This is a genomic window from Sphingopyxis sp. PAMC25046 (genome assembly GCF_004795895.1).
GTDB lineage: Bacteria > Pseudomonadota > Alphaproteobacteria > Sphingomonadales > Sphingomonadaceae > Sphingopyxis.
Genome location: NZ_CP039250.1, coordinates 2500460 through 2611164, shown reverse-complemented (window position 1 = coordinate 2611164; position 110705 = coordinate 2500460). Strand labels below are relative to the sequence as shown.

Genomic DNA, 110705 nt, shown 5'->3' with positions numbered 1-110705 from the left:
CTCGCCTATCGTCAGCAGTTCGATTTCCTGCCGGGTTTTCTCTCCGGCTTCGGGCTCGAAGCGAATATGACGCTGATCGATTCGAAGCTGAAAGTTCCCGGCCGTGCCGACCCCGCGGCGTTCCCCGAGCAGTCGAACCTGCTCTATGGCGCGCAGCTTTTCTATCAGAAGGGACCGATCGAGGCGTCGATCGCCTATCACAACACCGGCAGCGCGCTGATTTCGCTCGGCGCCGATATGCTCGGCGATCAGTATAATGACGATCTGCGCCGGCTCGACGCCAAGGCGTCGTTCGCGTTGACCGACAATGTCAGCCTGTTTGTCGAGGGGCAGAATCTGACCGACGAGCCGACGCGCCAGTATCAGGGCGAGCGCCGTGACTGGATCATCCAGAACGAACGCTATGGCCGGACCTTCTACGTCGGCGCATCGGTGCGCTTTTGATGCTCGCAGCCGTCCTCCTGCTTTCGCTGACGACGATTGCTGCGCCCGAGGCGAGGCAGGGCGTCGCCGCCGACGGCGTCCATGTCTATGCGATCGATAACAACGAGATCGGCAAATATGACAAAGCGACCGGCAAGCGTATCGCAGGGTGGGAGGGCGACCCGAAGCTGTTTCCGCACCTGAACAGTTGCGCGGTCGTAAAGCGCGACCTCGTCTGTGCCGCGTCCAACTATCCCGCGGTGCCGATGGCGAGCACGGTTGAGGTCTTCGATACGCGGACGCTGAAGCATGTCCGCAGCGTCAGCCTCGGCCGCATGTACGGGTCGCTGACCGCGATGGACTGGCACGGCGGCAGCTGGTGGGCGGTGTTTGCCAATTATGACGACCGCGGGGGCGAGCCGGGGCGTGACCATCGTTTCACGACGTTGGTGCGAATGGACCCATCGTTCCGACCACTTGAATCCTGGCTGTTCCCCGATGCGGTGCTCGCGAGCTTCGCACCGAAAAGCAGCTCGGGTTTCGCCTGGGGCGCCGACGGGCTGATGTATGCGAGCGGGCATGACAAGCCGGAAATCTATGCGCTGAAGCTGCCCGTGGCGGGGCCGGTGCTGCAACTCGTCGCGACGCTGCCGGTGCCGACCGAAGGGCAGGCGATCGACTGGGACCCGGTCGAGCCGCGCCTGCTGTGGTCGATCGATCGACGCGCGAAAGCGCTCCACGCGACGCGCATTCCTGTGGCTATTCCGGCCGGAAGCTGAGACTGGCGAGCCGCCACGCCCGATCGTCGCCCATCAGTTCGACCGCGGTCGGGATTTTCGCAGGCGGCGGGCAATCGACCTCGGCGGCGATATAGCGGCCGGTCTCGCGCAGCCGGACGCCGACCTCGCCGAACCGTCCCTTGAGCGTCGCGATCAATCGCTGCGCATCGTCAGACAGCTCGTTCGTATCGAGCGCGCGCGGCGTGCCGTCGAGCAGTTCGGCGACCGCTTGTTCGAGCGCGCCGATCGCGTCCCTGATGATCGACAGCGAAATGAACAGGGCGGCGGTCGCGTCGGCCCACCACCAGCCGAGCCCGATGCCAACGATCCCCGCGATACCGGCAAGCCCCGTCTGCCAGTCGGCTTTCTGCATCAGTGCGTCGGTATGAAGCACCTTGTCCTTGATGCGTTCGGCGACCGGCTGTTTCATGTGGCCGAGGATGATCGGCGGGACGATCGAATAGGCAAGCGCTGCGATCATCAGCCAGCCGAGCCAGACGGTGTGGCCGAACAGGGTGATGCCGCCGACGCTGGGATGCTCCTGTTTCACCAGCGTCGAGACGCTTTCATAGGCGAGGAAGCCCCCGACCGAGAGCAACGCGGTGGCCGCGACGAGGAAGGCAAGGCTGTTCGCCCGACGATAGCCGAAAGGAAAGCGCTTGTTCGGCCGGCGCCGTTCCCAATGTACCGAAATCAGGAAGACGAAGGCTGGGACGAGGCTGAGCAGGTCTTCGATGACCGCGGCTTTCATCGCCTGGCTCGCGCCCATCACAAGCCACATGACGAGGACGACGCTCGCCATCCAGCCGAGCGTCCACCATTCGAGCTGCTCGCCGCGCTTCACATCGGCTGCGATCGCATCGGGAATGCCGCCGTGCAGGCTCATTTCGCCGACCCCGCGACCGCGCGATCGGTGGCAAGGATCAGCGCGTTTTCGCCATTCCGCCGCGCGATGCGCAGCACAGGCTGCCTGCTGTCGTCGGGCTCGGCGCGCGCGACGGGTTTCGACAGCGAAATATCGGCCATCCACGGCGATGCCTTGGCAAAATGGCCGACGACGGCATCGATCCTGCCATCCTCCAACCAGTGCAGCGCATGTTCGCCGTGCACGGCAATGCGCGTCAGGCGCGCCTTGTGCCGCGCGGCATAGGAACGCAGCAGCGCGAGCGCGGGCGCCGCATCGGGAGTTGCGGGGAGCACGGCGACACGCATCGTCCCGGTCCGCTCGATCTGTTCGGTGGTTCCCGATGCATCGCGCGGCAGCGCGTTGCATCCGGAAAGCGCCAGCGGAAGCAGCAGGAGGCGGAGCAGGCGGGGCATCATGCGACCGAACGCCGCGCCTTGGGCATGGTTGCACCGCTCCTACCCATGTTGACGCGGCTCCGGCGGCGGCAGTATAGGGGCGGTCCGACCAAGGGCGGCCCGAACGGGGTCGCCTTTTTACTTTTGACTGAAAGGTGCCTTCCATGTCGATCACCCCGCTGATGCCCGTATACCCCCGGTGCGGTGTGCGTCCGGTGCGTGGCGAGGGCGCGTATCTGATCGGCGAGCGAGGCGAGCGTTATCTCGACTTCGCCAGCGGCATCGCGGTTAACCTGCTCGGTCACGGCCACCCACACCTGACGAAGGCGATCCAGGATCAGGCCGCGACGCTGATGCACGTGTCGAACCTCTATGGCAGCCCGCAGGGCGAGGCCTATGCCGCGCGGCTCGTCGACAACACCTTCGCCGACACGGTTTTCCTGACCAACTCGGGCGCCGAGGCGGTCGAGTGCGCGATCAAGACCGCCCGCGCCTATCATTCGAGCGCGGGCAACCCCGAAAAGCACACGCTCATCACCTTCAACAACGCCTTCCACGGCCGCACGCTCGGCACCATCTCGGCGACAAATCAGGAAAAGCTGCGCAAGGGTTTCGACCCGCTGCTGCCCGGCTTCGCCTATGCGCCGTTCGACGACATCAACGCCGCACTCGATCTGGTCGACGACAATACGGCGGGCTTCCTCGTCGAGCCGATTCAGGGCGAGGGCGGCATCCGTCCGGCGTCACAGCCCTTCCTGCAGGCGCTGCGCGACATCTGCGACAAGCGCGACCTGATGCTCATATTCGACGAGGTCCAGTGCGGCGTTGCGCGCACCGGCCATCTCTACGCCTATGAACATTATGGTGTGACCCCCGACATCATGGCGAGCGCCAAGGGCATCGGCGGCGGCTTCCCGATGGGGGCGTGCCTCGCGACCGAAAAGGCCGCACGCGGCATGGTCATCGGCACGCACGGGTCGACCTATGGCGGCAACCCGCTCGCTTGCGCGGCGGGGCAGGCGGTGCTCGATGTCGTGCTCGAAGATGACTTCCTCGATCAGGTCAAGGCGACCGGCGAGCGGCTGCGCGGCGCGCTCGAACAGCTGATCCCGAACCACGACCATCTGTTCGACAGCGTGCGCGGCGTCGGGCTGATGCTCGGACTCAAGCTCAATTCGGACAGCCGCGCGTTCGTCGCGCACCTGCGCGACAATCACGGGCTGCTCACCGTCGCGGCGGGCGAGAATGTCGTTCGCGTGCTGCCGCCGCTCAACATCGACGACAGCCACATCGCCGAATTCATCGAGAAACTGTCGGCAGGCGCGGCGAGCTATACGCCGCCCGAGTCCTGATGTTTTCCGTTCCTGCAGAACGGAGGGCATGATGCGGCGCTTCCTCAACCTGTCCGATGCGGGCGGCGACGCCGTCGCCGCAATGCTGTCGGACGCGATCGACCGCAAGACGGCGCGTGCGGGCTGGCCGAAGGCAAAGCCCGACGCCGATGCGCCGCTCGCGGGCCATGTGCTTGCGATGGTGTTCGAGAAGAATTCGACGCGTACGCGCGCCTCATTCGACATCGCGATCCGCCAGCTCGGCGGGGTGCCGATGATCATGGACGCGGGCGTGACCCAGCTCGGGCGCGGCGAGACGATCGCCGATACCGCGCGCGTGCTGTCGCGCTATGCCGATGCGATCATGATCCGCACCGACGATCATGCGAAGGCGGAGGAACTCGCCGACTTTGCAAGCGTGCCGGTGATCAACGGCCTCACCGACCTGTCGCACCCGTGCCAGATCGTCGCCGACCTGTTGACGGTGGTCGAGAGCGGCAAGGCGCTGCCGGGGCTCGAACTCGCATGGCTCGGCGACGGCAACAATGTCCTCGCCTCGCTGATCGAGGCGGCGGGCCTGTTCGGCTTCCATGTCCGCGCCGGCGTGCCGAAGGGCTATGAGCCCGACGCGGGCTTCGTCGAGGCCGCGCGCGCAAAGGGATCGCGCGTCGATATCGTGCGCGACGCGCGCGAGGCTGTGGCGGGCGCCGATCTGGTCGTCACCGATACCTGGGTATCGATGGGGCAGGATCACGCGCACAACAAGATCGCGGCAATGGCGCCCTATCAGGTCGACGAACGGCTGATGACGGGCGCCAAGAGCGACGCGATCTTCCTCCATTGCCTGCCCGCGCACCGCGGCGACGAGGTGGTCGATGCGGTGATCGACGGCGCGCAGTCGCGCGTTTGGGACGAGGCCGAAAACCGCGTCCATGCGCAAAAATCGATCCTGCTCTGGGCGCTCGGGAAATTGTGAGTTCAAGAACGTGAGCGAGACCATCGAAACCTGGTTCGACCAGCCTTTGCTGTTCACCATCGCCGAGCGCCATGTGCGCGGGCGGCTGGTGCGGCTCGGGCCGACGTTGCGGACGATCATCGGCGCGCATGATTATCCGCCGGTTGCCGAAAAGCTGCTGGCCGAAGCACTGGTGCTCACCGTGCTGCTCGGCTCCACGCTCAAGGACGAAAATGGGCAGTTGACCTTGCAGGCGCAGACCGGCGGCGGGCCGGTCGAGCTGCTCGTCTGCGACTATCGCGGCGGCGAGCTGCGCGGCTACCTCAAGTTCGATGCCGAGCGGCTCGCCGAGGCCGGTTCCGACCCGACATTGTTCGCGCTGTTCGGCGAGGGCTTTCTTGCGATCACCTTCGATCAGGCGACCACCGGCGAACGCTATCAGGGCATCGTCCCGCTCGAAGGCACGTCTATCGGCGAGGCCGCCGAGCATTATTTCGAACAGTCGGAGCAGATTTCGAGCCTGATCAAGCTCGCCGCGCGCCACGATCCCGAGGCGGGATGCCTTGCCGGCGGATTGCTGCTCCAGCATCTTCCCGAAGGCGAGGTCGGCCGCGACCGGCTTCATGTTCGTCACGACAATCCCGAATGGGAACATGCCAAGACGATCGCGGCAACGCTCAAGGACGAGGAACTCACCGATCCCGCGACTTCGCTCGAGACGCTGGCATGGCGGCTTTTCCACGAGGACGAGGTGCGCGTCGAGCCGGGCGTTACGGTGTCGCGCGGCTGCCGGTGCAGCACCGGCTATTTCGCCGGGGTGCTCGCGCAATTTCCCGAGGTCGAGCGCGCCGAAATGGCCGACGACGACGGCAGAATTGTCGTCGACTGCGCCTTTTGCTCGCGCTTTTTCCCGATCCCGCTCGACGAGATCGCGACCCACGATCGCACCGAATAACCGAACGGGCTTCGTCGAAGCCGGCGACGAAACGAGCAAATCCAGCGCCAAGCGGTTGAAAAGCCTCGGGCGCGTTGTTACCTACGGGCAACGGGGTCGCATCCAGCCCGCGCGGGCGACCAGTGGACAGGTGAAAATGGCGATCTTCTCTCCCCTCGTGCGATATGGTTTGATGGCGCTCGGCCTTGCGGGCGCGGCAACCGCGGTGCCGGCGCAGGCGCCGTCGCTGGCGATGCTCGACCGGCTCGAAAAGGGCAGCTGGCAGCTGCGCGAACGCGGCAAGGACGCGGTCGTCCAGACCGTCTGCGTCGGCGACGCGCGGCGGATGATCCAGGTCTATCACCCCGGCGCGACCTGTTCGCGCTATGTCATCGAGGATACGCCGAATTCGGTGACCGTTCACTATACCTGCCCCGGCGCCGGCCACGGTCGCACGACCATCCGCAGCGAGACGAACCGGCTGGTCCAGATCGACACGCAGGGCATTGCCGAGGGCCGGCCCTTTTCACAGGCGATCGAGGCGCGGCGTACGGGCGGCTGCTGATCTTTGTGCGCCGCGCTAACGCGATGTTTACCATCCGGTGCTAGATCGAAGGATGACATGCTTCTTCGTATGTCTTCTCCCTAACGGCTGTCATGCCGAACTGGGCCGTGCGGCGACCGCCTCGCGGCCCGTTTCTTTGATGGAGCGGGCCCCTTGCACCCCCGGCGGCGCAGGCCTATCTGGCGCCGATGCAGCAAGTTTCCGGAAAAAGCGTGATCGTCCTCCTTTCGGGCGGGCTCGACTCGATGGTATGCGCGGGCCTCGCGCGCGAGGCGGGGGCGCGGATCGTCGCGCTCACCATCGATTATAACCAGCGCCACCGCGTCGAACTCGAATCCGCCGCGCGCATTGCCGAACATGTCGGCGCCGCCGAACATATCATGCTGCCGCTCGACCTCCGCCGCTTCGGCGGTTCGGCGCTGACCGCCGACATCGACGTGCCCAAGGACGGGGTCGGCGACGATGTTCCGATCACCTATGTTCCCGCGCGCAACCTCATCTTCCTGTCGCTGACGCTCGGGCTCGCCGAGGCACGCGCCGCGCAGGACGTCGTGATCGGGGTCAACGCGCTCGACTATTCGGGCTATCCCGACTGCCGTCCCGAATTCATCCAGGGCTTCGAAAAGCTCGCGGCGCTCGCGACGCGCGACGGCGACCAGGGCGTCGAATTCCGTATCCACGCGCCGCTCCAGCATATGACCAAGGCCGATATAGCCGCCGAAGCGGCGCGGCTCGGTATGGACGCCGGGATGAGCTGGTCGTGCTACGATCCGACGCCCGAGGGGCTGCATTGCGGGTCGTGCGACAGCTGCCGCTTGCGGTCGAAGGGCTTCGCCGACGCGGGCCTCGCCGACCCGACGCGCTACGCCTGAGGCCATGACCTACGCCGTCAAAGAAATTTTCCTCACCCTGCAGGGGGAGGGGGCGCAGGCGGGCCGCCGCGCGGTCTTCTGCCGCTTTGCCGGCTGCAATTTGTGGACGGGGCGCGAGCGGGACCGCGCCAAGGCGATCTGCCAATTCTGCGATACCGACTTCGTCGGCACCGACGGCACGCTCGGCGGCAAGTATAAATCGGCCGCGGCGCTCGCCGACGTTGTTGCCGAAAGCTGGGGCGCCGGCAGCGAGGACCGCTATGTCGTTCTGACCGGGGGCGAGCCGATGCTGCAGGTCGACGACGCGCTGATCGGCGCGCTGCACGATCGCGGCTTCACCATCGCGATCGAAAGCAACGGCACGCTGCCAATCCCGCGCAGCATCGACTGGATCTGCGTCAGCCCGAAAGCGGGGAGCGAGCTGGTTCAGACGAGCGGCGACGAACTGAAGCTCGTATGGCCGCAGCCGGGCAGCGATGTCGCGCGGCTCGCGGCGCTCGACTTCGGGCATTTGCTCGTCCAGCCGCTCGACGACCCGAACGCGGGAGCCAATGTGCAGGCGTGCATCGATCTGGTGATGGAGGACCCGCGCTGGCGCCTGTCGCTCCAGACGCACAAGCATCTGGGGCTGCGCTAGGCTATTCGCCCTTCTTGGCGGCGCCGTCGGCGGCGACCGACTTTTTCGCGGCGGGCAGGTCGACGGCTTCGGGATTGTCGTCGGCATCGCTGGCGGCTTCGTCGCTCTCGCCAACTTCTTCGGCCTTGGGCGCGTCCTTCTTCGTTTCATCCTCGGGAATGCTGTTGTCGACCGCAGTGCCATCGCCCGCCACATTATCGAGGACGATCATCGAATCGCTGATCGATCCGGGCTGGACCTCGACCGCGTCGAGCTTGGTCGTCGATTTGCCCGTGCTGTCACCGCCGCCGCAGGCGGCTAGGGCGAGCAGGGGGAGCGAGGCGAGGAATATGCGGGTCATGCGGGCTTCCTAGTCGGTCGGCCCGAGCTTGTCGAGAAAGGCAGGCAGCGTCTGCACCAGCGCCGCATCGACATCGGCGAAGGTCGCGGCCTTGCCGAGCGCGGCGAGGCTGGTGACCGGAAACTCGGCGATACCGCATGGCACGATCCCGCCGAAATGCGCGAGGTCGGGCGCGACGTTGAGCGAAAAGCCGTGCATCGTCACCCAGCGCTTCACGCGCACGCCGATCGCGCCGATCTTCGCCTCGCGGCCCTCCGCATCGTCGGTCCAGATGCCGATGCGTCCCTCGGCGCGCCGGGCTTCGACGCCGAGCAGCGCGAGCGCGTCGATCACCCAGCCCTCGAGCGCCGAAACATAGGCGCGCACGTCGCGCCCGCGGCGCGTCAGGTCGAGCTGGATATAGCCGACGCGCTGGCCGGGCCCGTGATAGGTATAGCGTCCACCGCGCCCGGCATCGTAAACCGGGAATTGCGGGTCCAGCAGCTCGGCGGGATCGGCGCTCGTCCCCGCAGTATAGAGCGGCGGATGCTCGAGCAGCCAGATGCGCTCGCCGGCGCTCCCGGCGTGGATCGCCGCGGCGCGCGCTTCCATGTCGGCGAGCGCCATATCATAGTCGGTGAGGCCGGGGCTTATCGTCCATTCGGGCGGGGGAAGGGCGGTCATTGTGCCGGCTATCTGGCCCGCCGCGGGCTCCGGCGCAAGACCCCCCGGCGCGCATGACCAACAGGGCTGGACAGACGCGCCGAAGATCGTCACCTTCGCGTCAACGAGGAACCAAAAAAACGACGGGGTATCAATGGTAAAATTCGACATGGGTGCGGCGTGGGATGACACGTTGCAGCTTTTGAAATCGCATACGGCGCTCGTCGGTACGATCGCGGGCGTATTTCTCTTTCTCCCGGCGCTCGCCTTCGCCTGGTTCGGACCCGTTCCGATCGAGCCGCCCGCGGGCGCCGATTTCAATCAGGTCATGGCGACATTCCGCGAAAGCTTCCGCCAGATGATCCCCGGGCAGGTGGTGATCGCGCTTTGCACCCTGATCGGAACCGCAGCGATCCTGAGGCTCTGGCTCTCGCGGGCGGGGATCAGCGTCGGCGAGGCGCTGACCTTCGGCCTCATGCTCTTCCCGACGATGATTGCGGTTCAGATCCTGTGCGGAATCGCGATCGGTTTCGGTTTCATCCTGCTGATCGTGCCCGGCATCTACCTGATCGGGCGGCTCACGCTTGTGACGCCTGCAATCGCCGATCGCCGGATCTACAATCCTTTCGAGGCGATCCGGACGAGCTGGGAACTCACGCGCGACAACGGCTGGGCCGTGTTCTTCTTCCTGTTTCTCGTCGGCATCGTGATCGTGATCGCGGCGCTGATCATCGGCGGGATCGTTTCGGTGATCTTCGGCAGCGAACCGGGCATCGGCCGCATGTTAGGGGGCTTCGTCGAGGCCGCGTTCGGCGCGATCGGCAGCCTTGTGTCGATCGCGGTATCCGCCGCCGCTTATCGCCAGCTCGCGCTCCGGACCTCGTCCGACGTGTTTCAGTGACGGGCGAGCCCGCAATAATGATAAAGGTGTCGCAATCGGGACGAAGCCGATCGGTTTTCGTCCAGTCTTGAACGGAGTGAAGAACAGGCTTTGACAAGCAGGGGAAAGTGACATGACGAAAATGAGTATCGGGGCGGCCTTTTCCGAAACCTTCGCGTTTCTGAAGGCCAATTGGATGCAGATGCTGATGTGGGTCGGCGGGGCGCTGATCCTCGTTGGTCTGCTCGGTTATTTGTTCCTCGGGTCAACCTTTTCGGCGATGGCGATGTCGCCCAACGACCCGTCGCTCATCATGGGGGCTTTCGGGAAGATCGGGCTGTTCGCGCTGATCGCCGCGGTCATTTTCTATGGCGTGTCGATGCTGATCTGGCGTGGCGGCATGCACCCCGGCGAAGCGCCCAATTTCGCCTGGGCTTTCCAGGCCGGACCGGCGCTCGCCTTTGGCATGATCGTGGTCATGATCGCCGCCTATATCGTCATCTTCATCGTTATGTTCATCATGACACTGATCTTCGGCGCGGCGCTTGGCGGCATGGGAGGATTGTCGCCGGCTGCGCTCGAATCGGGTGGCGTGGGCGCGATCGGCGGCGGGGCGATCTTCCTCATGATCATCCTCTATATCGCGATGGTCGTCTTTCTCTTGTGGGTGCAGGGCCGCTTCATGGTCGCCGGACCGGTGATGGCCGAACGCCTGACGCGCAACCCGGTCACGGGGCTGAGCGAATCGTGGCGGCTGACCGGCCCGTCGCAATGGGTGATCGTCGGCTTCTATCTGCTGTTCACGATCGGCCTGCTCGTCTTTGTACTGGTCGCCGGAATGATTGTCGGCGGAATATTGGGCGCGATCGCGGGCGGATCGGCTGTCGGGGCGGCGCTGTCGATGATCGTGATGGCGGCGCTTGTCTATCTGCCGATCATCATGATCTCCTTTTCGATGCCGGTCGGCGTCTATCGCGCGATCGCACCGCGCGCGTCGGGCGACGTCTTCGCCTGATCCGGCATAAACCCATGAGATAAGGGCGCTCCGGCAACGGGGCGCCCTTTTCGCGTCAGGCCCATTTGGCGAGCGGCGGCAGGCTCATGAGGATCGCGTCGATATTGCCGCCGGTCTTGAGCCCGAACAGTGTCCCGCGGTCGTAGACGAGGTTGAATTCGGCATAGCGGCCGCGCCAGATGAGCTGTTCTTCGCGATCGGCCTCGTTAAAGGGCAGGTTCATGCGGTGGCGCACGATCTGCGGGAAGACGTCGAGAAAGGCCTCGCCGACCGCCTGCGTCAGCTGGAAATTGCGGTCATATTCGGCATCGTCGCCGCATTCGAGATGGTCGTAAAAGATACCGCCGACGCCGCGATGGACGCCGCGGTGCGGGATATAGAAATAATCCTCGGCCCATTTGGCATAGCGTTCGTAAACGTCGGGGCCAAAGGGCGCGCAGGCGGCGCGCAGCCGCGCGTGAAAGGCGTCGGTATCCTCCTGATAGGGAATCGGAGGGTTGAGGTCGGCGCCGCCGCCGAACCAGCGCCGCGTGGTGACCAGGAAGCGCGTGTTCATATGCACCGCGGGAACATGCGGGTTGGCCATATGCGCGACGAGGCTGATGCCGGTCGCGAAGAAGCTGGGGTCGTCGCCCGCGCCGTGGATCGACTGCGCGAAGTCGGGCGCGAACTGGCCCGCGACGGTCGAGACATTGACCCCGACCTTTTCGAACACCGCGCCGGTCATCACCCCGCGCACCCCGCCGCCGCCTTCGCCCGCGACCAGCCCCTCGGCCTCGCGGTCCCACGGGGTGTAGGCGAAGCGCGCGTCGCTTCCCGTCTCGGCCTCGATCGCCTCGAATTCGGCGCAGATCCGGTCGCGCAGCGACTCGAACCAGTCGCGCGCGGCCTGTTGCTGGGGGTCGAGCGAAATCATGCGGGAAAGCCTTTCGTCTGCCGGAGCGCCTCGGCGAGCGCGATGCCAGCCGCGACCGCGACATTCAAGGATCGAAAGCCGGAATGCATCGGAATCGCGACCCGGGCGGCGACGGCTTCGTGAACATGGTGCGGAACGCCGGCGCTCTCCGATCCGAAAAGCAGGACGTCGCCCGCCTCGAATTCGAAATCGGGGAGCGAGCTGGCGCCCGCAGTCGTCAGCAGCACGACGCGCTGCCCGCCGATCTGCGACCATTGGCGAAAAGCGTCCCAGCCCGGGTGCCGCCGGACGTTGGCACGCACGGCATAATCCATGCCCGCGCGCTTGAGCGCGGCGTCGCCGAACGGAAAACCGCAGGGTTCGATGATGTGCGCCGGCGTACCGAAGCAGGCGGCGGTGCGCAGGATCGTGCCGACGTTGCCGGCGATGTCGGGTTGAAACAGGGCGATTTCCATGCAGCCGCCATAAAGCCGAAGGCGCCGCGAATCGAGGGACTTGGTCGCATCGGGGCGGCCGGGTGACGCAAGCGGAAATTGCCTGTTGGCAAGCCCGGACTGTGCGGCTATCAGGCCCGCAATTCCCGGAGGGGCCGCCGGGTTGTGCGCTTTCGTGCGCGTGCAACAGGGCTGGTCAAACCTTCGAGAACTATTGTGGTTCACCCATACAAGGGCAATCGAATGGCCAGTGAAACTGAACTCAACGCCGGTATCGAAGATGGCGTACGCCGCCGGGATTTCATCAATATTGCGGCAGTGAGTTTCGCTGGTGTCGGTTCGGTCGCCGTGGTGCTGCCGCTGCTCAACCAGATGAACCCTTCGGCCGACGTGCTCGCGCTGTCGTCCACCGAAATCGACATTTCGGCGATCCAGCCGGGGCAGGCGATCAAGACGAGCTGGCGCAAGCAGCCGGTGTTCGTGCGCAATCTCGTCGCCAAGGAAATCGCCGAGGCCAAGGCGGTCCCGATGGGCGACCTGCGCGACCCCGAAACGATCGACCAGCGCACCAAGCCGGGCAAGGAAAACTGGCTGATCACGCTGGGCGTCTGCACCCATTTGGGCTGCGTGCCGCTCGGCGCTGCCGAGGGCGAAAATCGCGGCGATTTCGGCGGCTATTTCTGCCCGTGTCACGGGTCGCACTACGACACCGCGGCGCGCATCCGTAAGGGCCCGGCACCCAAGAATCTGGTCGTGCCGCCCTATGAATTCACCAGCGATACCGTCGTGACGATCGGCTGAGGAGAGGAATAAGATGAGCTTTCCCTGGGCGAAACCCTATGAGCCGACGCATCCGCTGATGAAGTGGATGGACGAGAAGCTGCCGATTCCGCGCCTCGTCTATAATGCCACGGGCCCCGGCTACCCGGTCCCGCGCAACCTCAACTATTTCTGGAACTTCGGCGTCCTCGCCGGCGCCGCGCTGATGATCCAGATCATCACCGGTATCGTTCTGGCGATGCACTATGCGGCGAATGCAGACGTCGCGTTCAACTCGGTCGAGCATATCATGCGCGACGTGAATGCCGGCTGGTTCATCCGCTACGCGCATATGAACGGCGCAAGCATGTTCTTCATCGTCGTCTATCTCCACATCTTCCGCGGCCTTTATTACGGTTCGTACAAGGCGCCGCGCGAAATGGTGTGGCTGCTCGGTGTCGTGATCTTCCTCCTCATGATGGCGACCGCCTTCATGGGTTACGTGCTTCCGTGGGGCCAGATGAGCTTCTGGGGCGCGCAGGTGATCACCGGCTTCTTCTCGGCGATTCCGCTCGTCGGCGAACCGGTGCGCGAATGGCTGCTCGGCGGCTTCGTCCCCGACAACGCGACGCTCAACCGCTTCTTTTCGCTGCACTATCTGCTGCCTTTCGTGATCCTGGGTGTGATCATCCTGCACATCTGGGCGCTGCACATCCCGGGTTCGTCGAACCCGACGGGCATCGAGGTGAAGGACGAACAGGACACGGTCCCGTTCCACCCCTATTACACCGCGAAGGACGGCTTCGGCGTCGGCGTCTTCCTGCTCGTGTTCGTCGCGCTGACCTTCTTCAGCCCGAACACGCTCGGCCACGCCGACAATTATATCCCGGCGAACTCGCTTTCGACCCCGGCGCATATCGTACCCGAATGGTATTTCCTGCCCTTCTACGCGATCCTGAAGGCCTTCACCTTCAACTTCCTGTGGATCGACGCGAAGCTGTGGGGCGTCATCGCGATGTTCGCGTCGATCGCGCTGCTGTTCTTCCTGCCCTGGCTCGACAGCTCGCCGATCAAGTCGTCGAACTATCGTCCGCTGTACCGCATCTTCTTCTGGGTCCTCGTCGCCGACGTGCTGCTCCTCGGCTGGTGCGGCATGCAGCCGGCCGAACAGCCGTGGGTGATCCTCAGCCAGCTGGGTGCGATCTATTATTTCGCTCACTTCCTGGTGATCCTGCCGATCGTGTCGCGGATCGAACGCCCGCTTCCGATGCCGAATTCGATCACCGAAGCGGTCCTCGCCAAACATGCCACCGACGCGACGTCGGCTTCGGCAACGGCCTGAGCGCCGGACTTTAATAGGAGCTGATACAGCCATGGTTCGTCCGCTCGGTTTTCTCGTCGGTCTCGGTTTCATTACCGCGCTGGTGCTCGCGATCCTCACGACGCCGCTCAAGAATGAGCCCAATGTCGCGCACGAGTTTCACAAGCATCCCAAGCATCTGAAGCTGGCCAGCGATGGCATTTTGCTGCCGCACTGGGACCAGGCACAGTTGCAACGCGGGATGCAGGTGTACAAGGAAGTCTGCTCGGCTTGCCACAGCCTGCACCATGTCGCGTTCCGCGACATCAAGGACCTCGGCTACACCGACGGCCAGATCAAGACCTTCGCCAAGGGTTTCCAGGTCCCGTCGATCAACCCCGACACGGGTGAACCGGCGACGCGCGACGGTCTGCCGTCGGATTATTTCCCGTCGCCCTATGCGAACGAAGTCGCCGCGCGCGCCGCGAACAACAATGCGCTGCCGCCCGACCTTTCGCTGATCACCAAGGCGCGCGAGGGCGGCAAGGACTATGTCTATTCGCTGCTGACCGGGTTCCAGAATCCGCCGGCGAACCTGCCGGCAGAGCTGAAGCCGGGCACGGGATTGCACTACAACCCCTATTTCGCGAACCTCAACCTCGCGATGGCCCCGCCGCTGACCGAAGGCCAGGTGACCTATGCCGATGGCACCAAGGCGACGGTCGACCAGATGTCGAAGGACGTCACCGCCTTCCTCGTCTGGACCGCCGAGCCGAAGCTGATCAAGCGCATCCAGGTCGGCTATGCCGTCTTCTTCTTCCTGCTCATCTTCACGGTGCTGACCTATCTGTCGTACCGGAACATCTGGGCCGACAAGAAGCATTGACCCCCAAGGGGAGGGGAAGGGCGATTGTGACGACATGATCGCCCTTCCGCCCCGGCCGGACCTCGACCTCGCGTCGCTGGTCCGCACCATCCCGGACTTCCCGAAGCCGGGCATCCAGTTTCGCGACATCACGACACTGATCGGCGACGCCGCCGGTTTCAGCGAGAGCGTGCGCCGGCTGAGCGCGCGTGCCGCGACCTATCGCCCCGATTTCATCGTCGCGGTCGAAGCGCGTGGTTTCCTGTTCGGTGCCGCTATGGCCACCGCGATGGGGCTGGGGGTCGTCCCGGTGCGCAAAGCGGGCAAGCTGCCCGGCGTGACCATCGGCGTCGATTATGAGCTGGAATATGGCATTGATCGCCTCGAGCTTCACGAAGGCGCGGTGCTGCCGGGACACCGCGTCGTCCTCGTCGACGATCTGCTCGCGACCGGCGGCACGATCCTCGCTACCGCGGCGCTGATGCGCAGGGTTGGCGCCGAAGTCGCGGCCGCGTTGTTCGTCATCGATCTGCCCGACCTTGGCGGATCGCAGCGGCTGACGGCTGCAGGGCTGGCGTGCGAAACGCTGATCGCCTTCGACGGCGACTGACACAGCGGAGAAGGACGCGATGCGCCGCCTTGCGGACGGGAGGCGTCAGGCCGCCATGTCGGCCATCGCGGCGTCGGCTTCGATACAGAAGAGCGCGCGTGCCTTTCCGTCCGCCTTTGCGCGATAGAGAGCCGCATCGGCACACGCCAAAAGGCGTTCCAGCTCGACTCCCAGCTTGGGCGCGGTGGCGATGCCGACGCTGACCGACACCGACATCGATATGCCATCGACGACATAGGGCTTGCTGATCTCGCGGATGATGCGGCGCGCGAGCAACTCGGCTTCGGAATCATCGCGCAAGCCGATCTGAAGCACGACGAATTCGTCTCCGCCCAGCCGCGACACGACATCGTCGGCGCGAACGATCCCCTCAAGACGCCGCGCGACCTGTTCGAGCAGCACGTCGCCCGCCGGATGGCCGTAGCGATCGTTGATCGCCTTGAAACCGTCGAGGTCGAGAAAATGTAGCGCGACCATGTTTTTGGCGCGGATGGCCGTCTCGGTATGAAGCTGGAACAATTCGCGGAGCAGCAGGCGATTCGAGAGGCCGGTCAACGCGTCGGTTCTTGCAAGCTTCGCCATGTCGTGCCGTGCCGTATGGTGCTCGACCGCGGAGCGGTAGAGGTGGGCGACGGTCTGGAGGCTGAGCGCCATGATCATCGCGACGACCAGCGCCTCGACCAGAAACAGTTCGGCATGCAACGGCATGGCATGGCGTTCGAGCGCATGGAGCGCCAGCGCGGCGACAGTCGGCAGCGTTGCGAGGAGCAGGCTGATTACGCAGATATTCGGACGGATCGAGGTGCGGGAGACGATACCCGCGCCAAAACTGAATACCAGACTGATCGTGATGAGATGCAGCAGCGGATAATGGGCGGAGATCGCGACCATGTTGAGAAGTGCCAACAGGATTGCGAAGGCATAGTTTCCGATCGCGTAACGCCGTTCCCAGCGTCTGAGGTCGTCGAAACTGCTCACCGGGGCGGCGCGGGAATAGGCGCGGATGGTGGCGAGGCGGAGAAGGGTGGTGAGAGCGCCCATTGCGGCCAGAAAGAGCAAGAAGGGGCTTTCGAGCTCGCGGCCGACGAGCAGGCAGATGCCGGCGAACACGATTCCGAGTCCGAATATGGGAAGCCACATGCTGTACAGCATCGCCACGAAATCGCGATACACCGGTAAAGGCAGGGCCGCCGGGTTGGGAAAAATCCGAAAGCGAAAGCGGCGCGGCTCGATCGGTGTGGAGGAATCCGACCGTCTCATGCTGCCCACTGTGCACCGATCATATTAACGTCCGGTAACGATGGCCGATGCAGTGCCGGGTCGATCTGCCGCGCAAAGAAAAAGCCCGCGCCGAAGCGCGGGCTATCGCCCCCGTAGCAAACGGCTGTTCGTCAGAATGGCAGCCAATTCTGTTTCTTGCGGAACTTCATATAGCCGACGTTTGCGCCGAGTCGTGCGCCGACGCCGACACGGATCGGGATGAGCACGACGTCGCCGCGGCGCAGATAGCTCGCGTTGAAGCCACCGACCAGATAGGCCGCGCCTTCACCCGCCGGATAACGCTTATAGAGGTCCTCGCTGTCGAAGAGGTTATAGACGAGGACGAAGGTGTTGCCGGCATTGGCGCCGGCGTCGAAACCGATCGACGGCCCGGTCCAATAGGCGGGAAGCTCGCCCTCGATCTTGTGGTGGAGCGTTCCCGATCCATAGCGTACGCCGAGCACGAGCGCGCCGCCCGCCTCGCGTCCGACGATATAGGCGTTGGGTTCGCCCTGTTCCTTGAGGATGTCCTCGATCAATCCGGCGAGGCCCTGCGCGCCCTTGCCGAAAATGCCTTCGGCGGCGCCGATCAGATCGTCCTTCTTGTAGGTCGAACTGGCGTCGGCGGAAACGTCGGTGGCGGTCATGTCGGCGGGGGCGCCGGTGCCCGCCGCACTATTATCGACGGGCACTTCACTCGTCTGCTGATCGCCGGTCGCAAGGTCGCTGTCGTAAGACGGGTCCGTCGTCGTGCTCGTCACCGGCGGCGGGGCGGGATTGTCGAGGTCGGAATCGATCTCCATGTTGCTGGGGTCGATCTCGCGCATCTGCGCCGCCGCGGGCAGCGGCGTCAGCGCGAGGCCGAGCGATGCCATGGCCGCAAAGGCTAGGCTGGTGAACGTCTTCCGCATAGTGGACCCCCAAAAATCGAACCGCGCTTTTACGGCGAAACCTGCGTTAATCATGACTCGCTTTGGCGCCCGGGCAATGAACGGGCGATGACCCGAGTCGAATTTGCGCCGGATCGAATCGTTCGCGCGACGAAATGGCTGCGGCGACGTCAAAAAAGCACAATCTTTGGCGTTGCGGGGCACGAAGCGCATGGCTATAGCGACCCGCCTAGGCCAGACTGCCGTTAGCGCGGCAGACCATGCGGAGACGTGGGTGAGTGGCTGAAACCAACGGTTTGCTAAACCGTCGTACTGGTAAATCCGGTACCGAGGGTTCGAATCCCTCCGTCTCCGCCACCTCATTTCCTGCCCATTTCCCGATCAATCGACGCGAGCCCACCATCCTGCCGGACGGTCCCTCCTGCCGCTGTCCGTTTCCTAGCGCCGCCGCTCCAGCCACCACGTCTGCCGCCAGCCATAGGGGCTCGCGACGGGCTGGCCCGCCGCGTTGGTCGCGGGTTTGAACCGGAACCGCTCTTCGATCAGCGTGCAGGTTGTCCGGTCGAGCGACGCGTCGCCACTCGATCGCGTAACGCGGCACCCGCTGACGCGCCCGCTCGCTTCGATGGTGAAGCGCACTTCAACCTCGCCGCCGGCGTTCGCCCGGCTTGCTTCGCGCGGATAATCGCGGTCGTGGATCGTCCCGCTCCGCCACACGGCCTTGGTGCCGCCGCCGGTACCGCTCCCTGCGCCGCCCGCGCCTGTCCCGTCGCCACGCCCGCCTGCGCCCGACCCGGGGCCGGGATCGGGCGTGGCGCCCGCCGAGGGGGCATTTCCGGCGCCCGGGCGCGGCGCTGCCGCTACCGGCGTCGCGATCGGGGGAATTTGGGGCGGCGGTGCAGCGATCGAGGCCGCCTTGGCCCGCTTGTTGGCAGCCGAAGCCTCGCCGCTCGCCTCTTCGCTCGCGGCCTTTGTCGGCACGGCTTGTTCGCGCGGCGGCGGGGGAGCGGGAATCGCGATCGCCGTGATGGCTTCGCTGGCCCGCCGAACGACCGAGAGGTCGAGGCCGCTGGCAAGACCGAGTCCGACCGCCGCGACGGCAACCAGCGCGCCGCCGCCCGACAAGGCCTTCTGCCGTCCCGAAATCTGCCCCGTATAGGCCATCGTGCCGCCTCTTATCGCACGCCACGGCGCGCAACCGGCGATCCGTCTAGAGGAATTCGTCTAGCGTGGACATGAACCGGTCGAACTGGTCGTGGTGCAGCCAGTGGCCCGCATTTTCGAACTCGATCACCTTTGCGGTGTTGAAATGCGCGAGCCGGCCGTCCTTCTCCGGATTCGAGGCCCAACTGTTCGCGCCATAGAGGAGCAGGGTGGGGCAGGTGATCGCGCCCCACAGCGACGCGATGTCGTCTTGTTGCATGTCGAAGGCGGGCCAGACGTTGAGGTAATTGTCGAATTTCCAGCTCCACGTCCCGTCCTCGTTCCGGCTGATGCCGTGGATTGTCAGGTGGCGCGCCTGCGCTTCGGTTAGATAGCTGTTTTCGCCCATCATGCGCGCCAGCGCGTCCTCGAGCGTCGCATAGCGGCGCGGGGTGCGTCCCGCCGCCTGCCTCTTGTCGTCGATCCATTTGCGGAAACGCTCTGCATAGCTGGTCTTCGCGCGCTCGGCGATGACCTTGGGCGAGGGGCCGAGGCCTTCGATCGCGACCAGCTTGCGGACATTTTCGGGATAAAGGCCGGTATAGCGCAGCGCGATATTCCCTCCCATCGAATGCGCGACGATAGAGAGCGGTCCGAGGTCGAGTTGATGAATCAGCTGCGCAAGGTCATAGACGAAGCCGTCCATGTCGTAGTTGCCGTCGGGCGACCACGCGCTGTCGCCATGCCCACGAAGGTCGGGGGCGATGATATGGTAGCGATCGCGGAGCTTTTCGGCGACCCAGTCCCAGTTGCGGCAATGGTCGCGGCCGCCGTGGACGAGGAGGAGCGGCGGCGCGCCGCGATTGCCCCAGTCGACATAATGAAGCTTCAGCCGCTGCGAGATAAAGCTGTTCGAGGTGGGGCCGGCGCTTGCCATCGGATCATCCTTGCTGTCTGTTCCAGTTTCAAAAGGCGACTGGTTTCGATCCGTCAACCCCTGGATCGGCGTCGCGCGGTCAAGAACAAGGGAGGGAGAGAGAAATGACGACATTCCGCGATGGCTTGCTGGCCGGCAAAACCGCTTTCGTCGCAGGTGGCACGAGCGGCATCAATCTTGGTATCGCGAAGCGCTTTGCCGAGCTTGGCGCGAAGATTGCTGTGGCGGGACGCGATCCCGACAAGGCTGCGCGCGCGGCGGCGGAAATCGGCCGCGGCGCTCTTGGCCTGTCGGGCGACGTGCGCGACTATGCCGTGATCCGCGGCGTGATGGAGCAGGTGGCGGGCGAACTCGGCCCGATGGACATCGTCATTTCGGGTGCGGCGGGCAATTTCCTTGCTCCCGCGCTCGGCATGTCGGCCAACGCGTTTCGGACCGTCGTCGATATCGACCTCAACGGCACCTTCAACGTATTTCGCGGCTGTCACGATCTGCTCAATCGCCCGGGGGCGTCGCTGATCGCGATCACGGCGGGGCAGGCGGTCAACGCCTCGGCGCTGCAAGCGCACGCCTGTGCCGCCAAGGCAGGGATCAACCAGCTGATTCGCGTCCTTGCGCTCGAATGGGGCCCCGAGGTGCGTGTCAACGGCATCTCGCCGGGGCCGATCGCCGATACCGAGGGGATGAAGCGGCTCGCGCCCGACGCCGAAATGCGGCAGGCGCATTATGACCGGATCGCAATGAAGCGCTGGGGCAAGATCGAAGAGGTCGCCGAATCGGCGGTGTTCCTCTGCTCGCCGGCTGCGGGATATATCACCGGCACGATTCTGGATTGCGACGGCGGCAGCCAGATCGGCGACGCGTCGCGCGGCGACCTGACCCGCGGAATGGCGTGAGCCGCGGCCAATAGCAAAAACGCCGCCAACCCGTTGGGGTGGCGGCGTTTTTAATGGTGGGCGTGGCAAGGATTGAACTTGCGACCCCTGCGATGTCAACACAGTGCTCTACCACTGAGCTACACGCCCATCCCTTGGGGTGACGCGCCCCCTAAAGGCCTCGGCGCGGCTTGGCAAGCCCTTCGCGCGCGGTCACGTCTTTATTGTTGGTTCGATCGGTCCGCCCGGCCGAACAAATTGTCGACTTCGCGTACCAGATCCTTGAGGTGGAAGGGTTTCGACAAGAGCTTGGCCTGCGGCACATTTTCCTCGGCGCGCAGCGACACTGCGGCAAAGCCGGTGATGAACATCACCTGCGTCTGCGGCGCCGCCTTCGCGGTGTGCTGCGCGAGTTCGATCCCGTCCATTTCGGGCATGACGATATCGGACAGGAGCAAGTCGAAGGTCCCCGAATCGATATAAGGCACGGCGGCGGTGCCGCGATCAACCGCCGTGACGTGATAGCCGGCGGTGGTCAGCGCACGCGCGAGATACTCGCGCATCACATCGTCGTCTTCGGCCAGCAAAATACGTATCATTCGAAATCTGTTCCCTGGTCTTTCGGCATCGCCGGTTCCGCACGGCGGCGCCCCAAATTCACGTCCGATATAGCGTCAGAGATTTAACAAATTGACGCGCGCCGCTGGATTCGTCGCGCTTTTTTTGCCACTCGTAAGCGATGCCGACACCTAGCATCCTGCCTGCCGCCATTGCTGTCAACCGGCCCCGGATGAGCGGGCCTGTCGTGGTTTCGGTGCCCCACGCGGGGCGCATCTATCCGCCCGAGATACTTGTCGCGGCGCGAGTCGAGCGATCACAGCTCGAACGGCTCGAGGATGGATGGTGCGATCTGCTCGCTGCCGGAGCGACCGACGCAGGGGCCACCGTCGTGCAGGCGCTGTGGGCACGCGCGGTCGCCGACCTCAATCGCGGCGAGGGGCAGATGGCGCCGGGCGAGGTCGCGGTGCCGTTGCGTGCGCAATTTTCGGCGCCGGGACGCAAGGAGCGGGCAGGGCTGGGTGTGGTGCCGACGCGCCTGTTCGATTGCGGACCGTTGTGGAAGCGACCGATCGACGGCGCGGCGCTGCACTGGCGACTCGAATCGTTCCACCGCCCCTATCATGCGGCGCTGGCTCAAGCTTTGGAGGAGGCACGAGGCCGCTTTGGCCATGCGATACTGATCGATCTTCACTCGATGCCTCCAATCCCGGCCGGGCAGCCGTGCCACGGCGCACGAATCGTGGTCGGGGACCGCTTCGGCGACAGTGCCGGCGAATGGCTGGTCGATCGGGTGGTGGCATCGGCTGGGCGTCTGGGTGAAGTCGTGGTGCGCAACCAGCCTTATGCGGGCGGCCATATCATCCGCACCCACGGCCGACCGGCTGCCGCGACCCACGCCGTGCAGATCGAAATCGACCGCAGTCTGTACCTGTCGACAGAGCGTCTGCCCGACACGGCGCAGGTCGGACGGCTGGCGCGTTGGTTAGCGGATCTTATCAGCGATCTTGGGCAGGCGTCCCCAGATATGGAAATATTTCCTCAAGCTGCCGAATAAAAAACCACCTCGTACCGAAGTACGAGGTGGCCAGGGTCCAGGGAGGACGCGTCCGCGCCAAAGCTGGCGGGACACTCGCCGCGATGGAAAGGGGGAAAACCATGGCGGCGTATTTCGAATTTAGGGATTTGTTCGCCGACTTACAAGAAGAGACGGTGCAGAATCTGCAATATGAAGGAAATTGGTCGGGGAGAGAGGATTCGAACCTCCGGCCCCTGCCTCCCGAAGACAGTGCTCTACCAGGCTGAGCTACTCCCCGACCGATCTGCGCGCCGACCGGGGTCGCCGCGAAGGCAGGGCGGTCCTCTAGACGCGCAATCTGTGAACTTCAAGCGCCAATCGGCACATTGAACAGGATTGCCGCAGCTAAAGCATTTCGGCAGTTCGAAAGCTGAAATGACCGTCCGCCACGAAAATCAGATGATCGATCAGGTCGATGCCCAAGGTCCGCAGAAAAAGCGCGGCATCGTGAGTCGCGCCAATATCGGCGTCGCTGGGCAAGGCGATACCGGACGGATGGTTGTGCGCCATCACCACCGCCCTGACCCCGCCGCCGAGCAAAGCCCGCCAGCTTCGCGGCAGGATCACGCAGCGGCCCGTCGCGTCGCCATCGACGCATTCGAGGCGAAGGAGCCGGTCGAACGCATCGAATCCCGCAAGCAGCAGCGTTTCGCGGCGATCGTCGAACAGCGGGCGCAACAGATAGCGCGCCACGTCATCCTCCGATTGCGACGGCACGAATCCGGCTGCGGCGGAGGGCTCCGGCGTTTTGCCCATGGGCTCGAACAGGGTCATGTCCGGACGCATGCTCCCGGGGCACGCGATTCCCAATCGCCGACTGCCCCGCATCGGAGGCTTCGCAGGTGCTTTCGGGTTGCTCCCTTGCTCGCGTGCGGTGCGGGGCCTAGCAACGAGAGGGCAAAAGCGGGAGCGTGTCTTGTCTGATTCCATCCATTATGAACTGCAATATCTCGACCTGATGCGCCGCATCTGGGTCGAAGGCGACGAGCGCGTCGATCGCACCGGCGTCGGCACGCGCTCCCTGTTCGGCGAGACGATGCGATTCTCGCTGAAGGACGATGCGATTCCGCTGCTGACCACCAAACGCGTCTATTGGAAGACCGCGCTGCGCGAGATGCTGTGGTTCCTGACCGGCGACACCAATATCCGGTCGCTGGTGGCGCAGGGCGTGCGAATCTGGACCGACTGGCCGCTCGACAAATATCGCCGCGCGACGGGCGAGGCGATCAGCGCCGAGGATTTCGAAGCGCGGATCGTCGCGGACGAGGCGTTTGCGAAGCGATGGGGAGACCTCGGCCCGGTCTATGGGCACCAATGGGTGAACTGGCCGCGCTATGAGTCGGCGGGCGAGGGGCTTTTTCGGCTTGCCGAACAGGGGCACAACCAGATCGCGGCGCTGATCGATTCGCTCCGGAACAATCCGGGGTCGCGCCGGCATATCTTCACCGGCTGGAATGTCGCCGATTTGGGCCGCATGGCGCTGCCGCCGTGCCACATGACCTATCAGTTTCATGTCCGCAGCGACGGCGGGCTGTCGTGCCTGCTCTTTCAGCGGTCGTGTGATCTCGGCCTCGGCTTTGCATTCAATATCTTCGAAGCGGCGCTCTTGACGCGGATGATCGCCGAGGTGTGCGATCTCACCGCGCATGAAGTCGTCTGGAGCGGCGGTGACGTGCATCTCTATCTCAATCATGCCGAACTGGTCGAAGCGCAGTTGCAGCGTATTCCCGACGGTGCGCCCAAGCTGCGCATCCTTCGCCGGCCTTCAAGCATATTCGACTATAGATTCGAGGATTTCGCGGTCGAGGACTATGCGCCGCAAGCGCATATTTCCGCGCCCGTGGCGGTCTGATGGCCAGCGTTGCATTCATACGACGACCGTAATAATATGTCGTAACGTTGAAATATAACTAGGCGCACGATTCGCGCCCGAAGGGAAGAAGATATGCCTGAGACGCCTCAGCGTCCGGCGAGCAATCTGCCGCCGCTGTCGCTTCATATCCCGGAACCGCGCTATCGTCCCGGCGACACGCCGGATTTCGGCGATATCGAGGTTCCCGCCGTCGAAGCGACCCTGCGCCCCGGTGAAGCGACCAAACCCGACGCGATGCGCGACCTGTGCTATGGCCTCGTACGCGTGCTCGACTTCGACGGGCGGGCGAAGGGGCAGTGGGATCCCAGGCTTTCGCCCGAGCGGCTCCGTTCGATGCTGCGAAACATGATGCTGACGCGGGCGTTCGACGACCGGATGTTCCGCGCGCAGCGGCAGGGCAAGACCAGCTTCTATATGAAGTGTACGGGCGAGGAAGCGACCTCGGTCGCCTCGACGATGGCGATCGACCGGACGGACATGGTTTTCCCCAGCTATCGCCAGCAGGGCATCCTGATCACGCGCGACTATCCGCTGATTCAGATGATGAACCAGATCTATTCGAACCGCGGCGACCATCTGCTCGGTCGACAACTTCCGATCATGTATTCGGCGCCCGAACATGGCTTCTTCAGCGTGTCGGGCAATCTCGCGACCCAATATCCGCAAGCAGTGGGCTGGGCGATGGCGTCGGCGTCGAAGGGCGACAGCCGCATCGCGACCGTCTGGTGCGGCGAGGGCTCGTCGGCCGAAGGCGACTTCCACTCGGCGCTGACGTTCGCGACCGTCTATAACGCGCCTGTCATCTTCAATGTCGTGAACAACCAGTGGGCGATTTCGAGCTTTTCCGGCTTTGCCGGTGGCGAGCGCACGACCTTTGCGGCGCGCGCGGTCGGATATGGCATCGCCGGACTGCGCGTCGACGGCAACGATCCGCTCGCGGTCTATGCCGCGACGCAATGGGCGGCGGACCGGGCGCGCACCAACAACGGTCCGACGCTGATCGAGCATTTCACCTATCGCAGCGAGGGGCACAGCACCTCGGACGACCCGAGCGCCTATCGCGCCGCCGACGAAGCGACTGCCTGGCCGCTCGGCGACCCGATTGCGCGGCTCCGCCAGCACCTCGAGATCATCGACGAATGGGACGCCGAGCGCCACGAAGCGCAGGCGAAGGAACTCGACGAACTGGTCAAGACGACCCAGAAGCAATCCGAAAAGCTCGGCATTTTGGGCCACGGCATGCACCAGCCGTTCGAGACGATGTTCGAGGATGTGTTCGAGGAAATGCCTTGGCACCTCAAGGAACAATGCGCGCAGATGCTCGCCGAGCAAGAGGCCAAGTTCGGCCCCGATTGGAAACCCGAGTGATGGCCGATACCAAGACCATGAATATGATCGAGGCGATCAACAGCGCCATGGACGTCATGCTCGAACGCGACTCCACGACCGTCGTGATGGGCGAGGATGTCGGCTTTTTCGGCGGCGTGTTTCGCGCCACCGCAGGCCTGCAGAAAAAGCACGGCAAGACGCGCGTTTTCGACACGCCGATCAACGAATGCGGGATCATCGGCGTTGCGGTCGGGATGGGAGCCTATGGCCTCCGCCCGGTCCCCGAGATCCAGTTCGCCGATTATATCTACCCGGGGCTCGACCAACTCGTCAGCGAGGCGGCACGGCTGCGCTACCGCTCGGCGAACGATTTCATCTGTCCGATGACCGTGCGCACTCCCTTCGGCGGCGGCATCTTCGGTGGTCAGACACACAGCCAGTCGCCCGAAAGCATCATGACGCACATCTGCGGTGTGAAGACGGTGATCCCGTCCAATCCCTATGACGCGAAAGGCCTGCTGATCGCGGCGATCGAGGATAACGATCCCGTCGTCTTCCTCGAACCCAAGCGCATCTATAACGGTCCGTTCAGCGGCTATTACGACCGCCCGGTCGAGCCTTGGTCCAAGCATGACGCGAGCGCAGTGCCCGAAGGCTATTACCGCATCGAACTCGGCAAGGCGGCGACGGTACGCGAGGGCGAAGCGCTGACGATCCTCGCTTACGGTACGATGGTGCACGTGACCAAGACGATCGTCGAGGAAATGGGCATCGACGCCGAGATCCTCGACCTGCGCACCTTGCTGCCGCTCGATATCGAGGCGATCGAGGCGTCGGTCAAAAAGACCGGGCGCTGCCTGATCATTCACGAAGCGACGCGCACATCGGGCTTCGGGGCCGAACTGGCGGCGCTGGTACAGGAGCGCTGCTTCTATCATCTCGAAGCGCCGGTCGAACGCGTTACCGGCTTCGACACGCCGTATCCGCATAGCCTCGAATGGGCCTATTTTCCCGGCCCGGTGCGCATCGCGACCGCGCTGACCAAGATTTTGAAGGACTGACGCCATGGCCCGCTATTCATTCCGTCTGCCCGACATCGGCGAAGGCATTGCCGAGGCCGAAATCGTCGCCTGGCACGTCAAGATCGGCGAGCGCGTCGAGGAAGACGCGCAGCTTGCCGACATGATGACCGACAAAGCGACGGTCGAAATGGAATCGCCCGTGTCGGGAGTCGTCGTCGAACTGGCGGGCGAGGTCGGCGACCTGATCCCGATCGGCTCGACGCTCGCGGTGATCGAAACCGACGGCGAGGTCGAGGCACCGCCCGCCGATACACCGGTCGAGGAAGAGATTGTTGCGGAGACGCCGGGCGCCGAGGAAATCTCCGTGGCCGAGATTGCTGCACCCGCGCCCGTCGCCACGCCTGAGCCTGAGCCTGCGCCGGCTCCTGCACCCGCTCCGGTGGCTGCTCCGGCGAACGACCGCCAGGTCCTTGCATCGCCCGCTGTCCGCGCCCGCGCCAAGGATCTCGGCGTCGATCTGGGCCAAGTGCAGGCCGAAGGCGATCGTATCCGCCATGCCGACCTCGACGCCTTCCTCCGCTACAGCGGCGGGCAGGGCTATCATGCGTCCGGCGCCAGCCGCGCCCGCGCCGACGAGCCGATCAAGGTCATCGGCATGCGCCGCAAGATCGCCGAAAATATGGCGGCGTCGAAGCGCGCTATCCCGCATTTCACCTATGTCGAGGAAATGGACGTCACCGCGCTCGAGGATATGCGTGCCGACCTCAACGCGAACCGCGGCGGCCGCCCGAAACTGACAATGCTGCCTTTCCTGATTGTCGCGATCTGCCGCACCATCCCGCAATTTCCGATGATCAACGCGCGCTACGACGACGAGGGCGGCGTCGTGACGCGTCACGGCGCTGTCCATCTGGGCATGGCGACGCAGACCGACGCGGGGCTGATGGTTCCGGTGATCCGTGATGCGCAGGACAAGAATGTCTGGCAGCTTGCGAGCGAGATCACGCGCCTTGCCGAAGCCGCGCGGACCGGCAAGGCGAAGGTCGAGGAAATGACCGGCGGCACGCTGACCGTCACGTCGCTCGGCCCGCTCGGCGGGATCGCAACGACGCCGGTTATCAACCGGCCGGAGGTCGCGATCATCGGTCCGAACAAAATCGTCGAGCGCCCGGTCTTCGACGGCGACGATATTCGCCGCGCGAAGCTTATGAATCTGTCGATCAGCTGCGATCACCGCGTGGTCGATGGCTGGGATGCTGCAAGCTATGTTCAGGCGCTAAAGAAGCTGATTGAGACGCCGGTCCTGCTGTTCGCGGACTAAGCCTTTCCCATTTTCGTCATGCCGGACTTGATCCGGCATCCCGCTATGTGACGTCGATCAGCGGGACCCCGGATCAAGTCCGGGGTGACGAAGGGGGAGGGGGCAGCGTCGATTTACAGTCCCAACCCCGCGAAACTTGTCTGGTCGAACTTCAGCTTGAAGGTCACATAGGCCCCCGAGCGGGCGAAGCGCGCGTCTTCGAAGTCGCGGTCATGGAAACCGGCGAAATTGTAGCCGAAGGTGATGTTGGCATTCTTCATCGGCGCCAGCGTCACCGTCGGGCCGCCGGCCCAGCTGACGGTATCGGCATCGGTGCCGACGCGCACGGTACCGGAGGCACCGACGTCGACATGGTCGTCAAGGTTGAAGCGGAAGTCGGCGCCGATCAGGTTCGACCAGCCCTTGACGTCGTCGTCGCCGAAGCGGTCGAAGTTATAGCGCGTGCCCCAGAAGAGGCCGAATTCGGCGCGTTCATACCACATGCTGTCCTCACCGCGCTCGCCGAGCGGGGTCCAGTTCAGCGACAGGCTGTTGAGCAAGCGGCGGCTCGTCGCGTCACCATCGATCGTCAGCCCGCCGCCACCGATCGGACCGGGCTGGCCGGCGATCGCATCGCGCACCTTGTCCGACCGGAACTCGCTCTTGTTGAGCCACGACACGCGTGAATCAGCGGGGCGGTGGGCCCAGCTCAATTCGAAGTTGATGACCTCGGTCGTTGGCGTCGCGCCGCTGCCGCTCGCCTTGGCGTAGGTGAAAAGGGCACCAAGCGCGCGGCCTTCGCCCAGCTGGCGGAGCCCGCCGAGCGTCAGCCCGTAGCGGTTGGCGATTTCTCCGTCGCGATATTCGGCGCGGCTCGTCAGCGTCCAGCGGTCGGCGCGATAGGTCGCGCCGGTGCTGATCGCGACGAAATCCTCGGTCAGCGCGCCGTTACCGCCGAGGAAGCCGCCCGATGCGACCGGATGATCGAGATTGAGAACGTCCTTCGCGCGGACGCCACCGATGGTCCGGTTGCCGTCGACCGACACATCGACCGACCAGCGTTCGCCGAGCTTCAGCGACTGCGACAGACCGTAGGCGGCGAAGCTGCGCGGGCCATATTCGCCGATTTCCTGTTGGTTCGCGGCCGCAAGCAGGCGCGCGCCTGACCAGGGCGTCAAGTCGAAACCGAGCCGCGCCGTGCGCGCCTTGATCGTGTCACCGTCGGCGATCTCGTAACTGCCGACGAGATTGACGTCGCGGGTCACCGCAAAACGTGCGCCGAGGCGATGACGGGTGGGGAAGTCCACGCTCGCATCCTTACCGCCCAAAGCGAACTCGGTCTGCGCATCGAACTCGAGCCGTTTGGCAAAGATCCGCTGCGTCGCGCCGAGCTGGACGATGTTCGACCGGTTGCGCGTGCCATCGGTCAAGCGGTCGTCGGCGTGGGTCAGCCCGGCACGCATGACGCTGGTACCATTGTCATATTCGGCGAGCGCGCGCGCGGCGCGGCGTCGCGCGCTGGTTTCGAGATAATCTTCCTGCCACGCGCTGCCGGTGACCGAGAGGTTGCGACTGGCTTTCAGGCGTGCGTCGAAGCCGAATTTGCGCGTGCCATTCTCGCCGCGGTTGAGCTGGCCCGTGCCGAATCCCGCTTCGCGTTCGCGAATATAGGCGAGGAAGTCGGCGTTGCTGCTGTGATGCTCGGCTTCGATCAGCCACGCCTTTGCGGTGCCGGCGGCGATTGCACCGCCGTTCACGGCCTTGGCATCGCTGACCGCGAGTTCGGCGCGGACCTCGGTTTCGATCGTCGGGCGATAGCGTGCATCGACGCCGCCGAGGCTGGTTTTGGCGTTACCATCCTCGTCGTGGATGAAGGTCGCACCGACGCGCAATTTCTCGTCGTTCGACTGATAGCTCATCCGGCCGCCGGCGTTGAGCACGCGCTGGCCAACGCCGTCGACCTCATATTCGGCGACAATGAATTGCGGATCGAGGTTCGATGATCGGCTGAGCACGGGTTCGCGGAAACGGATCGTGCCCGCCAGATAGTCGATGTCGTAGTCGACATGGCGCGACAGGCTGAGGCTATCGACGATGCGTTCGCTGTGCAGCCGGTCGCGCGTTTCGATGACGATCCGCTCGCTGTTGGGCAAAATATCCCTCGCGCCGAGCTGGTACGGGCCGGTCAGGCCGTTGCCCTGGATCTCGTCGCGGCGAAAGCGATAGGGCGTGTCGGCGACGAAGGCGGTCGCGGCGAGGTTGCGGCCGCGATACTCGGCCTTGCCGCCGTTCAGCGCGCGTTGGTAACGCGCGAGTTCGGGCTCAGCGATGCCGGTCTCGATATCGCCGAACATCGCGTAGAATTGCGGGCGTTCGAGGCGCAGGTAGAGCTTGCGCACCGACGCGGCGTCATAACGCGTTTCGTTGCGGTCGGCGTAGATGGTATAATAGGCGCGCGGGTCGATCACGCCCCCGAAACGCGCGTCGTCCTTGTCCTTGTCGCCGTCATAGGCGAGCGTCATCAGCCATTTGCCGCGCACCCGACCCTTGGCATAGAGCGCAAGGCGGGCGTCGCCGTTGAAGTCGCCCGTCGTCTCGGCGACGGGCTCCATGCGGTCGTCGAGCGTGTTGTAGCCGAGCGTGCCGGCGGCAAAGCCGACGACGGTCCACGGACGATCGCCGGGATCGAGCCAGGTTTCGATCGTCTGCTTGCGCGTCACCTTGTCGTCGCGGAAGGCGAAATCGATCGTCAGCGTACCCGACGCGGTCGTCGGTTCGAGTTCGATATAGGCCATGCCGTCGTCGCCATCGATCTTCCACACCGGCCGTGCGCGTTCGAGCCCGGCGAGCTGGCGTGCCTGCTGCGCGTCGGCTTCGACCGCGGGATAATAGGGGGTGGGGACGGCGAAGTCGCCCGTCAGGCCGGCGCGAACCGGTTTGCCGTCCCGGTCGGTCAGGTGCACCGCGATCACCGGGCGGGTGACGCCATCGGCGACGAGCACCGACTTTTCGCGGATCAGCGATGCACGCATCGGGGTGATCGAATAGTGGACGCTGCGTTCGAGCGTTTGGACAGTGACGCCGTTCGCGTCCGCCACTTCGGCAACAAGACGGTTTTCGCCCTCGCGGATTTCGAGCCCGCGCCACAGACTGACCGCGACGCTTCCGTCGGCCGACTTGCTCACGCCCTCGAATGTCAGCGCGTCTGCGGGCTTGCCGTTGACGCGGAGCGACACTTTCTGGCCGGGGGCGTGCTTGATCGCAGCACGGATCGCCTTCGCGCGCGGGTTGTGATCGGCGTCCGGGAAGAGCCAGCCGATGCCCGGCGCTTGACCGGCGGGCCAGTCGCGGCCGGCACCAGCGGCTTCGGGATCGCTCAGTACCTTGGGTGCTTCGATGGTCGCCGTGATCGGCGCGGCGCGCGGCGGGCTCGCGACGGCGCGGAAGTCGGCGCGCTTCAGCGCGCCGCCGCGGCCTTCGACAAAGCGCGAGATTGCGCTGCCGGCGCTCTGCGTCGAGCGCGCGCAGTCGATCGCATCGCGGTCGAGCCGAAGCGTCGACGGGTCGATCTGTACGACGTGCAGACCGGGGCGCACGCCCTCGAAATGATAGCGGCCTTCCTCGTCGGTGACGGTGTAGCTGCCGTCCTGCAGCATCACGCGAACGCCCATGATGCCGTCGGCCTTCCCCGGATCGACGCTGCAGCCACCATCGGTGATCCGGCCGATGATCGTCATGCGATCGCCGAGCTGGTCGCGTTTGATCGCAATCGTTGCTTCGGCGATATTGCTCCGCGTCCCACGATTGTCGGTCGCGCTCGCGCGGTTGAGCGCGTTGCCCGGCTGCGCCGACACGATGACCTCGGCGAGATAGGTGAGAAGCAGCGATCGCGACGCGGCGATACCGGGGAGGGTGACCGCGAACTCGCGGCCATTCGGCTGGACCAGGGCGTCGGCGCGGACGCCGTCGATCCGTACCGTATCGGCGCGAAGGCGCATCCCGGCGGGCAGCAAGTCTTGTACCGTCACAGTGCCGGTGCCGCGCCGCGCGTCGCGGTTCGCGACCTCGATGCGATACTGAATCACGTCGCCGGGCACGGCGACCTGCGTCGATGTCGTTTTGCGCAGAACCAGCGGCCCCCCCGGCTGATCGACTGGAATGTCGACGCGCACGGGAGCGGGGCTGCTCAGCGTGAAGATATCGCCGTAGCTCGCGCGCGTGATCTCGAACGGCTGGCCGTCATCGGGGCGTCGCAAGCTCTCCAGATCGGCGGCGCTCGACTTCGAAGGCGCGGTGAACGGCGATGGCGGTTCGACGATGAGGCGGTAGCTGCCGGGCGCGACAAAAGGAAAGCGATAGTCGCCCGGCGGAAAATTATAGACGGTGCCGCCCGAATCAGTGACGCGCTGTCCGGTGACGACGCTCGACGGATAGGCGGAGACGCCATCGTCGCCGAACACCTGCGCGGGCTGGCCCGTCGCCGTGTCGACGATCGTGACGCGGCTGCCGGGGACGGGGGCGCCGTCGCCGCTGTCGAAAACGATGCCGAACGGATCGACGAGGAAGTTGATCGTCGCGAGCGCAACAAGGTTCGAACTGGCCTGGTCGGTGACGCGCAGGCTCAGCGCGGCACCGGGGTTGACCGACAGACGACAATCACCCTCGACCACCGCCGGAGGGACGCCGATCGTGTTGATGAAGCCGGTGAACACACCACTGTTGTTCGCGGTCTCGGTGAGGACGATCGCTTCGCGGTCGCCGTTTTCGAGTTCGAGCACGACGGGCAGGTTGTCGCGTCGCTGCGGATCGCTGTTCGCCGATGCAAGCGTGACGCCGATCACCAGCACTTCGCCGGCGCGGAAACTGTCGGTGCCCTGGAGCGATGCAGGGGCGGTCGATATGCCCCCATATACGCCGCCGAGATTGACCGTTGCCGGTGCACTGAGCGTCGCTGTCCGCGCACCCGGGCGGTTGCACTGGGTTGGCGCGAGCGAGACCCGCGTCTCGCCGCTGCCATTGGTGAGGCGATAGGTCGCGATCGCTGGCGGCGGGGGCGGCGTCACCGTTACGTCGACACGGTTCGACAGCGCCTCGCCGCGCTGTCCTTCCTGCGTCCAGTGCGCTGACGCAGTGTTCGTGATCACCTGCGCGCGCGCTGGCGGCGTCGCAGGCAGCAGCGCTGCCGCGATCAGCGCGGACACAAGGCCCGAAAATGTCGTTCGAATCGCCATGCAAGCCCCGAAAGGGACAGCGGGCCCGGCTGGTGCCCGAACCTTCGCTGTCCCGTCCGTTACCCGGTCAGTTGACCGTCGCGCGGAAAACGAGCGTGCGCGTGGCGCCGGCCGCGATCGTGGCGATCGTGCCCGACACGTTCGGCGCGGCATAGCTGCCGCCGGCGGCGCCGTCGGTATTGCAGGTCGCGCCGGTTACGGTTCCATTGAGCAGGATTGTGCCCGTGTTGAACGTCAGCTGCCCCGGAACGGCGTCGTTGATGACCACCGAGGTCGCGGCGGCGCTGCCGCTGTTGGCGACCGCGATGCAATATTCCACGACCGCGCCGGGAATCAGCTTCGGGTTCGTCGTGTTGTTGAACGGATCGGAAATGACGCGGCTGGTCTTGGTGACCGCGAGCGTCGCGGTCTGGACCGTATAGTCGTCATTGTCGCTGTGCGAACCGTCGCGCGCCGCATCGCCGGCTACGCCCGCAGTATCGGCGAACACCGTATCCTTGCCTGCGGTGTTGGCGCCCGTGGTTTCGATGATCGCCGCACCCTGGCTACCCGAGGTGCCACCCTCGCGTGCCGTGGCGCGCAGTGTGACGCCCGCGACGCCATTGTTGGCGAGCGCCCCCGGAACGTCGGCGACGACGAACAGGCGGATTGCGGTATCGACGACAAGTTCGTCGACAAAGCCGGTGAGGAGCGTGTCGCCCACATCCCAACTGCCGACGGTGCCCGTCACCGTATTGTCGCGGTAAATCCGGAGGTTGGTGACATCGAAACTGTCGGCGCCGCCATGCGCCGCCGTGCCGCCCGCGAGCTGCGAGGCGACCAGCGCAAAGTCGAGCGTCTCGTTCGAGCTGTTGGTGAGCTGAAAGGTCGTCACCGCATTGGTCTGGCCGGGGACGACGTTGGTCGTGACGTTCCCGACTTCTTCGACAAGCAGGTTGATCTTGCGGTCGACAGTGAAGTTGTTGGATGCCGACTGCTGGCCCTGCGCGACGCCACCGACCTGATAGTCGACGGTGGCGGTATTGGTGATCGTGGTGCCCGCGGTCGTGCCGGCGGCAAAGGCCGGCGCGGCGGCGACGCTTGAAAGCGCCGCCAGACCGATGGCACCCATATAAGTCAGCTTGCTGGTCATAGCTGAGCTCCTGGGCTTTATGTGGTCGCCGTTTCCCCACCGCTGGCGACCGTTAAGCGGTTATTTCACGTCGCTATTTGACAACCCCCCGAAACATGAGCTTGCCCGTGCCGCCGACCGGGATCGGGGCCTGGAAAGCCCAGCGAATATGCGTCACATCGGCGGGCTGCGCGGCGCGGCGTGTGCCGTCCGTCATCGGAACGCTGAGTTCGGAAAGCAGTCCCCACTGCTTGCCGCCATCGACCGAAACGAAGGGCCGTGTGTCACCGGCGTCCGCGAAGCTGACCGCCGAGGGCATCGGGTTGGTGACGACGAACCTGTCGGCCGGCTGCGCGCCGGCGTTGCGATAGTTGAGCACGAAGACGAGGCGGTCGCCGGGAACGACGACCTTCGGTTCTTCGAGCAATATGCGTTGTTTGCCCTCGGCGTCGGTCGAAACGCGTTCGACGAACACCTCATTGTCGAGCGCCACCTCGTTCGCGGCGAGCGCCGGACCGGGCATCAGCGCGGCGAGCAAAAGGAAAAAGCCGGTGCGCATGGGCATCTCCATCAATCGATCGTGGTGCGGAAGGTGACGGTGCGTGTCTGGCCGCCGGCAACGGTGCCGAGCGCGACGTTGATCCGTGTGCCGTTGAAATCGCCGGCGTCGGCGTCGGCCGCGTCGGAGAGCGGGCCGCCGCCGAGCGTGATCGAACCCGGGACATAGCTGGTGTCCGCCGGAATATCGTCGGTGATCGCGAGGCCGTTTACCGAGCCACTGCCGGCGACGGTGGCGACGATCGTGTAGGTAATCGTCGCACCCGGGACGGGATCGGCGGTGCCGAGCGCGTTGGTCACGACCGCCGACTTGACGAGCGTGACGGTCGCGGCCGAAACGAGGAAGGCGCCGGCGTCCTCGCCGTCGGCGCCGGTCGTGCCGACGACGGCATCGCCACCGCCTTCGCCTTGCCCCGCAAAGCTGTCGCCGGGATCGCCAGTACCCGTCTTCGCGGCGGCGACGAGGCTGACGATGCCGCGATTGCCGTCGGCGACCGAGCCCGGCGTCGTCACCAGGACGAAGACGGTTACGCTCTGATCGGGATCGAGCGTCGGATCGTTCGCCCCCGCCGTATAGAGCGTGTCGGTGCCCGCGTCGAAGAGGCCGTCGCCATTGTCGATATAGATTTGGGTGACAACGGGGTCGTAATCGTCGCCGCCGGCGTTGGCTATCGTCGTCAGACCAAAGGCCTCGACACCATTGCCGTTGTTCGTGACCGAGAAGGTCAGCACTTGCCCCGTGGCGCCGGGCGTCGTCGGGACGTCGCCGGGGTTGCTCGAAGCGACGGTGACATCGAGTAGTTCGTCGACGAGCAGATCGACGCGGTTCGAATCGATCGTCGTCGGGCCGCCGCCGGCGTCGAAGCTCGCGGTTGCGGTGTTGCTGATGGTGGAGCCGGCGCGTGTGCCGGCGGCTTCGGCCTGCATCGGCAGCGCGAACGCGGCGAGCAGAGCCATGGCTGAACAAGAGGGAAGAAGCCGATGCTTCGCGCCCCCCACAGGCGCTATCATCATCACTTTGACTCCGAAACAGGTTGGTCCTTGGAGCCATAAGTCGTCGATAAAGGGTAATTTCTGGTTAAAATGCAGGTAGAAGAGCGCGTTTTGCTCCAAATAGGGACAGGCGCGGTCCTTGGCCGGCGCGAAACTGGACGGCTGGCGCGGCGATTGAAGCGCGCGTAAGGTGGAGCGGTTAACAAGGAGAAGCGGGGTGGCGGAGGACCGGGGCAGTAAGGATGTGCGTCCGCCGCGCGCCAATCCGCTGCACCAGATCGAGATCGATGATTTTCGTCGCGACCGGCTGCTTGCCGCGCTCGCGCTGATCCTCGGCGCTGCTTTTTGTCTCGGTCTGCCCTTTGCTCTGCAAGCCGGCGCCGAATTCTTCCTGCCGCTCACCGCGGCGATTGTCATTGCGATCGCGCTCGTGCCATTGCTCGAATGGCTCGAGCGCCGCGGCCTGCCATCCGCGCTCGCGGCGTTTTTTGCGCTCGCCACCTTCCTCGCGATTATCAACGCGGCGCTCGCGATCATCGTCGTGCCGGCGACGGGCTGGTTCGCGCGCATTCCCGAATCGATTCCGCGCATCCAGAGCAATCTGGCGCCACTCATCGACTTCTATTCGACGCTGCAACGTTTCGTCGACCGCACGCTGATGTCGGTGGCGAGCGGGACCGAGGCGACCGCACAGGCGGTCGCGGCAACCGCGCCCACCTCGGTCGTCGACTATTTCATCTCGTCGGCGCCTTCGGCGGCGATCCAGCTGTTCTTTGCGGTGCTCGTCATCTTCTTCTTCCTCGCGGGCTGGACGCGGCTGCGCAAAGGCACGATTCGCCGGCGCGGCAGCTTCGACGGCGCCATGCAGACCGCGCGCGTGATCCAGAATGTAGTCGATGCGACCGCCGACTATCTGGCGACGATCACAATGATCAACGCGATTCTGGGCCTCTCGGTCGCGTTGTTGCTGTGGGCGCTCGGCATGCCGTCACCCTTCATGTGGGGCGGGATCGTCAGCATCTGCAATTTCGTGCCTTATCTGGGGCCGATCGTCGCCGCGGTGCTGCTGGGGCTTGGGGGGCTGATGACCTTCGATGCCGTGGGGCTCGCGCTCCTGCCCGCCCTAATCTTCATCGGCGTCCATCTGGTCGAGGCGAATCTGATCACACCTTTGGTGCTCGGCAAGCGGCTGACGATCAATCCGCTGCTCATTCTCGTGTCATTGAGTTTCTGGGGATGGGTGTGGGGGACGCCGGGTGCCTTGCTGGCGGTTCCGCTGCTGCTGATTTTGCAGACGGTGCTCGCGTCGACGGGCACGCCCGATCTCGCAGGTTTCCTGTTCGAACACGGCACGCTCACGACGACCGACGAGGTGCGCGATCGATTAAATCGCACGCAGGACGAAAGCGACGGTTGACAGGCCGAAGCGAGGGCCATATTGGCGCGGCTCCCAAGCACACGCGGGTGTAGCTCAGTTGGTTAGAGTGCCGGCCTGTCACGCCGGAGGTCGCGGGTTCGAGCCCCGTCACTCGCGCCATTTCTCGTCTTTAGGGACGGAATGGCCACCGCAGCTTGGGACTTTCCATCACTGGAAATATTGGATTGGCGCCGCTCTTTAGCGGCGCCAAGTCCCCAGTTCCATCCAGCGCAGCAGCGGCTTCAGGGGCGCGATCCAAATGATCCCTGCCACGAGATAGAAGATCGCCTGCACGAGCACCGGCCATGTGCCAACCCATGGTGAAAGGCTGACGACGATCGCGGTCCAGCCGGCGATCAGCGCGAGGATCAGGAACATGCCCGCGGGCTTGCGCCAGCTTGGCGTGGGGTTGCCGTCGAGCCGATCTTGGCTGTCCTGATTCACAAACGATCTCCGCAAAGGATGAATTCCTGTTCGGTCAATATCGCGTCGAGCGCGATGTCGGTCGATTCGCGCGGCGTAGCGTCGATTTCCTGCACCGACCAGCCGATACCGATGCGCAGCGCGCCCGGATGCGCGGCAAAATAACGATCATAATGGCCGCCGCCCTGACCGATCCGGCCGCCCCGGCGATCGAATCCCACGAGCGGGCAAAAAATGAGGTTCGGCGTCGCCAATGGCGCGTCATCGAAGGGCTGGCGGGTGCCCCACGGGCCTTTCGCCAGCGAGTCATCGGGTCGCCAGAGGCGAAAGCCCATTTCGGCGATTCGTCCGGCATGGTGGGGCAGGGCAAGGGCGCCGGCTTGCGCGAGGTCTGTGAACATGGGCAGGATATCGGGCTCGTCGCCCCATGCGACATAGGCGCCGACGATGGCATGGCCGGCGAGAAGCTCTATAAGTGGCGTAGGGAGCGCGCGGAAAGCGGCCAGCTGCGCCATGCCGTCGAGATTTGCGGCGAAATGCCGCCGCCGGAAGCGCAGCCTCTCGCGCAATTTCCGTTTCTGCTGGACGAGGTCGGCGGACAGGTCGGTCATCGCCTCCTCGGGAGCTTGGCGGGCAGGTTGGCGGGACCGCCGAGGTCGTTTGCTGGAAAGTCCTCTGACGCCAGTAACGTCAGGTGGGGACCATATACGTCGGACCAGAGTCCGGGCAGGGACAGCCCCCTAGGATGATGTATCGCCTCAGGGATTTTCGCAAAAGCTCGTGCCGGGCAGTACCCGCCGCCCTTTATGTAAGGGCGCGGACGCGCGTGCTCAAGAGAGTTGCTCGACTTTTCCCGCGAGGACTTCGATCCGGTCAGCGATCTGCAGCAGCGCGCGGTCGTTCGATGGATTGGTCGAAGGCGCCGTTGTAGTGGAATTCTGCCGTGCAGTCTCCAGTGCCTTGATCGCGTCCTGTTCGCGCGCGATCGCCGCCTTCAATTCATCGCGTGCCTGCGCCTCGCGGCTCTCGGCGAGCGCGACCGCCGCGCGTAGCGAATCGGATTGCGGTTCGGTCTTTTCAACCTTGCCGCGGGCTTCCTGCATCTCGTCGGCGAGCATAAGCGCCGCGAACAGCAATTGGCGCACCTCGGTCCCGCCCGGCATCGTCCGAACCTTTTCATCGATGACCGAAGCCAGCTGGGTCAACTGCGCTTCCTGCCCGTCGGCGCAGTGGACGTCATAGGAACGGCCCCCGATGGTCAGTTTGACGTCAGCCACGGCCGGCCTCCGCGATCAGCCGATCGAGTTCGCCGATGACGGCGGCAACCTCGGCCTTCAGCGCCGATTGATCGGCGGCGGGCGCGGCAACGGTGGGTGCGGGGCGGTTCGCCCGCTCGGTCAGGGCCTTTTCGATGCGGCTCAACGCGCGTTCGATGCGGCCGATGGCCAGGCTGGATTCGTCGAGATCGAGTTCCATGACCAAGGGTTAGCAGCGCGCGGGGAGGGGTGCAATCGCCTCTCCGCGCCGAAATGCGCCACAATTTGTCCACAGGCGGTTGACTCCTGACCCTGCCCCCGCAAAGGGCTGTCCCCACCGAATCCGGTCATCTTCACATCCTTTCCCGGGGGACTCATGACACTGCCCGAACGTCAGCTCGCCAACGCGATCCGCGCGCTTGCGATGGACGCCGTACAGGCCGCAAACAGCGGCCATCCCGGGATGCCGATGGGCATGGCCGACGTTGCCACCGTGCTTTATTCGGATTATCTGAAATTCGACCCGAGCGATCCGAAATGGGCCGATCGCGACCGATTCGTCCTCTCGGCGGGCCACGGCTCGATGCTTGCCTATGCAACGCTGCATCTTGCCGGCTATGCGCGGCCTACGATCGACGACATCAGCAATTTCCGTCAATTGCACAGCCCGTGCGCGGGGCATCCGGAGAATTTTGAGCTCGAAGGCGTCGAAACGACGACGGGGCCGCTGGGGCAGGGCCTCGCGACCGCGGTCGGCATGGCGATCGCCGAGCGGCATCTGAATGCGGTTTATGGCGATGATCTGGTCGATCATCGCACATATGTTATCGCCGGCGATGGGTGCCTGATGGAGGGCATCAACCACGAAGCCATTGGTTTGGCTGGGCATTTGCAGCTCGGGCGGCTGATGGTGCTGTGGGACGACAACAAGATCACGATCGACGGGTCGACCGACCTGTCGACGAGTGAGGACATTCAGGCGCGCTATGCCGCGACCGGCTGGCATGTCGAAAGCTGCGACGGCCATGATCCGGCCGACATTCGCCGCGCGATCGACGCCGCGCTCGCCGACCCGCGCCCGTCGCTGATCGCGTGCCGCACGATCATCGGCTTCGGCGCGCCTAACAAGCAGGGGACGTCGGCGACGCATGGCGCCCCGCTGGGCGCCGACGAGATCGCCGCGGCGCGCAAGGAACTCGGCTGGACCGCCGAGCCGTTCGTTATCCCGGCCGATATTGCTTCGGCGTGGGCGGCGTTCGGCGAGAAGGGCAAGAAACTTCATGCCGAATGGAATGATCGCCTCGCAAGCAACGAAAAGAAGGGCGATTTCGAAGCGAGACTGAGCGGCAAGATCGTTCCGGGCGACGCGTTCAAGGCCTATCTCGACGGCCTCGTCGCCGAGCCCCCGAAGGTCGCGACACGCAAGGCGTCGGAGAACACGCTGAGCGCGCTCACCGCCGACATCGCGTCGCTGGTCGGCGGCAGCGCCGACCTGACAGGTTCGAACAACACGAAGACTTCGTCGACCAAACCGTTGACAAAGAATGATTATTCGGGCCGTTATATCTATTACGGCATCCGCGAGTTCGGCATGGCTGCGGCGATGAACGGAATGGCGCTGCATGGCGGCGTCGTGCCCTATGGCGGCACCTTCCTTGTGTTCGCCGATTATTGCCGCGCGGCAATCCGCCTGTCGGCGCTCCAGCAGCAGCGCGTCGTCTATGTGATGACGCACGACAGCATCGGGCTCGGCGAGGATGGCCCGACGCACCAGCCGATCGAGCATCTCCAGTCGCTGCGCGCGATGCCGAACCTGCTCGTTATGCGCCCCGCCGATGCGGTCGAGACCGCCGAATGCTGGGCGCTCGCGCTCGCGCAGGAAGACCGGCCGTCGCTGCTCGCGCTGACCCGCCAGAACCTTCCCCCGCTGCGTCATGACGTCACCGAAAATCTTTGCGCGAAAGGCGGTTACCGCCTGCGTGGAGCTTCGGCCGCGCGCAAGGTCGTGCTGGTCGCGACCGGCTCTGAGGTCGCGCTCGCGGTCGAAATCGCCGACAAGCTCGAAGCCGCCGGCCATGGCGCCGACGTTGTCTCGATGGTCTCGACCGAGCTGTTCGACGAGCAGACGGCGGCTTATCAGGCCGATATCCTCCCCGAGGACGCGCTGATCGTGTCGATCGAGGCGGGCACCACCTTCGGCTGGGAGCGCTATACCGGCCGCCATGGCCTGCGCTTCGGTATCGACAGCTTTGGCGCCTCGGCCCCGATTGAAGACCTATTCAAACATTTCGGCCTTACCGCCGATGCTATCGCACCCCAGATCCTGGCAAAGCTCGGCAATTAAGGACCGGCTTACCCCACGCAGAAAGGACCCATCGACATGGCAGTGAAAGTCGCAATCAACGGTTTCGGACGTATTGGCCGCAACGTGGCGCGCGCCATATTGGAGCGCACCGATCATGATCTCGAGCTGGTGTCGATCAACGATCTGGCCGACGCCAAGGCGAACGCCCGCCTGTTTCAGCGCGATTCGGTCCACGGCCCGTTCAACGGCACCGTCGAAGTCGACGGCAATGACCTGATCGTTAACGGCAAGCGCATCCAGGTGACCGCCGAGCGCGACCCCGCCAAGCTGCCCCACGCCGCCAACGGCATCGACATCGCGTTGGAATGCACGGGCTTTTTCACCGACCGCAAGGGCGGCCAGGCACATCTCGACGCCGGTGCCAAGCGCGTCCTGATCTCGGCCCCCGCCAAGGAAGTCGACCTGACCGTCGTCTATGGCGTGAACCACGACAAGATCGGCGCCGAGCATGTGATCGTGTCGAACGCATCGTGCACCACCAACTGCCTCGCACCGCTGGCCAAGGTGCTGCACGAGAAGATCGGCATCGAGCGCGGCCTGATGACCACGATCCACGCTTACACCAACGATCAGAAGATCCTCGACCAGATCCATTCGGATCCGCGCCGCGCCCGCGCCGCGGCGATGTCGATGATCCCGACCAGCACCGGTGCGGCCGTCGCCGTCGGTCTCGTCCTGCCCGAACTCAAGGGCAAGCTCGACGGCTCGTCGATCCGCGTCCCGACCCCCAATGTCTCGGTCGTCGACCTGACCTTTACGCCGCTGCGCGAAACCACCGCTGAAGAGGTCAACAAGCTGCTGAAGGAAGCCGCCGAAGGCGAACTCAAGGGCGTGCTTGGCTTCACCGACGAGCCGCTGGTCTCGATCGATTTCAACCATGACGCGCACAGCTCGACGATCGACAGCCTCGAAACCTCGGTCATCGACGGCAAGCTGGTGCGCGTACTCAGCTGGTACGACAATGAATGGGGCTTCTCGAACCGCATGATCGACACCGCAGGTGTGATCGCCAAGTTCCTCTGAATTAAAGGGAAACGTCGATGACCGCGTTCAAAACCCTCGACGATATCGGTGACGTCACCGGCAAGCGCGTGCTCGTGCGCGTCGACCTCAACGTCCCGTTGTTCGAAGGCGCGGTCAGCGACGCGACGCGGATCCAGGCGGCGATGCCGACGATCCGCGAGCTGTCGGACAAGGGTGCGATCGTCCTGTTGCTCGCGCATTTCGGGCGGCCGAAGGGCGCTAAGAATCCGACGCAGTCGCTGAGCCTCGTGATGGGCGGGGTCGAGGATGTGCTCGGCCATTCGGTCATGTTCATCCCCGAAGCCATAGGGGACGGTGCGAAGGCGGGCATCGCGGTGCTTGCGCCGGGCGACGTCGCGGTGCTCGAAAACACGCGCTTCTATCCCGGCGAAGAAAAGAACGACCCCGCCTTTGCCGATGCGCTCGCCGAGATCGGCGACCTTTACGTCAACGACGCTTTTTCGGCGGCGCACCGCGCACATGGTTCGACCGAAGGCATTGCACACCGTCTGCCCGCCTACGCCGGCCGCGCGATGGAGGCCGAGCTCAAGGCGCTCGACGCCGCGCTAGGCAATCCGGCGCATCCCGTCGCAGCGGTCGTCGGCGGCGCCAAGGTGTCGAGCAAGATCGACGTGCTCAGGAACCTGGTCGCGCAGGTCGATCATCTGATCATCGGCGGCGGCATGGCGAACACCTTCCTCGCCGCGCGCGGGGTCGATGTCGGCAAGTCTTTGTGCGAGCATGATCTGGTCGACACCGCCAATGCGATCTTCGACGCCGCCGATGCGGCGGGCTGCACGATCCATCTGCCCTATGACGTCGTGGTGGCAAAGGAATTCGCGCCGAACCCGCCGACTCGCACCGTCAACGTCCACGAAGTCGCCGCCGACGAGATGATTCTCGACGTCGGCCCCGCCGCGGTCGAGGCGCTCGCCGACGTGCTCAAGAATTGCCGCACGCTCGTCTGGAACGGCCCGCTCGGCGCATTCGAGACGCCGCCGTTCGACACGGCGACCGTCGCGCTTGCCAAGACCGCCGCCGCGCTGACGCGCGAAGGATCGCTGACCTCCGTCGCGGGCGGCGGCGATACCGTCGCGGCGCTTAACCATGCTGGCGTCGCTGGCGACTTCAGCTTCGTTTCGACCGCCGGCGGCGCCTTCCTCGAATGGATGGAAGGCAAACCGTTGCCGGGCGTCGACGCGCTGAAGGCGTAGAACTTCCGCCCGCGTTGCATCGGGCCACCGGGGTCGCTATGGGCACCGCCACATACGTATGCAAACAACCGGAGATCCCATGACCACCGCCAATGCCGAAATGCTTGACCAGATCAAATCGGGGCAGGGCTTTATCGCCGCGCTCGATCAGAGCGGCGGTTCGACGCCCAAGGCATTGAAGGGTTATGGCATCGAAGCGGACGCCTTTTCGAACGACGAGGAAATGTTCGGGCTGATCCACGATATGCGCAGCCGCATCGTCACCGCACCCTGCTTCAACGGCGAGAAGGTGATCGGCGCGATCCTGTTCGAACGCACGATGGACGGCGAGGCGGGCGGCAAGCCGGTGCCCGCACTCCTCTGGGAACGCGGCGTGGTGCCGTTCCTTAAAGTCGACAAAGGCCTCGAGAACGAAGCCGACGGCGTCCAGTTGATGAAGCCCAATCCGGGTCTCGATGACCTTTGTGCGCGGGCGGTTGCGAAGGGTGTGTTCGGCACCAAGATGCGCAGCGTCGTCAATTTCGCCAATCCAGCCGGGATCAAGGCGATCGTCGATCAGCAGTTCGCCGAAGCGAAGCGCATCGCGGCACACGGCCTCGTCCCGATCATCGAGCCGGAGGTCAACATCAAGAGCGCGGAGCGCGACGCGGCGGATCGCCTGCTGCTCAAGGAATTGCTAGCGGCGCTCGACGCCTGGACCGGCGCACCGGTGATGCTCAAGCTCTCCTTGCCGACTGAAGCAGGCCTGTTCCAACCGCTCGTCGATCATCCCAAGGTGCTGCGCGTCGTCGCACTGTCGGGAGGCTTCGCGCGTCCCGAGGCGTGCGTCGAGCTGGCGAAGAACCCGGGCATCATCGCGAGCTTCAGCCGGGCGCTTCTGGAAGACCTGCGCCACCAGATGAATGACGACGAGTTCAACAACTCGCTCGGCGGCGCGATCGACGAAATTCACGCGGCCTCCGTGGCCTAGGTGATGGGAGAGGGGTGGCAAGCCGTCGACGATTATATCGCCGGCAAATTGCTGGGCGCGGACGACGCGCTTGCCACCACCCTCGCGAACAATGAAAAACAAGGACTGCCGCCGATCGACGTGTCGGCGGTGCAGGGCAAGATGCTCTTCCTGCTCGCGCAGATCGCCGGCGCACGGCGCATCCTCGAAATCGGAACGCTCGGCGGTTATTCGACCATCTGGCTGGCGCGCGCGCTGCCCGACGGCGGCGAACTGGTGACGCTCGAGTTGGAGGCGCATCACGCCCGCGTGGCGCGCGAGAATCTGGAGCGGGCCGGACAGGCGGGCAAAGTTGATATCCGCGTCGGCCCCGCCGCCGACAGCCTTGCCGCGATGACCGGTGAAGCGCCCTTCGACTTCGTCTTCATCGACGCCGACAAGCAGAATAACGCGCATTATGTCGAGGAGGCGATCCGGCTCGGCCGCCCCGGCACGACGATCATCGTCGACAATGTCGTACGCGAGGGTGGGGTGCTCGACGCGGACAGCGACGACGAACGCGTCATCGGCACGCGGGCGCTGTTCGACATGGTGAGCGGAAACCCGCGCCTCGACGCGACCGCGGTGCAGACCGTGGGCGCGAAGAAATGGGACGGGTTCGTGCTGGCGCGGGTGCGTTAAAGCCCGCCGGCGAAGCGGAACGAGAAGCGATAGTCGCTCGGCGTGAGCTTGATATTGGTGCGCTTCTCAGGCCGCACCGATTCGAGCGTGAACTGGCCGTCGGCGAGATGGGTCGGCTCGCCGAGCGTGACCTCGAACGGCTGTTTTTCGCCATTGCCGCGGATCCAGATCATCTTCACCCGCACGCGCCCGGCCCAGACGCAGCGCGCGTTCATCGGGCAACGGCTATCCTCGACCACCTCGACCGGCTGGACGATCGGGCCATCGACATAGGCGCGCTCGCCAAGCGCGACGTCGCTGCCGTCGGGCAGCGGTGCAGCCGCCGTAGTGGCGCAGGCCGAAAGCGCGATGGCGGCGGGGAGGGCGATGGCGGCAAGGCGCACGATGTTCTGCATTTGCCCGTCTCTGGCGGCATCGCTATGAACGCGCCATGACCACGACCCATTGCCAGCTTTACCTCATTTCTCCCGTCGACGTCGGGGGCGATTTTCCGGCCCGGCTGGAGGAGGCGCTGTCCGCCGGACCCGTTGCCGCCTTCCAGTTTCGCGTCAAGGACATCGACCAGCACGAGGCGGCGCAACTCGCCGAACCGCTGCAGGCGATCTGCGCCGCGCACGAGGTCGCCTTCATCGTCAACGACGACGTCGCGCTTGCGAAGCGGCTAAAAGCCGACGGCGTCCATCTGGGGCAGGGCGACGGCGATCCGAAGGAGGCGCGCCGCCTACTCGGTCCTGACACGCAGATCGGCGTGACGTGCCACGACAGCCGGCACCTCGCAATGGAGGCGGGGGAGGCGGGCGCGGATTATGTCGCGTTCGGGGCTTTCTTCCCGACGACGACCAAGGCCGTCGAGCATCATCCCGAACCCGAAATATTGACCTGGTGGCAGGGGCTGTTCGAACTGCCGTGCGTCGCGATCGGCGGGATCACGGTCGATAATGCGAAGATTCTTGTCGACGCCGGCGCCGATTTTCTTGCGGTGTCGGGTGGCGTGTGGGCGCATCCCGACGGACCGGCGGCGGCGGTGCGCGCCTTCGCCGATATTCTCGAGAATCAGCCCGCGGGATAGTCGCGTCCGGGCGTTTTCGTTCCTTTTTTGGACGCTGGCGACGTCGCCGCATCCTTGCGCCAGCCAAAAAGGCCGGCGCAAGGAGCCCCGCGCGACGAAGTTGCTGCGTTGCCGCGAGGGGGCGGCGGGGTAAGGTCGGGACGCTCGATGCTCATCATGGGCGGGGATATGGCAGCGTCGCCGGGCGACATATTGGATCGATGCGTCAAAAAGGCATCGGCCCGTCGCTTTTGGCGTTTCGATCCAATGGACTGCGGTTCGTGGCTTTTTGCTTGCGCTGGGCCCGGCGCCCCGCAAGACAGCGGGCGGGGAGATTCTTGATGAGCGAAACCACCACCACCTCGCGCGGGCGCGAACTTACGATCCGGGCTGTTTTGCTCGGCGGGCTGCTGACCTTGGCGTTCACCGCGGCGAACGTCTATCTGGGGCTCAAGGTCGGGCTGACCTTTGCGACGTCGATCCCCGCGGCGGTGATCTCGATGGCGCTGCTGCGCTATATGGCCGGCTCGACGATCCTCGAAAATAATATCGTGCAGACGATCGCGAGCGCGGCGGGCACGCTGGCGGCGATCATCTTCGTGCTGCCCGGGCTTGTGATGGTGGGATACTGGCAGGGCTTTCCGTTGCTCGAAACCACCGCGATCACGATGCTCGGCGGCATATTGGGCGTGCTCTTCTCGGTGCCGCTGCGCCGCGCGCTCGTCGTCGATTCGGACCTGCCCTATCCCGAAGGTCGCGCCGCCGCCGAAGTGCTGAAAGTCGGCGTCGCGAGCGCCGAGGGCGCCGAGGAGAATCGCGCAGGCCTGTCGGCGCTCGTGTGGAACGCGCTTGTGGCGGCGGGCTTTACCCTGCTCACCCAGATGAAGCTCGCGGGCGCCGAGGTTGCGCGCTGGTTCGCGGTCGGCAGCGGTGCGACCGGCGTTGCGGGCGGGCTCGCCTTCGCGCTGTTCGGGGTTGGCCACCTCGTCGGGCTGTCGGTCGGCATGGCGCAGCTCGTCGGGCTGATCACCGGCTGGTGGGTGCTGCTGCCGATCCTGACGCAAGGCGGCGCGGGCGACCCCGAGACGCTGGCAAATACGGTGTTTCGCGCCGATGTGCGCTTCTTTGGCGCGGGGGTGATCGCGGTCGCGGCGATCTGGACGCTGATCAAGATCGCGGGCCCGGTGCTCGGCGGCATCCGTTCGGCAATGGCGGCATCGCGCGCGCGGCAGGGTGGGCAGGCGCTCGCGATCGAGGAACAGGATATGTCGATCGGCTGGGTGTTCGGCGGGTCGCTGCTCCTGATGCTGCCGATCGGCATTCTGCTCTGGACGGAGCTTTCGGGCGGGCCGCTCGCGGGCGCGTCGTTCGCGCTGATCGCGGGCGCGATCCTGTTCATCATCATCGTCGGGCTGATGATCGCGTCGGTCACCGGCTATATGGCGGGCTTGATCGGGGCGTCGAACTCGCCGGTGTCGGGGATCGGTATTCTCGCGATCATCGCCTCGTCGCTGCTGCTGCTTGGCCTGCTCGGTCGCGGTGGGGGCGAGACCGAGGTGAGCGCGATGGTGGCCTATGCGCTGATCGTCACGGGCCTCGTTTTCGGCATCGCGACGATTTCGAACGACAATCTGCAGGATTTGAAGACCGGCCAGCTCGTCGGCGCGACTCCGTGGAAGCAGCAGGTCGCGCTGATCATCGGCGTCATCTTCGGTTCCCTCGTCGTGCCGCCGGTACTCAACGTGCTCAACGAGACGCTGGGCTTCGTCGGCGCGCCGGGCGCGGGGCCGAACGCGCTCGCGGCGCCGCAGGCGGGGCTGATCTCGTCGCTGGCGCAGGGCGTGCTCGGCGGCGACCTCAACTGGACGATGCTGAGCTATGGCGGGATCGCCGGGGTCGGGTTCATCATCGTTGATGCGCTGCTCGGGCGCGCGGGCAAGCTGCGGTTGCCGCCGCTCGCGATCGGCATCGGCATCTATCTGCCGATGGCGGTGATCCTGCCGGTTGTGATCGGCGCGGTCGGCGGCTGGTTCTATGACCGCTGGGCGGCAAAGCGCCCGAACGCGAGCTTTGCGCACCGCATGGGCGTGCTGACCGCGACCGGGATGATCGTCGGCGAGAGCCTGTTCGGCGTGCTCTATGCCGGCATCGTCGCGGGCAGCGGCAGCGACGCGCCGCTTGCGGTCGTCGGTGACGGCTATGCGCCCTATGCGCCGTGGGTCGGCCTGCTGCTCTTTGTCGGGCTGGTGTGGCTGAGCTACAAGCGCACGCGCGCGAAGGTCGCCGCGACGCCCTGACACGCCGCTTGCCCTTCGGCGCGCGCGCGGCTAAAGGCGCGCACCTGATACCGATGCCCGCGGGCGCCGGTCTGCTCTTTCCATCCTTGTCTAGTGAGTGTGCGCGATGAAGATCACCGGCGTTGAAATCCGTCCCGGCAATATTATCGAATATGAAGGCGGCATCTGGAAGGTCACCAAGATCCAGCACACCCAGCCGGGCAAGGGCGGCGCCTATATGCAGGTCGAAGCCAAGAATCTGATCGACGGCCGCAAGCTCAACAACCGTTTTCGCAGCGCCGACACGGTCGAAAAGGTCCGCCTCGACACCAAGGATTTCCAGTTCCTCTACGCCGAGGGCGACGACCTCGTGTTCATGGACAAGGATAGTTTCGAACAGATCAATATTTCGAAAGAGGTCGTCGGCGAAGCGCATGAATTCCTGCAGGACGGCATGGACGTCGTGCTCGAGCTTTGGGAAGAGCGCCCGATCTCGGTCGAACTGCCCGAAACGATCGAAGCGACGGTTGTCGAGGCCGACGCGGTGGTAAAGGGGCAGACCGCCTCCTCGTCGTACAAGCCCGCGATCCTCGACAATGGCGTGCGCGTGATGGTGCCGCCGCACATTACGAGCGGGACCAAGATCGTCGTGCATGTGTACGACCGCGAATATGTCCGCCGCGCGGATTAAATAACGTCGCCCTCGCGAAGGCGGGGGCCGCTATCGGCGTAGCGCAAGGTTGCTTGCGGCCCCCGCCTTCGCGGGGGCGACGCGTTGGAGATCGAACAATGGCCGTATCCGGCATCATCACCGTCATGGAACGCGCCGCGCGCAAGGCCGGCACGAAACTGCGCCGCGACTTCGGCGAGATCGAGCATCTGCAGGTCTCGCAAAAGGGGCCGGCGGACTTCGTATCGAAGGCCGATCAGGCGGCCGAGCGTACGCTCTATGACGAGCTGACCCACGCGCGTCCGGGCTGGGGCTTCAAGATGGAAGAGGCGGGCGAGATCGAGGGCGATCCCGGCAAGCCGCGTTTCATCATCGACCCGCTCGACGGCACCTCGAACTTCCTCCACGCGATCCCGCATTTCGCGATTTCGATCGCGGTGCAGGAGCCCAAGCCCGGCGGCGGCTGGGGTGAGGTGACGGCGGCGCTCGTCTATCAGCCCGTCACCGACGAAAGCTATTGGGCCGAGCGCGGCCGCGGCGCGTGGCTGCATGATCGGCGCCTTCGCGTCGCGTCGCGCCGCCACCTCAACGAATGCCTGATCGCGACCGGCATCCCTTACATGGGTCACGGCAATATGGCGCAGTGGAGCCGCATTTTCGGTGCCGTCGCGCCCGAAGTCGCCGGCATCCGCCGCTTCGGCGCCGCCAGCCTCGACCTCGCATGGGTCGCGGCGGGCCGCTACGACGGTTTCTGGGAAAGCGACCTGCAGGTCTGGGACGTCGCGGCGGGCATGCTGCTCGTGCGCGAAGCGGGCGGCTTCGTCAGCGATTTCCGCGGCGGCGACCGTGCGATCGACCGCAGCGAGTTCATCGCCGGCAGCGCCGCGGTACATTCCAAGCTGCAGAAGCTGGTCGCGGGCGCGCTGCGCAACGCGTGACCGCGCACCGTTTCTTCATCGTCATGCCGGACTTGATCCGGCATTCCGCCTCTAAACGTTGAAAGAGCGGGATCCCGGATCAAGTCCGGGGTGACGAACGATGGTTCAAACTATTTCTCGAAAACATACGCCCGAAAACTGTCCATCAGCGATGCCCAGGTGTTGAAGGTTTCGCCGACATTCTCGCGCGGGATGCCCTGGAAATCGAGGTCGACGTCCATTTCGAGCACCGGATCGCCCGCGTCGTCCTTATAGGCGCGCGCGAAGCGCTTTTCCTTGTTCCACTGGTTGAGCCGGTCGAGCGTGACGTCCTTCGCGTCGCTGAAACCCATATAATATTGCAGCGTCTTGCACCGCTCGCCCGCGTCGCAGTTCATGAAGAGGACGAGGAATTTGAGGCCGCCCCGATTGCTCTCGATATAAGGGTCGTCGCCCTCCTTGGCGACGATCGTCGCGGGCCAGCCCTGCGACTCGACGATGGCCTTGATCGTCTCCGGATTCGCCGCGTTCACCAGTTCGGCATGCGCCGGAGTCGTCAGTAAAAGCGCGAGCGATGCGAAGGCAGTGGCGGCGCGAGCGGTGATTGGTCCCATGAAAGCTCCCTTTGTCGATCCTGCGTCTCTAAAAAGCGGCGCAGCAACCCTTTTTCGACGGCGTATCACAGCGATAGGGCCGCTCGCCAGCGCGCATTATGCTTTTGGTCACACGCGAAACGAAAATCCTGCCCGCGGTGCTTGCGACACGCGGCTTCGTGGCCTAAAGCGCCCCCCATAAACGGGTGCGCGACACCCCAAAACAACAGAACTGCGAGCTCCCATGGTCGATCTGACGCAATATTTGCCGATTCTGATCTTTCTGGTCATCGCCCTCGGCCTGTCCTCCGCCTTCGTGTTCCTTCCGATGGGCGTTGCGCGGTTGACCGGGGCGCACAAACCCGATCCGGCGAAGCTGACCGAATATGAATGCGGTTTTCCCGCTTTTGAAGATGCGCGCAGCCAGTTCGACGTGCGTTTCTACCTCGTCGCCATCCTTTTTATCATCTTCGACCTCGAAGCCGCCTTCCTCTTTCCCTGGGCGGTGAGCCTCGAGGAAATCGGCTGGGCCGGTTGGACGACGATGATGGTTTTCCTCGCCGAACTGACCCTCGGCCTTGTGTACGCGTGGAAAAAAGGCGCGTTGGATTGGGAATGAGCACTTCAAGCATCATCATGCCCGGCCAGATGCCGGTTGCCCCCGGTACGAACCCCGATCAGGGTTTCTTCGACGACCTCAATTCAGAGGTGGGCGACAAGGGCTTTCTCGTTACCTCGACCGAGGACCTGTTCAACTGGGCGCGTACCGGATCGCTCTGGTGGATGACCTTCGGGCTTGCGTGCTGCGCGGTCGAGATGATCCACGTCAACATGCCGCGTTACGACATGGAACGCTTCGGCGCGGCGCCGCGCGCGAGCCCGCGCCAGTCGGACGTGATGATCGTTGCGGGAACGCTCTGCAACAAGATGGCGCCCGCACTGCGCCGGGTGTACGACCAGATGTCGAACCCCAAATATGTGATCTCGATGGGCAGCTGCGCCAATGGCGGCGGCTATTATCACTATAGCTATTCGGTGGTGCGCGGTTGCGACCGGATCGTGCCGGTGGACATTTACGTTCCCGGGTGCCCGCCGACCGCCGAAGCCTTGCTCTATGGCGTGATGCAGTTGCAGCGGAAGATCCGCCGCGTCGGAACGATCGAACGCTGATGGCCCATCCCGCTCCTCTCGTCGCGCCGCAGCCTTCGCTCGCGGCTTCGCTGAAGACGGTGCTCGGCACCGACCTCGTCGCGCATGTGTTCACCGTCGATGAAGACAGCATCACGGTGACGCGCGAAGCCGTCGCCGGGGTGATGGTCGCGCTGCGCGACAATCTCGAATATCAGCAGCTGATGGAAATCGCCGGGGTCGACTATCCTGATCGGCCCGAGCGCTTCGAGGTCGTCTATCACTTGCTCAGCGTGACGAAGAACCATCGCCTGCGTGTGCGGGTGTCGACCGACGAGGCGACGCCGGTGCCGACGATCGTTCCCGTCTGGCCGAACGCCGGTTGGCTCGAGCGCGAAGTGTTCGACATGTATGGCGTGCTGTTCAGCGGCAACCCCGACCTGCGCCGCATCCTGACCGACTATGGTTTCCAGGGGCATCCGCAGCGCAAGGACTTTCCGCTGACCGGCTATACCGAGCTGCGCTATTCCGAAGAGGACAAGCGCGTCGTGTACGAACCCGTGCGGCTGGCGCAGGACTTCCGCAATTTCGACTTCCTGTCCCCGTGGGAAGGCGCCGACTATGTGTTGCCGGGCGATGAAAAGGCCGGCGGGACGGGCGAAGGCCCGGGCAAGGGCGCGCCGACGCCGATGACCGCGAAAGAGGTCAAGGCGGCCGACGAAAAGGCGAAGGCTTCGCCGCCGCCGACTCCGAAAACGACCGAAAACACGGCGCAGACCGGCGCGGGCGCGAAGACCAACGTCAAGGCCGCGAAGACGAGCCGCGACGGCGCAAAGGCGACCAAAGCCGCAAAGGCCAAGACGCCCGCGACCGAGAAAGCCGAAAAGGCGCCCGCCAAGCCGCGCGCGCCGCGCAAGCCCAAAACAGGAGGTGACGCATGACCGACTCTCCTCAGGTCAAGCACCACGGCAGCGACATGTTCGAAGGCTATCCGGTCGATACCGCCGATACCGCGGGCGATCAGGCCGTCACCAACTACACGATCAACTTCGGCCCGCAGCACCCCGCGGCGCACGGGGTTCTCCGCATGGTGATGGAGCTGGACGGCGAGATCATCGAGCGCGTCGATCCGCACGTCGGATTGCTCCATCGCGGCACCGAAAAGCTGATCGAATATAAGACCTATCTGCAGGCTTTGCCCTATTTCGACCGGCTCGACTATTGTTCGCCGCTTGGCATGGAGCACAGCTATGTCCTCGCGATCGAGAAATTGCTCGACCTCGAAGTCCCGGCGCGGGCGCAGTATCTGCGCGTGCTGTTCGCCGAGCTGACGCGCATCTGCAATCACATGCTCAACATCGGGTCGCACGTCATGGACGTCGGTGCGATGACGCCGAACCTGTGGGTGTTCGAGCTGCGCGAGGATTGCCTGAACTTCTTCGAGCGCGCTTCGGGTGCGCGGATGCACTCGGCCTATTTCCGTCCGGGCGGCGTCCATCAGGATGTGCCCGAACGTCTGCTCTACGACATCGGCGAATGGGTCGAAAAGCGCCTGCCGAAGCTCTTCGGCGACGCGATGAGCCTGGTGATCGACAACCGCATCTTCAAGCAGCGCAACGTCGACATCGCGACGGTGTCGAAGGAAGACGCGCTGGCGTGGGGCTTCTCGGGCCCGATGATCCGCGGCAGCGGCATCGCTTGGGATCTGCGCAAGTCGCAGCCCTATGACGCCTATGCCGCGATGGAATTCGACATTCCCGTCGGCACGCGCGGCGACTGCTACGACCGTTTCATGGTCCGCGTGCAGGAAGTCTATCAGTCGGCGAAGATCATCAAGCAGTGCCTGCGCGACATGCCCACCGGCCCGATCGCGAGCCTCGACCGCAAGGTCGTGCCGCCGAAGCGCGGCGAGATGAAGCAGTCGATGGAATCGCTGATCCATCACTTCAAGCTCTATACCGAGGGTTTCCACGTCCCGGCGGGCGAAGTTTATGTCGCGACCGAAAGCCCCAAGGGCGAATTCGGCGTGTATCTGGTCAGCGACGGCACCAACAAGCCGTACCGCTGCAAGATCCGTCCGACGGCGTTTTCGCACCTGCAGGCGATGGACATGATGTCGAAGGGCCACATGCTCGCCGACACAACTGCAATTATCGGCGCCATTGACGTCGTTTTCGGAGAGTGTGACCGCTAATGGCCGACGCACCGCAAATTCCAGATGAAGCCGAAGTCCGCGCGCGCTGGGGCGCTTTTGCGTGGACGGCGGAAAATGCCGAGAAGGCGAAGCAGGTCATCGCGCGCTACCCGGCGGGGCGCCAGCGTTCGGCGGTGATGCCCTTGCTCGACCTCGCGCAACGCCAGGTCGGCGCCGAGACGCAGACGCAGGGCTGGCTGCCCGTGCCGGTGATCGAATATGTCGCGGCCGCGCTCGATATGCCCTTCATCCGCGCCTATGAGGTCGCGACCTTCTACACCATGTACAATCTCGTCCCGGTCGGCCGCTATCATGTCCAGGTCTGCGGCACGACGCCGTGCCTGCTGCGCGGGTCGGACGATGTCATGGCCGCGTGCAAGAACCGCGGGATGACCAAGGGCAAGACCACGCCCGACGGGCTGTTCACGCTGACCGAGGTCGAGTGCATGGGTACCTGCACCAACGCGCCGATGGTCCAGATCAACGACGATAATTACGAAGACCTCGATTACGACAGCATGACGCGCATCCTCGACGACCTCGCCGCGGGCAAGACGCCCAAGGCGGGCACGCAGGTGCCGGGACGTCATACGAGCGAGCCCGAGGGCGGGCCGACGACGCTGAAGGAAATGGTCAAGGCCAATCATGACTATCGGAAGGATTGGTAATGGCGGTCTGGATCGCATTGGGCGCCGCCTTCATGGGGCTCGCCGTCGTGTTTTTTGCCACATATGCCGCGCGTCAGAGCGGCAAAGGGAAGGGTGAGTAACCATGCTCGCCGACAAGGATCGCATTTTTACCAATCTCTACGGTTTCCAACCGTGGAACCTGAAATCCGCGCAGGCGCGCGGCGATTGGGACAAGACCAAGGATCTGATGAGCCGCGGCCAGGACGCGATCATCGAGGAGATCAAGGCATCGGGCCTGCGCGGCCGCGGCGGCGCGGGCTTCCCTACAGGGCTCAAATGGTCGTTCATGCCGAAGGAGCCGCGCGCCGACCGCCCGAGCTTCCTCGTCATCAACGCCGACGAATCCGAACCCGGTTCGTGCAAGGACCGCGAAATCATCCGCCACGACCCGCACAAGCTGATCGAAGGCGCGCTGATCGCGGGCTATGCGATGCGGGCGCGTGCGGCATACATCTATATTCGCGGCGAGTTCATCCGCGAGGCCGAAACGCTCTTCGCGGCGGTGCAGGAGGCGTATGACGCCGGCCTGCTCGGCAAGAATGCGGCGAAGTCGGGTTACGACTTCGACGTCTTCGTCCACCGTGGCGCGGGCGCGTACATCTGCGGCGAAGAAACCGCGATGATCGAAAGCCTCGAGGGCAAGAAGGGCCAGCCGCGCCTCAAACCGCCGTTCCCGGCGGGCGCGGGCCTCTATGGCTGCCCGACGACGGTGAACAATGTCGAGAGCATCGCGGTCGTCCCGACGATCCTGCGGCGCGGTGCGACCTGGTTCGCGAGTTTCGGGCGCGAGAATAACAAGGGCACCAAGCTCTTCCAGATCAGCGGCCATGTCGAGCGCCCGTGCGTCGTCGAGGAAGAGATGGGTATCACCTTCCGCGAACTGATCGACAAGCATTGCGGCGGCATTCGCGGCGGCTGGGACAATCTGCTTGCGGTGATCCCCGGCGGATCGTCGGTTCCGCTCGTTCCCGCGGCCGAAATCATGGACGCGCCGATGGACTTCGACGGGCTGAAGGCCGTCGGATCGGGCCTCGGAACCGCCGCCGCGATCGTAATGGACAAGTCGACCGACGTCGTTCAGGCGATCAGCCGCATCAGCTATTTCTACAAGCATGAAAGCTGCGGCCAGTGCACGCCGTGCCGCGAAGGCACCGGCTGGATGTGGCGCGTGATGGAACGGCTGCGCACCGGCGACGCCGACATCAGCGAGATCGACACTTTGTTCGACGTGACCAAACAGGTCGAAGGCCACACGATCTGCGCATTGGGCGACGCCGCCGCGTGGCCGATCCAGGGCCTGATCAAGCATTTCCGCCCCGAAATCGAGCGTCGCATCCGCGAGAATGGCGGCGCGCTGGAGGCAGCCGAATAATGCCTAAAGTTACCGTAGATGGCGTAGAACTCGACGTCCCGCAGGGCGCGACCGTTCTGCAGGCGTGCGAGATGGCGGGGAAGGAAATCCCGCGCTTCTGCTATCACGAGCGCCTGTCGATCGCCGGCAATTGCCGCATGTGCCTCGTCGAGGTTGCGCCGGGCCCGCCGAAGCCGCAGGCGTCGTGCGCGCTGCCGGCCGCCGAGGGGCAGGTGATCAAGACCGACAGCCCGATGGTGAAGAAGGCGCGCGAAGGGGTGATGGAGTTCCTGCTCATCAACCACCCGCTCGACTGCCCGATCTGCGATCAGGGCGGCGAATGCGACTTGCAGGACCAGTCGGTCGCCTATGGCCGCGGCGCAACGCGCTATGACGAGAACAAGCGCGCGGTCACCGAGAAATATATGGGTCCGATCGTCAAGACGGTGATGACCCGCTGCATCCAGTGCACGCGCTGCGTCCGCTTTGCGGAGGAAGTCGCGGGCGTTGAGGATATCGGCGCGATCTATCGCGGCGAGAATATGCAGATCACGTCGTATCTGGAGCATGCAATCCAGAGCGAACTCAGCGGCAATGTCGTCGACCTCTGCCCCGTCGGCGCGCTGACCAGCAAGCCCTATGCGTTCGAGGCGCGACCGTGGGAGCTGACCAAGACGCTCGGCATCGACATGATGGACGCGGTCGGTACCAATGTCCGCATCGACAGCCGCGGGCGGCAGGTCCTGCGCGTGCTGCCGCGCATCAACGATGATGTGAACGAGGAATGGGCGAACGACAAGACGCGCCACCATGTCGACGGCCTGACCCGTCGCCGCCTCGATCAGCCCTATGTCCGCGTCAACGGCGCGCTCCAGCCCGCAAGCTGGGCCGACGCCTTCGCAGCGATCAAGGCGGTGAACGCGGGGTCGTCGGTCGCCGCGATCGCGGGCGACCTTGCCGATTGCGAAACGATGTTCGCCGCGAAATCGCTGGTGACCGCGCTCGGCGGCAACCTGCTCGAGGGGCGCCAGACCGGGCTCGACTATGACGTCACCAGCCTGTCGGCGGTCAATTTCAACACCGGCATTGCCGAGGCTGAGAATGCCGACGTGATCCTGCTGGTCGGCACGAACCTTCGCTGGGAAGCGCCGCTGATCAATACGCGCGTCCGCAAGGCGGTGTGGAAGAAGGGCGCGAAGGTCTTTGCGATCGGCCCTGAAACCGACCTCACCTACAAGACCGAATGGCTCGGTGACGACGCTTCGCTCGTGACCAAGCTGCCGAAGCATGTGACCGACGCGCTGAAGGGCGCCGAGCGGCCGATGCTCATCTTCGGCGGTGGCGCGCTGTCGGTCCCCGGCGTCCATGGTGCGGGCCTTGCGCTCGCCAAGTCGGTGAACGCGGTCAAGGATGGCTGGAACGGCTACAACGTCGTCCATTTCTCGGCCGCGCGCATGGGATCGCTGATGCTCGGCTACGGCCTGCCCGGCGGGATCAAGGATGTGATCGCGGCGAAACCGAAGCTCGCCTTCTTTCTCGGCGCCGACGAGGTCGATTTCGCGGCGCTGCCCGACACATTCAAAGTCTATGTCGGCCATCATGGCGACAAGGGCGCGCATGCCGCCGACGTCATCCTGCCCGCCGCCGCGTGGACCGAAAAGGACTTCACGACGGTCAACACCGAAGGCCGCGTCCAGCGTAGCGAGAAGGCGGTGTTCGCGCCGGGCGACGCGCGCGAGGATTGGAGCATTTTCCGCGCGCTGGCCGATGCGCTTGGCGTGAATGTCGGTTTCGACAGCTTCGACCAGTGCCGTGCGGCGATGGTCGCGGCGGTGCCTGCGCTCGGGACCGAAGGCCTCGCCGACTACGGCTGGACGGTGCCGAAGCTGCCCGCGAAGCCCGAGGCGCGCGCGATCCCGTCGCCGATCAAGGATTTCTACCTCACCAACGCCATCTGCCGCGCGTCGCCGACGATGCAGCGCTGCTCGGAAGAGCTGATCCATGGCGTCGATTTTGCGGAGGCCGCGGAATGACCCCGGTACATGCGATCGCCAGCGTGCTGCTGGCCGGGATGGGTTACGCCGTATGGCGCGGCTTCAACCCCAAGGGCAAGTCGGAGCGGCCCGGCCCGCATAACGGCTGGCGAAATCAGGACGGGGCCGGCAAATGACCGGGACCTTCATTTCCTGGGGTATGGACCCGAACTGGGCGTGGGGCGTCGCGACGATTTGCGGCATCCTGCTCATCGCTTTGCCGCTGATGCTCGCGGTTGCGATGATCATCTATGCCGACCGCAAGATCTGGGCGGCGATCGCGCTGCGCCGCGGTCCGAACGTCGTCGGTCCCTTCGGCCTGCTGCAAAGCTTCGCCGACGGCCTGAAGGTGTTCCTGCAGGAAACGATCATCCCGTCGGGCGCCAACCGGGGCCTGTTCCTGATCGCGCCGATCATAACCTTCACCGTCGCGCTGCTCGCGTGGGCGGTGATCCCGTTCAATTCGGGCGCGGTGCTCGCCGACATCAACGTCGGTTTGCTCTACATCCTCGCGATCTCGTCGCTCGGCGTCTATGGCGTGATCCTGTCGGGCTGGGCGTCGAACTCGAAATATCCCTTCTTCTCGGCGATGCGCGCCTCGGCGCAGATGATCAGCTACGAAGTCTCGATCGGTTTCATCCTGATCGGCGTCGTGCTCTTCGCCGACAGCTTCAACATGAACGAGATCGTCAAGGCGCAGCAGGGCCACGGGCTCGGCATCATCAACGCCTTCGGCTTTAACCTGCTGCTCTTCCCGCTCGCGGTGATGTTCCTGATCTCCTCGCTCGCCGAAACCGCGCGCGCGCCGTTCGATTTGACCGAAGCGGAATCTGAGCTCGTCGCGGGTTACCAGACCGAATATTCGTCGATGAGCTTCGCGCTCTTCTGGCTAGGCGAATATGCCAACGTGCTGCTCATGTGCACGCTCAACGCCGTGCTCTTCTGGGGCGGCTGGCTGCCCCCGATCGACTGGGCGCCGCTCTATGTCGTTCCCGGCATCGTCTGGCTGTTTATCAAGATCTTGATCTTCTTCTTCATCTTCAGCTGGGTCAAGGCGACCGTCCCACGCTACCGCTATGACCAGCTGATGCGGCTGGGCTGGAAGGTCTTCCTGCCGATCTCGCTTCTCTGGATCTTCCTGATCTCCGGCTATCTGATGCTGACGAGGTATTCATGAGTACCATTGCCCACCTCATCAAAAGCTTCACGCTGTGGGAGTTTGTGAAGGCGCACGCCCTCACATTCAAATATTTCTTCAAGCCGAAGGCGACGATCAACTATCCGTTCGAGAAGAACCCGCTGAGCCCGCGTTTCCGCGGCGAGCATGCGCTGCGCCGTTATCCGAACGGCGAGGAACGCTGCATCGCGTGCAAGCTGTGCGAAGCGGTGTGTCCGGCACAGGCGATCACGATCGAGGCGGAGCCGCGCGACGACGGATCCCGCCGCACGACGCGTTACGACATCGACATGACCAAGTGCATCTATTGCGGTTTCTGTCAGGAAGCGTGCCCGGTCGATGCGATCGTCGAGGGGCCGAACTTCGAATTCGCGACCGAAACGCGCGAAGAACTGCTCTATGACAAGGCCAAGCTGCTCGCCAATGGCGACAAATGGGAACGCGCGATCGCGGCGAATCTTGCCGCCGACGCGCCCTATCGATAAGGGCGCGCGCACATGATCCAACTCTTCGCCTTTTACCTGTTCGCGACCATCGTCATCGCCTCCGCAGCGATGGTGATCTTTGCGCGCAACCCGGTCCACAGCGTCATGTGGCTGATCCTCGCTTTCTTCAACGCGGCGGGACTGATGCTGCTCGCGGGAGCCGAATTCATCGCGATGCTGCTCGTCATCGTCTATGTCGGCGCGGTCGCGGTGCTGTTCCTGTTCGTCGTGATGATGCTCGACATCGATTTCGCCGAGCTTCGCGCCGGTTTCGTGCGCTATCTGCCGCTCGGCGCGCTCGTCGCGATCATCCTCGCGGCTGAACTGGTGTTCGCCGTCGGCGCGTGGAGCGCCGGCGGGGTCGATCTTGCGGCGCGCGCGGCGCCGGTCGTCACCGACAAGAGCAATATCCAGCAGATCGGCGAATTGCTCTACACGAAGTATATCTTCCTGTTCGAGGCGGCGGGCATCGTCCTTCTCGTCGCGATGATCGGCGCGATCGTGCTGACGCACCGCCAGCGTGGCGGCGTTCGCATCCAGAACATTTCGGCGCAGAATCGGCGCCGTCCCGAGGATGCGACGCGCCTCGTCGATCCGGGCGTCGGGCAGGGGATGGAATTGTGATTTCGGTCGGCCATTATCTCGCCGTTTCGGCGGTGCTCTTCACGCTTGGCGTGCTCGGCATCTTCATAAACCGCAAGAATATCATCGTCATCCTGATGGCGATCGAGCTCATCTTGCTGGCGGTGAACATCAACCTCGTCGCGTTCAGCGCGGCGCTGGGTGATCTCGTCGGGCAGGTCTTCTCGATGTTCGTGCTGACCGTCGCCGCGGGTGAGGCCGCGATCGGTCTTGCCATTCTCGTTATCTATTTCCGCGGCCGCGGCACCATTGCCGTCGACGATGCCAACCGGATGAAGGGGTAAGCCGGTGATCCAGGCGATCGTTTTCCTGCCGCTCTTGGCGGCGCTTGTCGCGGGCCTCGGCCAGCGCGTGATCGGCAATGTGCCGTCGAAAATCATCACGACGGGCGCGCTATTTACCAGCTGCGCCTTGAGCTGGCCGATCTTCCTGTCGTTTGTGACAGGCAGCGGCGAGGCGACGGTGACGCCGGTGCTGCACTGGGTTTCGTCGGGCGCGCTCCAGTTCAACTGGGAATTGCGCGTCGATACGCTGACCTCGGTGATGCTCGTCGTGATCACGACGGTGTCGGCGCTCGTCCACCTCTATAGCTGGGGCTATATGGAGGAAGACCCGGACCAGCCGCGCTTCTTCGCCTATCTCTCGCTCTTCACCTTCGCGATGCTGATGCTCGTGACCGCGAACAATCTGGTGCAGATGTTCTTTGGCTGGGAAGGCGTCGGTCTCGCATCCTATCTGCTCATCGGTTTCTGGTACAAGAAGCCGAGCGCCAACGCCGCGGCGATCAAGGCGTTCGTCGTGAACCGTGTCGGCGACCTTGGCTTCATGCTCGGCATCTTCGGCACCTTCCTCGTCTTCGGTACCGTCTCGATCCCCGAAATCCTCGCCGCGGCGCCGGGCATGGCGGGCAGCACCATCACCTTCATGGGCATGCGTCTCGACACGATGACGATCCTCTGCCTGCTGCTCTTCATAGGCGCGATGGGCAAATCGGCGCAGCTTGGCCTCCACACCTGGCTTCCCGACGCGATGGAAGGCCCGACCCCGGTGTCGGCGCTGATTCACGCCGCGACGATGGTCACCGCGGGCGTGTTCATGGTGTGCCGCCTGTCGCCGATGTTCGAAACGAGCGAAGTCGCATTGGGCGTCGTGACCTTCGTCGGCGCCGCGACCTGCCTGTTCGCCGCGACGGTCGGCACGACGCAGTGGGACATCAAGCGCGTCATCGCCTATTCGACCTGTTCGCAGCTCGGCTATATGTTCTTTGCCGCGGGCGTCGGCGCCTATGGCGCGGCGATGTTCCACCTGTTCACACACGCCTTTTTCAAGGCGCTGCTGTTCCTCGGTGCCGGTTCGGTGATCCATGCGATGCACCATGAGCAGGACATGCGCTATTATGGCGGCCTCAGAAAGCATATCCCGCTCACCTTCTGGGCGATGATGATGGGCACGCTGGCGATCACCGGCGTCGGTATCGCGGGCGTCGCGGGCTTTGCGGGCTTCCACTCGAAGGATGGCATCCTCGAGGCCGCCTTCGCTGCCGGTGGCGGCGGCGTGATCGCTTTCTGGGTCGGCATCTTTGCCGCGCTGCTCACGAGCTTCTATTCGTGGCGCCTCGTCTTCCTGACCTTCTACGGCAAGCCGCGCTGGGACGAGAGCGAGCATATCCAGCACGCCGTTCACGGCGAGCATGAAGATCCCTCCGAAGATCATTCGGCCGACGATCATGCCCATGCGCATCACCATCATGATACGCACGGCGACGGCACGGCGGGCTATCACCCGCACGAAAGCCCGGTCAGCATGCTTATCCCGCTGGTCGTGCTGTCGATCGGTGCGGTGTTCGCGGGCCTCGTCTTCGCGCACCCCTTCATCTATCCCGAGGAAGGTCTTGCCTTCTGGAAGGGCAGCATCGCGTTCGACGAGCATTTGATGCACGCCGCGCACGAGGTTCCGACCTGGGTGAAGTGGACGCCGTTCACGGTGATGGCGATCGGCCTGTTCCTCGCTTGGAACAGCTATATCCGCAACACCAGCCTGCCGGCGCGCTTCGTGGCGCAGTTCAAGCTGCTCCACCAGTTCCTGTACAACAAATGGTATTTCGACGAGCTCTACAACGTCCTCTTCGTGAAGCCCGCCTTCTGGATCGGCCGCTTCTTCTGGAAGAAAGGTGACGAAGGCACCATCGACCGCTTCGGTCCCGATGGCGTCGCAGCGCTCGTCCAAGGGGGGACCCGTCTCGCGGTCCGGCTGCAATCGGGTTATGTTTATGGATATGCGTTTGTGATGCTGCTTGGTCTTGTCGGCCTCGCCAGCTGGGCCATGGTGAATTTCCTGTGAGCGGGCTTCCTATCCTGTCGCTGATGCTGGCGATCCCCGCGATCGCCGCCATCCTCTGCCTCTACGCAGGCGACCGCAACGCGCGCGTCATCGCGCTCGCCGCGACCTTGATCGATTTTGCGCTGGGAATCGTGCTCTGGGCGAATTTCGACATCGGCGGCGCGCAGTGGCAGTTCACCGAGCGCGCCGACCTGTTCGGGCGTTTCCAGTGGGCGCTCGGCATCGACGGTATGGCGCTGATGCTGATCATGCTCAGCGTCTTCCTGATGCCGCTCTGCATCCTTGCGAGCTGGGATGCGATCAAGCAACGCGTCGGGCTCTACATGGCGATGTTCCTGATCATGGAAACCATCATGATCGGCGTTTTCATGGCGCAGGACCTGCTGCTCTTTTACATTTTCTTCGAAGCCGGGCTGATCCCGATGTATTTCATCATCGGCATCTGGGGCGGCGCGAACCGCAAATATGCGGCGTTCAAATTCTTCCTCTACACGCTCCTCGGATCGGTGCTGATGCTGATCGCGATGATCGCGATGATCATGGAAGCGGGAACGACCGACATCCCGACGCTGCTGAACTACGACTTCCCGGCTGCGATGCAGACCTGGCTGTGGCTCGCCTTCTTCGCCAGCCTTGCGGTCAAGATGCCGATGTGGCCCGTCCACACCTGGCTTCCCGACGCGCATGTGCAGGCACCGACCGCGGGGTCGATGATCCTCGCGGGCGTGCTGCTGAAGCTCGGCGCCTATGGCTTCATCCGCTTCATGATGCCGATGTTCCCCGATGCATCGGCGCAGCTGATGTGGGTCGTCTTCGGCCTGTCGATGATCGCGGTGGTCTACACCAGCCTCGTCGCGCTGGCGCAGAACGACATGAAGAAGCTGATCGCTTACTCGTCGGTCGCGCATATGGCGATCGTCACCGCGGGTCTCTTCGCCTTCAATCAGCAGGGGATCGAGGGCGCGCTGATCATCATGCTCAGCCATGGCGTCGTCTCCGCCGCGCTCTTCTTCTGCGTCGGCGTGATCTATGACCGGCTCCACACGCGCGAGATCGACCGCTACGGCGGGCTTGCGATCAATATGCCGGCCTATGCGCTCTTCTTCATGCTGTTCACCATGGCGTCGATCGGCCTGCCGGGCACCAGCGGCTTTGTCGGCGAGTTCCTGAGCCTGCTTGGAATCTACGAAGCGTCGAGCGTCGTCGCCTTTGTCTGCACCACCGGCATCATCCTCGGCGCCGCGTATATGCTCTATCTCTATCGCCGCGTCGTGTTCGGCGAACTCACCAAGGACGATGTGAAGGCGATGCCCGACCTCAACCCCCGCGAATGGGCGATCATGGCCCCGCTCGCCGCCGTGGCGCTGTGGATGGGCGTCTATCCCGAAAGCTTCCTCGCGCCGATGCGCGGCGACGTGACGACGGTCGTCGCGCGCCTGGCCCCGGCGAAGCCCGCCGGCGACGCGCACCTTGCCGCCGGCAAGCCGAAGCCGGCTGCCGCGCACGGTGAAGCCGCCCACGGCTCCGCCCATGCGGGAGGCGTCCAATGACCGCCGATCTTGCGCTCATCTGGCCCGAACTGATCTTGACGATCGGCGGGCTCGTCACGCTGATGCTCGGCACCTTCCTCGGCGACAGGCAGGTCGGCATTTACCAGCTGAGCGCGCTGCTCACGCTTGCCGCCGCGTCGGCCGCGGTCGTGGCGCTGTTCGGGGTCGAGGCGACGGTCTTTTCGGGCACGCTCTCGGTAGACAGCTTCGGCGGCTTCGCCAAACTGCTGATCTATGCCGCGAGCTTCGTCTGCATCGTCGTGGCGCCGCGTTTCTTCTGTAGCGGAATGCGCGCCGAATATCCGACTTTGATCCTGTTTGCTGCGCTCGGCATGGGCATCATGGCCTCGTCGCGCGACCTGATGACGCTCTACGTCGGCCTCGAACTCAACAGCCTTGCCGCCTATGTGCTGGCGAGCTTCATGCGCACCGACGAACGGTCGAGCGAAGCGGGACTCAAATATTTCGTCCTCGGCGCGCTGGCGTCGGGCATGCTGCTCTACGGCATTTCTTTGCTCTACGGCTTTTCGGGCACCACCGATTTTGCGGGTATCGCGGCCGCGATGGGCGGCGAGCTCAATATCGGGCTCATCTTCGGCATCGTCTTCGTGCTCGCCGGGCTCGGCTTCAAGATCAGCGCGGTGCCGTTCCACATGTGGACGCCCGACGTCTATGAAGGCGCACCGACGCCGGTAACGACCTTCTTCGCCACCGCACCGAAAGTCGCGGCGATGGCGCTGATGACGCGCGTCGTGATCGACGCGATGGGGCCCGCGGTCGGCGCCTGGCAGCAGATCGTCATCTTCCTAGCGCTCGCGTCGATCATCCTCGGCGCGGTCGGCGCGATCGGGCAGAAGAATATCAAGCGTCTGCTTGCCTATTCGTCGATCAACAATGTGGGCTTCATGCTCATCGGCCTCGCTGCGGGAACACAACAGGGGGTCGAAGGCGTGCTGACCTATCTGCTCGTCTATATGCTGACGACGCTTGGCGCCTTCCTCGTCGTGCTCCAGCTGCGCGACGCCGACGGCAATCAGGTCGAAAGCATTCCGGCGCTCGCCGGCCTGTCGCAGCGCCGCCCCGGGCTCGCCGCGGCGATGGCGGTGTTTCTGTTCAGCCTTGCAGGCATCCCGCCGCTGTTCGGTTTCTGGCCGAAATATCTCGTGTTCGAAGCCGCAGTGAATGCGAACCTCGTGCCGCTGGCGGTTGCGGGTATCGTGGCTTCGGTGATCGGTGCCTTCTATTATATCGCGATCATCAAGACGATGTACTTCGACGACAAGTCCGACACCGAATTTCCGAAGGGCGGCGGCGCGATCGTCGAGGATGCTGTGATCACCGCGAGCGCGCTGTGGCTGTCGGTTATCGGCTATCTCTTCATTCCCGTGCTGGCGGTCCTTTCGGCCAGCGCAGCGGCGGTATTGTTCTGATACCGCCGATCGAGCGGATCGCGCAGACAGGTTCGACCAATGCCGACCTGCTGGCGCGGCTGGCAGGCGGCGAGCATGTCGGCGAAGGCCATTGGCTGGTCGCCGACCGCCAGACCGCCGGACGCGGCCGGCTGGGTCGGGCGTGGAATGACGGGCTGGGCAATTTCATGGGCTCGACCGTCGTTCGGCTGACCGCCGCCGATCCGTCGCCCGCGACGCTGGCGCTCGTGGTCGCGGTCGCGCTGGCAAAGGTGGTGACCATCTTCGCGCCGTCGATTCCCGTGCAGCTCAAATGGCCGAACGATCTGCTCGTCGATGGCGCGAAATGTTCGGGAATCCTGCTCGAACGCAGCGGCGATGCGGTCGTGGTGGGGGTTGGGGTCAATCTTGCCTCGGCGCCCCAACTGCCTGACCGCGCGACCTTCTCCTTCGCCGGAGCCGGCATCGCGATCGACCGCGACCGCTTTGCCGAGGCGCTGGCCGTCGCGATGGTCGATGCGCTGTGGATCTGGCGGCAGGAAGGCGTCGAAAGCATCGTGCGCGCCTGGCAGCCCCTCGGCCACCCGGTCGGGACGCCGCTTCGCGTATCCGAACAGGGCATCGACGGGATTTTCGATGGGCTGGCATCCGACGGGGCGCTGCGCTTGCGCCGCGAAGATGGACAGGTCATGCTGATCCACGCGGGCGACGTCGAACTGCAACGACCCGTCAAGGGAGGGAATTGACCGTGCTTCTGGCGATCGACGTCGGCAACACCAACGCCAAATTCGCGCTGTTTCGCGGCACCGAACTCCTCGCGCGCTGGCGGATCGCGACCGACGACCGGCGGACGGCCGACGAATATATGGTGTGGCTCGACCAACTCATGCGCATCGAGGGGCACGACCGTGCCGAGGTGGACGCCGTCATCATTTCGACCGTCGTGCCGCGCGCGCTCCATAACCTCCAGCTGCTCGCGCATAAATATTTCGGGGTCGATGCGCTCGTCGCGGGGCGCGATCCGGTGAGCTGGGGCATCGCGCTCAGGGTCGACGAGCCGCAATCGGTGGGCGCCGACCGCGCGGTCAACGCGATCTCGGCGCAGGCGGTCGAACCCGGCAAGGACAAGCTGGTCATCAGCTTCGGCACCGCGACGACGCTCGACCATATCGGCCCCGACGGCGCCTATCTCGGCGGCATCATTGCGCCCGGCGTCAATCTGTCGCTCGAGGCACTCGTCGCGGCGGCGGCGAAACTGCCGCGTATCGCGATCGAGGCGCCGGCGACGGACAGCGTTATCGGGCGGACCACCGAAAGCCAGATGCTGATCGGCGTCTATTGGGGCTATGTCGCAATGATGGAAGGGCTCATCGCGCGCATGAAGACCGAGGTCGGCAAGCCGCTCACCGTCGTAGCGACGGGCGGTCTCGCGACGCTTTTCCAGGAACAGGCACACCTGTTCGATCGTATCGAGCCCGATCTGACGCTGAACGGGCTGATGCACCTTTATCATCAACGGAAGCCAACAATATGACGACTCCGGGCAAGGAGCTGCTTTTTCTCGCGCTGGGCGGATCGGGCGAGATCGGCATGAACGCCAATCTCTATGGTTGCGACGGCAAATGGATCATGGCCGATCTGGGCGTGACCTTCGGCAGCCACGATTATCCCGGCATCGACATCGTCATGCCCGACCTCGAGTTCATCGAGGACCGCAAGAAGGATCTGCTCGGTATCATACTGACGCACGGGCACGAGGATCATATCGGCGCGATCCCCTATCTCGCCGCCGAGCTTGGCGTGCCGCTTTATGCCAACCGCTTCACCGCGGGGCTGATCGCGCACAAGCTCGCCGAGGAGGGGCTGGAAAATGAAGTCGAGATCAAGGTGGTCGACATCGACGACAATTTCCGGATCGGCCCCTTCGGCATCCGCCTCGTCCCGCTCGCGCACTCGATTCTCGAAATGAGCGCTGTGGTGATCGACACGCCTTACGGCCGTGTCTTCCACACTGGCGACTGGAAGCTCGACGAGGAACCGATCCTCGGCGTACCGGCGACGGCGGCGACGCTGACCGCCATCGGTGACGAAGGCATCGACGTGCTCGTCTGCGATTCGACAAATGCGTTCAACGCCGAAGCGTCGGGCAGCGAAGGGGCGCTTCGCGAAGGATTGGAGCAAGCGGTCGGCGCGGCGAAGGGGAGAGTGGTCGTCACCACCTTTGCATCGAACGCCGCACGGCTCGCGACGCTGGGCGAAGTCGCGAAGGCCACCGGGCGCAGCCTGTGCGTCGCGGGGCGTTCGCTCGACCGCATCCTCGGCGTCGCGCGTTCGGTCGGCTATTTGAAGGATTTCCCGCCTACGGTCGATTTCGACGAGGCGATGCGCCTGCCGCGCGACAAGGTGATGGTGATCGCGACGGGAGGCCAGGGTGAACCGCGCGCCGCGCTCGCGCGCATGGCGGCCGACATCCACCAGATCAAGCTCGAAGCGGGCGACACGGTCGTCTTCTCGTCGAAGCAGATTCCCGGCAACGAGGTCGCGATCGGGCGGATCATGAACCAGCTTGCGGCAAAAGACGTGCTGACAGTGACCGAGAAGCAGGCGCATATCCATGTCAGCGGCCATCCGGGCCAGCCCGAGCTCGCCGCGCTCTACGGTTGGCTTCGGCCGAAGCTTGTCGTGCCGGTGCATGGCGAGATTCGTCATATGCACGAACAGGCGCGCTTCGCACTTGAAAAGGGCGTGCCGCACGCGCTGGTGCAGGAGAATGGCGATCTGGTGAAATTGGCGCCGGGTAACGCGAAGATCGTCGAGCGCGTGCGTGCGGGGCGGCTGATCCTCGACGGCGACGTTATCCTGCCCGCCGACGGCGATACGATCAACGAGCGGCGCAAGCTGTCGCTCAACGGCCATATCACGGTCGCGGTGATTTTTTCTGGCAAACGTTTCGTCCAAAGCGCGATCAGCTATCGCGGCGTGCCGGTCGAGGACGAGCGCGAGGGCTTTATCGATGAGATGCGCGAAGCCGCCGAGCAGGCTGCTACGGGACCCGCACGCGAAGAAGACAAGCTGCGCGAGGCGATCCGGCTGGGCGTTCGCCGCGTCGCAACCGACTGGACGGGCAAGAAGCCTGTCGTCGATGTGATGCTCGTCGACGTTTGAGGATAGGTCGATGAAATGGACGTCCGCACTCGCGATCTTCACGCTATTCTGGGTGTTCAGCGCCTTTTTCGTGCTGCCTTTTCACGGGCGACGGGTGAGCGACGACGATGAGCTGCTGGTGCCTGGACAAGACCGCGGTGCTCCCGCGCGTTTTCGTCCGGGGCGCGTCATGCTGCAGATGACTGTCGCCGCAGGGGTTGCCTTTGTGCTCTATTATATCGCCTATGTGAACGGCTGGGCCGACCCGGACGTGCTGACCGGAAGAGCCTGATTCTGGCGGATCGCGCCGGGCTTGGTCGTCTGTTTTGGGGTGGAGAGCGGAGCCCCTTTAACCTTCGCCCCCGCGAAGGCGGGAGCCGCCAGCGGGCTTACTCTTAGGCGCTGCGTAAACCGACGGCGGCCCCCGCCTTCGCGGGGGTGACGGCTAGTTCCGGCCGAATACGGCCGTTCTTCGCGCGATCAGTTCCGCAGCCGGTCGATCGCCTGCGCCAATGCGACATAGAGCTTGCCGATATCGGACGACAGCAAGGTCACACTGATCGCCGATCCGTCGCGCGCGCCGATCAGCAGGCGCAGCATCGCCTCGAAATCGTGGATGAACTGGTTCACCGACGCGTGGAAAGCGTCATCATTCTGATAGATGCGCAGGATTTCCTTGGCTTCGCTATTCTCGACCAGCTTGACCGCGCGGCGCGCAAAGACGCCGCGGTCGCCCTTGAGATAGGCATCCCAGGCGGTGTCGCTGACTTCGCTCGACAAAATTTTGGTGAGGTCGATCGCGGTCGACTTCAGCGCCTCAGTCAAAAGACCGGCCTGCTTGGCGAGCGAATCGCGATCGGACGCGGCGATCGCCTGTTCGGCCTCGTTCACGCGCTGCTCGACACTCGCGCTCGTGTCCATGATCGTGATCAGCTGGCGCATCAGCCGGTCGGCGGCGCCGTTGGCCGCGGCGACCGCGCGCGCCGAAGCTTCCTCGACCGCGTTCAATTGCGCCATCACTTCATTCTGGAACGCCGCATCGATCGCGCCGGTCGCGGTCGCCTGCATCGCATCGCGCGCGCCCGACACGAGCTTTTCGAGCGTCAGCCGCGCTTCGTCGGCGGCCGAATCGGCGGTGGTGCGGACCTCGGCCAGCGTCGCGATCATCCGCGCGCCGCCCTGTTCGGAAAAGTCGTCGGCGCCTTCGCGCAGCTTCGCGAGCGCGGCTTCGGCCTCCGCCAGCGCCCCGTTGATCCGGTCGGCCAGCTCCTGCTGGCTGGCCGCGTGACCCGCCATCTGCTCCTCATTCGCCTTGAGCGTCGTCTGGACGGCGTTGACGTGCGACACCGTCGATTGCGCCACGAGTTCCGAGGCGTCGAGCAGCGGGCGCAATTTCGACAAGGCCGACTGCGTCGTTTGGCCGTGCGCGGTTATGCGGTCGAGCGCATGCGGCAGCGTCTCGTCGAGCTCGCGCGTCACCGCGTCGAGCGCGAGAAGCAGCGATTCGGCATGGCCGATGAGTTGGTGCGCCGACGCGTTGCCGCTCTGCACTTCCTGTATGAAGGCGCCCAGCTGCGCCTTGGTGTCGTCGATTGCGCGGCCGATGACGCCGGTGCTCGCGGTGACGCTGACGTCGAGTATTTCGAGCTGTCCACCGACGTCGGCGACATGCGCGGTGATGCGCGCAGCGAGCGCGTCGCTGGCGTCGGCATGCGCGACAAGCTGCGTACCCATCGCATCGCTCGCCTCGCGCGCCGCCGCGAGCCGGGCGTCCATTTGCGCGGCAGCGGCATCGACGCCGTCGCGAAACTGTTGCCAGCTCCGGTCGATCTCGCGGGTCATTTCGGCGACGGTCGAGGTCATCTCGCCGCGCGCCGAAACGGCCAGGCTCGTCATCTGGGCGAGCGCGGCGCCATGCGCGTCGGCGACCTGCGCCGAGGCGGCGAGGAGGTCGGACTCGGTTTCCTTTGCCTGTCCCTGCAGCGCGACGATCGCCTCGAGAATGCTCGCGGTCGCGGTGTCGCTCGTTTGCGCGGTCCTGGCGGCTTCCTCGCCCAGCGCGGCGAGCCGCGCCTCGAGAGTGGCGCCCTGTTGATGCGCGACGAGCCCCGCCTCGCGGAAGTTGACCGCCAACCGCTGCGCGACGTCGTCGATCCGCGGCAGGCCCGCGAGCAGCCCGTCCATCCGCTGCATCGCGACGTCGCCCGAGCGGGCGAGCTGGTCGTGGGCGTTGGCGATCACCGAGGCGTTGCTCGCGAGCTTGTCGCTGCTTTCGGTGAGGCGCGAGACGGTATCGAGGCCGAGCTGCTGGACGAGCTTCGCCTGTTCGCCGAGCTGCTTTTGCGCGTCGGCGAGGTGGAGGCCGAGCGCGTGCATCGACTGGTTGAGGGCCATATTCTCTTCGCGTAGCGCCTCCGCGACGCGAGCGAAGCGCCCCTGTTCGGACCGGCTCGATCGCAGCAGGATCATCCACAGCACCGCGAGCAGGGTCAGCGGCATCGCGATCGTTGCGATCAGCAGCGGCCAGCCGGCAAGCCCGGGCGCGCGCGCGAAGCCTTCGGTCGCCGCCGCGAGCGCGAAACCCGTCCAGCCGATCGCGAGAAGGACGAGCAGGGCCGGAATGGTTCGATCGCGCCATGCCGGCGGCGGCGCATCTTCGGCGTCTTCGGCATCGTTCAGCGAGGACATATCGAGCCAATCCGGTTCGGCGAGCGTCGCCGCTTCGGGCGCGGCCAAGGTTTCGGGCGCCGTCGCTTCCGCCGGCGCCGCGCTGTCCACTTCCTGATCTGCCGCGGAATCCCGCCACAATCCGACGATTTTCTTTTCCCCTGTCATCCCGCCATCTTAGCATCAAATAGCCGCCATGAAACGGAAACTTAACCACGAGCTGCCAAAGCTGTGGAATGTCGTTCGACAGTGGTCCCCTCGATCGTTACCTGAATTCCGCGTTCGGCGACGATCCGGCGACGGCGATGGACCTGCGCGGCGCCTTCACCGGCAGCGCGCGCGACCTGGCCGACCTGATGCGCCGCGCGCGTTGCGATGCGAACTGGGAAATGGCGGCACTCCGCCTGAAAGGGCTCGCCGCAACGTTCGGCATCGTTCCGCTGATCGAACTTGCCGAAGTGGCGATGGCGGGCGCGCCCGGTGATCCCGCCATATTACGCCAGATCAAGCGGGCTATCGACGAGATCGCCTGACCGCGCCCGATGCGCGGACCGATGAAGCGGGTTCAATTCCCGTTCAGCCGCTTTCCTCCAGTGAAATATCGATGTCCGCTGTCTTGTCATGGCAACGCGACGCGGTTAGCCGCGTTATCGACGCGCGGCCGAGCCTGCGCGCGCCTGATTTGCGCGTGCGGGCGATGGTAGCCGAATTCAAAGGAGAGATTTCGATGTTTAACCGTTTTCGCTCGATGTCCGCAACGGCGATGGCTGCCGTGCTGGGCTGCGCGCTGATGGCGACTGCGGCGCCGGCTTCCGCTCAGAAGAAGGAAAAGCCGAAGAAGGGCGAGGAAGCCAAGGGCGAGGGCCTGTCGGCGAGCAAGGGGTTCGCGCCCGCGCTCAAGAAGATGACCGACGCGACGACGGCGAAGGATACTGCGGCGCTCCAGGCCGCGCTGACCGAGGGGCAGGGCACCGCCACCACGCCCGACGACAAATATCTCACCGCTTTCTATCAGCTCCAGCTCGGGATTCTGAACAAGGATCAGACGATCCAGGCGCAGGCGCTCGACACGATGCTTGATTCGGGCCGTACTCCGCCCGAGAATCTGGCGGTCTACAACTTCTTCTCGGGCAACTTCGCCTATGGTGCGAAGGATTATCCGAAAGCGATCAAGCGCCTCGAGGCCGCGAAGGCCGCGGGGTCGACCGAGCCCAATGTGCCGGTCCTCCTGATGGACAGCTATCTCAACGCCGGGCAGGTCGAGCAGGGGCTCGCGACGGCAAAGGCCGCGATCGAAGCGAGCCGGGCCGCAGGGCAACGGCCCTCCGACGAACTCTATGTCCGCCCGATCAAGGCTTTGCAGGCGGCCAAGCGCAACAATGAGGTGCTCGACCTCATGACGTTGCGCCTGCGCGACTACAACCAGCCGACGGTCTGGCGCCAGACGCTGTTCATCGCGCTGCAGTCGAACCAGGACAAGGAAATCGGGCTCGACATCTTTCGCCTGATGCGCGCCACCGGGGCGATGCAGGAGCGTCCGGAATATGCGGAATATGCCGCACTCGCGACCGAAGCCGCGCTGCCGGGCGAGGTCGTCGCGCTGATCAAGGCCGGCAAGCAGAGCAATGTGATCCCCGCCAGCGACGCGAAGTTCAACGAACTTCTGAAGAGCCAGACCGAGCGTATGGGCGACGAGGAATCGACGCTCACCGCCTATGCCCAAAAGCCGTCGACGCTGTCGAACCCCAAGGTCGCCGGCGCGACGGGTGACGCGATGGTCGGTTACGGCCGCCACGCCGACGCCATCCCGCTCTACAAGGCGGCACTGGCCGCCGGCGGCGACAAGGACCTCTGGACCTATCGCCTGGGTGTCGCGCAGGCGCAGTCGGGCGACACCGCCGGCGCGAAGGCCAGCTTTGCGCAGGTGACCGGACCGCGCAAGCGGCTTGCCGAATTGTGGACGGTGAAGATAGACACGCCCGCAGCGGCTCCGGCTGCGCCTGCGGCGACGCCCGCCACGGGCAACTGAACCGGCGGTCAATGAACAACGGGCGCCGCTCCGGACCGGAGCGGCGCCCGTTTTCATACCCGCGGGATCAGGATTCGACGGGAATGCCCGCGAGCTGCTTGGCCGTGCGAATCGTCAGCGATGTCTTAACGCTCGTGACGTTCGGCGCCGACGTCAGGTGCGCGGTGAGGAACGACTGGAAGCTCTGCAGATCGCGCGCGACGACCTTGAGCAGGAAGTCGATTTCGCCGTTCAACATATAGCATTCGCGCACTTCGGCGAGGCCCCCGACATAATCCTCGAAGGCCTTCAGGTCGGATTCGGCCTGGCTGCGCAGGCTGACCATCGCAAAGACGGTGATGCCATAGCCGAGCTTCGCGGCGTCGAGGTCGGCGTGATAGGAACGGATCACGCCCGACTCCTCAAGCGCCCGAACGCGGCGGAGGCAGGGCGGTGCCGTCAGGCCCACCATTTGTGCCAGTTCGACATTCGTCATCCGTCCGTTTTTCTGCAGTTCGCCCAATATCTGCAAATCAATCTGATCGAATTTCTGACTAGCCATCGTTGAAACATCCGCTTTCCAAAATTGCGATGACCATAATATTATTTCAGGCGATTGCAATTGTCCCACAATGCGACGCGGAAGGTTAAGACACTTTCATGACCGGAGGATTCACGCTAGCCGGTAAACATATGCTAACCAACGACCGATGGTGTGGGGCTGACTTCGCGTGACCGCTGACTCGATGATTGCCACCATCTTGCGCCAGGCGCCGGCGGATCGCCGCGCGAGTATCACCGCGTGGCGGCAACTCTCCGATATTCTGGCTCAGCGCGGCAATCAACTGGGCGATGACGATATTCGCCGCAGCCTGCACGCGCTCGCCGTATTGCGGCCACGGGTCCCCGAATCCGTCCGCCGCGATTGCGCGCGCGCGCTCGCGCCCCACGGCCGCTTCGCACCGCTCGTTGCGCTCTATGCCAACGATGTTCCGGCGGTATCAGCGATCATGTTGCGCGAGGTGCGGCTGTCCGAAGCTGACTGGCTTGCGCTGCTGCCCGCGACGAGCGCGATGGCGCGGTCGGTGCTCGCCGGGCGCCGCGACCTGCCGGAAAGCGTCACGCGCGCCCTGGCCAGCCTCGGCAGCGCCTCGGTAGCATTGCCGCAGCCCGCGAGCGTTGCGGTCGAAGAGCCGGTCCCGGTTCCGCCGATCGCGCCGGCTGCGGACGAATCCGTCGCGGATGGTGGCCCCAGCCAGATCAGCGAGCTTGTCCGCCGGATCGACAAATATCAGTCGACCCGTGGCCAGCCGGCCGCCACGCCGCGGCCGCCGCGCGCCGCCTTCCTGTTCGAAACCGGGCCCGATGGCGTGATTCACTGGGTCGACGGGGTGACACGCGGCGCGGTGATCGGGCTGTCGATCGCCGAGGCGGCGTTCGGCGGTGAGCCAGGCACCGACGGCGTCGCCGCCGGCGCCTTTCGCCAGCGGGCGGAAATCATCAACGCACGCATGCTGCTGGAGGGGACGCCTGCCGAGGCCGGCGAATGGCGCTTTTCGGCGCTGCCCTGGTTCGACCCAGCGACAGGGCAGTTTCGCGGCTATCGTGCTAGCGCACGGCGTCCGCATCGCAATGAAACCCCATACAGTCCCGCTGCCGCCGAGGATTCGGGCGATTCGATCCGCCAGCTGATCCACGAACTTCGCAGCCCGCTCAACGCGATTTCGGGTTTCGCCCAGATCATTTCGGGCCAGATGTTCGGGCCGGTGAGCCATGGCTATCGCGCGATGGCCGACGCGATCGTCGCCGACGCCGCATCGGTGCAGTCGATCATCGACGACCTCGAAACCGCGGCGCGCAGTGAAGCCGTACCCTTGGTGCAACCGGTCGAAGAGGTGGTCGACATCGGCGCGATCGTGACGCAGATCGAACGCGACCTTGCTGCACTGCTGGCGGACCAGCGCGTCGACCTCAGCATCTCGCGCGTCGGCGGCCCCTTTCTCGGGCTCGTCGGCGACGCCAATGTGCGGCGTATGGTCGGTCGATTGCTCACCGCGCTCGTCGATGTGTCCGAACCGGGTGCGATTCTGGTGGGGCAACTCGTCACCGAGTCGCGGCATGACGACATGCTCCAGCTGCGCGTGGTCCGCCCTGCGGCGATCCGTTTCGCGACGGCGGCGGACCTGCTCGATCCGGGCTTCAGCCCCGAGGGTGAAGCGCCCGGGGCAGCGGTGCTCAGCCTCGGCTTCTCGCTCCGTCTTGTCGACAGCCTCGCCCGCGCGATCGGCGGACGGCTCGATATAGGGCATAACGCCTTGACCTTGCACCTGCCCTCGGCCAACTCGAAGGCCGAGGTCGAGCTGGAGGCGCAGCAGGGCGAATAGGCCTGCGGGCCGGAGGCTGGCAAAGGGGGGCGTGGTGCAGCCTGCGGGCAGTTTCTTTGCATATCCGGCCGCGTCGGAAATGATCGCACTGGATTCGGGCGAGAAACCGCGTTTCTGGGTCACGATCGACACCGAGGAGGATTTCGACTGGGACGCGCCGTTCGCGCGCATCGGCTATCGCCTCGCCTCGGTTCCGGCGCTCGCCGAATGCCAGGGCTATTTCGAGCGCGCGGGGGTGCAGCCCATCTATCTTGTCGACTGGCCGATCGTCACCGACAACCGCGCGGCCGAGATACTCGGCGCAGCGCAGCAGGCGGGACGCTGCGAGATCGGCGCGCAGCTTCATCCATGGGTCACGCCGCCGCACGATGAAGAAGTGAATGCGCGGAACAGCTATACCGGCAACCTGCCGCCGGGCCTGCAACGCGCGAAGATGACCGCGCTGCGCGATGCGATCCATAACCGTTTCGGTGTTCAGCCGACGGCCTATCGCGCCGGGCGCTATGGGCTCGGTTCCGATACGGCGGCGATGCTCGCCGAACTGGGATTTCGCTGCGACACGTCGGTTCGCAGCGGTTTCGATTATCGCGCGGGCCACGGCCCCGACTATCGCGACGCGCCGCTTCATCCCTGGTGGGTCAAAGCGGGGCGGGGCGCGGTGCTGGAGGTTCCGGTCACGACGGTTTTTGGCGGCCTTTTGGGCCGTGCGGGACGCGGCGTGTATCATCGCATCGCGCGCGAAGGGACACATGCCGGCGCCGCGCTCGCGCGCCTCGGCCTCGTCGAGCGGATCGCGCTGACCCCCGAAGGCATCCCGGCCGAGCGTGCGTGCCGGGCGATCGACATCGCCATCGACCTCTGCCTGCCGGTGCTGAACTTCTCCTTCCATTCGCCGTCGCTGCAGCCGGGCAACACGCCCTATGTCCGCAGCCAAGCCGACCTCGACCTTTTCTATCGCTGGTGGGACGTGGTGCTCGACCATCTCGCGCGGCGGGGGATCGAGGCGACGACCGCGGCCGAAATATTGGTGATGGCAGAGCGCAAGGCGGCGCGCTGAGGTTGGCGCTTGCCAACGCGCCGCGCCGTCCGCTATCGCCCGCATATCCCCAACCGGGTTTCGAGAGGGGGCCTGTAGCTCAATGGTTAGAGCTGGCCGCTCATAACGGCTAGGTTGCGGGTTCGAGTCCTGCCGGGCCCACCACTCCCTTCACCATTTCCCTTGCAAATCCGGAACGACGACGGTCCATTGTGCCGTCGGGAGGAGAGGAACATGAGGAAAGGTCGCGCCATTCTGGTCGGGGGGCTTGCGGTCGTCGCGGTCGTGGCGGGAACGGTGGCGGTGCGCACCGCGAACTTTGCGCCAAGGGATATCGCCGGCGGCAGCGATGTCCGGCTTGCCTCGGTGCCGGCCTATGACTTGAATGCCGCGGTCGCGCATCTGAGCGCGGCGGCGCAGATTCCGACAATCTCGCATCAGGAAGCGGCCGACAATGACATCGCCGAATGGGACAAGCTGCACGCGTGGCTCGCGGCGACCTATCCCGCGACGCACGACGCGATGACGCGCACGATCCTGCCGAACCGCACGCTCATCTATCATTGGTCCGGCAGCGACGCGTCGCTCGCGCCGATCATCGTCATGGCGCATCAGGATGTGGTGCCGGTGACCGAGGGGACCGAGGGTGACTGGAAATATCCGCCCTTCGCCGGCACGATCGCCGAAAAGGCCGTCTGGGGACGCGGCACCGTTGATGACAAGGGGTCGCTGATCGGCCTGTTCGAGGCGATCGAGGCGCTGGCGAAGCAGGGCTTCCAGCCGAAGCGCGGCATCTATCTGGTGTCGGGCCACGACGAGGAGGCGGGCGGGTCGGGCGCCGCGGCGGCGGCCGCCAAGCTGAAGGCCGAAGGCGTTCGCGCACTCTATACGCTCGACGAAGGCAGCGTCGTGCTGAGCGATACGCCGGTGATCAATGGGCCCGCGATCCTGATCGGCGTTGCCGAGAAGGGCTATGCGACGCTGAAAGTCACCGCCAACGCGCCGGGCGGGCACAGTTCGATGCCGCCCGCCGAAACCGGGGTGACGACGCTCGCGCGCGCGGTGCTCGCAATCACCGAAAAGCCTTTCCCGATCGAGATGCGCGGGCCCGGCGCGGCAATGGTCGAGGCGCTCGCCGCGCACAAGGGCGGGACGACGAAGATGGCGGTCGCGAACAAGTGGCTGCTTGGCTACCTGGTCAAGAACCAGTTATCGACGTCACCCTCGTCGGCGGCCGCCTTTCACACCACGATCGCGCCGACGATGCTGCAGGGAAGCCCCAAGGAGAATGTTCTGCCGCAATCGGCCACCGCGCTGATCAACTATCGCATTGCCCCGTGGAACAGCTCCGCCGAAGTCATGGCGCGCGCCAAGGCGGCAGTGGGCAAAGCGCCGGTCGATATTAGCTGGGTCAAGCCGCCGAACGAGCCTTCACGCGTGTCGTCGACCAGCTCGCAAGGCTGGAAATATGTGGTGGCGGCCGCGCGGGCCGATGCCCCCGGTGCGGTTGTTGCGCCCTTCCTGGTGGTCGGGGCGACCGACAGCCGCAGCATGGAGCCGATTTCACAGGATGTGTACCGCTTCATGCCGATGCACTTCACGCTGAAGGAAACCGCGATGATCCATGGCACCAACGAACATATGACGATCGACAGTTTCAAACGCATGATCGATTTCTATGCGCGGCTGATTGCGACGTCTGCGGGATAGACTTGGCGTCAAAGCCTGTTTAAGGCGCCCGCAGCGTCGGGGAGTGGCGCAGCCCGGTAGCGCGCTTGCTTTGGGAGCAAGATGTCGCAGGTTCGAATCCTGTCTCCCCGACCATTTGCTGCTCGATCAGCCCCGTTTCTTCGCCGACGTGCGTCGTGGCGCTCGCGGGGCGAGCGACGCGGGCGGCTCGATCACCGCACCGCTTCGCGCATCGACTGTGCCGCGTAATTTGGCGGGATCCATGCGAACCCCCGCCGCCCAACGCCGAAGGTCGGGCGGGCGATATCCGGACGATTTGCGCCAGCGGTCGAACACGCTGGCGTCGATCGTTTCGTTGACGCTGAGCCATGTCCCTTTTTCACCCGGAACGGCGGGCGCGGCGATACGGCGGTGAAAGCGTCGGCCAAGCTTGAAGATGCGATAGAAGCCCCCCAGAAAACTCCTGAAACTGTCGTGGATCGGCGCTCCGATCTCATAGCCGGTGGGAACAACTTCGCCGCGCCAGGCGAGGCCGAGCTCGCTGGCCTTTTTCATCAGCCAGGCGAGCGGCAGCTGCGGCAGGTCGTCGCCGGCAATGCCGCCGCCGACATTGGCGTGCGCGCCCGCGAACCAGCGCTGTTCGACGATCGTCGGCCGGACGCGGCGCTTGCCCGGCGGATCGGGCGTGTCGGGGGTGAAGCGCGTCCAGAGCGTCGGCGTGAACGCCGCGCGGTGTTCGTCGAGCGCGAGCGCCTGATAGGCATGCTCGAAAATCGTCGACAGCCGGGTGTTGTGAAAGCCGAAGCGCCGGCGGCTGATCCCCGGAATATTGCCGAACGGAATACCAAGCGCGCCGACGGTGTCCCAGACGCCGATCATCTTGACCGGGACGCGCCGTGAGTGGCGCAGCAGGCGCTTATCCGAGGCTGGCAGGTTCTTCGTCTGGTGCAGTTCGACGAAAGAGGGCGCCCGGTCGTCGAGCCGATATCGTTCGTAAAGTTCCTCGACCGAGAGCGGCGAGCCGGGGCGCAGGAGGCCGCAACGCGCGATCATCCCTGCGACGCTGCGCGCGGTGAAGGCGCCGCGACTGAAGCCGAAGAGAAAGATTTGGTCGCCTTGGTCGTAGTGACCCATCAACCAGCGATAGGCGCCGATGACATCGCGATCGAGACCATAGCCAAGCACACCGCCGCGGATGCGTTCGCCGTGCGGGGTGCCGACCCCGGCTGTGTAATAGCAAGGCTGCGGCACACCCGCCGCGTCCTGCGGCGCGACGAGCTGGCTGAGCCGCCAGACGCTCGTATTATCTTCGGAACTGTTCCAGGTGCCGTCGAGCAGGAGGACGAGCCTTTTTCCCGGCATGGTCACGGGCCCTTTTGCCATCGCGCGCTGCTCTCCCATCGGGGTTGGATCTTCTCATGTCCGCGGGGAGGTCGCAAGGCGGCGGGCGCGAAAACCTCGGCACAAAAAAAGACGGCCTTCCCGAAGGAAGACCGTCCCTTTTCGTTTCAGTCATCGCCCCGAAGGGCTGCGACTTACTTCTTTTCTTCAGCCGGAGCGGCAGCGGCGTCGGCCGGAGCAGCCTCAGCCGGAGCGGCAGCGGCGTCGGCCGGAGCAGCGGCTTCGGCGCCAGCGGCAGCAGCGTCGGCACCAGCGGCAGCGGCTTCGGCGCCGGCAGCGGCGGCGTCAGCGCCTTCTTCAGCAACAGCTTCAGCAGCCGGAGCTTCGGTGGTGGCTTCTTCAGCAGCCTTTTCACCGCAAGCGGCGAGGGCGAACATGCTGGCAGCAACGGCGATAGCAGCAAACTTCTTCATGATGTGTGGGCTCCCTAAAATGCCTTTCCGCGTCCGGGAAAACTTCCCGTACCGCGAGCGGCGGGATTTAGCCGTTCCGCGTGAATCGTCAACAAAAATAATTGAGATGGTTGGGGTGCGCGGGAATCTGTCATTTATCCGTAACCGTCACGGAAGTTCTCTATCGTCGCTGTCCGCGAGAATCGCCAGAACCGCGCTCCAGACCACCACATTCTGCCGCAATTGGGCTGGGTCGATCTTGTCGAGCGTGTCGTCGGGGGTGTGGTGCAGGTCGAAATAACGTGTCCCATCCTGTGCCAGATCCACCGCCGGAACGCCCGCCTGAACGAGCGCGCCGATGTCGGCGCCGCCGTTCGCGGGTTGCTTGCCGCGAACGACGCCGAACGGCATCACCGCGGCCGCGAGCTGGTCGGCAAGCGCCTTGGCGCCGCCCGGCAGCTTGAAGTCTATGCGCCACACGCGATCGGCGCCGAAATCGGATTCGAGCGCGACGGCATGCTTCTCGGTCCCGTGCTTCTCGAAATAGGCCTTGCCGCCGAATACGCCGACTTCCTCGGCGCCCGCCCACAGGATGCGGATCGTCCGGCGCGGCTGGCCCGCGGTCATCACATGTTTGGCGGCGGCGGCGACGATCCCGCAGCCTGCCGCGTCGTCGATCGCGCCGGTTCCGAGATCCCAGCTGTCGAGGTGACAGGCGATGATGACAGGGCTTGCGGCGGGGTCGCGCCCCGGGACTTCGGCGATGACGTTGCCCGACTTCTTCGTCCCGAGGTTCCGCGGGGTGAGGACGAGCTTCATGCGCAGCGGTCCGGATGCGGTGCCCGCTGTCACGCGCTTCCACTGGCGGACGAGCTGGTCGGCATCGGGGTTCGAGATGGCGCCGGCGGGGATCGGCTTGACGCCCGGCTCGAAATTGGTGCCGCCGGTGTGCGGGTTACGATGGTCGTCGGTGCCGATCGCGCGGATGACGGTCGCGATCGCGCCCTTCTTGGCCGCGACATTGGCGCCAGTGAAGCGGCCGCGACCGTAATAGCCATAGCCGCTGCCGTCCTGCGCCGGCGCCATCTGGTGATCGATGAAGACGATCTTGCCCTTCACGAGATGCTCGGGCGCCGCGGCCAAGGCGTCGAAGCTTTTAAAATAGGCGATTTCGCCCTCGATGCCCTTGGCGCCGGTCGAGGCGCTGGTGCCGAGCGCCGTGATCGCGAGCTTCTGCGGCCGGAAGGGGCTCGTCAGCCACGCCTCCTCCTCGCCGCGCACCCACACCGGCATATCGAACGGCTCGTCGCGAACATCGGCGAACCCCATCGCCTGCAGCCGCGCGACAGCCCATTCGCGCGCGGCCGCTTCGGCTTCTGTCCCGGCCATGCGCGGGCCGATCTCGGTCGTGAGGTCCTCGGTGATCGACCAGGCGAGGTCGTCGCCGCGCTGCGCAAGCTCTACTGCACTCGGCGGCGGCGGGATCGATGCCGACAGCGGCGCAGCGAAAAGGGCGAGGCTCGCGCCGCCAAGCGCGAGAAGGCGGGCAGGGATGGGGTTCGTCATGCCCTTGTCCTAGCGGGGCAATTCGGCCCGCCGCAAGCGTCGATTGCCCAAAGATTGCCAACGCCGCCCCCATTCGCTAACCGGCCCCCAACTCTCCCGGCCGCACGACCGCGGCCCAGCCACTACCGGAGCTTGACCCCATGGCCGCCCAATATAGTTTCGTGATGAAGGGTCTGACCAAGACCTATCCCGGCGCGCAGAAGCCGACGCTCAACAATTTGAGCCTGCAATTCTATCCCGACGCCAAGATCGGCATCGTCGGCCCGAACGGTACCGGCAAGTCGACGCTGATGAAGATCATGGCGGGCATCGACAAGGATTTCGCGGGCGAAGCCTGGCCCGGCGAAGGCATCACCGTCGGCTATCTGGCGCAGGAGCCGCAGCTCGACCCGACCAAGACGGTCAAGGAAAATGTCATGGACGGCGTGCGTCCCGTCGCCGACATGCTCGATCGTTTCAACGAGATCAGCACCCTGATGGCCGATCCGCCCGCCGACGCCGATTTCGACGCGCTGATGGAGGAAATGGGCACGCTGCAGGAAAAGATCGACGCGATCGACGGCTGGACGCTCGACAACCAGCTCGAAATCGCAATGGAGGCGCTGCGCTGCCCGCCGGGCGACTGGAGCGTCGAGAATCTGTCGGGCGGTGAAAAGCGCCGCATCGCGCTCACCCGCCTGCTGCTCGAAAAGCCCTCGATCCTGCTGCTCGACGAACCGACCAACCACCTCGATGCCGAAAGCGTCGCGTGGCTCGAAAAGCATCTGGTCGACTATCCGGGCAACGTCATCCTCGTCACCCACGATCGCTACTTCCTCGACAATGTCGTGAACTGGATTCTCGAACTCGATCGCGGTCGCTATTTCGTCTACGAAGGCAATTATTCGACCTATCTCGAGAAGAAGGGCAAGCGTCTCGAACAGGAAGCGCGCGAGGACCAGGGCCGCCAGAAGGCGATCAAGGACGAGCTCGAGTGGATCCGGCAATCTCCTAAAGCCCGCCAGGCCAAGTCGAAGGCGCGTATCAAGAGTTTCGACCAGCTCGTCGAGGCGCAGGAAAACCGCACTCCCGGCAAGGCACAGATCGTCATCCAGGTCCCCGAACGGCTCGGCGGCAAGGTGATCGAGGTCAGCAACATCTCGAAGGCCTATGGCGACAAGCTGCTCTTCGAGGATCTGTCGTTCACGCTGCCGCCGGGCGGAATCGTCGGTGTCATCGGCCCCAACGGCGCCGGCAAGTCGACGCTGTTCAAGCTGATCACCGGGCAGGAACAGCCCGACGGCGGCAATGTGTCGATCGGCGATACCGTCCGCCTCGGCTATGTCGACCAGAGCCGCGATGCGCTCGACCCGAACAAGAATGTCTGGGAGGAAATTTCGGGCGGCCACGACATGATGTCGATCGGCAAGCACGAGATGCAGACGCGCGCTTACGTGGGCGCCTTCAACTTCAAGGGCACCGACCAGCAGAAGAAGGTCGGCCAGCTGTCGGGCGGTGAACGCAACCGCGTCCATATGGCCAAGATGCTGAAGCAGGGCGGCAACGTGCTGCTGCTCGACGAACCGACCAACGACCTCGACACCGAAACGCTCGCGGCGCTCGAGGAAGCGCTCGAGAATTTCGCGGGTTGCGCCGTGGTCATCAGCCACGACCGCTTCTTCCTCGATCGCCTCGCGACGCACATCCTCGCGTTCGAGGGCGACAGCCATGTCGAATGGTTCGAAGGCAATTTCGAATCCTATGAAGAAGACAAGATCCGCCGCCTCGGCGAAGGCGCGACGCGCCCCCACGCGACGACTTACAAGAAGCTGTCGCGCTAAAGGCGATGGAGGGGGAGGCGGCTCCGATCTCGTCGAGCGCGATCCGTTTGGACGCGGACGCGCTCAACGCCTTCATGGCGGAGGCCTTCCCGCATTCCGAACCGGGCTCGCGCGGCGCTGTCGTCTCGGCCGCGCCCGGTCATGTGCAGGCGCGGATGGACCCGAACGACAAGGCGCTGCGCCCCGGCGGGCTGATCTCGGGCCCGACGCAGATGGGCTTTGCCGACATGGCGGCCTATGCGCTCGTCCTCGCGCATATCGGCCCCGTCGCGATGGCAGTGACGAGCGCGCTCAATTATCAGTTCCTGCGCCCGTGCCGCCCGGGGCCGCTCTTCGCCGACGCGTATATGCTCCGCCTCGGCAAGCGGCTTGCGGTGATGGATGTGCGGATATGGACCGACGATGCCGACCGACCGGTCGGGCAGGCGAACGTCACCTACGCGATTCCTTGATGCCGGCGGGTCCGGGGCGGTCCTTATCGCTTCATGCACTGGCGCACGTCGTCGCGCTTATATTCGCTACAGTTCCACAGCGCCTTTTCGAACCCTGCCTTGTCGTCGCGGAGATATGAAAAGCTCATTGCGGCACGCTGCGTGTCGTTCATTGCCTCGCTGTCGGGTTTCAGCACCGGGTTGGTCCAGCCCATGAACTTGCAATAGGGCTTGTCGCCGCAGAGCCGCAGCGCGGTGGTCACGAAGCTTTCGGGCGCCGCCTTGCGGTCGAGTTGTATGTAGATGGTATCGCGGCCCGCGCTCTCGCCGGCGCCGGGCACGACCTTCGCCTCGCCGACCGCGGCATTGGCATCGACCGGAGCGGTGTCGGCGGACAGGTCCGGTGCGATGGCGTGGAGCGGCGAAATCCCCGCCAGCTTTGCCATCGGCCCGTCGCTGCCCGATACCGCACCGCGAAAGGCGCCCGGCGTCCCCCAATAGCCCGGCCAGCGGAAGAAGAGGTGGGTATCGACCACCGCGATCTTTTCGAGGCTGTCGCTCCAATAGGGGCGCACCCAGTCGGTGTGATAGTGGGTGGCGAGACCGACCTTGGGATAGGTGCCGCCCGCCAGCATCAGGTCGGCATTGTTACGCGCACGCTGCCAAGCGGCGTCCGAATAGCGGCGGTTCAAGGCGCCGTCGCAGGTGAAGGTGAACTGGCAGCCGGTGGCGCGCTCCGAACCCTGGAACACGACGGCACAGATCGATTTCGGAAAGGCCGGGTGGCGCGCGCGGTTGATCACGACCTGCCCGACCGCCTGTTGGCCCTTGGCGTCGTCGCCGGCCTCGTAAAGCATTGCGGCGGCAAGGCAGTCGCGCGCGCGCGCCTTGGCATCGCCGCCGCCGGCATAGACAAAGGGACGCGGCGCGACGAAGCCCTTGGTGACGAGCGGGATCTTCGCATTTTGCGTGCGCGCATCGGCTTCGGTCACCGGCGCGAGTTCCATCGGCGGTGCTTCGGGCACGACGTCGGCGGGCGGCGCCACGGGGTGTGGCCGTGCCATATAGCGTGCGCCCTCTTTCGCGCCATTGGTGTAGAGAACGCCGCCGATAGCCAGCGCGACGATCAGGACGAACAGCCAGCCCGTCCAGTCGTGCCGTAGCGGCAACGCCGATTCATCGCCTGCGCGGCGCATGGCGAAGGGTCAGATTTCCGGCAGAAAGTCGGGAACCGACAGATAACGCTCGCCCGTGTCGTAGTTGAAACCGAGCACGCGCGCGCCGGGCGGAAGCTCGGCGAGCTTCTGCGCGATCGCCGCGAGCGTCGCTCCCGAAGAGATGCCGACGAGGAGGCCTTCCTCAGTCGCGGCCCGGCGCGCGAAATTCTTCGCATCGGCGGCGTCGACCTTGATCACGCCGTCGAGCAGATCGGTGTGGAGGTTGCGCGGGATGAAACCGGCGCCGATGCCCTGAATCGGGTGCGGCGCGGGCTGGCCGCCCGAAATGACCGGTGAGGCCTCGGGTTCGACCGCATAGACCTTGAGGTTCGGCCAATGCTCCTTCAGGAATTGCGCGGTGCCCGTGATATGGCCGCCGGTGCCGACGCCGGTGATCAGCACGTCGATCGGCGTATCCTTGAAATCGGCGAGAATTTCGGGCCCCGTCGTGCGGACATGGACGTCGATATTCGCCTCGTTCTCGAACTGCTGCGGCATCCACGCGCCGGGAGTCGTTTCGACCAGTTCGATCGCGCGTTCGATCGCGCCCTTCATGCCCTTTTCGCGCGGCGTCAGATCGAAGGTCGCGCCATAGGCGAGCATCAACCGGCGGCGCTCGACCGACATGCTTTCAGGCATGACGAGGATCAGCTTGTAGCCCTTGACCGCGGCCGCCATCGCGAGACCGATGCCGGTATTCCCCGACGTCGGTTCCACGATGGTGCCGCCGGCCTTCAGGCTGCCGTCACGCTCGGCCGCTTCGATCATTGCGAGCCCGATCCGGTCCTTGATCGACCCGCCGGGATTGCTGCGTTCCGACTTCACCCAGACTTCGGCGTCGGGGAACAGCTTGGCCATACGGATATGTGGCGTGTTCCCGATGGTGTCGAGGATCGAATTGGCTTTCATGATCGGTGCGCTCTTTCTTTGAACTCGAATCGCGGGTCGCGGCGGACGCGATTTGGCCAGTCGCCGGCGCGCAGCCAAAGTGCTTCATCCGCCAGTTCCGGCATGGGCGCGGGTTGTAACGAGGCGAGGAGATACTGTCCATAAGGCCAGTCCCCGATCCCCGAGTCGGCGTTGATATGACCGAAGGGTCCGGCGTTTACGAAGCGCGCATCCCAATGGCGTGCGAGGCGCCACACCTGGGCGGTCTGGGCATAAGGATCATTGTCGCTGGCGACGACGATCATCGGCGTGCGCGAGGTGAAGGTAGGCGAGTCGGCAAAGCGCAGCGTCCTGTGCTTGTACCGCAGCCGGCCGAGGTCGGGTGGCGCGACGAGCAACGCCCCGGCGATGCGCGTTCGCGTCAGCGCGCTCGCGCCGGCGAACCAGTGGGCAAAGGCATGGCAGCCGAGGCTGTGCGCGGCGACGAGCACGGGTTCGCTCTCGGCCGCGATCGCAGCGGCGATCCGGCCTACCCATTCGTCCCTTTCGGGTCGGTCCCAGTTGCCGAGCTCGATTCGCTCGCTGTTGGGGAACTTGTTTTCCCACAGGCTTTGCCAGTGGGCCGGGCCGCTGTTGTTGAGGCCCGGAATTGTCAGGATTTTGTGGCGGATCGTCGCGCTGTGCATGACGGTTTCTCCATTGAGGGACAAGGGGGAACCGCGGTGACGGGTAGGAGATAGGTAACTCAACAAATTAAATTGACAATAGGTTTCGGACGGAACGAGCGCGAGGGACGGCAAATGGTTTGACCCTATTGCTTGCTTTGCCTGAACTGCGGTTCGAAGGTGCGCGCACGGCGGAGTTCGGGGAATATCCAGGCCCAGAGCGCGGTCACGCCGATCGCGCCCGCGCCGCCGATGACGACCGCGCCGACCGGCCCCAGCGCTGCGGCCATCGCGCCTGCGCGCATTTCGCCCAATTCGTTCGACGCCGAAATCGCGAGCCCCGATGCGGCGCTGACGCGCCCGCGCATATGGTCGGGCGTGTTGAGCTGGATCAGCGTGCCGCGCACGAAGACCGAGAACATGTCGGCTGCGCCCATGATCACGAGCACGCCGAGCGACAGCAACAGGTTGGTCGAGAGCCCGAAAATCACCGTCCCGGCGCCGAATACCGCGACAGCCCACAGCATCTTCACCCCGACGTTGCGTTCGATCGGACGTATCGCGAGGCCGACGGCGACTGCGACCGATCCAAAGGCGACGGCGGCGCGCATCAATCCCGCGCCTTCGGGCCCCGCGTGCAATATGTCGCGGGCGAAGACCGGGAACATCGCGGTCGCGCCGGCGAGCAGCACGGCGAACAGGTCGAGCGTGATCGTGCCGAGCAGGAAACGCTCGACCCACACGAATTGCAGCCCGTCGACCATCTCGCGCAGCGGGTGGCGGCGGACTTCGGCGGGCGGAGGCAGCACGGGACGAACGCGGCTCAATGTAAAGGCCGAGACCGCGAGCAGCGCGGCAGCGAAGACATAGACCGACCCCGGATGCGCCGCATAGATGAGGCCGCCCGCAGCGGGGCCGATCACCGACGCCGATTGCCACGCAATGCTGCTCATCGCGATCGCGCGCGGTAGCACCGCCGGGGGTACGATATTGGGCGCGATCGCGCTCATCGCCGGGCCCGAAAAGACGCGCGCGACGCCGTGCAGCGCGGCGAGGCCGAAGAGCAGGGGCAACGTCAGCCCGTCGATCCAGGTGAACCAGCCGAGCGTCGCGGCGATCAACAGATCAATGAGGTTCGAGAAGATCGCGACGCTGCGCCGTTCGAAGCGGTCGGCCGCCCAGCCGGCGACGGGGGTCAGGATCGCGAGCGGGACGAACTGAAAGAGGCCGAGCAGCCCGAGCTGGAACGACGCCTCCTTGATCGACATGCCATAGTCGGAGCGCGCGGTGTCGTAGAGCTGATAGCCGATCACGACGACCATCGCGATCGTCGCCATCACCGCGGTGAAGCGCGCGAGCCAGAAATAGCGGAAGTCGGGAAAGCTGAGCGGGGAGGGGGCTTTGGGCGTCGCCTCCGGCATCACCGGTTCTTCGCCTTCGGGTGGGGGGATCGTCGCCATCGATGATCGCCGTAGCCGGCATTTCGCGCCTGTCCAGACAGCATAGCTTTGCCGTTCGTCGATTTTCGGGTGCCATCGGCCTGGACGGCTGGCAGAAACCCCGCACCGGAGTCAGGGAGATCAAAGAATGAATCGCAAATTTGCCCGCCTTGGCGGCGCGGCCATGGCTGCGACGCTGCTCGTGCTCACCGCTTGCAACGCATCCGACAATAAATCCGCAACGGCTCAAAGCGCCAAGTCGTGGACCGAATTTCGCGACAATTTCCTCGCCGGCTATTTCCCGCTCAATCCCAATTTCGCCGTCTATCAGGGCAAGCACGAGTTTGACGGCCAACTGCCCGACTGGTCGCCCGAGGGCCTCGAAAAGCAGGCCGCCTATCTCGAAAAGACGATCGCCGACGCCAAGGCTTTCGACGGTGAGATGACCGACGCGGAAAAGTTCGAGCGCGACTATCTGATCCATGTCGCGCAGGGCCAGCTCTTCTTCCTGCGCGACACCGATTTCGCGCAGAAGAACCCGGCTTTCTATACCGGCGCGCTCGACCCCAATGTCTATATCGCGCGCCCCTATGCTGACGCGACGACGCGGATGAAGGCGTTCATCGCCTATGCCGAAAAGGTTCCGGCGGCGGCGGCGCAGATAAAGGCGAACCTCAAACTCCCGCTGCCCGCTACCTTCGTCAAATATGGCACGGCGGGCTTCGGCGGCTTTGCCGATTATTATAAGGGCGACGCCAAAGCGGCTTTCGCTTCGGTCAAGGATGAGGCGCTGCAAAAGCAGTTCGACGAGGCGGCTCAAAAGGCCGGTGCGGCGATGACCGATCTTGCCGAATATGTCGGATCGCAGCCGGGGACCGCCGACGGCTATGCGCTGGGCGCCGACAAATTTGCGAAGATGATCCTGACAAACGAAGGTGTCGATACCCCGCTCGCCGAACTCGAGCGCATCGGCCGCGCCGATCTCAAGCGCAACCAGGATGCGCTAAAGGCGGCGTGCGCGACCTATGCCGCGGGGATGACGATCGCTGACTGCATGAAGAAGATGAACGCCGACAAGCCAGAGGGCGGCCCTGTGGCGGAGGCGCGGCGCCAGCTTCCGGTCCTGCGTGCCTTTTTGGTCGAAAAGGATATCGTGTCGATCCCCGGCACCGAACAGGCGCAGGTCGAGGAATCGCCGCCGTATAACCGGCAGAACAGCGCCTATATCGATATTCCGGGGCCATATGAGAAAGGCCTGCCGTCGGTCTATTATATCTCGCCGCCCGATCCGGCGTGGGACAAGGCGACGCAGGACGCCTTCATCCCGGGCAAGAAGGATCTGCTCTTCACTTCGGTCCACGAGGTGTGGCCGGGGCATTTCCTCAATTTCCTCCATTCGAACCGCGCCGAAAGCATCTTCGGCAAGCTGTTCGTCGGTTACGCCTTTGCCGAAGGGTGGGCGCATTACACGGAGGAGATGATGTGGGATGCGGGGCTGGGCGAGGGCGACCTCGAAACGCACATCGGCCAGTTGTCGAACGCGCTGCTGCGCGATTGCCGCTATCTGTCGGCGATCGGCCTCCACACACAGGGCATGACGGTCGCGGAATCGGAAAAGCTGTTCAAGGAGCAATGCTATCAGGACGAGGGCAATGCGCGCCAGCAGGCGGCGCGCGGCACTTATGATCCCGCCTATCTCAACTATACGATGGGCAAGCTGATGATCCGCAAGCTGCGCGAGGATTGGACGAAGGGCGACCGGACGAAGTGGAAGGCCTTCCACGACGAATTCCTGTCCTATGGCGGTCCGCCGATCCCGATGGTCCGCGCCGCGATGATGAAGGAAGACGCGCCGAAGGCGGTATTCTGAGGGCGATGACCCGCCCGGCGGCTAGCTTCCCACAGGAACTAGCCGCCGGGCGCCGCTCAATTTGAGGGCGCGCGCAATCGCGCGACGAAGAAGCCGTCGAGGCCGCCCGCGTCGGCGAGCAGACCGGGAAGGGTGCGGATGAATCCGCGGTCATCGGGCGCGATTGCGTCGGGTAGTTCCTCGGGGCGGACGGGGTCGACGGCCCAATCCTTGTGACGATCGAGGAAGGCCGCCACCTGATCTTCCCCTTCGGCGCGTTCGAGCGAGCAGGTTGCATAGACCAGCGCGCCGTCCGGTTTGACCCAGCGCGCTGCACGCGCGAGCAGATCGGCCTGCAGGGCCGCCATCTCGGCAATATGCCGCGGCTCGATGCGATGGAGCACATCGGGGTGGCGGCGGAAGATTCCGGTCGCCGAGCATGGCGCGTCGAGCAGGATCGCATCGGCGGGTGCGCCGGGCTCCCATGAGCGGATATCGCCCTGCACGATCTCGGCCGAAAGGCCGGTGCGCTCCATATTCGCGCGCAGTCGCTCGAGCCGCTTGGCGCTGGCATCGACCGCGACGACATCCCAGCCCGCGGCGGCGAGCTGCATCGTCTTGCCGCCGGGCGCCGCGCAAAGGTCGAACGCCGTCCGGCCTTCGCCGGCGCCGAGCAACCGGGCGGGCAGGCTGGCGGCCAGATCCTGCACCCACCAGCCGCCTTCGTTGAATCCCGGCATCGCCTCCACCGCCTGACCACGCGGCAGCCGGCGATGGCGCGGCGCGAGCGACAGCGCGCCCTCCCATTCCTCCGCGCCGGGTTCGGCGGCGAAGCTGAGGTCTATCGGGGGCGGCGCGCTCCAGCTCGCTTCGGCGGCTTCGACCATCTTCAGGCCCCATTGCTCGGCCCAGCGTTCGGCGGCGGGCAGGGGAAGGGTAGCGGTGTCGGGAAGCTGCCATTCTTCCTGCTGCGCGCGCGACAGGATCGCGTGGACGAGCCGTCGCGGCCCGCCGTCGACGAGCGGCAGCGCGGTCGACACGACTGCGTGGCCCGGGCTCCTCAGCACCAACAACTGCGCGAGCGCGATCCGCAGCACGGCGCGCGACTTGACATCATCGGGAAGTATCTGCGCGGTCGCCCCGTCGATCAGCGCGTCGATGTCGACCATCCGGCGCATCGTTTCGGACGCGATCGCGACGGCGAAGGCGCGGTCGGCGCCGGTCAGCCCCTGCGCGGCGGCGTGCATCGCCACGTCGAGCGGATCGCCGCGGCGCAGGATCGCGTCGACCAGGCGGAGGGCGGCGCGGCGCGGCGCCATGCCCGGCGGATCGGCCTCGCCCGGCGCGCGGCGACGGCGCGGGGAGCGACGATCAGCCATGACCGGGAACGGCGTGGTTGGCGTGGCGCATGAAAAATCCTATATTGCGGGCATGACGAACGACAGCAGCCCGAACGCGACCATCGGCGGAACGCCGCGCGCTGTAAAGCGCCCCGCGCATGTGAAAGCGCCCGAAGGCTGGACGAACAGCGCGGTTCCGGCGCCCCGGCCGATCGATGAGGACAAGGCCGAGGATCAGCCCGGCGGGCGCAACCCGGTGCGCTATGGCGACTGGGAACTCAAAGGCGTCGCAGTCGACTTCTGAGTTGCAATGGCGTGCGGCCTAGCGGCTCCGCCGAGACGCAAAAAAGGCCGCCCCCGGCACCGAGCGGGAGCGGCCTTGTGTTTATCTGCCTTTAGACGGCGGGCAGTTCGGTGTTCAGCGGCATCTTGCCGCTCTTGACCTGTTCGGCGAACACTTCGCGCATCAGCTGCAGCGAGAAGAGGTGCGCGAAGATCAGGCCGAGGATGCCGTTCTGCATCAGCTTTCGCAGCACGTCGCCGCGCAGTTCGCGCAGCTTGTTCTCGTCGACCATCTGGAAACCGCGATAGACGAAGGGCTTGTCGTGGCCTTCCTGCTGGATGGCGACTTCGCCGTCCATCAGAAGGTCGGCCTTTTTCAGCTCGTCCATGAACATGCCGGTGCGCTGGCCGGCTTCCTCGAAATTCTTGCAGAACTCGAGCACCGCCTTGGTCTGGTCCGACGGCTGCCCGTCGACGAACAGCTCGTCGCCTTCGTCGAACTTGCCGAGCGCGCCCGAGGTCGGGTCGAAGCACAGCGACAGCTCGTCCGAATTGGGCTGAAGCTTGGCGAGAAGGAAGGGATAGCGGCGGATATAGGCCGGGACATAGACAGGGTTTACCAGCTTGCCTTCGTCGTCGACGAAGGTGTTGATGCCTTCATTGAGGCCCATCAGCGCGAGCGGCACAGGATTGTCGCCCGCCGAAAAGACGATCGGGAAAAAGCGGCAGGCCGAAACGAATTCGTCCGACGTCAGCGGGATCGCATGCTGGCCAACCAGAAATTCGGCGCTGTCGAGCGGGCGGGCGCGGAAATCGGCGTGATCGACGCTCGAAAGCGGGACGAGGTCTTTGTAGAACAGCGGCAGGTTGGCAGGTGCGGGCGCAGTGGCCATGTTTCAACTCCGGTAGGTTCCCGTCGGCGGGACAAAAAAGATACAGCGCCTTATTGGCCCGCGCCGTGCGACGCAAGGGGGCGATCGTATGCGCGATGCGTCAGGCGATGAGTTTGCCGGGGTTGAGGATGCCCGCGGGATCGAGCCCGGCCTTGACACCGCGGAGCGCCGACAGTCGCGCCGGGCTGTCGAGTTCGGCCAATATGTCGCGCTTCATCTGGCCGATGCCATGTTCGGCCGAAATCGATCCGCCGAGTTCGACGATGTGCGAATAGACGAGCCGGCTGACCGCCGCACCATGCTCGGCGAGCCATAGAGCGCCATCGACCCCGGCGGGTGGCTGGACGTGATGATGGACGTTGCCGTCGCCCAAATGCCCGAAGGACAGCACCCCGATGCCCGGAAAGGCGCGATCCAGCCGACGCGGGTTTTCGGCGATAAAGGCGGGCATCAGGTCGATGGGCACGCTGACATCATGTTGCAGAGCGGGCCCTTCGGCGCGCTCGGCTTCGGAAATCGAATCGCGCAGCCGCCAGAAATCGTCGCTTTCGCGTTCATTTTTGGCGATCACGACATCGCCGATCAGGCCGGCGTTGATCGCTGCCGCGAGCTGTGGATCGAGCGCGTCGCCCAGCGCCTGATCGCTGTCGCCCGCTAGTTCGAGCAGCACATGCCACGGTTGCGCGCCCGAAAGCGGCGCGCGCGTCTGCGGGATATGGCGCAACACCGCATCGAGGCAGCTTTGCGGGATCAGTTCGAACCCCTCGAGGGCATCGCCGATTGCCGCGTCGAGACGGCGCAGCAGCAAAAGCGCACTTTCGGGCGAATCGAGGCCGATCCACGCGGTGCGCCGGGCCGCCGCGGCGGGGACAAGGTGTAGGCAAGCTGCGGTGACGATGCCCAAAGTCCCCTCGGCGCCGCACAACAGGTGTCGCAGGTCGTAACCCCGATTATCCTTCTTGAGCGGCGCAAGTCCGTCGAAGATGCTGCCGTCGGGCAGCACCGCCTCGATCCCCGCGACCAGCGCCCGCATCGTCCCGTGCCGCAGCACCTGCGTCCCTCCCGCGTTGGTCGACACGAGGCCGCCGATCGTCGCCGACCCCTTGCCACCGAGGGTGAGCGGAAAGCGCAGGCCGTGCGCCAGAACATCATGATGGAAGCTTTCGAGAATCGCCCCCGCCTCGGCGACGGCGAGCCGTGCCGCCTCGTCGACACCGCGGATCCGGTTCATCCGCCGCAGGCTCAAAAGCAGCTGGTCGCCGCTGGCGTCGGGAGTGGCGCCGCCGACCATGCCGCTGTTGCCGCCTTGGGGTACCAGCGCAACCTTCGCGTCGGCGCACAGCCGGACGATGGCGGCGACCTCTTCGGTCGATGCCGGCGACAGCATCGCGGCGGCGCGGCCGTGATACTTGCCCCGCCAGTCGGTCAGCCAGGGCGCGATCGTTTCGGGGTCGGCGCTATAGCCTTTGGGTCCAAGCAAAGCCGCAAGGTCACGCAGCAGCGATGTCGATGGCGCCTGCGTCATAGCTTCCACTCCGTAAATTTCCCGCATCCCGGTGGCGAATGAGGGGGCGACAGTTCATTTGATGTTCAATCATCCTCGTTAAAGGGGGCGATGGACGAATCGCGTGTATTCGTCCAGCGGGGATGGACGCGGGAGCCGACGGTGAGCAGCATCATTTTTCAGGACGCCAAGGGAGCGACAGCGCGGCCGTGCTGACGGCGGCGTTCCTGTGGTTCGTCGCGGCCGCGCCGGCCGCCGACGCGCCGCGGCCCGTCGCGGCGCCCGACCCGCTGGTGGCGATTTCCGCGCCGCCTGTCGATCAGGCATCATCCTTCTGGCAGATGGTGATCGAGCAGCAATTGATCATCCGCGTTCCCGCCCGGCGATCGCCGATCAACAATTTCGCTGCCGAACGCTCGACGCCCAGGCGGGAAATCGAGTTGCCGATTGTCTGGAAGGAAAAAAAGGCTCCCAAATGCGTCGCGATGCGCAACATCATGGGGATGCAGGCGGTTCAGCGCGACAGTATCGACCTGATCACGCGGCAGAAGCAGAGATTGCGCGCCCAACTCAACCGCGGCTGTCGCGCGCTCGATTTCTACGCCGGCTTCTATATGCAGGGCAGCAAGGACGGCAAACTCTGCGAGGACCGCGACGAGATTCACGCCCGCACCGGCGCGAAGTGCGAGATCGACAAGTTTCGGCTGATGGTCCCGGTTCACGACAACGAGGACGATTGATCGCGTTTTTCGCGGCCTTTCCTTGACTTTTCTCTGCTATTTGCCCAAGGGCCGCGGCAACGTCCGTCTGCGTGGGTGGCGGCGCGCTCTTCTTTTTTCCGGACATATTGCCTCATGAATTTTGCCGACCTCGGCCTTTCCGACGAACTTTTGCGCGCGATCGACGAGTCGGGCTACAACGAACCGACCGCCATTCAGGCCGGCGCGATCCCCTCGGTGCTGATGATGCGCGACATGATCGGCATCGCCCAGACGGGGACGGGCAAGACCGCTTCCTTCGTGTTGCCGATGATCGACATCCTCGCGCACGGCCGCGCACGCGCGCTGATGCCGCGTTCGCTGATCCTCGAGCCGACGCGCGAACTCGCGGCGCAGGTTGCCGAAAATTTCGAAAAATACGGCAAGTATCACAAGCTCTCGATGGCGCTGCTCATCGGGGGCGTGCAGATGGGCGACCAGGTTAAGGCACTCGAAAAGGGGGTCGACGTGCTGATCGCGACGCCCGGCCGCCTGATGGATCTGTTCGAGCGCGGCAAGATCCTGCTGACCGGCTGCAACCTTTTGGTCATCGACGAAGCCGACCGCATGCTCGACATGGGCTTCATTCCCGACATCGAGAATATCTGCACCAAGCTGCCGGCGAATCGGCAGACCCTGTTGTTCTCGGCGACGATGCCGCCGCCGATCAAGAAGCTGGCCGACAAATTCCTGTCGAACCCGAAGACGGTCGAGGTCGCGCGTCCCGCGAGCCGCAACGAGAATATCGAGCAGTTCCTCGTCAAGACGTCGGAGCGCGGCAAGCGCGACACGCTGCGCGACCTGCTCGAGGCCGAGGATATCGGCACCGCGATCATCTTTTGCAATCGCAAGACCACGGTGCGCGAGCTGGCGAAATCGCTCCAGCGCCACCGTTATAAGGCAGGCGAGATCCATGGCGACATGGACCAGTCGAGCCGCATCGCCGAGCTCGATCGGTTCAAGGCGGGCACGATCAACATCCTCGTTGCGTCGGACGTCGCGGCGCGCGGGCTCGACGTAAAGGGCGTGAGCCACGTCTTCAACTTCGACGCGCCCTGGCACCCCGACGATTATGTCCATCGCATCGGCCGCACCGGCCGCGCGGGCGCGAAGGGGCGCGCGTTTACGCTGGTGACGCCGTCGGACGACGAGGCGGTCGACAATATCCAGAAGCTGACGGGCTACAAGATTCCCGTCCACGGAGGCGGCAAGGCCGATGCCGCGCCCGCGAAGGAAGAGGCGCGCGAAGAGCGTGAGCCGCGCCGCGAAAAATCCGAACGCGGTGGCCGCGGCGGCAAGGCCAAGCGCGCCGAGGCGGCCGAAAAGCCCGCCCCGAAGCCCGCGAAGAAGGCCGACGATCGCCGGGCGCCGCCGGCAAAACAGCGCCAGCAGGACGACGACGGCCCGGACGACGGCTGGAATGGCCCGATGCCCGATTTTCTGTCGGTGGGTTTCGGCAGCTAGGGATCGGGTCGCGGCGCTCTAGCTTCGCCGCTGCGATCCGTTGATCAGTTCATCGACGGCGACACGCGAAAGCGCCTGCGAGGCGAGGACGACTGATGTCTCCACCTGCCGCGCGGGCACATCCCAGAAGGTGCGTAGCAGCGCCGCCATATCGTCCTTCGATACACGGACGAAGCCGTGGCGCTCGTAAAATCGGATCGCCCATTCGGCCGCCTGCCACGTTCCGATCAGTATAGGCTTGTCACTGGCCCCGCAAAGATGCTCGAGAAGCCTCGAGCCGATGCCGCTGCCTTGATAATCCGGCAGGACATAGGCGTGGCGGATCAGGTCGACCTTGCCACGCTCCTGCATGCCCATCACGCCCACCAGGCGGCCGTCCACGACGCAGCCGCTGAAGACAACGCCGTGCGCGATTTCGGACGCCAGTTCGTCTGCCAACATATAGGGATCGTGCCAGCGGTCGGCCGGGATTACGCCGCGATATGCTTCGGCCGCGCAATTGATGATTCGAAGGGCATCGCCGAAATCCGCCGGGACGATGCCGCGCATCTCGACCCTAAATGATGCGCCATTTCGCTCTGCCATCCTCTTTGACCTCCAAAAAACGGGAACCGGGCCCGTCCTAGTGAGAGAAGATGGCGCCGCTCTTGTATGAAATTGCAGCCCGGATGCGATGGGCGCGGGCATATTGGCCGGGCGTGTAGCCATAGCGCGCCACGAAGCCGCGGTGCATATGGCTCTGATCGGCGAAGCCCGCTTCGATGGCGGCTTCGGCCAAAGGCATTTCGCGTCCGATCAGCCTTCGCGCCAGATCGATCCGCCTCTGCATGATATATGCGTGCGGGGTCAGGCCCGTCAGGCGCGAAAAGGCGCGTAACGTCTGGAAGCGGCTGAGCCCCGCCTGCGTGGCCATCGCGGGCAGGCGGTGCTGCGCTGCCGGATCGTCGTCGATCGCCTCGCGGAGGCGCAATATCCGGCGGTCAACCCCGCGTACGGACGGGGGCGGCGTGCCGGTCAGGCCATCGAAGAGCGCGAGCAGTTCTTCGTCCAGATCGCGCGCCGGGTCGGCCCGAAGCGCGGCCCGCCGAGCCCGGACGAACCGGCACGCCAGCGCGCGGTCGGCAACGACTGGCTGGTGCAACTCGCGATTTGCCGTCCGGCCGTCGGTCAGATCGGCCATGATCTCGCAAATCAATGGCGCCTGGATATAGAGCATCGACCAGGATCGCTTCTCCCCGATGGGCATGCCGTCGTGGACTTCGCCAGGATTGACCGTGATCAGCGCGCCGCAGGCCGCCTCGACGGCGCCGCGTCCGCTCCACGAGCGCTGGGCCCCGCTGGTAACCAAACCGACGCCGAATTCATCGTGCGCGTGCCGCGCGAACGAACGGTCCGAGTACGCATCGACTGCGGTGATGGCGCCGTCATGCAACGACCGGACGCGGAAGTTTCCGAAAGACATATTGTCCATGATGCTGCGAAAATGGGGCAAGGCAATCCACCGACTGCCGTCCCGATCAAAGCCGGACCAGCATCTTCCCCATATTCACGCCCGCGAACAGCCCCAAAAAAGCATCGGGCGTCGCTTCCAGCCCCTCGAGCACGGTTTCGCGCATTGTCACCGCGCCGCTGGCGATCAGGCCGCCCATGTCGGCGTAGAATTCCTCCATGCACTCGATGAATTGGTCGGTGTAGATGAAGCCTTCCATGCGGATCCGCGCAGGGATGGCGCGGATGATATATTTCATTTCCTGTGATTTTCCATCGTTATAGACGTCGATCATGCCACAGATTGCGAAGCGCGCGAAATCGTTCGCGACTGCAAAGGCGGCGTCGAGGTGCTCGCCGCCGACATTGTCGAAATAGACGTCGATCCCGGGCTTGCCGAGGCGTTCGAGCGCGGCGGCGATCTGCGGCAGCACCGGGCCCGCCTTGTAGTCGATTACGGCATCGGCGCCGAGATCGAGGACCCATTCGCATTTTTCCGCGCCGCCCGCCGAGCCGATCACCCTCATTTCGCGCGCCTTGGCGATCTGGACCACCGCCGATCCCACCGCGCCCGCGGCGGCCGACACGAACACCGTGTCGCCGGGCTTCGCGCTCGCAATGCGGAGCAGGCCTATCCAGGCGGTGCCGCCCGTGAGGCCCATATTATGGAGGAAGGTCTGCGGCGTCATGCCCGCCGCCAGCGCCTCGGCGGGCAGCTTGTTCGGCATCATGTCGAGCCCGATCACGCCGCCGTCGCGCCAGCCGCCCATGTGAAGGATGAGGTCGCCGGGCGCGAAGCCCTCCATCCCGCTTTCGACCACTTCGCCGATCGCGCCACCGGTCATCGGCTGGCCGATCTGAAAGCTCGCCGCGTAGCTTTTCGCCTCGTTCATGCGGCCGCGCATATAGGGGTCGACCGACAGCCAGAGATTGCGGACGCGAAGCTGATCCTTTTCGAGCGGCGCGTCGGGCAGGTCGCGGAGCGCAAAATTGTCGCGCGTCGGCAGCCCCTGCGGACGACTGGTCAAATGCCATGCCTTGGCCATCGGAATCCCCCCATTCCTCAAATTTTTCGAGCGGCGGCGGCAATCGTCAGAAAAGCCGTTGCCACTGCCAGCGAGTGCCGTTAAGACCCCGCCCGTCGCGGGGCCGTAGCTCAGATGGGAGAGCGCTGCAATCGCACTGCAGAGGTCAGGGGTTCGATTCCCCTCGGCTCCACCAGCGACCCACCCGGCGGGTTATCCCGCGAAATCCCGAATCATATTCTTCGCGATCACTAGCTGCTGAATCTGCGTTGTCCCTTCATAAATGCGGTAAATGCGGCAGTCGCGATAGAAGCGTTCGGCCAGATATTCCTTGAGATAGCCGGCGCCGCCGTGGATCTGGACGACGCGGTCGGCGACGCGGCCGCACATTTCGCTGGCGAACATCTTGGTCGCCGCGGCCTCGACCAAAATCTTCTCGCCGCGATCGGCGCGCGCGCAGGCGTCGTTGAGCATGCAGTCGGCGGCATAGATTTCGGCCTTGCTGTCGGCGAGCATCGCCTGGATCAGCTGGAAATTGGCGATCGGTTCGCCAAACGCCTTGCGCTCCATCGCATATTGCAGGCCCGCGTCGAGCATGCGCTTGGCATAGCCGACGCTCGCCGCCGCGACCGACAGGCGCCCGTTGTCGAGGCTCTGCATCGCGGCGCGAAAGCCGATCCCTTCCTCGCCGCCGAGCAGCGCATCGCCGTCGACATGCACATCCTCCAGGATCACGTCGGCGATCTGCGATCCGGCCTGGCCCATCTTGCCGTCGGGCTTGCCGATCGACACGCCCGGCGCATCGCGCGGGACGAGGAAGGCGCTGACATGGGCATTCTTGGGCAACGCCTCGACATTGGTGCGCGCCATCACCAGGATGACGTCGGCGAAGGGCGCATTCGTGATGTAGCGCTTGGTGCCGTTCAGCACATAGCCGTTGCCCTCGCGCACCGCGCGCGTCTTCATCGCCGCGCTGTCCGACCCGCTGTCGGGCTCGGTCAGACCGAAGGCCGCGATCGATCCGCCGGCGAGCTTGGGCAACCAATGCGCCTTCTGCTGATCGGTGCCGAAACCGATGAGCGATTTGCACACCATGCCGATGTTGATCGACACGATCGAACGATAGGCGGGCGAGGCGTAAGCCAGTTCGCGGATGAAGCCGACATATTGGCTGATGTTCATGCCCGCGCCGCCATATTCTTCGGGCATCGTCACGCCGAACAGACCCATGTCGCGCATTTCGGCAAGAATATCGTCGGGAACGCGGCCGAGTTCCTCGAGTTGGTCCTCCGCCGGGATCAGCCGCTCGCGGACATAGCGTTGCAGCTGCTCGATGAAGGCGTCGTAGATATCGGCATCCATTCCCGGATTGGTCATCGTTTTCCTGTCCCTTGGTCTATTGTCCGCCATATGTGTCGATTGCCGCGAAGATACGCGTCAATTGCTCGCGTTCGTCGGCGCCGATGTCGGGGCGCCAGATTTCGAACAGCAGGACGGTGCGGTCGCTGGTCCCGCGGTTCCACGCCTCATGCTCGAAACTGTCGTCGAAAATCAGAAGCTCGCCCTCGCGCCAGCTCCGCGTTTCGGCCCCGACGCGCAGCCCGCAACCGTCGGGGACGATCAGCGGCAGGTGGCATATGAGGCGCGTGTTGAGCATGCCGTGGTGCGGCTGGATATGTGTGCCGGGCGTCAGGCGCGAAAAGAGCGCGATCGGCGCGCGCCCGGGAATCACGGGCTGCGGCGCGAGTTCCAGCGCGGCGAGGGTCGCGGGACATAGCGCCGCCATGGCGTCGGCGACCGCGCCGTCCTTCCAGAGCCAGGCCGCGCCCCAGTCGGGTTTGTCGAGCAGCGGGTTGTTCGGCGGTGGCCGGCCGGGCGCGGCGGTGACATAGGGACCGAACGGATCGGCCGCGCCGCCAACCATCGCCAGCAGCTCGGCGCGGATCGCGTCGGTCGCGGTCTCGACCCCTTCCGCCCAGCCGAAATCGGACCGCTCGAAAAAGGGGCGCTGGGCGAGGCCCGGGAAGTAGAACATGTTCGGCTGTTGCACATAGAGCGGCTGCTCGCCGGCGAGCATCCTGAGCGCCTCGGCGACGCGCGGCGTTGCGGTCCCGGCATCGATACCCGCACCGCGCAGCTGGACGAGCAGATGATCGGCAAAGGCGCGGTCGGTCTCCGCGAGGAACTGCTCGGCGCGCTGAAGGCCGGGGTGAAGCGACGGCGGAACGCTGCGGGCCTGCGCGGCGGTGCCCAGCGCGAGGCGGTAATAGCTGCCCGCCGCGCGGTCATCGGCAAGGCGACGCTTGAGCTCCGCCATCGCCAGCAACGCGGGGATGTTGCCGCGGTCGGCGCGGATCGCGGCGTCGAGTATGGCCGTTTCGGCGGCAACGTCGCCGCGGCGATGCGCATCGCGCGCGTGATCCAGCCATGTGGTCTGCCCCGTCATGGCCTTTGCCATAACGGGGCGCTGGACCTTTGCAAGCGCGCGCCGGGGTCTCAGTCGGCTGGCGGCGTCGGAGCGGCGGACGTTTTGGAAGCTCCGTTCAGCCATTTCCGGATCGCCAGCGCGGGCGCCGTCCGCCATCCCGTAAGCAGCAACAGGAAGAGCGCTGCCCATGGCAGGATCGCCGCGCCGACGACGAGGAGGAACGACAGCATCACGCTGCCGCTACGGATCAGCATGTTCAGCGCGTCGCTGAACGGATTGCCGTAACCGATACCGGGGAGCCCGCCGGTGCCGACATAGTCGAATTGCATCGGCGTGGTCGCGAGCATCGCTTCGCCAGCGCGGCGGTTGTCGCGCTCGCCGTCGAGCTGCCGGCGCATCGCGGAAATTTGTTGCTGCAATTCGGTGCGCTCGCGATCGCCGAGGCCGCCCTGCTTCAGCCGCGCCTCCAGCCGGGCGATTTCGGCGTCGATGTCGGCGCTGCGGCGCTGCGAGTCGCTGATCTGCGTCCCGACATCTTCGCCGCTGATCCGCGCTTCCGCCAGCACGCCTTCGGCCTTTTCGACGCTGCCGAGCGCGTCGCGACCGAATTTGCGCGCTATCGCGGGGTCGAGCTTGAACAGAAGCTGCGCCTCGACTTCATTCTCGCGGACAAGGCGGTAGGTCATTCCGGTGATCCGGCAGCGCGTGGTGCCGAGGGCCTCGCACGCCGCGGCATGTTCTTCCTGCACTTTGGCGATGCGATTGTCGTCGAGGCGGAAAGCATAGGCGTAGTTGAACGCGACCCCGGGCGCCGCGGTGACGCTGACGTTGGGGCTGCGCATCGCGGACGGGGCGGGAATGGCCTGCGTCGACACCGCTTCGGAGGCATCGACCGGCGCCATGTCATAAGCGGGTGCTTCTCTGACCGCTTCGGCGGGTTTTTCCGAACAGCCGACCAGGGCGAGCGCCATCGCGCCCGCTAAGAGCTTGGTTTTCATGAAGTCTCTCCCAACACGCGACTCGGGTTGCATGTGATTCCATATCATAATTAATTGAGTAGACAATATGGATCAGGCGAGCTTGACGAAGCTGTCGAGCACCCGTTTACTGCCCGCTTGGTCGAATTCGACTTCGAGCTTGTTGCCGTCGATATCGATGATTTCGCCGTAACCGAACTTTTCGTGAAAAACGCGGATCCCGATCGCGAGGTCGGCGCGCGGTTTGGCGCCGACCGATGCTGCGGGGCCTTTCTCGCTGGGGGCCGGTGCCCGCGTGACGGTCGACGACGATGCGAGCGCGCGCTGCCACGCCGGACCGCGCGTCATCGTGCGCGCGGGCTGGCGCTCGGCGACATGCGCGAAGGGGTCGCCCTGCGCCGACCAGTTGGCGCGCCACAGGCTCTGGCCACCGCCGAAGCTGTTTTCGCTGTCGACATGTTCGGGCGGGATTTCGCCGATGAAGCGGCTGGGGATGCTGCTCATCCACTGACCATAGATGCGCCGGTTCGCGGCGTGATAGATACTCGCGCGCTGCCTTGCACGGGTGATCGCGACATAGGCTAGCCGGCGTTCCTCTTCGAGGCTGGCGGTGCCGCCTTCGTCCATCGACCGCTGCGAGGGGAAGACGCCATCCTCCCAGCCCGCGAGGAAGACATGATCGAATTCAAGCCCCTTGGCGGCGTGGATCGTCATGATCGTCACCGTCTCGGTCTGGTCGTCATTGTCGCGGTCCATGACGAGGCTGACATGCTCAAGAAATTCCTCGAGCGTTTCATATTCTTCCATCGCGCGGACGAGTTCGGAGAGGTTTTCGAGCCGCCCTGCGGCCTCGACGCTACGGTCGGCCTGCAGCATCGCGGTATAGCCCGATTCGTCGAGGATCAGCTGTGTCAGCTCGGGGTGCGACAGCTCGTTTGCCTTCGCCTGCCAATTGCGCATCTGCGCGACGAAATTGGCAAGCTGGCGGCGCGCCTGCGGGGTTAGCTCGTCGGTTTCGGTGATCCGCGACGCCGCGTGGAACAGCGGCGCGCGTTCGTGGCGCGCGAACTGGTGGATGCGTTGCAGCGCCTTGTCACCGAGCCCGCGTTTGGGGACATTGACGATGCGTTCGAAAGCCAGATCGTCGGCCGACGACTGGACAAGGCGAAGATAGGCGAGCGCATCGCGGATTTCGGCGCGCTCGTAGAAGCGGAAACCGCCGACGATGCGATATGGCATGCCGATCGCGATGAAACGGTCCTCGAACTCGCGCGTCTGGAACTGCGCGCGGACGAGGATCGCGGTGCGATCGAGACTGACCTTGCGATGCTGGAGCGTCTCCAGCTCCTCGCCAATCCGCCGCGCCTCTTCGGGCCCGTCCCACACGCCGACCACTCGGACCTTGTCGCCCGCGTCGAGATCGGTCCACAAGGTCTTGCCGAGCCGATCGCTGTTCTGCGCGATCAGCGCCGACGCGGCAGCAAGTATCTGCGGAGTCGATCGATAATTCTGTTCGAGGCGGATCACCGTCGCGCCGGGGAAGTCCTTTTCGAAGCGCAGGATGTTCGCGACCTCGGCGCCGCGCCACGAATAGATCGACTGGTCATCGTCGCCGACGCAGCAGATATTCTTGCGTGCCTGCGCCAGTAGCCGAAGCCAGAGATACTGGCTGGCGTTGGTGTCCTGATATTCGTCGACGAGGATGTATTTGAAGCGCGCCTGATATTGCTCGAGCACGTCGCGATGCGTCTTCAATATCACGAGCATATGGAGCAGCAGGTCGCCGAAATCGCAGGCGTTGAGCGTCTTCAGCCGCGCCTGATAGAGCGCGTAGAAATGCTGGCCCTTGCCGTCGGCATAGGCTTCCTTGTCGGCGGCATCGAGGTCGGCGGGGGTCAGTCCGCGGTTCTTCCACTTGTCAATCAGCCCCGCGAGCTGGCGCGCGGGCCAGCGTTTCTCGTCGAGCCCCTCGGCCTGGATGAGCTGCTTCAGCACGCGGAGCTGGTCGTCGGTGTCGAGGATCGTGAAATTGCTCTGCAGCCCGACGAGCTCGGCGTGGCGGCGGAGCATCTTCGCGCAGATGCTGTGAAAGGTGCCTAGCCACGGCATGCCTTCGACCGCGTCGCCGATCATCCGCCCGATCCGCTCGCGCATCTCGCGCGCCGCCTTGTTGGTAAAGGTGACCGCGAGGATTTCGGAAGGCCAGGCGCGCCGCGTCGCGATGATATGTGCGAGGCGCGCGGTGAGCGCCGCGGTCTTGCCGGTGCCCGCGCCCGCGAGCATCAGCACGGGGCCTTCGGTGGTCAGCACCGCCTGCCGCTGCGGACCGTTCAGTCCTTGCAGATAGGGCGGGTCCGACGGGTCGGGGCGGGTCAGGTCAGGCGTCGAGTTGGGAGACATGTTCACGCGCGAACGATTAGGGAACAGCGAGCAGGCTGTCCAGTGCGGCGAGGCGGTCCGGGGGGAGCGTTTCGCGGCGTTGAAGCTCGTCGATCGTCGCCGCTGCCATCGCGCGATAAGCGGGAAGGAGATCGGGGCTGAGCGCGCCAAGCGTTTCGAGATGGCCGCTGATCGTCTGCGCGTCACCGCGCAGAAGCGGGCCCGACAATCCCGCAAAACCGTGCGTGAGACTGTTGTCGAGCGCGGCGCGGACGAGCGGTGCGAGCAATGCCGCCGGATCGTCGACCCCGGCGCGCTCCAGCCCGTGCGCCGCGCCGCTGATCAGCGTGACGAGATGGTTCGATGCGTGGCAGAGCGCCGCGTGGTAGAGCGCGCGCCGTTCCTCGGCGATTTCGACCGCGACCCCGCCAAGTGATGCGACGACCCGCCGCGCCCGTTCGATGGCCTCGCCGGTCGCCGCGGTGATCGCGAACCGCGCCCCCGCCATGCGACCGACCTCGCTTTCGGGATCGCCGGTAAAGGTCATCGCCGGATGGATCGCAGCGACCATCGCACCGGTCTTGCCGAGCGGTTCGAGCGCCGCCGCGCCGCTGCGTCCGCTGACGTGAAAAATGAAAGGGGAGGGGCCCGCTGGCAGCGCGGCCGCGAGGCGGGACACGACATCGGTCAGGGCGTCGTCGGCGACCGCGATCGCGATGACGTCGCATGCGGCGAGGAGACGGTCGAGTCCGGGCTCCGTAACGGCGCCGACCCTTGACGCCGCGCTGCGCGCTGTTTCGGGCGAGCGGCCCCACAGCATCGGGGGTTCGGTCGCATGTCGTCTCAGCGCCAGCGCGAGCGCCAGCGCGACCCGGCCCGTGCCGATGATGCCGGGCCGCTGGCAGTGCAAATCGGTCATGGTCGTGGATGTAGTGGCCGAGAGGGTGTTTGGCGAACGGAACATCCGCTCACCGGCCGAAAAGCTGCATCCCTTCTATCGTCGTCCCGGATCAAGTCCGGGATGACGATAGGAAAAGTCAGCTCACCGCCGTAAAGCCGCCGTTTGCACTTTATCTCCCCATATCCGGCCTCTACGGTCGCGCGATGCAGCGCCGCTCGACAATGCAACTCGCCGGAATGACTTTACCCCTTCTGGCGCTTTCCGCCTGCGCTGGCGGCAACTATCGCCCGGTCGCCGATGCACCCGTTCGCATCGGCCCCGCCTACACGATCCGCGGCACGACCTATGTGCCCGCCGCTGCGCCCGCTTATGACGCGCTCGGCTATGCGAGCTGGTACGGCGGCGAGTCGGGGAACCGCACCGCGAACGGCGAGAAATTCCGCCCCGGTTGGGTCACTGCCGCGCACACGACGCTGCCGCTGCCGACCTATGTCGAGGTCACGGCGCTCGATAGCGGGCGGCGGATCATCGTCCGCGTCAACGACCGCGGCCCATTCGCACGCGGGCGGATCATCGACCTGTCGCGCGGCGCGGCTGAACAGCTGGGCATGAAGGCGCAGGGGCATGCGGCGGTACGCGTGCGCCGCGTCGAGCCGTCGGAGAAGGATCGCGAACGGTTGCGCAAGGGCAAGCCCGCTGCATCGCTGTCGCGTGTGCCCGAGCGCGAGTTACTAGGCCTGCGCGCGCAGCTCGCCGCCGGGGAACGCTGACGTTTCGTATTATACTTGCGCCCGATGGAACGCGCGCGCAAAGCGTCGCCATCAAAAAGGGGGAGGGCGTTGCCTGTGGAATTGGCACCCTATCGGCAGCATCGGCGCATCCTGACCGCAAGCCTCGTCGGCACCGCGGTCGAATTTTATGATTTCTATATCTATGGCACCGCCGCCGCGCTGGTGTTCGGGCCGCTCTTCTTTCCCGAGAGTTCGGCTTCGGCGCAGTTGATGTACAGCTTCATGACCTTCGGGCTCGCCTTTTTCGCGCGGCCCGTCGGCGCGATCGTCTTTGGCCATTATGGCGACCGGATCGGGCGCAAGTCGACCCTTGTCGCCTCGCTGATGCTGATGGGTGCCTCGACCTTGCTGATCGCTTTTCTCCCGACCTATGCGATGGTTGGCTGGGTCGCGCCGCTGCTCCTGTGCATCCTGCGCTTCGGGCAGGGCTTCGGGCTCGGCGGCGAATGGGGCGGCGCCGCGCTGCTCGCGGTCGAGAACGCGCCGCCGGGCTGGAAATCGCGCTTCGGCATGTTCCCGCAGTTGGGCGCGCCGGTCGGCTTCATCGCCGCAAACGGCCTGTTCCTGCTGCTCGGGCTCGGTCTGAGCGACACCGATTTTGCGGCGTGGGGCTGGCGCATTCCGTTTCTGTTGTCGGCGGTGCTCGTCGGGCTGGGGCTTTGGGTGCGATTGAAGATCGGCGAGACACCCGACTTCGCCGAGGCACTTGAGAAGGAAGCGCCGGTGGCAGTGCCGCTTGGTGAATTGTTCCGGAACCACATGGTCGCGACGCTGGCCGGGACGTTCGCCGTCGTCGCCTGTTTCGCGATCTTCTACCTCGCGACCAGTTTCGCGCTCGCGCACGGGACGGCGACGCTCGGCTATCCGAAAGGACAATTCCTGCTGATCCAGCTTGGCGCGATCCTGTTCATGGCCGCCGGGATCATCGTCGCGGGCTATTGGAGCGACGCGGCGAGCGCGCAGCGGGTGCTGACCTGGGGATGCGGCGCCACGATCCTGATCGGTTTCCTGTTCGGGCCGTCGCTGGCCTCGGAAAGCTGGCCGCTGATCTTCCTCGGGCTGGCGAGCGCGCTGTTCGTGATGGGGCTGGTCTATGGCCCGCTCGGTAGCTGGCTGACCGCGCTGTTTCCCGTCAAGGTTCGCTACACCGGGGCATCGGTGACGTTCAACGCGGGCGGCATCCTCGGCGGCGCGATGGCGCCGATCATAGCGCAGGCGCTGGCCGAACGCGGCGGGACGGAGACCGTGGGCTATTATCTCGCGCTCGCCGGGATCGTCAGCTGGCTCGGCCTGCTGATGGTTCGCCGGATCGCTACACCGGCCTGAGCAGCGTCAGCTTTGCCTTGCCGACCTTGCGCGTCGCATCGATTTCGAAGCCTGCGACATCGACCATTTCCTTGTCGGCCGTTTCGATCGAGATCAGGCTGTCGGTTCCGATCCAGCCGAGGCGATTGAGCTTGTCGAGCGCTACGCTGCCCGCCCCGGTGTCATAGGGCGCGTCGATCAGGATGAGGTCATAGGTGCGGCGCGCCGGACCGAGGGCGAGTACCGAACCCGCGCGGATATCGGCACGCGGCGCCGCGCTGAGCGTGCCCAGGTTCCCGCGGAGCGCGTCGAGCGCATCGCGATCCTGCTCCGCGAAGAGACATTGCTCGGCGCCGCGTGACAGCGCCTCGATGCCGAGCGCGCCCGACCCGGCAAAGAGGTCCGCGACATGCAGCCCCTCGAAGCTTCCGAGGCGGCTCGCGAGCATCGAGAAAAGCGTTTCGCGCGTGCGATCCGCCGTCGGCCGCGTTGCGTCATTTTTCGGCGCGAGCAGCTTGCGGCCGCGCCATTCGCCGGCGATGACGCGCATCAGCCGAGACGCCGGCGGAATTTGAACAGCTCGTCGCGCGGCACGACCTCGGCCGCACCCATGTCGAGCCCGGCGAGCGTGAACTCGCCGTAGCGCGTGCGTATCAGGCGGCTGACCTGCAGCCCGAAATGTTCGAGCACGCGGCGGACTTCGCGGTTCTTGCCCTCGGTCAGCGTCATTTCGACCCATTGGTTGCGCCCGGTGCGCCGTTCCAGATTGGCGTCGATCCGGCCGTAGCGGACGCCGTCGATCTCGATCCCCATCGCCAGTTCCTCGAGCTGCGCCTGGCTGATGTCGCCGAAGGCGCGCGCGCGGTAGGTGCGCTCGACCCCGTTTGCGGGAAGCTCGAGCTGGCGCTTGAATTCGCCGTCGTTGGTGAGCAGCAGCAGCCCTTCGGTATTATAGTCGAGGCGCCCGACGGGCATCAGGCGCGGCAGGCCCTTGGGCAGGAGATCGTAGATCGTCTTGCGTCCCTTGGGATCGCGCGCCGCGGTGAGGCAGCCCGCGGGTTTGTGAAAGCGATAGAGACGCGTCGACACGGGCTTGGCGACCGGATTGCCGTCGACCGTCAGGCCTTCGAGCGAGGCAAGCAAAGGCGCGGGCTGGGCGATCACCTCGCCATTCAGCGCGATCCGCCCTTCCTCGATCATCCGTTCGACGTCGCGGCGCGAGCCGACGCCGGCGCGCGCGAGCAGCTTGGCGATCCGCTGCGGCCCTTCCTCGCGTTCTTCGGCGGGCTTGGTCTTGAGCGCCGATACGGCGCCGCGCGCGGCGCGGCGGCCTTTCGGGGCGTCGCGGTCTGCGGCGGGGCGAGGCGTCGAGCGGGGCGGGCGGCGGGTCGTCATCGGAACGGATGCGGCTTTCTTGTCGTTTTCAAGGGAGAAGTGTTGCGTTGTGATCACGCCCATAGCCGGAAAAGACCCGCTTCGTCGATGGCAAGCAGAAGCGATCTTGCGGGACGGCGCGGAGCGAGTCATGGCAACGTCAAAGGGAGTAAACATGCTCTTCGCGTCCCGCCCGACCTGCATCAAGCGGCTCTTGATCATCGAGGATGATCCGCTGACCGCTTTCGATAACGAGCACACGCTGAAGCACGGCGGGTACCAAGTTGTCGCGACGGTCGATTCGGGCGAGGCGGCGGTGGCCGTCATGGCGGCCGAACCGGTCGATGCAGTCGTTCTCGATCTCGGTCTTGCCGGGCATATGTCCGGGCGCGAAGTCGCGCGGCTGGCGCGCGATCGCGGTATCGCCGTGTTGCTGGTGACCGGACAATGCCCCGCCGACGCCGAAGAGATCGCGCTCGCGTGCCTCGGCAAGCCGCACAGCGCTTCGGCGCTGGTTTCGGCGCTGAAGGCGCTCGAAACGATGATCTGCAAGAATGAGGCTCCGCGCAAGGTGAGCGGCCTCACGACCTTCTGGCGCCCCGAGGCGGCGTAACCCCGGCGCTCCGGGGTGCGAACCCGCCTCGACGGTCCTCGCGGCCCGCAGGAGTGGATCATGAGATATCTTTCGTTTGCCATGCTTTCGACCTTCGCTATCGGGGCCGCCTTCGCGGCCGTGTCGATCCATGCGGGGCCCGGCAAGTCCGGCCCATCCCCAAACCGCCCGGTCCTCGTTGAACTGTTCACATCGCAGGGCTGCTCCTCGTGCCCGCCGGCCGATCAATTGCTCGAGAAACTAGACGGCGAGGGGGGCGTTGTCGCGATCAGCCGCCCGGTGACCTATTGGGACCGGCTGGGCTGGAAAGATACGCTGGCCCGTCCGGCAAACGACGGTCTGCAGCGCCGTTACGCCGCGCGCGGCCTGCCCGGCAGCGGTGTTTATACGCCCGAGGCGGTCGTCCAGGGCCGTGCGGCGACGGTCGGATCCGACGAGCGCGACTTGCACCGCCTGATCGCATCCGCCGCGCGTGACGCAAGTCCGGTCGAGATCGTGCGGTCGGGCGACCGCGTCGCCGCGTCGCGGGCGCAGGCGGGCGTCGAATTGCGCTTTCTGGCCATCGCCCGCCGTGCAAGCGTCGCCGTCGGCAGCGGCGAGAATAGCGCACGTCGGCTGACCTATTCGAACGTAGTGCTCGACGAAATGGTGGTTCCCTGCGCGGGCGACGCGCCGTGCACGGCCGCGATCCCCGACGGCATAGCAGACCGGCGCGGCGCCGACCGCTGGGCGGCGGTACTGCAGGATCGCGAAGGCGGAACCGTGCGCGCCGTGCGATGGATCGGGCGAACCGCCAAATAGCCGCTTCCAATTTATCTCCGACGCTTTAGGCGTTGACCTAAAGGTCGAGCATCCGACGGGATGCAGGGGGGGAGAAGCCGGTTTGCAGCCAGATACGATGACACCGCCGCCGCAGAGCTGGTGGGGCAGCATCCGGCCCTATCTGGAGCGCGCGCCCGTTGCGGCGTTCCTGCTCGGAGTGTCCTCGGGCTTTCCCTATGCGATGATCGGCGCGACGCTGACAACGCGGCTGGCGCAGG

Annotated in this window: 110 protein-coding genes and 7 tRNA genes (2 of these 117 running past the window's edge); 71 read left to right on the top strand and 46 right to left on the bottom strand. The window is 65.0% G+C overall.

Going from position 1 to position 110705, the window contains the following annotated elements:
- Both E5675_RS12275 and E5675_RS12270 read left to right on the top strand, forming a co-directional pair.
- Positions 1-444, top strand: the final stretch of a protein-coding gene (locus E5675_RS12275) for a TonB-dependent receptor (protein ID WP_136174764.1). Its footprint begins 2142 nt before the window's first position; 444 of the gene's 2586 nt are visible here — the last part of the coding sequence; its start codon lies beyond the left edge, outside the window; its stop codon occupies positions 442-444.
- Positions 444-1202 (top strand): hypothetical protein, encoded by a 759-nt coding sequence (locus E5675_RS12270; RefSeq protein WP_136174763.1) that lies wholly within the window; start codon positions 444-446, stop codon positions 1200-1202. Before E5675_RS12275 ends, E5675_RS12270 begins: the two co-directional genes overlap by 1 nt.
- Here the strand turns inward: E5675_RS12270 and E5675_RS12265 are convergent.
- Together E5675_RS12265 and E5675_RS12260 are read right to left on the bottom strand one after the other, a co-directional pair.
- On the bottom strand, positions 1183-2088 hold the full coding sequence (locus tag E5675_RS12265; protein WP_136174762.1) for a cation diffusion facilitator family transporter: 906 nt from the start codon (positions 2086-2088) through the stop codon (positions 1183-1185). The genes E5675_RS12270 and E5675_RS12265 overlap by 20 nt on opposite strands.
- Positions 2085-2525 carry a hypothetical protein gene (locus tag E5675_RS12260; RefSeq protein ID WP_136174761.1) on the bottom strand — a complete coding sequence of 147 codons (441 nt, stop codon included), beginning with the start codon at positions 2523-2525 and terminating at the stop codon, positions 2085-2087. The genes E5675_RS12265 and E5675_RS12260 overlap by 4 nt, the downstream gene beginning before the upstream one ends.
- 143 nt (positions 2526-2668) lie before the next feature.
- Here E5675_RS12260 and E5675_RS12255 point away from each other — a divergent pair, with 143 nt between their 5' ends.
- The 6 genes from E5675_RS12255 (at position 2669) to queE (ending at position 7798) form a co-directional block, all read left to right on the top strand.
- Positions 2669-3856 (top strand): aspartate aminotransferase family protein, encoded by a 1188-nt coding sequence (locus tag E5675_RS12255; protein WP_136174760.1) that lies wholly within the window; start codon positions 2669-2671, stop codon positions 3854-3856.
- Positions 3857-3884: 28 nt separating this feature from the next.
- Entirely contained in the window at positions 3885-4811 is a 927-nt protein-coding gene (argF, locus tag E5675_RS12250; protein WP_136174759.1) for an ornithine carbamoyltransferase, read from the top strand.
- Positions 4812-4821: 10 nt separating this feature from the next.
- A complete protein-coding gene (locus tag E5675_RS12245; RefSeq protein ID WP_247594598.1) occupies positions 4822-5745 on the top strand; it encodes an Hsp33 family molecular chaperone HslO in 924 nt (307 codons plus the stop codon).
- Between the two features lie 136 nt (positions 5746-5881).
- Positions 5882-6289 (top strand): hypothetical protein, encoded by a 408-nt coding sequence (locus E5675_RS12240; protein ID WP_037553921.1) that lies wholly within the window; start codon positions 5882-5884, stop codon positions 6287-6289.
- Between the two features lie 188 nt (positions 6290-6477).
- A complete protein-coding gene (gene queC, locus E5675_RS12235; protein ID WP_136174757.1) occupies positions 6478-7161 on the top strand; it encodes a 7-cyano-7-deazaguanine synthase QueC in 684 nt (227 codons plus the stop codon).
- A 4-nt stretch (positions 7162-7165) separates the two neighbouring features.
- Complete coding sequence (queE, locus tag E5675_RS12230; RefSeq protein ID WP_136174756.1) at positions 7166-7798, top strand: 7-carboxy-7-deazaguanine synthase; 633 nt, start codon at positions 7166-7168, stop codon at positions 7796-7798.
- Between the two features lies 1 nt (position 7799).
- On the opposite strand, the gene E5675_RS12225 is transcribed toward queE, so the two are convergent.
- Together E5675_RS12225 and lipB are read right to left on the bottom strand one after the other, a co-directional pair.
- On the bottom strand, positions 7800-8138 hold the full coding sequence (locus E5675_RS12225; RefSeq protein WP_136174755.1) for a hypothetical protein: 339 nt from the start codon (positions 8136-8138) through the stop codon (positions 7800-7802).
- A 9-nt stretch (positions 8139-8147) separates the two neighbouring features.
- The gene (gene lipB / locus E5675_RS12220; RefSeq protein ID WP_136174754.1) at positions 8148-8801 is read right to left on the bottom strand and encodes a lipoyl(octanoyl) transferase LipB; all 654 of its coding nucleotides are present in this window, start codon (positions 8799-8801) and stop codon (positions 8148-8150) included.
- A 133-nt stretch (positions 8802-8934) separates the two neighbouring features.
- Here lipB and E5675_RS12215 point away from each other — a divergent pair, with 133 nt between their 5' ends.
- Positions 8935-9681 (top strand): hypothetical protein, encoded by a 747-nt coding sequence (locus E5675_RS12215; RefSeq protein ID WP_136174753.1) that lies wholly within the window; start codon positions 8935-8937, stop codon positions 9679-9681.
- 112 nt (positions 9682-9793) lie between these two features.
- Complete coding sequence (locus tag E5675_RS12210; protein WP_136174752.1) at positions 9794-10675, top strand: hypothetical protein; 882 nt, start codon at positions 9794-9796, stop codon at positions 10673-10675.
- Between the two features lie 55 nt (positions 10676-10730).
- Here E5675_RS12210 and hemF read toward each other — a convergent pair whose 3' ends face one another.
- Both hemF and E5675_RS12200 read right to left on the bottom strand, forming a co-directional pair.
- Positions 10731-11591 carry an oxygen-dependent coproporphyrinogen oxidase gene (gene hemF / locus E5675_RS12205; RefSeq protein ID WP_136174751.1) on the bottom strand — a complete coding sequence of 287 codons (861 nt, stop codon included), beginning with the start codon at positions 11589-11591 and terminating at the stop codon, positions 10731-10733.
- Positions 11588-12046, bottom strand: coding sequence for a tRNA (cytidine(34)-2'-O)-methyltransferase (locus tag E5675_RS12200; protein WP_136174750.1), 459 nt, complete (start codon positions 12044-12046; stop codon positions 11588-11590). The genes hemF and E5675_RS12200 overlap by 4 nt, the downstream gene beginning before the upstream one ends.
- 222 nt (positions 12047-12268) lie before the next feature.
- On the opposite strand from E5675_RS12200, the gene petA reads away from it, so the two are divergent.
- The 4 genes from petA to E5675_RS12180 are packed head-to-tail and all read left to right on the top strand — an operon-like array spanning position 12269 to position 15559.
- Entirely contained in the window at positions 12269-12826 is a 558-nt protein-coding gene (gene petA, locus E5675_RS12195) for a ubiquinol-cytochrome c reductase iron-sulfur subunit (protein WP_037553912.1), read from the top strand.
- A 13-nt stretch (positions 12827-12839) separates the two neighbouring features.
- Positions 12840-14126, top strand: coding sequence for a cytochrome b/b6 (locus E5675_RS12190; RefSeq protein WP_136174749.1), 1287 nt, complete (start codon positions 12840-12842; stop codon positions 14124-14126).
- A 31-nt stretch (positions 14127-14157) separates the two neighbouring features.
- Positions 14158-14970: a cytochrome c1 gene (locus E5675_RS12185; RefSeq protein ID WP_136174748.1), complete on the top strand. Its 813-nt coding sequence runs from the start codon at positions 14158-14160 to the stop codon at positions 14968-14970.
- Positions 14971-15004: 34 nt separating this feature from the next.
- Positions 15005-15559 carry an adenine phosphoribosyltransferase gene (locus E5675_RS12180; protein ID WP_136174747.1) on the top strand — a complete coding sequence of 185 codons (555 nt, stop codon included), beginning with the start codon at positions 15005-15007 and terminating at the stop codon, positions 15557-15559.
- Between the two features lie 45 nt (positions 15560-15604).
- Here E5675_RS12180 and E5675_RS12175 read toward each other — a convergent pair whose 3' ends face one another.
- Positions 15605-16711 (bottom strand): GGDEF domain-containing protein, encoded by a 1107-nt coding sequence (locus E5675_RS12175; protein ID WP_247594882.1) that lies wholly within the window; start codon positions 16709-16711, stop codon positions 15605-15607.
- 239 nt (positions 16712-16950) lie between these two features.
- The gene (locus E5675_RS12170) at positions 16951-17730 is read right to left on the bottom strand and encodes a DUF1134 domain-containing protein (protein WP_136174746.1); all 780 of its coding nucleotides are present in this window, start codon (positions 17728-17730) and stop codon (positions 16951-16953) included.
- Positions 17731-17973: 243 nt separating this feature from the next.
- Between E5675_RS12170 and E5675_RS12165 the strand changes: the two genes are divergently transcribed.
- Positions 17974-18066 (top strand) — tRNA-Ser (locus E5675_RS12165).
- 81 nt (positions 18067-18147) lie between these two features.
- On the opposite strand, the gene E5675_RS12160 is transcribed toward E5675_RS12165, so the two are convergent.
- Together E5675_RS12160 and E5675_RS12155 are read right to left on the bottom strand one after the other, a co-directional pair.
- Positions 18148-18873: an energy transducer TonB gene (locus E5675_RS12160; protein ID WP_136174745.1), complete on the bottom strand. Its 726-nt coding sequence runs from the start codon at positions 18871-18873 to the stop codon at positions 18148-18150.
- Between the two features lie 46 nt (positions 18874-18919).
- Complete coding sequence (locus E5675_RS12155) at positions 18920-19789, bottom strand: alpha/beta hydrolase (protein ID WP_136174744.1); 870 nt, start codon at positions 19787-19789, stop codon at positions 18920-18922.
- Positions 19790-19893: 104 nt separating this feature from the next.
- Here E5675_RS12155 and E5675_RS12150 point away from each other — a divergent pair, with 104 nt between their 5' ends.
- Positions 19894-20685, top strand: coding sequence for an SDR family oxidoreductase (locus E5675_RS12150; protein WP_136174743.1), 792 nt, complete (start codon positions 19894-19896; stop codon positions 20683-20685).
- A gap of 54 nt (positions 20686-20739) precedes the next feature.
- Here the strand turns inward: E5675_RS12150 and E5675_RS12145 are convergent.
- Together E5675_RS12145 and E5675_RS12140 are read right to left on the bottom strand one after the other, a co-directional pair.
- A tRNA-Val gene (locus E5675_RS12145) sits at positions 20740-20814 on the bottom strand.
- Between the two features lie 71 nt (positions 20815-20885).
- Entirely contained in the window at positions 20886-21263 is a 378-nt protein-coding gene (locus E5675_RS12140; RefSeq protein WP_136174742.1) for a response regulator, read from the bottom strand.
- Between the two features lie 191 nt (positions 21264-21454).
- On the opposite strand from E5675_RS12140, the gene E5675_RS12135 reads away from it, so the two are divergent.
- Positions 21455-22279, top strand: coding sequence for an N-formylglutamate amidohydrolase (locus E5675_RS12135; RefSeq protein ID WP_247594597.1), 825 nt, complete (start codon positions 21455-21457; stop codon positions 22277-22279).
- A 182-nt stretch (positions 22280-22461) separates the two neighbouring features.
- Here E5675_RS12135 and E5675_RS12130 read toward each other — a convergent pair.
- Both E5675_RS12130 and E5675_RS12125 read right to left on the bottom strand, forming a co-directional pair.
- Positions 22462-22538, bottom strand: a tRNA-Pro gene (locus E5675_RS12130).
- 107 nt (positions 22539-22645) lie between these two features.
- Complete coding sequence (locus E5675_RS12125; protein ID WP_210727521.1) at positions 22646-23074, bottom strand: JAB domain-containing protein; 429 nt, start codon at positions 23072-23074, stop codon at positions 22646-22648.
- A 142-nt stretch (positions 23075-23216) separates the two neighbouring features.
- Between E5675_RS12125 and thyA the strand changes: the two genes are divergently transcribed.
- From thyA to E5675_RS12105, 4 genes are all read left to right on the top strand, one after another.
- Positions 23217-24152, top strand: coding sequence for a thymidylate synthase (gene thyA, locus E5675_RS12120; RefSeq protein WP_247594596.1), 936 nt, complete (start codon positions 23217-23219; stop codon positions 24150-24152).
- Positions 24153-24245: 93 nt separating this feature from the next.
- Complete coding sequence (locus tag E5675_RS12115; protein ID WP_136174739.1) at positions 24246-25541, top strand: thiamine pyrophosphate-dependent enzyme; 1296 nt, start codon at positions 24246-24248, stop codon at positions 25539-25541.
- 17 nt (positions 25542-25558) lie between these two features.
- Positions 25559-26563 carry an alpha-ketoacid dehydrogenase subunit beta gene (locus E5675_RS12110; RefSeq protein ID WP_136176455.1) on the top strand — a complete coding sequence of 335 codons (1005 nt, stop codon included), beginning with the start codon at positions 25559-25561 and terminating at the stop codon, positions 26561-26563.
- Between the two features lie 4 nt (positions 26564-26567).
- The gene (locus E5675_RS12105; protein ID WP_136174738.1) at positions 26568-27845 is read left to right on the top strand and encodes a dihydrolipoamide acetyltransferase family protein; all 1278 of its coding nucleotides are present in this window, start codon (positions 26568-26570) and stop codon (positions 27843-27845) included.
- Positions 27846-27958: 113 nt separating this feature from the next.
- Here the strand turns inward: E5675_RS12105 and E5675_RS12100 are convergent, their stop codons facing one another.
- From E5675_RS12100 to E5675_RS12085, 4 genes are all read right to left on the bottom strand, one after another.
- Entirely contained in the window at positions 27959-33055 is a 5097-nt protein-coding gene (locus E5675_RS12100; protein WP_136174737.1) for a DUF11 domain-containing protein, read from the bottom strand.
- 67 nt (positions 33056-33122) lie between these two features.
- Positions 33123-34187, bottom strand: coding sequence for a DUF11 domain-containing protein (locus tag E5675_RS12095; RefSeq protein WP_136174736.1), 1065 nt, complete (start codon positions 34185-34187; stop codon positions 33123-33125).
- 73 nt (positions 34188-34260) lie between these two features.
- Positions 34261-34725 carry a hypothetical protein gene (locus E5675_RS12090; RefSeq protein ID WP_247594595.1) on the bottom strand — a complete coding sequence of 155 codons (465 nt, stop codon included), beginning with the start codon at positions 34723-34725 and terminating at the stop codon, positions 34261-34263.
- 11 nt (positions 34726-34736) lie between these two features.
- Entirely contained in the window at positions 34737-35681 is a 945-nt protein-coding gene (locus E5675_RS12085; protein WP_247594594.1) for a hypothetical protein, read from the bottom strand.
- Between the two features lie 253 nt (positions 35682-35934).
- On the opposite strand from E5675_RS12085, the gene E5675_RS12080 reads away from it, so the two are divergent.
- Positions 35935-37134, top strand: coding sequence for an AI-2E family transporter (locus tag E5675_RS12080; RefSeq protein WP_247594593.1), 1200 nt, complete (start codon positions 35935-35937; stop codon positions 37132-37134).
- 43 nt (positions 37135-37177) lie between these two features.
- Positions 37178-37254: transfer RNA gene (locus E5675_RS12075), tRNA-Asp, on the top strand.
- Between the two features lie 78 nt (positions 37255-37332).
- Here the strand turns inward: E5675_RS12075 and E5675_RS12070 are convergent.
- From E5675_RS12070 to E5675_RS12055, 4 genes are all read right to left on the bottom strand, one after another.
- Positions 37333-37512 carry a DUF2842 domain-containing protein gene (locus E5675_RS12070; protein WP_136176453.1) on the bottom strand — a complete coding sequence of 60 codons (180 nt, stop codon included), beginning with the start codon at positions 37510-37512 and terminating at the stop codon, positions 37333-37335.
- 62 nt (positions 37513-37574) lie between these two features.
- Positions 37575-38168 (bottom strand): 5-formyltetrahydrofolate cyclo-ligase, encoded by a 594-nt coding sequence (locus E5675_RS12065; protein ID WP_136174733.1) that lies wholly within the window; start codon positions 38166-38168, stop codon positions 37575-37577.
- 219 nt (positions 38169-38387) lie between these two features.
- Positions 38388-38834, bottom strand: coding sequence for a cell division protein ZapA (locus tag E5675_RS12060; protein WP_136174732.1), 447 nt, complete (start codon positions 38832-38834; stop codon positions 38388-38390).
- The gene (locus tag E5675_RS12055) at positions 38827-39033 is read right to left on the bottom strand and encodes a hypothetical protein (RefSeq protein ID WP_136174731.1); all 207 of its coding nucleotides are present in this window, start codon (positions 39031-39033) and stop codon (positions 38827-38829) included. Before E5675_RS12055 ends, E5675_RS12060 begins: the two co-directional genes overlap by 8 nt.
- A 156-nt stretch (positions 39034-39189) precedes the next feature.
- On the opposite strand from E5675_RS12055, the gene tkt reads away from it, so the two are divergent.
- The 5 genes from tkt (at position 39190) to E5675_RS12030 (ending at position 45045) form a co-directional block, all read left to right on the top strand.
- A complete protein-coding gene (gene tkt / locus E5675_RS12050; protein WP_136174730.1) occupies positions 39190-41157 on the top strand; it encodes a transketolase in 1968 nt (655 codons plus the stop codon).
- A 36-nt stretch (positions 41158-41193) separates the two neighbouring features.
- Positions 41194-42201 (top strand): type I glyceraldehyde-3-phosphate dehydrogenase, encoded by a 1008-nt coding sequence (gap, locus tag E5675_RS12045; RefSeq protein ID WP_136174729.1) that lies wholly within the window; start codon positions 41194-41196, stop codon positions 42199-42201.
- A 17-nt stretch (positions 42202-42218) separates the two neighbouring features.
- Positions 42219-43415, top strand: coding sequence for a phosphoglycerate kinase (locus tag E5675_RS12040; RefSeq protein WP_136174728.1), 1197 nt, complete (start codon positions 42219-42221; stop codon positions 43413-43415).
- Positions 43416-43515: 100 nt separating this feature from the next.
- Entirely contained in the window at positions 43516-44385 is an 870-nt protein-coding gene (locus E5675_RS12035; protein ID WP_210727672.1) for a fructose bisphosphate aldolase, read from the top strand.
- A gap of 3 nt (positions 44386-44388) precedes the next feature.
- On the top strand, positions 44389-45045 hold the full coding sequence (locus tag E5675_RS12030) for an O-methyltransferase (RefSeq protein ID WP_136174726.1): 657 nt from the start codon (positions 44389-44391) through the stop codon (positions 45043-45045).
- On the opposite strand, the gene E5675_RS12025 is transcribed toward E5675_RS12030, so the two are convergent.
- The gene (locus E5675_RS12025) at positions 45042-45440 is read right to left on the bottom strand and encodes a hypothetical protein (protein WP_247594592.1); all 399 of its coding nucleotides are present in this window, start codon (positions 45438-45440) and stop codon (positions 45042-45044) included. The two genes, E5675_RS12030 and E5675_RS12025, sit on opposite strands and share 4 nt — an antisense overlap.
- Positions 45441-45475: 35 nt before the next feature.
- On the opposite strand from E5675_RS12025, the gene thiE reads away from it, so the two are divergent.
- The 4 genes from thiE (at position 45476) to E5675_RS12005 (ending at position 49977) form a co-directional block, all read left to right on the top strand.
- The gene (gene thiE, locus E5675_RS12020) at positions 45476-46114 is read left to right on the top strand and encodes a thiamine phosphate synthase (RefSeq protein ID WP_136174725.1); all 639 of its coding nucleotides are present in this window, start codon (positions 45476-45478) and stop codon (positions 46112-46114) included.
- A gap of 320 nt (positions 46115-46434) precedes the next feature.
- Positions 46435-48390, top strand: a complete 1956-nt coding sequence (locus E5675_RS12015; protein ID WP_136174724.1) for an oligopeptide transporter, OPT family — start codon at positions 46435-46437, stop codon at positions 48388-48390.
- 106 nt (positions 48391-48496) lie between these two features.
- On the top strand, positions 48497-49060 hold the full coding sequence (gene efp, locus E5675_RS12010; protein ID WP_136174723.1) for an elongation factor P: 564 nt from the start codon (positions 48497-48499) through the stop codon (positions 49058-49060).
- A 98-nt stretch (positions 49061-49158) separates the two neighbouring features.
- Positions 49159-49977, top strand: coding sequence for an inositol monophosphatase family protein (locus E5675_RS12005; RefSeq protein WP_037553877.1), 819 nt, complete (start codon positions 49159-49161; stop codon positions 49975-49977).
- Between the two features lie 110 nt (positions 49978-50087).
- On the opposite strand, the gene E5675_RS12000 is transcribed toward E5675_RS12005, so the two are convergent.
- Entirely contained in the window at positions 50088-50570 is a 483-nt protein-coding gene (locus E5675_RS12000; protein ID WP_136174722.1) for a YbjN domain-containing protein, read from the bottom strand.
- 223 nt (positions 50571-50793) lie between these two features.
- Here E5675_RS12000 and E5675_RS11995 point away from each other — a divergent pair, with 223 nt between their 5' ends.
- The 19 genes from E5675_RS11995 (at position 50794) to E5675_RS11910 (ending at position 68983) form a co-directional block, all read left to right on the top strand.
- Complete coding sequence (locus tag E5675_RS11995) at positions 50794-51168, top strand: NADH-quinone oxidoreductase subunit A (RefSeq protein ID WP_136174721.1); 375 nt, start codon at positions 50794-50796, stop codon at positions 51166-51168.
- A 17-nt stretch (positions 51169-51185) separates the two neighbouring features.
- On the top strand, positions 51186-51719 hold the full coding sequence (locus tag E5675_RS11990; protein ID WP_136176451.1) for an NADH-quinone oxidoreductase subunit B: 534 nt from the start codon (positions 51186-51188) through the stop codon (positions 51717-51719).
- Entirely contained in the window at positions 51719-52618 is a 900-nt protein-coding gene (locus tag E5675_RS11985) for an NADH-quinone oxidoreductase subunit C (protein WP_136174720.1), read from the top strand. The genes E5675_RS11990 and E5675_RS11985 overlap by 1 nt, the downstream gene beginning before the upstream one ends.
- A gap of 35 nt (positions 52619-52653) precedes the next feature.
- Positions 52654-53871, top strand: a complete 1218-nt coding sequence (locus E5675_RS11980; RefSeq protein ID WP_210727671.1) for an NADH-quinone oxidoreductase subunit D — start codon at positions 52654-52656, stop codon at positions 53869-53871.
- Positions 53871-54539 carry an NAD(P)H-dependent oxidoreductase subunit E gene (locus E5675_RS11975; RefSeq protein ID WP_136174718.1) on the top strand — a complete coding sequence of 223 codons (669 nt, stop codon included), beginning with the start codon at positions 53871-53873 and terminating at the stop codon, positions 54537-54539. The genes E5675_RS11980 and E5675_RS11975 overlap by 1 nt, the downstream gene beginning before the upstream one ends.
- 103 nt (positions 54540-54642) lie before the next feature.
- The gene (gene nuoF, locus E5675_RS11970) at positions 54643-55932 is read left to right on the top strand and encodes an NADH-quinone oxidoreductase subunit NuoF (protein WP_136174717.1); all 1290 of its coding nucleotides are present in this window, start codon (positions 54643-54645) and stop codon (positions 55930-55932) included.
- Complete coding sequence (gene nuoG / locus E5675_RS11965; protein WP_136174716.1) at positions 55932-57944, top strand: NADH-quinone oxidoreductase subunit NuoG; 2013 nt, start codon at positions 55932-55934, stop codon at positions 57942-57944. Before nuoF ends, nuoG begins: the two co-directional genes overlap by 1 nt.
- Positions 57941-58081: a hypothetical protein gene (locus tag E5675_RS21495; protein ID WP_168707853.1), complete on the top strand. Its 141-nt coding sequence runs from the start codon at positions 57941-57943 to the stop codon at positions 58079-58081. Before nuoG ends, E5675_RS21495 begins: the two co-directional genes overlap by 4 nt.
- Positions 58078-59121 carry an NADH-quinone oxidoreductase subunit NuoH gene (gene nuoH, locus E5675_RS11960; protein ID WP_136174715.1) on the top strand — a complete coding sequence of 348 codons (1044 nt, stop codon included), beginning with the start codon at positions 58078-58080 and terminating at the stop codon, positions 59119-59121. Before E5675_RS21495 ends, nuoH begins: the two co-directional genes overlap by 4 nt.
- Complete coding sequence (nuoI, locus tag E5675_RS11955; RefSeq protein WP_136174714.1) at positions 59118-59606, top strand: NADH-quinone oxidoreductase subunit NuoI; 489 nt, start codon at positions 59118-59120, stop codon at positions 59604-59606. Before nuoH ends, nuoI begins: the two co-directional genes overlap by 4 nt.
- Before the next feature lie 12 nt (positions 59607-59618).
- Entirely contained in the window at positions 59619-60230 is a 612-nt protein-coding gene (locus tag E5675_RS11950; RefSeq protein WP_136174713.1) for an NADH-quinone oxidoreductase subunit J, read from the top strand.
- Positions 60227-60532 carry an NADH-quinone oxidoreductase subunit NuoK gene (gene nuoK, locus E5675_RS11945; RefSeq protein ID WP_003051614.1) on the top strand — a complete coding sequence of 102 codons (306 nt, stop codon included), beginning with the start codon at positions 60227-60229 and terminating at the stop codon, positions 60530-60532. The genes E5675_RS11950 and nuoK overlap by 4 nt, the downstream gene beginning before the upstream one ends.
- 4 nt (positions 60533-60536) lie before the next feature.
- Entirely contained in the window at positions 60537-62588 is a 2052-nt protein-coding gene (gene nuoL / locus E5675_RS11940) for an NADH-quinone oxidoreductase subunit L (protein WP_136174712.1), read from the top strand.
- The gene (locus E5675_RS11935) at positions 62585-64138 is read left to right on the top strand and encodes an NADH-quinone oxidoreductase subunit M (RefSeq protein WP_136174711.1); all 1554 of its coding nucleotides are present in this window, start codon (positions 62585-62587) and stop codon (positions 64136-64138) included. Before nuoL ends, E5675_RS11935 begins: the two co-directional genes overlap by 4 nt.
- Positions 64135-65568, top strand: coding sequence for an NADH-quinone oxidoreductase subunit NuoN (gene nuoN / locus E5675_RS11930; protein ID WP_136174710.1), 1434 nt, complete (start codon positions 64135-64137; stop codon positions 65566-65568). The genes E5675_RS11935 and nuoN overlap by 4 nt, the downstream gene beginning before the upstream one ends.
- A complete protein-coding gene (locus tag E5675_RS11925) occupies positions 65490-66293 on the top strand; it encodes a biotin--[acetyl-CoA-carboxylase] ligase (protein ID WP_136174709.1) in 804 nt (267 codons plus the stop codon). Before nuoN ends, E5675_RS11925 begins: the two co-directional genes overlap by 79 nt.
- A gap of 2 nt (positions 66294-66295) precedes the next feature.
- Entirely contained in the window at positions 66296-67081 is a 786-nt protein-coding gene (locus tag E5675_RS11920) for a type III pantothenate kinase (protein ID WP_136176450.1), read from the top strand.
- Positions 67078-68712 carry a ribonuclease J gene (locus tag E5675_RS11915; protein WP_136174708.1) on the top strand — a complete coding sequence of 545 codons (1635 nt, stop codon included), beginning with the start codon at positions 67078-67080 and terminating at the stop codon, positions 68710-68712. The genes E5675_RS11920 and E5675_RS11915 overlap by 4 nt, the downstream gene beginning before the upstream one ends.
- 10 nt (positions 68713-68722) lie before the next feature.
- Positions 68723-68983: a DUF1467 family protein gene (locus tag E5675_RS11910; protein WP_136174707.1), complete on the top strand. Its 261-nt coding sequence runs from the start codon at positions 68723-68725 to the stop codon at positions 68981-68983.
- Positions 68984-69171: 188 nt separating this feature from the next.
- Here E5675_RS11910 and E5675_RS11905 read toward each other — a convergent pair whose 3' ends face one another.
- Positions 69172-71526 carry a hypothetical protein gene (locus E5675_RS11905; RefSeq protein WP_136174706.1) on the bottom strand — a complete coding sequence of 785 codons (2355 nt, stop codon included), beginning with the start codon at positions 71524-71526 and terminating at the stop codon, positions 69172-69174.
- Positions 71527-71594: 68 nt separating this feature from the next.
- Between E5675_RS11905 and E5675_RS11900 the strand changes: the two genes are divergently transcribed.
- Together E5675_RS11900 and E5675_RS11895 are read left to right on the top strand one after the other, a co-directional pair.
- A complete protein-coding gene (locus E5675_RS11900; protein WP_136174705.1) occupies positions 71595-71891 on the top strand; it encodes an Hpt domain-containing protein in 297 nt (98 codons plus the stop codon).
- A gap of 194 nt (positions 71892-72085) precedes the next feature.
- Positions 72086-73387, top strand: a complete 1302-nt coding sequence (locus E5675_RS11895; protein ID WP_136174704.1) for a tetratricopeptide repeat protein — start codon at positions 72086-72088, stop codon at positions 73385-73387.
- A gap of 67 nt (positions 73388-73454) precedes the next feature.
- On the opposite strand, the gene E5675_RS11890 is transcribed toward E5675_RS11895, so the two are convergent.
- Positions 73455-73928, bottom strand: a complete 474-nt coding sequence (locus E5675_RS11890) for an Lrp/AsnC family transcriptional regulator (protein WP_037558177.1) — start codon at positions 73926-73928, stop codon at positions 73455-73457.
- A gap of 169 nt (positions 73929-74097) precedes the next feature.
- Between E5675_RS11890 and E5675_RS11885 the strand changes: the two genes are divergently transcribed.
- From E5675_RS11885 to E5675_RS11865, 5 genes are all read left to right on the top strand, one after another.
- Positions 74098-75750 (top strand): HAMP domain-containing sensor histidine kinase, encoded by a 1653-nt coding sequence (locus E5675_RS11885; protein WP_247594591.1) that lies wholly within the window; start codon positions 74098-74100, stop codon positions 75748-75750.
- Between the two features lie 79 nt (positions 75751-75829).
- Positions 75830-76807 carry a polysaccharide deacetylase family protein gene (locus E5675_RS11880; protein ID WP_247594590.1) on the top strand — a complete coding sequence of 326 codons (978 nt, stop codon included), beginning with the start codon at positions 75830-75832 and terminating at the stop codon, positions 76805-76807.
- 68 nt (positions 76808-76875) lie between these two features.
- A tRNA-Ile gene (locus E5675_RS11875) sits at positions 76876-76951 on the top strand.
- A 69-nt stretch (positions 76952-77020) separates the two neighbouring features.
- Positions 77021-78496 carry a M20 family peptidase gene (locus tag E5675_RS11870; RefSeq protein WP_136174702.1) on the top strand — a complete coding sequence of 492 codons (1476 nt, stop codon included), beginning with the start codon at positions 77021-77023 and terminating at the stop codon, positions 78494-78496.
- A 37-nt stretch (positions 78497-78533) separates the two neighbouring features.
- Positions 78534-78610, top strand: a tRNA-Pro gene (locus E5675_RS11865).
- A 12-nt stretch (positions 78611-78622) separates the two neighbouring features.
- Here E5675_RS11865 and E5675_RS11860 read toward each other — a convergent pair.
- From E5675_RS11860 to E5675_RS11850, 3 genes are all read right to left on the bottom strand, one after another.
- Positions 78623-79858, bottom strand: a complete 1236-nt coding sequence (locus tag E5675_RS11860; protein WP_210727520.1) for a DUF2235 domain-containing protein — start codon at positions 79856-79858, stop codon at positions 78623-78625.
- Between the two features lie 152 nt (positions 79859-80010).
- Positions 80011-80289, bottom strand: coding sequence for a hypothetical protein (locus E5675_RS11855; RefSeq protein ID WP_136174701.1), 279 nt, complete (start codon positions 80287-80289; stop codon positions 80011-80013).
- 147 nt (positions 80290-80436) lie between these two features.
- Positions 80437-81834 carry a M20/M25/M40 family metallo-hydrolase gene (locus E5675_RS11850; RefSeq protein WP_136174700.1) on the bottom strand — a complete coding sequence of 466 codons (1398 nt, stop codon included), beginning with the start codon at positions 81832-81834 and terminating at the stop codon, positions 80437-80439.
- A gap of 140 nt (positions 81835-81974) precedes the next feature.
- Between E5675_RS11850 and ettA the strand changes: the two genes are divergently transcribed.
- Both ettA and E5675_RS11840 read left to right on the top strand, forming a co-directional pair.
- Positions 81975-83654 (top strand): energy-dependent translational throttle protein EttA, encoded by a 1680-nt coding sequence (gene ettA / locus E5675_RS11845; RefSeq protein ID WP_037558168.1) that lies wholly within the window; start codon positions 81975-81977, stop codon positions 83652-83654.
- A gap of 47 nt (positions 83655-83701) precedes the next feature.
- Positions 83702-84106, top strand: coding sequence for a PaaI family thioesterase (locus E5675_RS11840; RefSeq protein WP_247594589.1), 405 nt, complete (start codon positions 83702-83704; stop codon positions 84104-84106).
- A 23-nt stretch (positions 84107-84129) separates the two neighbouring features.
- Here E5675_RS11840 and E5675_RS11835 read toward each other — a convergent pair whose 3' ends face one another.
- Genes E5675_RS11835 through E5675_RS11820 form a run of 4 tightly spaced genes read right to left on the bottom strand, consistent with a single transcriptional unit; the run spans position 84130 to position 88315 of the window.
- A complete protein-coding gene (locus tag E5675_RS11835; protein WP_136174698.1) occupies positions 84130-85281 on the bottom strand; it encodes a cell wall hydrolase in 1152 nt (383 codons plus the stop codon).
- 9 nt (positions 85282-85290) lie between these two features.
- Positions 85291-86211 (bottom strand): cysteine synthase A, encoded by a 921-nt coding sequence (gene cysK / locus E5675_RS11830; RefSeq protein WP_136174697.1) that lies wholly within the window; start codon positions 86209-86211, stop codon positions 85291-85293.
- Positions 86208-86990, bottom strand: a complete 783-nt coding sequence (locus tag E5675_RS11825) for an alpha/beta hydrolase (protein WP_136174696.1) — start codon at positions 86988-86990, stop codon at positions 86208-86210. The genes cysK and E5675_RS11825 overlap by 4 nt, the downstream gene beginning before the upstream one ends.
- Before the next feature lie 11 nt (positions 86991-87001).
- Positions 87002-88315, bottom strand: a complete 1314-nt coding sequence (locus E5675_RS11820) for an MFS transporter (protein ID WP_136174695.1) — start codon at positions 88313-88315, stop codon at positions 87002-87004.
- Between the two features lie 2 nt (positions 88316-88317).
- On the opposite strand from E5675_RS11820, the gene E5675_RS21905 reads away from it, so the two are divergent.
- Together E5675_RS21905 and E5675_RS11815 are read left to right on the top strand one after the other, a co-directional pair.
- Positions 88318-88446, top strand: a complete 129-nt coding sequence (locus tag E5675_RS21905; RefSeq protein ID WP_281727855.1) for a hypothetical protein — start codon at positions 88318-88320, stop codon at positions 88444-88446.
- Positions 88443-90164, top strand: coding sequence for a DUF885 domain-containing protein (locus E5675_RS11815; RefSeq protein ID WP_136174694.1), 1722 nt, complete (start codon positions 88443-88445; stop codon positions 90162-90164). The genes E5675_RS21905 and E5675_RS11815 overlap by 4 nt, the downstream gene beginning before the upstream one ends.
- Positions 90165-90220: 56 nt before the next feature.
- Here E5675_RS11815 and E5675_RS11810 read toward each other — a convergent pair whose 3' ends face one another.
- Complete coding sequence (locus E5675_RS11810) at positions 90221-91522, bottom strand: transcription antitermination factor NusB (RefSeq protein WP_136174693.1); 1302 nt, start codon at positions 91520-91522, stop codon at positions 90221-90223.
- Between E5675_RS11810 and E5675_RS11805 the strand changes: the two genes are divergently transcribed.
- A complete protein-coding gene (locus E5675_RS11805; protein WP_348769799.1) occupies positions 91521-91787 on the top strand; it encodes a DUF1674 domain-containing protein in 267 nt (88 codons plus the stop codon). The genes E5675_RS11810 and E5675_RS11805 overlap by 2 nt on opposite strands.
- Positions 91788-91878: 91 nt before the next feature.
- Here E5675_RS11805 and E5675_RS11800 read toward each other — a convergent pair whose 3' ends face one another.
- Entirely contained in the window at positions 91879-92658 is a 780-nt protein-coding gene (locus E5675_RS11800; protein WP_136174692.1) for a SapC family protein, read from the bottom strand.
- Between the two features lie 100 nt (positions 92659-92758).
- On the bottom strand, positions 92759-94183 hold the full coding sequence (locus E5675_RS11795) for an FAD-binding oxidoreductase (protein ID WP_136174691.1): 1425 nt from the start codon (positions 94181-94183) through the stop codon (positions 92759-92761).
- A 122-nt stretch (positions 94184-94305) separates the two neighbouring features.
- Here E5675_RS11795 and E5675_RS11790 point away from each other — a divergent pair, with 122 nt between their 5' ends.
- Positions 94306-94902, top strand: coding sequence for a hypothetical protein (locus E5675_RS11790; RefSeq protein WP_247594588.1), 597 nt, complete (start codon positions 94306-94308; stop codon positions 94900-94902).
- 114 nt (positions 94903-95016) lie between these two features.
- Positions 95017-96384, top strand: coding sequence for a DEAD/DEAH box helicase (locus E5675_RS11785; RefSeq protein WP_136174690.1), 1368 nt, complete (start codon positions 95017-95019; stop codon positions 96382-96384).
- An 18-nt stretch (positions 96385-96402) separates the two neighbouring features.
- Here E5675_RS11785 and E5675_RS11780 read toward each other — a convergent pair whose 3' ends face one another.
- From E5675_RS11780 to E5675_RS11770, 3 genes are all read right to left on the bottom strand, one after another.
- A complete protein-coding gene (locus E5675_RS11780; protein ID WP_136174689.1) occupies positions 96403-96933 on the bottom strand; it encodes a GNAT family N-acetyltransferase in 531 nt (176 codons plus the stop codon).
- A 73-nt stretch (positions 96934-97006) separates the two neighbouring features.
- Positions 97007-97846, bottom strand: coding sequence for an AraC family transcriptional regulator (locus E5675_RS11775; RefSeq protein ID WP_136174688.1), 840 nt, complete (start codon positions 97844-97846; stop codon positions 97007-97009).
- 55 nt (positions 97847-97901) lie between these two features.
- Positions 97902-98918, bottom strand: a complete 1017-nt coding sequence (locus tag E5675_RS11770; RefSeq protein ID WP_136174687.1) for an NADP-dependent oxidoreductase — start codon at positions 98916-98918, stop codon at positions 97902-97904.
- Between the two features lie 99 nt (positions 98919-99017).
- Between E5675_RS11770 and E5675_RS11765 the strand changes: the two genes are divergently transcribed.
- Positions 99018-99093, top strand: a tRNA-Ala gene (locus tag E5675_RS11765).
- A 17-nt stretch (positions 99094-99110) separates the two neighbouring features.
- Here E5675_RS11765 and E5675_RS11760 read toward each other — a convergent pair.
- From E5675_RS11760 to E5675_RS11740, 5 genes are all read right to left on the bottom strand, one after another.
- A complete protein-coding gene (locus E5675_RS11760) occupies positions 99111-100274 on the bottom strand; it encodes an acyl-CoA dehydrogenase family protein (protein ID WP_136174686.1) in 1164 nt (387 codons plus the stop codon).
- Between the two features lie 19 nt (positions 100275-100293).
- The gene (locus E5675_RS11755) at positions 100294-101343 is read right to left on the bottom strand and encodes an aspartyl/asparaginyl beta-hydroxylase domain-containing protein (protein ID WP_247594587.1); all 1050 of its coding nucleotides are present in this window, start codon (positions 101341-101343) and stop codon (positions 100294-100296) included.
- 50 nt (positions 101344-101393) lie between these two features.
- Complete coding sequence (locus tag E5675_RS11750) at positions 101394-102323, bottom strand: DUF4349 domain-containing protein (protein ID WP_168707852.1); 930 nt, start codon at positions 102321-102323, stop codon at positions 101394-101396.
- Positions 102324-102395: 72 nt separating this feature from the next.
- Positions 102396-104702 (bottom strand): UvrD-helicase domain-containing protein, encoded by a 2307-nt coding sequence (locus E5675_RS11745; RefSeq protein ID WP_136176445.1) that lies wholly within the window; start codon positions 104700-104702, stop codon positions 102396-102398.
- Positions 104703-104718: 16 nt separating this feature from the next.
- Positions 104719-105600 (bottom strand): Rossmann-like and DUF2520 domain-containing protein, encoded by an 882-nt coding sequence (locus tag E5675_RS11740; RefSeq protein ID WP_136174683.1) that lies wholly within the window; start codon positions 105598-105600, stop codon positions 104719-104721.
- Between the two features lie 218 nt (positions 105601-105818).
- On the opposite strand from E5675_RS11740, the gene E5675_RS11735 reads away from it, so the two are divergent.
- Both E5675_RS11735 and E5675_RS11730 read left to right on the top strand, forming a co-directional pair.
- Positions 105819-106352 (top strand): septal ring lytic transglycosylase RlpA family protein, encoded by a 534-nt coding sequence (locus tag E5675_RS11735; protein ID WP_247594586.1) that lies wholly within the window; start codon positions 105819-105821, stop codon positions 106350-106352.
- An 81-nt stretch (positions 106353-106433) separates the two neighbouring features.
- Positions 106434-107699, top strand: coding sequence for an MFS transporter (locus E5675_RS11730; protein ID WP_247594881.1), 1266 nt, complete (start codon positions 106434-106436; stop codon positions 107697-107699).
- Here E5675_RS11730 and rsmD read toward each other — a convergent pair.
- Both rsmD and E5675_RS11720 read right to left on the bottom strand, forming a co-directional pair.
- Positions 107686-108228 carry a 16S rRNA (guanine(966)-N(2))-methyltransferase RsmD gene (rsmD, locus tag E5675_RS11725; protein ID WP_136174681.1) on the bottom strand — a complete coding sequence of 181 codons (543 nt, stop codon included), beginning with the start codon at positions 108226-108228 and terminating at the stop codon, positions 107686-107688. The two genes, E5675_RS11730 and rsmD, sit on opposite strands and share 14 nt — an antisense overlap.
- The gene (locus E5675_RS11720) at positions 108228-109073 is read right to left on the bottom strand and encodes a pseudouridine synthase (protein WP_210727518.1); all 846 of its coding nucleotides are present in this window, start codon (positions 109071-109073) and stop codon (positions 108228-108230) included. Before E5675_RS11720 ends, rsmD begins: the two co-directional genes overlap by 1 nt.
- A 154-nt stretch (positions 109074-109227) precedes the next feature.
- On the opposite strand from E5675_RS11720, the gene E5675_RS11715 reads away from it, so the two are divergent.
- The 3 genes from E5675_RS11715 to E5675_RS11705 all read left to right on the top strand — a co-directional run.
- Entirely contained in the window at positions 109228-109665 is a 438-nt protein-coding gene (locus E5675_RS11715) for a response regulator (protein ID WP_136174679.1), read from the top strand.
- A 60-nt stretch (positions 109666-109725) separates the two neighbouring features.
- The gene (locus tag E5675_RS11710) at positions 109726-110466 is read left to right on the top strand and encodes a DUF1223 domain-containing protein (RefSeq protein ID WP_136174678.1); all 741 of its coding nucleotides are present in this window, start codon (positions 109726-109728) and stop codon (positions 110464-110466) included.
- 97 nt (positions 110467-110563) lie between these two features.
- Positions 110564-110705: the 5' end (the start) of an MFS transporter gene (locus tag E5675_RS11705; RefSeq protein ID WP_136174677.1), read on the top strand. The gene runs 1175 nt beyond the window's last position; 142 of the gene's 1317 nt are visible here — the first part of the coding sequence; its start codon is at positions 110564-110566; its stop codon lies beyond the right edge, outside the window.

Excerpts from the sequence above, each read along its gene's own strand:
- E5675_RS12270 (WP_136174763.1), top strand. The coding sequence starts at position 444 with ATGCTCGCAGCCGTCCTCCTGCTTTCGCTGACGACGATTGCTGCGCCC.
- E5675_RS12265 (WP_136174762.1), bottom strand. The coding sequence starts at position 2,088 with ATGAGCCTGCACGGCGGCATTCCCGATGCGATCGCAGCCGATGTGAAG.
- E5675_RS12260 (WP_136174761.1), bottom strand. The coding sequence starts at position 2,525 with ATGATGCCCCGCCTGCTCCGCCTCCTGCTGCTTCCGCTGGCGCTTTCC.
- E5675_RS12255 (WP_136174760.1), top strand. The coding sequence starts at position 2,669 with ATGTCGATCACCCCGCTGATGCCCGTATACCCCCGGTGCGGTGTGCGT.
- argF (WP_136174759.1), top strand. The coding sequence starts at position 3,885 with ATGATGCGGCGCTTCCTCAACCTGTCCGATGCGGGCGGCGACGCCGTC.
- E5675_RS12240 (WP_037553921.1), top strand. The coding sequence starts at position 5,882 with ATGGCGATCTTCTCTCCCCTCGTGCGATATGGTTTGATGGCGCTCGGC.
- queC (WP_136174757.1), top strand. The coding sequence starts at position 6,478 with ATGCAGCAAGTTTCCGGAAAAAGCGTGATCGTCCTCCTTTCGGGCGGG.
- queE (WP_136174756.1), top strand. The coding sequence starts at position 7,166 with ATGACCTACGCCGTCAAAGAAATTTTCCTCACCCTGCAGGGGGAGGGG.
- E5675_RS12225 (WP_136174755.1), bottom strand. The coding sequence starts at position 8,138 with ATGACCCGCATATTCCTCGCCTCGCTCCCCCTGCTCGCCCTAGCCGCC.
- lipB (WP_136174754.1), bottom strand. The coding sequence starts at position 8,801 with ATGACCGCCCTTCCCCCGCCCGAATGGACGATAAGCCCCGGCCTCACC.
- E5675_RS12215 (WP_136174753.1), top strand. The coding sequence starts at position 8,935 with ATGGTAAAATTCGACATGGGTGCGGCGTGGGATGACACGTTGCAGCTT.
- E5675_RS12210 (WP_136174752.1), top strand. The coding sequence starts at position 9,794 with ATGACGAAAATGAGTATCGGGGCGGCCTTTTCCGAAACCTTCGCGTTT.
- hemF (WP_136174751.1), bottom strand. The coding sequence starts at position 11,591 with ATGATTTCGCTCGACCCCCAGCAACAGGCCGCGCGCGACTGGTTCGAG.
- E5675_RS12200 (WP_136174750.1), bottom strand. The coding sequence starts at position 12,046 with ATGGAAATCGCCCTGTTTCAACCCGACATCGCCGGCAACGTCGGCACG.
- petA (WP_037553912.1), top strand. The coding sequence starts at position 12,269 with ATGGCCAGTGAAACTGAACTCAACGCCGGTATCGAAGATGGCGTACGC.
- E5675_RS12190 (WP_136174749.1), top strand. The coding sequence starts at position 12,840 with ATGAGCTTTCCCTGGGCGAAACCCTATGAGCCGACGCATCCGCTGATG.
- E5675_RS12185 (WP_136174748.1), top strand. The coding sequence starts at position 14,158 with ATGGTTCGTCCGCTCGGTTTTCTCGTCGGTCTCGGTTTCATTACCGCG.
- E5675_RS12180 (WP_136174747.1), top strand. The coding sequence starts at position 15,005 with ATGATCGCCCTTCCGCCCCGGCCGGACCTCGACCTCGCGTCGCTGGTC.
- E5675_RS12175 (WP_247594882.1), bottom strand. The coding sequence starts at position 16,711 with ATGCTGTACAGCATGTGGCTTCCCATATTCGGACTCGGAATCGTGTTC.
- E5675_RS12170 (WP_136174746.1), bottom strand. The coding sequence starts at position 17,730 with ATGCGGAAGACGTTCACCAGCCTAGCCTTTGCGGCCATGGCATCGCTC.
- E5675_RS12160 (WP_136174745.1), bottom strand. The coding sequence starts at position 18,873 with ATGGCCTATACGGGGCAGATTTCGGGACGGCAGAAGGCCTTGTCGGGC.
- E5675_RS12155 (WP_136174744.1), bottom strand. The coding sequence starts at position 19,789 with ATGGCAAGCGCCGGCCCCACCTCGAACAGCTTTATCTCGCAGCGGCTG.
- E5675_RS12150 (WP_136174743.1), top strand. The coding sequence starts at position 19,894 with ATGACGACATTCCGCGATGGCTTGCTGGCCGGCAAAACCGCTTTCGTC.
- E5675_RS12140 (WP_136174742.1), bottom strand. The coding sequence starts at position 21,263 with ATGATACGTATTTTGCTGGCCGAAGACGACGATGTGATGCGCGAGTAT.
- E5675_RS12135 (WP_247594597.1), top strand. The coding sequence starts at position 21,455 with ATGAGCGGGCCTGTCGTGGTTTCGGTGCCCCACGCGGGGCGCATCTAT.
- E5675_RS12125 (WP_210727521.1), bottom strand. The coding sequence starts at position 23,074 with ATGACCCTGTTCGAGCCCATGGGCAAAACGCCGGAGCCCTCCGCCGCA.
- E5675_RS12115 (WP_136174739.1), top strand. The coding sequence starts at position 24,246 with ATGCCTGAGACGCCTCAGCGTCCGGCGAGCAATCTGCCGCCGCTGTCG.
- E5675_RS12110 (WP_136176455.1), top strand. The coding sequence starts at position 25,559 with ATGAATATGATCGAGGCGATCAACAGCGCCATGGACGTCATGCTCGAA.
- E5675_RS12105 (WP_136174738.1), top strand. The coding sequence starts at position 26,568 with ATGGCCCGCTATTCATTCCGTCTGCCCGACATCGGCGAAGGCATTGCC.
- E5675_RS12100 (WP_136174737.1), bottom strand. The coding sequence starts at position 33,055 with ATGGCGATTCGAACGACATTTTCGGGCCTTGTGTCCGCGCTGATCGCG.
- E5675_RS12095 (WP_136174736.1), bottom strand. The coding sequence starts at position 34,187 with ATGACCAGCAAGCTGACTTATATGGGTGCCATCGGTCTGGCGGCGCTT.
- E5675_RS12090 (WP_247594595.1), bottom strand. The coding sequence starts at position 34,725 with ATGCGCACCGGCTTTTTCCTTTTGCTCGCCGCGCTGATGCCCGGTCCG.
- E5675_RS12085 (WP_247594594.1), bottom strand. The coding sequence starts at position 35,681 with ATGGCTCTGCTCGCCGCGTTCGCGCTGCCGATGCAGGCCGAAGCCGCC.
- E5675_RS12070 (WP_136176453.1), bottom strand. The coding sequence starts at position 37,512 with ATGTTCCTGATCCTCGCGCTGATCGCCGGCTGGACCGCGATCGTCGTC.
- E5675_RS12065 (WP_136174733.1), bottom strand. The coding sequence starts at position 38,168 with ATGACCGACCTGTCCGCCGACCTCGTCCAGCAGAAACGGAAATTGCGC.
- E5675_RS12055 (WP_136174731.1), bottom strand. The coding sequence starts at position 39,033 with ATGGAACTCGATCTCGACGAATCCAGCCTGGCCATCGGCCGCATCGAA.
- tkt (WP_136174730.1), top strand. The coding sequence starts at position 39,190 with ATGACACTGCCCGAACGTCAGCTCGCCAACGCGATCCGCGCGCTTGCG.
- gap (WP_136174729.1), top strand. The coding sequence starts at position 41,194 with ATGGCAGTGAAAGTCGCAATCAACGGTTTCGGACGTATTGGCCGCAAC.
- E5675_RS12040 (WP_136174728.1), top strand. The coding sequence starts at position 42,219 with ATGACCGCGTTCAAAACCCTCGACGATATCGGTGACGTCACCGGCAAG.
- E5675_RS12035 (WP_210727672.1), top strand. The coding sequence starts at position 43,516 with ATGCTTGACCAGATCAAATCGGGGCAGGGCTTTATCGCCGCGCTCGAT.
- E5675_RS12030 (WP_136174726.1), top strand. The coding sequence starts at position 44,389 with ATGGGAGAGGGGTGGCAAGCCGTCGACGATTATATCGCCGGCAAATTG.
- E5675_RS12025 (WP_247594592.1), bottom strand. The coding sequence starts at position 45,440 with ATGCAGAACATCGTGCGCCTTGCCGCCATCGCCCTCCCCGCCGCCATC.
- thiE (WP_136174725.1), top strand. The coding sequence starts at position 45,476 with ATGACCACGACCCATTGCCAGCTTTACCTCATTTCTCCCGTCGACGTC.
- E5675_RS12015 (WP_136174724.1), top strand. The coding sequence starts at position 46,435 with ATGAGCGAAACCACCACCACCTCGCGCGGGCGCGAACTTACGATCCGG.
- efp (WP_136174723.1), top strand. The coding sequence starts at position 48,497 with ATGAAGATCACCGGCGTTGAAATCCGTCCCGGCAATATTATCGAATAT.
- E5675_RS12005 (WP_037553877.1), top strand. The coding sequence starts at position 49,159 with ATGGCCGTATCCGGCATCATCACCGTCATGGAACGCGCCGCGCGCAAG.
- E5675_RS12000 (WP_136174722.1), bottom strand. The coding sequence starts at position 50,570 with ATGGGACCAATCACCGCTCGCGCCGCCACTGCCTTCGCATCGCTCGCG.
- E5675_RS11995 (WP_136174721.1), top strand. The coding sequence starts at position 50,794 with ATGGTCGATCTGACGCAATATTTGCCGATTCTGATCTTTCTGGTCATC.
- E5675_RS11990 (WP_136176451.1), top strand. The coding sequence starts at position 51,186 with ATGCCCGGCCAGATGCCGGTTGCCCCCGGTACGAACCCCGATCAGGGT.
- E5675_RS11985 (WP_136174720.1), top strand. The coding sequence starts at position 51,719 with ATGGCCCATCCCGCTCCTCTCGTCGCGCCGCAGCCTTCGCTCGCGGCT.
- E5675_RS11980 (WP_210727671.1), top strand. The coding sequence starts at position 52,654 with ATGTTCGAAGGCTATCCGGTCGATACCGCCGATACCGCGGGCGATCAG.
- E5675_RS11975 (WP_136174718.1), top strand. The coding sequence starts at position 53,871 with ATGGCCGACGCACCGCAAATTCCAGATGAAGCCGAAGTCCGCGCGCGC.
- nuoF (WP_136174717.1), top strand. The coding sequence starts at position 54,643 with ATGCTCGCCGACAAGGATCGCATTTTTACCAATCTCTACGGTTTCCAA.
- nuoG (WP_136174716.1), top strand. The coding sequence starts at position 55,932 with ATGCCTAAAGTTACCGTAGATGGCGTAGAACTCGACGTCCCGCAGGGC.
- E5675_RS21495 (WP_168707853.1), top strand. The coding sequence starts at position 57,941 with ATGACCCCGGTACATGCGATCGCCAGCGTGCTGCTGGCCGGGATGGGT.
- nuoH (WP_136174715.1), top strand. The coding sequence starts at position 58,078 with ATGACCGGGACCTTCATTTCCTGGGGTATGGACCCGAACTGGGCGTGG.
- nuoI (WP_136174714.1), top strand. The coding sequence starts at position 59,118 with ATGAGTACCATTGCCCACCTCATCAAAAGCTTCACGCTGTGGGAGTTT.
- E5675_RS11950 (WP_136174713.1), top strand. The coding sequence starts at position 59,619 with ATGATCCAACTCTTCGCCTTTTACCTGTTCGCGACCATCGTCATCGCC.
- nuoN (WP_136174710.1), top strand. The coding sequence starts at position 64,135 with ATGACCGCCGATCTTGCGCTCATCTGGCCCGAACTGATCTTGACGATC.
- E5675_RS11915 (WP_136174708.1), top strand. The coding sequence starts at position 67,078 with ATGACGACTCCGGGCAAGGAGCTGCTTTTTCTCGCGCTGGGCGGATCG.
- E5675_RS11910 (WP_136174707.1), top strand. The coding sequence starts at position 68,723 with ATGAAATGGACGTCCGCACTCGCGATCTTCACGCTATTCTGGGTGTTC.
- E5675_RS11905 (WP_136174706.1), bottom strand. The coding sequence starts at position 71,526 with ATGACAGGGGAAAAGAAAATCGTCGGATTGTGGCGGGATTCCGCGGCA.
- E5675_RS11900 (WP_136174705.1), top strand. The coding sequence starts at position 71,595 with ATGTCGTTCGACAGTGGTCCCCTCGATCGTTACCTGAATTCCGCGTTC.
- E5675_RS11895 (WP_136174704.1), top strand. The coding sequence starts at position 72,086 with ATGTTTAACCGTTTTCGCTCGATGTCCGCAACGGCGATGGCTGCCGTG.
- E5675_RS11890 (WP_037558177.1), bottom strand. The coding sequence starts at position 73,928 with ATGGCTAGTCAGAAATTCGATCAGATTGATTTGCAGATATTGGGCGAA.
- E5675_RS11880 (WP_247594590.1), top strand. The coding sequence starts at position 75,830 with ATGATCGCACTGGATTCGGGCGAGAAACCGCGTTTCTGGGTCACGATC.
- E5675_RS11870 (WP_136174702.1), top strand. The coding sequence starts at position 77,021 with ATGAGGAAAGGTCGCGCCATTCTGGTCGGGGGGCTTGCGGTCGTCGCG.
- E5675_RS11860 (WP_210727520.1), bottom strand. The coding sequence starts at position 79,858 with ATGGCAAAAGGGCCCGTGACCATGCCGGGAAAAAGGCTCGTCCTCCTG.
- E5675_RS11855 (WP_136174701.1), bottom strand. The coding sequence starts at position 80,289 with ATGAAGAAGTTTGCTGCTATCGCCGTTGCTGCCAGCATGTTCGCCCTC.
- E5675_RS11850 (WP_136174700.1), bottom strand. The coding sequence starts at position 81,834 with ATGACGAACCCCATCCCTGCCCGCCTTCTCGCGCTTGGCGGCGCGAGC.
- ettA (WP_037558168.1), top strand. The coding sequence starts at position 81,975 with ATGGCCGCCCAATATAGTTTCGTGATGAAGGGTCTGACCAAGACCTAT.
- E5675_RS11835 (WP_136174698.1), bottom strand. The coding sequence starts at position 85,281 with ATGCGCCGCGCAGGCGATGAATCGGCGTTGCCGCTACGGCACGACTGG.
- cysK (WP_136174697.1), bottom strand. The coding sequence starts at position 86,211 with ATGAAAGCCAATTCGATCCTCGACACCATCGGGAACACGCCACATATC.
- E5675_RS11820 (WP_136174695.1), bottom strand. The coding sequence starts at position 88,315 with ATGGCGACGATCCCCCCACCCGAAGGCGAAGAACCGGTGATGCCGGAG.
- E5675_RS21905 (WP_281727855.1), top strand. The coding sequence starts at position 88,318 with ATGATCGCCGTAGCCGGCATTTCGCGCCTGTCCAGACAGCATAGCTTT.
- E5675_RS11815 (WP_136174694.1), top strand. The coding sequence starts at position 88,443 with ATGAATCGCAAATTTGCCCGCCTTGGCGGCGCGGCCATGGCTGCGACG.
- E5675_RS11805 (WP_348769799.1), top strand. The coding sequence starts at position 91,521 with ATGACCGGGAACGGCGTGGTTGGCGTGGCGCATGAAAAATCCTATATT.
- E5675_RS11810 (WP_136174693.1), bottom strand. The coding sequence starts at position 91,522 with ATGGCTGATCGTCGCTCCCCGCGCCGTCGCCGCGCGCCGGGCGAGGCC.
- E5675_RS11800 (WP_136174692.1), bottom strand. The coding sequence starts at position 92,658 with ATGGCCACTGCGCCCGCACCTGCCAACCTGCCGCTGTTCTACAAAGAC.
- E5675_RS11795 (WP_136174691.1), bottom strand. The coding sequence starts at position 94,183 with ATGACGCAGGCGCCATCGACATCGCTGCTGCGTGACCTTGCGGCTTTG.
- E5675_RS11790 (WP_247594588.1), top strand. The coding sequence starts at position 94,306 with ATGGACGCGGGAGCCGACGGTGAGCAGCATCATTTTTCAGGACGCCAA.
- E5675_RS11785 (WP_136174690.1), top strand. The coding sequence starts at position 95,017 with ATGAATTTTGCCGACCTCGGCCTTTCCGACGAACTTTTGCGCGCGATC.
- E5675_RS11780 (WP_136174689.1), bottom strand. The coding sequence starts at position 96,933 with ATGCGCGGCATCGTCCCGGCGGATTTCGGCGATGCCCTTCGAATCATC.
- E5675_RS11775 (WP_136174688.1), bottom strand. The coding sequence starts at position 97,846 with ATGTCTTTCGGAAACTTCCGCGTCCGGTCGTTGCATGACGGCGCCATC.
- E5675_RS11770 (WP_136174687.1), bottom strand. The coding sequence starts at position 98,918 with ATGGCCAAGGCATGGCATTTGACCAGTCGTCCGCAGGGGCTGCCGACG.
- E5675_RS11760 (WP_136174686.1), bottom strand. The coding sequence starts at position 100,274 with ATGACCAATCCGGGAATGGATGCCGATATCTACGACGCCTTCATCGAG.
- E5675_RS11755 (WP_247594587.1), bottom strand. The coding sequence starts at position 101,343 with ATGACGGGGCAGACCACATGGCTGGATCACGCGCGCGATGCGCATCGC.
- E5675_RS11750 (WP_168707852.1), bottom strand. The coding sequence starts at position 102,323 with ATGAAAACCAAGCTCTTAGCGGGCGCGATGGCGCTCGCCCTGGTCGGC.
- E5675_RS11745 (WP_136176445.1), bottom strand. The coding sequence starts at position 104,702 with ATGTCTCCCAACTCGACGCCTGACCTGACCCGCCCCGACCCGTCGGAC.
- E5675_RS11740 (WP_136174683.1), bottom strand. The coding sequence starts at position 105,600 with ATGACCGATTTGCACTGCCAGCGGCCCGGCATCATCGGCACGGGCCGG.
- E5675_RS11735 (WP_247594586.1), top strand. The coding sequence starts at position 105,819 with ATGACTTTACCCCTTCTGGCGCTTTCCGCCTGCGCTGGCGGCAACTAT.
- rsmD (WP_136174681.1), bottom strand. The coding sequence starts at position 108,228 with ATGCGCGTCATCGCCGGCGAATGGCGCGGCCGCAAGCTGCTCGCGCCG.
- E5675_RS11720 (WP_210727518.1), bottom strand. The coding sequence starts at position 109,073 with ATGACGACCCGCCGCCCGCCCCGCTCGACGCCTCGCCCCGCCGCAGAC.
- E5675_RS11715 (WP_136174679.1), top strand. The coding sequence starts at position 109,228 with ATGCTCTTCGCGTCCCGCCCGACCTGCATCAAGCGGCTCTTGATCATC.
- E5675_RS11710 (WP_136174678.1), top strand. The coding sequence starts at position 109,726 with ATGAGATATCTTTCGTTTGCCATGCTTTCGACCTTCGCTATCGGGGCC.